Source organism: Pedosphaera parvula Ellin514 (assembly GCF_000172555.1).
In the GTDB taxonomy this organism is placed as follows: Bacteria; Verrucomicrobiota; Verrucomicrobiia; order Limisphaerales; family Pedosphaeraceae; genus Pedosphaera.
On sequence record NZ_ABOX02000004.1, the window covers coordinates 56,492 to 171,834 of the forward strand.

Annotated in this window: 103 protein-coding genes, 2 tRNA genes and 2 pseudogenes (2 of these 107 running past the window's edge); 53 read left to right on the forward strand and 54 right to left on the reverse strand. The window is 52.0% G+C overall.

Annotated elements, in window-relative coordinates; translation table 11 throughout:
• A protein-coding gene (locus tag CFLAV_RS04030; protein WP_007413351.1) for a xanthine dehydrogenase family protein molybdopterin-binding subunit crosses the window boundary here: on the forward strand, positions 1 to 162 show its final stretch. It extends 1,992 nt beyond the left edge of the window; only the last 162 of its 2,154 coding nucleotides appear in the window; its start codon lies beyond the left edge, outside the window; it ends in the stop codon at positions 160 to 162.
• On the opposite strand, the gene CFLAV_RS04035 is transcribed toward CFLAV_RS04030, so the two are convergent.
• The 6 genes from CFLAV_RS04035 to CFLAV_RS04065 form a co-directional block, all read right to left on the reverse strand.
• Positions 141 to 818, reverse strand: a complete 678-nt coding sequence (locus CFLAV_RS04035; protein ID WP_150107263.1) for a nucleotidyltransferase family protein — start codon at positions 816 to 818, stop codon at positions 141 to 143. The two genes, CFLAV_RS04030 and CFLAV_RS04035, sit on opposite strands and share 22 nt — an antisense overlap.
• 121 nt (positions 819 to 939) lie before the next feature.
• Complete coding sequence (locus CFLAV_RS04040; RefSeq protein ID WP_007413353.1) at positions 940 to 1,821, reverse strand: sugar phosphate isomerase/epimerase family protein; 882 nt, start codon at positions 1,819 to 1,821, stop codon at positions 940 to 942.
• 67 nt (positions 1,822 to 1,888) lie between these two features.
• Positions 1,889 to 2,263 carry a hypothetical protein gene (locus CFLAV_RS04045; protein WP_007413354.1) on the reverse strand — a complete coding sequence of 125 codons (375 nt, stop codon included), beginning with the start codon at positions 2,261 to 2,263 and terminating at the stop codon, positions 1,889 to 1,891.
• A 138-nt stretch (positions 2,264 to 2,401) separates the two neighbouring features.
• Positions 2,402 to 2,713, reverse strand: coding sequence for a hypothetical protein (locus CFLAV_RS04050; RefSeq protein WP_040546888.1), 312 nt, complete (start codon positions 2,711 to 2,713; stop codon positions 2,402 to 2,404).
• A gap of 428 nt (positions 2,714 to 3,141) precedes the next feature.
• Positions 3,142 to 3,657 carry a hypothetical protein gene (locus CFLAV_RS04060; RefSeq protein ID WP_040546892.1) on the reverse strand — a complete coding sequence of 172 codons (516 nt, stop codon included), beginning with the start codon at positions 3,655 to 3,657 and terminating at the stop codon, positions 3,142 to 3,144.
• 185 nt (positions 3,658 to 3,842) lie between these two features.
• Entirely contained in the window at positions 3,843 to 4,214 is a 372-nt protein-coding gene (locus tag CFLAV_RS04065) for a cupin domain-containing protein (protein WP_007413358.1), read from the reverse strand.
• Between the two features lie 151 nt (positions 4,215 to 4,365).
• On the opposite strand from CFLAV_RS04065, the gene CFLAV_RS04070 reads away from it, so the two are divergent.
• A complete protein-coding gene (locus tag CFLAV_RS04070; RefSeq protein WP_007413359.1) occupies positions 4,366 to 5,793 on the forward strand; it encodes a protein O-mannosyl-transferase family in 1,428 nt (475 codons plus the stop codon).
• A gap of 192 nt (positions 5,794 to 5,985) precedes the next feature.
• Positions 5,986 to 8,514: a tetratricopeptide repeat protein gene (locus CFLAV_RS04075; protein WP_007413361.1), complete on the forward strand. Its 2,529-nt coding sequence runs from the start codon at positions 5,986 to 5,988 to the stop codon at positions 8,512 to 8,514.
• Positions 8,515 to 8,537: 23 nt separating this feature from the next.
• On the opposite strand, the gene CFLAV_RS04080 is transcribed toward CFLAV_RS04075, so the two are convergent.
• Together CFLAV_RS04080 and CFLAV_RS04085 are read right to left on the reverse strand one after the other, a co-directional pair.
• Positions 8,538 to 9,437 (reverse strand): sugar phosphate isomerase/epimerase family protein, encoded by a 900-nt coding sequence (locus CFLAV_RS04080; protein ID WP_007413362.1) that lies wholly within the window; start codon positions 9,435 to 9,437, stop codon positions 8,538 to 8,540.
• A 6-nt stretch (positions 9,438 to 9,443) separates the two neighbouring features.
• Entirely contained in the window at positions 9,444 to 10,598 is a 1,155-nt protein-coding gene (locus CFLAV_RS04085) for a Gfo/Idh/MocA family protein (RefSeq protein ID WP_007413363.1), read from the reverse strand.
• 115 nt (positions 10,599 to 10,713) lie between these two features.
• On the opposite strand from CFLAV_RS04085, the gene CFLAV_RS37550 reads away from it, so the two are divergent.
• Positions 10,714 to 11,127 carry a ribosomal maturation YjgA family protein gene (locus tag CFLAV_RS37550; RefSeq protein ID WP_083808750.1) on the forward strand — a complete coding sequence of 138 codons (414 nt, stop codon included), beginning with the start codon at positions 10,714 to 10,716 and terminating at the stop codon, positions 11,125 to 11,127.
• A 51-nt stretch (positions 11,128 to 11,178) separates the two neighbouring features.
• On the opposite strand, the gene CFLAV_RS04095 is transcribed toward CFLAV_RS37550, so the two are convergent.
• From CFLAV_RS04095 to CFLAV_RS04115, 5 genes are all read right to left on the reverse strand, one after another.
• Positions 11,179 to 12,330 carry a hypothetical protein gene (locus CFLAV_RS04095; RefSeq protein WP_007413365.1) on the reverse strand — a complete coding sequence of 384 codons (1,152 nt, stop codon included), beginning with the start codon at positions 12,328 to 12,330 and terminating at the stop codon, positions 11,179 to 11,181.
• Positions 12,331 to 12,354: 24 nt separating this feature from the next.
• Positions 12,355 to 12,942: an anti-sigma factor family protein gene (locus tag CFLAV_RS04100; RefSeq protein ID WP_040546894.1), complete on the reverse strand. Its 588-nt coding sequence runs from the start codon at positions 12,940 to 12,942 to the stop codon at positions 12,355 to 12,357.
• Entirely contained in the window at positions 12,939 to 13,595 is a 657-nt protein-coding gene (locus tag CFLAV_RS04105; RefSeq protein WP_007413367.1) for an RNA polymerase sigma factor, read from the reverse strand. The genes CFLAV_RS04100 and CFLAV_RS04105 overlap by 4 nt, the downstream gene beginning before the upstream one ends.
• Before the next feature lie 212 nt (positions 13,596 to 13,807).
• Entirely contained in the window at positions 13,808 to 14,011 is a 204-nt protein-coding gene (locus tag CFLAV_RS04110) for a hypothetical protein (RefSeq protein WP_007413368.1), read from the reverse strand.
• A 12-nt stretch (positions 14,012 to 14,023) separates the two neighbouring features.
• Positions 14,024 to 14,620, reverse strand: coding sequence for a hypothetical protein (locus tag CFLAV_RS04115; RefSeq protein WP_007413369.1), 597 nt, complete (start codon positions 14,618 to 14,620; stop codon positions 14,024 to 14,026).
• A gap of 109 nt (positions 14,621 to 14,729) precedes the next feature.
• Here CFLAV_RS04115 and CFLAV_RS04120 point away from each other — a divergent pair, with 109 nt between their 5' ends.
• Positions 14,730 to 15,278 (forward strand): rhodanese-like domain-containing protein, encoded by a 549-nt coding sequence (locus CFLAV_RS04120; RefSeq protein WP_202796840.1) that lies wholly within the window; start codon positions 14,730 to 14,732, stop codon positions 15,276 to 15,278.
• Positions 15,275 to 16,111 carry a sterol desaturase family protein gene (locus tag CFLAV_RS04125; RefSeq protein ID WP_007413371.1) on the forward strand — a complete coding sequence of 279 codons (837 nt, stop codon included), beginning with the start codon at positions 15,275 to 15,277 and terminating at the stop codon, positions 16,109 to 16,111. Before CFLAV_RS04120 ends, CFLAV_RS04125 begins: the two co-directional genes overlap by 4 nt.
• Positions 16,112 to 16,116: 5 nt before the next feature.
• Here CFLAV_RS04125 and CFLAV_RS04130 read toward each other — a convergent pair whose 3' ends face one another.
• Entirely contained in the window at positions 16,117 to 16,875 is a 759-nt protein-coding gene (locus tag CFLAV_RS04130) for a DUF554 family protein (protein ID WP_007413372.1), read from the reverse strand.
• 108 nt (positions 16,876 to 16,983) lie between these two features.
• Between CFLAV_RS04130 and CFLAV_RS04135 the strand changes: the two genes are divergently transcribed.
• The 4 genes from CFLAV_RS04135 to trmB all read left to right on the forward strand — a co-directional run bounded on the left by CFLAV_RS04135 (position 16,984) and on the right by trmB (position 22,579).
• Positions 16,984 to 17,061: transfer RNA gene (locus CFLAV_RS04135), tRNA-Pro, on the forward strand.
• Between the two features lie 400 nt (positions 17,062 to 17,461).
• Entirely contained in the window at positions 17,462 to 20,725 is a 3,264-nt protein-coding gene (locus tag CFLAV_RS04145; RefSeq protein ID WP_007413374.1) for a hypothetical protein, read from the forward strand.
• A 9-nt stretch (positions 20,726 to 20,734) separates the two neighbouring features.
• On the forward strand, positions 20,735 to 21,478 hold the full coding sequence (locus tag CFLAV_RS04150; RefSeq protein WP_007413375.1) for a hypothetical protein: 744 nt from the start codon (positions 20,735 to 20,737) through the stop codon (positions 21,476 to 21,478).
• 477 nt (positions 21,479 to 21,955) lie between these two features.
• Positions 21,956 to 22,579, forward strand: a complete 624-nt coding sequence (gene trmB / locus CFLAV_RS04155) for a tRNA (guanosine(46)-N7)-methyltransferase TrmB (RefSeq protein WP_007413376.1) — start codon at positions 21,956 to 21,958, stop codon at positions 22,577 to 22,579.
• A 16-nt stretch (positions 22,580 to 22,595) separates the two neighbouring features.
• On the opposite strand, the gene CFLAV_RS04160 is transcribed toward trmB, so the two are convergent.
• The 6 genes from CFLAV_RS04160 to CFLAV_RS04185 all read right to left on the reverse strand — a co-directional run bounded on the left by CFLAV_RS04160 (position 22,596) and on the right by CFLAV_RS04185 (position 28,028).
• Positions 22,596 to 23,030 carry a phage holin family protein gene (locus tag CFLAV_RS04160; RefSeq protein ID WP_007413377.1) on the reverse strand — a complete coding sequence of 145 codons (435 nt, stop codon included), beginning with the start codon at positions 23,028 to 23,030 and terminating at the stop codon, positions 22,596 to 22,598.
• A gap of 87 nt (positions 23,031 to 23,117) precedes the next feature.
• Complete coding sequence (locus CFLAV_RS04165) at positions 23,118 to 24,107, reverse strand: type I phosphomannose isomerase catalytic subunit (protein ID WP_150107264.1); 990 nt, start codon at positions 24,105 to 24,107, stop codon at positions 23,118 to 23,120.
• A 42-nt stretch (positions 24,108 to 24,149) separates the two neighbouring features.
• Positions 24,150 to 25,121, reverse strand: a complete 972-nt coding sequence (locus CFLAV_RS04170; protein ID WP_007413379.1) for an acetyl-CoA carboxylase carboxyltransferase subunit alpha — start codon at positions 25,119 to 25,121, stop codon at positions 24,150 to 24,152.
• A 318-nt stretch (positions 25,122 to 25,439) separates the two neighbouring features.
• Positions 25,440 to 26,159, reverse strand: coding sequence for a 6-phosphogluconolactonase (pgl, locus tag CFLAV_RS04175; RefSeq protein ID WP_007413380.1), 720 nt, complete (start codon positions 26,157 to 26,159; stop codon positions 25,440 to 25,442).
• Between the two features lie 90 nt (positions 26,160 to 26,249).
• A complete protein-coding gene (gene zwf, locus CFLAV_RS04180; RefSeq protein WP_007413381.1) occupies positions 26,250 to 27,818 on the reverse strand; it encodes a glucose-6-phosphate dehydrogenase in 1,569 nt (522 codons plus the stop codon).
• A gap of 15 nt (positions 27,819 to 27,833) precedes the next feature.
• On the reverse strand, positions 27,834 to 28,028 hold the full coding sequence (locus CFLAV_RS04185) for a hypothetical protein (protein WP_040546904.1): 195 nt from the start codon (positions 28,026 to 28,028) through the stop codon (positions 27,834 to 27,836).
• An 805-nt stretch (positions 28,029 to 28,833) separates the two neighbouring features.
• On the opposite strand from CFLAV_RS04185, the gene CFLAV_RS04200 reads away from it, so the two are divergent.
• The 3 genes from CFLAV_RS04200 (at position 28,834) to CFLAV_RS04210 (ending at position 34,094) form a co-directional block, all read left to right on the forward strand.
• On the forward strand, positions 28,834 to 30,369 hold the full coding sequence (locus CFLAV_RS04200; RefSeq protein ID WP_150107265.1) for a sigma-70 family RNA polymerase sigma factor: 1,536 nt from the start codon (positions 28,834 to 28,836) through the stop codon (positions 30,367 to 30,369).
• Between the two features lie 497 nt (positions 30,370 to 30,866).
• Entirely contained in the window at positions 30,867 to 33,098 is a 2,232-nt protein-coding gene (locus CFLAV_RS31800; protein WP_007413386.1) for a sigma-70 family RNA polymerase sigma factor, read from the forward strand.
• Between the two features lie 102 nt (positions 33,099 to 33,200).
• A complete protein-coding gene (locus CFLAV_RS04210) occupies positions 33,201 to 34,094 on the forward strand; it encodes a hypothetical protein (protein WP_007413387.1) in 894 nt (297 codons plus the stop codon).
• Between the two features lie 156 nt (positions 34,095 to 34,250).
• Here CFLAV_RS04210 and CFLAV_RS04215 read toward each other — a convergent pair whose 3' ends face one another.
• Positions 34,251 to 34,670, reverse strand: a complete 420-nt coding sequence (locus tag CFLAV_RS04215) for a response regulator (protein ID WP_040546908.1) — start codon at positions 34,668 to 34,670, stop codon at positions 34,251 to 34,253.
• A 348-nt stretch (positions 34,671 to 35,018) separates the two neighbouring features.
• Between CFLAV_RS04215 and CFLAV_RS04220 the strand changes: the two genes are divergently transcribed.
• Positions 35,019 to 35,741: a response regulator gene (locus CFLAV_RS04220; RefSeq protein ID WP_050785621.1), complete on the forward strand. Its 723-nt coding sequence runs from the start codon at positions 35,019 to 35,021 to the stop codon at positions 35,739 to 35,741.
• A 42-nt stretch (positions 35,742 to 35,783) separates the two neighbouring features.
• Here the strand turns inward: CFLAV_RS04220 and CFLAV_RS04225 are convergent, their stop codons facing one another.
• On the reverse strand, positions 35,784 to 36,698 hold the full coding sequence (locus CFLAV_RS04225) for a carbohydrate-binding family 9-like protein (protein WP_202796841.1): 915 nt from the start codon (positions 36,696 to 36,698) through the stop codon (positions 35,784 to 35,786).
• Positions 36,699 to 36,876: 178 nt separating this feature from the next.
• Between CFLAV_RS04225 and CFLAV_RS31805 the strand changes: the two genes are divergently transcribed.
• Positions 36,877 to 39,318, forward strand: coding sequence for a transglutaminase domain-containing protein (locus CFLAV_RS31805; RefSeq protein ID WP_007413392.1), 2,442 nt, complete (start codon positions 36,877 to 36,879; stop codon positions 39,316 to 39,318).
• Between the two features lie 28 nt (positions 39,319 to 39,346).
• On the opposite strand, the gene CFLAV_RS04235 is transcribed toward CFLAV_RS31805, so the two are convergent.
• Both CFLAV_RS04235 and CFLAV_RS36825 read right to left on the reverse strand, forming a co-directional pair.
• Positions 39,347 to 40,234 carry a choice-of-anchor Q domain-containing protein gene (locus CFLAV_RS04235; RefSeq protein ID WP_007413393.1) on the reverse strand — a complete coding sequence of 296 codons (888 nt, stop codon included), beginning with the start codon at positions 40,232 to 40,234 and terminating at the stop codon, positions 39,347 to 39,349.
• Positions 40,192 to 41,415 carry a hypothetical protein gene (locus tag CFLAV_RS36825; protein ID WP_160164480.1) on the reverse strand — a complete coding sequence of 408 codons (1,224 nt, stop codon included), beginning with the start codon at positions 41,413 to 41,415 and terminating at the stop codon, positions 40,192 to 40,194. Before CFLAV_RS36825 ends, CFLAV_RS04235 begins: the two co-directional genes overlap by 43 nt.
• A gap of 403 nt (positions 41,416 to 41,818) precedes the next feature.
• Between CFLAV_RS36825 and CFLAV_RS04245 the strand changes: the two genes are divergently transcribed.
• Positions 41,819 to 41,904 (forward strand) — tRNA-Leu (locus tag CFLAV_RS04245).
• 245 nt (positions 41,905 to 42,149) lie between these two features.
• Here the strand turns inward: CFLAV_RS04245 and CFLAV_RS31815 are convergent.
• The 3 genes from CFLAV_RS31815 to CFLAV_RS04260 form a co-directional block, all read right to left on the reverse strand.
• Positions 42,150 to 43,919, reverse strand: coding sequence for a cellulase family glycosylhydrolase (locus tag CFLAV_RS31815; RefSeq protein WP_007413395.1), 1,770 nt, complete (start codon positions 43,917 to 43,919; stop codon positions 42,150 to 42,152).
• A 526-nt stretch (positions 43,920 to 44,445) separates the two neighbouring features.
• Entirely contained in the window at positions 44,446 to 45,342 is an 897-nt protein-coding gene (locus CFLAV_RS04255) for a type II secretion system protein (protein WP_007413397.1), read from the reverse strand.
• A 24-nt stretch (positions 45,343 to 45,366) separates the two neighbouring features.
• Positions 45,367 to 49,038 (reverse strand): Ig-like domain-containing protein, encoded by a 3,672-nt coding sequence (locus tag CFLAV_RS04260; RefSeq protein ID WP_150107266.1) that lies wholly within the window; start codon positions 49,036 to 49,038, stop codon positions 45,367 to 45,369.
• A gap of 337 nt (positions 49,039 to 49,375) precedes the next feature.
• Here CFLAV_RS04260 and CFLAV_RS04265 point away from each other — a divergent pair, with 337 nt between their 5' ends.
• Positions 49,376 to 52,702, forward strand: coding sequence for a PVC-type heme-binding CxxCH protein (locus tag CFLAV_RS04265; protein WP_007413399.1), 3,327 nt, complete (start codon positions 49,376 to 49,378; stop codon positions 52,700 to 52,702).
• Between the two features lie 75 nt (positions 52,703 to 52,777).
• On the opposite strand, the gene CFLAV_RS04270 is transcribed toward CFLAV_RS04265, so the two are convergent.
• Positions 52,778 to 53,935: an LLM class flavin-dependent oxidoreductase gene (locus CFLAV_RS04270; RefSeq protein ID WP_007413400.1), complete on the reverse strand. Its 1,158-nt coding sequence runs from the start codon at positions 53,933 to 53,935 to the stop codon at positions 52,778 to 52,780.
• A gap of 534 nt (positions 53,936 to 54,469) precedes the next feature.
• Here CFLAV_RS04270 and CFLAV_RS04275 point away from each other — a divergent pair.
• Positions 54,470 to 54,904 carry a glycogen-binding domain-containing protein gene (locus CFLAV_RS04275; protein ID WP_040546910.1) on the forward strand — a complete coding sequence of 145 codons (435 nt, stop codon included), beginning with the start codon at positions 54,470 to 54,472 and terminating at the stop codon, positions 54,902 to 54,904.
• Between the two features lie 357 nt (positions 54,905 to 55,261).
• Here CFLAV_RS04275 and CFLAV_RS37810 read toward each other — a convergent pair whose 3' ends face one another.
• From CFLAV_RS37810 to CFLAV_RS04295, 4 genes are all read right to left on the reverse strand, one after another.
• A complete protein-coding gene (locus CFLAV_RS37810; RefSeq protein WP_007413402.1) occupies positions 55,262 to 55,801 on the reverse strand; it encodes a type II secretion system protein in 540 nt (179 codons plus the stop codon).
• Between the two features lie 14 nt (positions 55,802 to 55,815).
• Positions 55,816 to 56,835, reverse strand: a complete 1,020-nt coding sequence (locus tag CFLAV_RS04285; RefSeq protein ID WP_007413403.1) for a hypothetical protein — start codon at positions 56,833 to 56,835, stop codon at positions 55,816 to 55,818.
• A 195-nt stretch (positions 56,836 to 57,030) separates the two neighbouring features.
• On the reverse strand, positions 57,031 to 57,771 hold the full coding sequence (locus tag CFLAV_RS04290; RefSeq protein ID WP_007413404.1) for a hypothetical protein: 741 nt from the start codon (positions 57,769 to 57,771) through the stop codon (positions 57,031 to 57,033).
• Positions 57,758 to 58,537, reverse strand: coding sequence for an RNA polymerase sigma factor (locus CFLAV_RS04295; RefSeq protein ID WP_341849384.1), 780 nt, complete (start codon positions 58,535 to 58,537; stop codon positions 57,758 to 57,760). Before CFLAV_RS04295 ends, CFLAV_RS04290 begins: the two co-directional genes overlap by 14 nt.
• Positions 58,538 to 58,834: 297 nt before the next feature.
• On the opposite strand from CFLAV_RS04295, the gene CFLAV_RS04300 reads away from it, so the two are divergent.
• The 4 genes from CFLAV_RS04300 to CFLAV_RS04315 all read left to right on the forward strand — a co-directional run bounded on the left by CFLAV_RS04300 (position 58,835) and on the right by CFLAV_RS04315 (position 62,191).
• The gene (locus CFLAV_RS04300; protein WP_007413406.1) at positions 58,835 to 59,746 is read left to right on the forward strand and encodes a type II secretion system protein; all 912 of its coding nucleotides are present in this window, start codon (positions 58,835 to 58,837) and stop codon (positions 59,744 to 59,746) included.
• Between the two features lie 189 nt (positions 59,747 to 59,935).
• Positions 59,936 to 60,796, forward strand: coding sequence for a DUF1573 domain-containing protein (locus CFLAV_RS04305; RefSeq protein ID WP_007413407.1), 861 nt, complete (start codon positions 59,936 to 59,938; stop codon positions 60,794 to 60,796).
• Between the two features lie 73 nt (positions 60,797 to 60,869).
• The gene (locus tag CFLAV_RS04310; protein ID WP_007413408.1) at positions 60,870 to 61,781 is read left to right on the forward strand and encodes a metallophosphoesterase family protein; all 912 of its coding nucleotides are present in this window, start codon (positions 60,870 to 60,872) and stop codon (positions 61,779 to 61,781) included.
• A gap of 32 nt (positions 61,782 to 61,813) precedes the next feature.
• A complete protein-coding gene (locus CFLAV_RS04315) occupies positions 61,814 to 62,191 on the forward strand; it encodes an RNA-binding S4 domain-containing protein (RefSeq protein ID WP_007413409.1) in 378 nt (125 codons plus the stop codon).
• Positions 62,192 to 62,206: 15 nt separating this feature from the next.
• On the opposite strand, the gene CFLAV_RS31820 is transcribed toward CFLAV_RS04315, so the two are convergent.
• Entirely contained in the window at positions 62,207 to 64,249 is a 2,043-nt protein-coding gene (locus CFLAV_RS31820) for a SpoIIE family protein phosphatase (RefSeq protein WP_007413410.1), read from the reverse strand.
• A gap of 349 nt (positions 64,250 to 64,598) precedes the next feature.
• Here CFLAV_RS31820 and CFLAV_RS04325 point away from each other — a divergent pair, with 349 nt between their 5' ends.
• The 9 genes and pseudogenes from CFLAV_RS04325 (at position 64,599) to CFLAV_RS04370 (ending at position 69,285) form a co-directional block, all read left to right on the forward strand.
• Positions 64,599 to 65,336, forward strand: a complete 738-nt coding sequence (locus CFLAV_RS04325) for an alpha/beta hydrolase (RefSeq protein WP_040546993.1) — start codon at positions 64,599 to 64,601, stop codon at positions 65,334 to 65,336.
• Positions 65,333 to 65,812 (forward strand): GNAT family N-acetyltransferase, encoded by a 480-nt coding sequence (locus CFLAV_RS04330; protein ID WP_007413412.1) that lies wholly within the window; start codon positions 65,333 to 65,335, stop codon positions 65,810 to 65,812. Before CFLAV_RS04325 ends, CFLAV_RS04330 begins: the two co-directional genes overlap by 4 nt.
• 141 nt (positions 65,813 to 65,953) lie before the next feature.
• Positions 65,954 to 66,217, forward strand: a complete 264-nt coding sequence (locus tag CFLAV_RS04335; protein ID WP_040546914.1) for a hypothetical protein — start codon at positions 65,954 to 65,956, stop codon at positions 66,215 to 66,217.
• 11 nt (positions 66,218 to 66,228) lie between these two features.
• A complete protein-coding gene (locus CFLAV_RS04340; protein WP_007413414.1) occupies positions 66,229 to 66,546 on the forward strand; it encodes a hypothetical protein in 318 nt (105 codons plus the stop codon).
• Between the two features lie 159 nt (positions 66,547 to 66,705).
• Positions 66,706 to 67,266: a hypothetical protein gene (locus tag CFLAV_RS04345; RefSeq protein WP_007413415.1), complete on the forward strand. Its 561-nt coding sequence runs from the start codon at positions 66,706 to 66,708 to the stop codon at positions 67,264 to 67,266.
• Positions 67,267 to 67,306: 40 nt separating this feature from the next.
• Positions 67,307 to 67,708 (forward strand): hypothetical protein, encoded by a 402-nt coding sequence (locus CFLAV_RS04350; protein WP_007413416.1) that lies wholly within the window; start codon positions 67,307 to 67,309, stop codon positions 67,706 to 67,708.
• A gap of 613 nt (positions 67,709 to 68,321) precedes the next feature.
• A pseudogene (locus CFLAV_RS04360) lies at positions 68,322 to 68,537 on the forward strand (tautomerase family protein); the annotation flags it as partial.
• A gap of 109 nt (positions 68,538 to 68,646) precedes the next feature.
• Positions 68,647 to 68,988 carry a DUF6869 domain-containing protein gene (locus CFLAV_RS04365; RefSeq protein WP_007413419.1) on the forward strand — a complete coding sequence of 114 codons (342 nt, stop codon included), beginning with the start codon at positions 68,647 to 68,649 and terminating at the stop codon, positions 68,986 to 68,988.
• Between the two features lie 15 nt (positions 68,989 to 69,003).
• Complete coding sequence (locus CFLAV_RS04370; RefSeq protein WP_050785624.1) at positions 69,004 to 69,285, forward strand: DUF3237 domain-containing protein; 282 nt, start codon at positions 69,004 to 69,006, stop codon at positions 69,283 to 69,285.
• 23 nt (positions 69,286 to 69,308) lie between these two features.
• On the opposite strand, the gene CFLAV_RS04375 is transcribed toward CFLAV_RS04370, so the two are convergent.
• Together CFLAV_RS04375 and CFLAV_RS31825 are read right to left on the reverse strand one after the other, a co-directional pair.
• The gene (locus tag CFLAV_RS04375) at positions 69,309 to 69,860 is read right to left on the reverse strand and encodes a hypothetical protein (protein ID WP_007413421.1); all 552 of its coding nucleotides are present in this window, start codon (positions 69,858 to 69,860) and stop codon (positions 69,309 to 69,311) included.
• Positions 69,861 to 69,945: 85 nt separating this feature from the next.
• Complete coding sequence (locus CFLAV_RS31825; protein ID WP_007413422.1) at positions 69,946 to 71,214, reverse strand: hypothetical protein; 1,269 nt, start codon at positions 71,212 to 71,214, stop codon at positions 69,946 to 69,948.
• A gap of 112 nt (positions 71,215 to 71,326) precedes the next feature.
• On the opposite strand from CFLAV_RS31825, the gene CFLAV_RS04385 reads away from it, so the two are divergent.
• The 3 genes from CFLAV_RS04385 (at position 71,327) to CFLAV_RS04395 (ending at position 74,136) form a co-directional block, all read left to right on the forward strand.
• Positions 71,327 to 71,737, forward strand: coding sequence for a rhodanese-like domain-containing protein (locus CFLAV_RS04385; protein ID WP_007413423.1), 411 nt, complete (start codon positions 71,327 to 71,329; stop codon positions 71,735 to 71,737).
• Between the two features lie 132 nt (positions 71,738 to 71,869).
• On the forward strand, positions 71,870 to 72,934 hold the full coding sequence (locus CFLAV_RS04390) for a serine hydrolase domain-containing protein (protein ID WP_007413424.1): 1,065 nt from the start codon (positions 71,870 to 71,872) through the stop codon (positions 72,932 to 72,934).
• Positions 72,935 to 73,047: 113 nt separating this feature from the next.
• On the forward strand, positions 73,048 to 74,136 hold the full coding sequence (locus CFLAV_RS04395; protein ID WP_150107267.1) for a M48 family metallopeptidase: 1,089 nt from the start codon (positions 73,048 to 73,050) through the stop codon (positions 74,134 to 74,136).
• Here the strand turns inward: CFLAV_RS04395 and CFLAV_RS04400 are convergent.
• Entirely contained in the window at positions 74,130 to 74,612 is a 483-nt protein-coding gene (locus CFLAV_RS04400; protein WP_007413426.1) for an SET domain-containing protein, read from the reverse strand. The two genes, CFLAV_RS04395 and CFLAV_RS04400, sit on opposite strands and share 7 nt — an antisense overlap.
• A 315-nt stretch (positions 74,613 to 74,927) precedes the next feature.
• Here CFLAV_RS04400 and dctA point away from each other — a divergent pair, with 315 nt between their 5' ends.
• Positions 74,928 to 76,274, forward strand: coding sequence for a C4-dicarboxylate transporter DctA (gene dctA, locus CFLAV_RS04405; protein ID WP_007413427.1), 1,347 nt, complete (start codon positions 74,928 to 74,930; stop codon positions 76,272 to 76,274).
• 6 nt (positions 76,275 to 76,280) lie between these two features.
• Here the strand turns inward: dctA and CFLAV_RS04410 are convergent, their stop codons facing one another.
• From CFLAV_RS04410 to CFLAV_RS04420, 3 genes are read right to left on the reverse strand one after another with little or no spacing between them, the layout of a single operon-like run.
• Entirely contained in the window at positions 76,281 to 76,631 is a 351-nt protein-coding gene (locus CFLAV_RS04410; RefSeq protein WP_007413428.1) for a succinate dehydrogenase/fumarate reductase transmembrane subunit, read from the reverse strand.
• Positions 76,628 to 77,221: a fumarate hydratase C-terminal domain-containing protein gene (locus CFLAV_RS04415; RefSeq protein WP_007413429.1), complete on the reverse strand. Its 594-nt coding sequence runs from the start codon at positions 77,219 to 77,221 to the stop codon at positions 76,628 to 76,630. The genes CFLAV_RS04410 and CFLAV_RS04415 overlap by 4 nt, the downstream gene beginning before the upstream one ends.
• A 4-nt stretch (positions 77,222 to 77,225) precedes the next feature.
• Entirely contained in the window at positions 77,226 to 78,113 is an 888-nt protein-coding gene (locus CFLAV_RS04420; protein ID WP_007413430.1) for a fumarate hydratase, read from the reverse strand.
• A 245-nt stretch (positions 78,114 to 78,358) separates the two neighbouring features.
• Here CFLAV_RS04420 and CFLAV_RS04425 point away from each other — a divergent pair, with 245 nt between their 5' ends.
• The 3 genes and pseudogenes from CFLAV_RS04425 (at position 78,359) to CFLAV_RS04435 (ending at position 81,936) form a co-directional block, all read left to right on the forward strand.
• Entirely contained in the window at positions 78,359 to 79,105 is a 747-nt protein-coding gene (locus CFLAV_RS04425) for a succinate dehydrogenase/fumarate reductase iron-sulfur subunit (RefSeq protein ID WP_007413431.1), read from the forward strand.
• 22 nt (positions 79,106 to 79,127) lie between these two features.
• Positions 79,128 to 80,819 carry an FAD-binding protein gene (locus CFLAV_RS04430; protein ID WP_007413432.1) on the forward strand — a complete coding sequence of 564 codons (1,692 nt, stop codon included), beginning with the start codon at positions 79,128 to 79,130 and terminating at the stop codon, positions 80,817 to 80,819.
• 122 nt (positions 80,820 to 80,941) lie between these two features.
• Positions 80,942 to 81,936 (forward strand): annotated as a pseudogene (locus CFLAV_RS04435) (malate dehydrogenase).
• A gap of 57 nt (positions 81,937 to 81,993) precedes the next feature.
• Here CFLAV_RS04435 and CFLAV_RS04440 read toward each other — a convergent pair.
• Positions 81,994 to 83,565, reverse strand: a complete 1,572-nt coding sequence (locus CFLAV_RS04440; RefSeq protein WP_007413434.1) for an immunoglobulin domain-containing protein — start codon at positions 83,563 to 83,565, stop codon at positions 81,994 to 81,996.
• A gap of 152 nt (positions 83,566 to 83,717) precedes the next feature.
• On the opposite strand from CFLAV_RS04440, the gene CFLAV_RS04445 reads away from it, so the two are divergent.
• From CFLAV_RS04445 to ggt, 4 genes are all read left to right on the forward strand, one after another.
• Positions 83,718 to 84,365, forward strand: a complete 648-nt coding sequence (locus CFLAV_RS04445; RefSeq protein ID WP_007413435.1) for a hypothetical protein — start codon at positions 83,718 to 83,720, stop codon at positions 84,363 to 84,365.
• The gene (locus CFLAV_RS04450; RefSeq protein ID WP_007413436.1) at positions 84,362 to 84,763 is read left to right on the forward strand and encodes a hypothetical protein; all 402 of its coding nucleotides are present in this window, start codon (positions 84,362 to 84,364) and stop codon (positions 84,761 to 84,763) included. The genes CFLAV_RS04445 and CFLAV_RS04450 overlap by 4 nt, the downstream gene beginning before the upstream one ends.
• A 59-nt stretch (positions 84,764 to 84,822) precedes the next feature.
• Complete coding sequence (locus CFLAV_RS04455; protein ID WP_007413437.1) at positions 84,823 to 85,188, forward strand: hypothetical protein; 366 nt, start codon at positions 84,823 to 84,825, stop codon at positions 85,186 to 85,188.
• Positions 85,189 to 85,280: 92 nt separating this feature from the next.
• Entirely contained in the window at positions 85,281 to 86,924 is a 1,644-nt protein-coding gene (ggt, locus tag CFLAV_RS04460) for a gamma-glutamyltransferase (RefSeq protein ID WP_007413438.1), read from the forward strand.
• A 63-nt stretch (positions 86,925 to 86,987) separates the two neighbouring features.
• On the opposite strand, the gene rsmH is transcribed toward ggt, so the two are convergent.
• The 4 genes from rsmH to CFLAV_RS04485 form a co-directional block, all read right to left on the reverse strand.
• A complete protein-coding gene (gene rsmH, locus CFLAV_RS04465) occupies positions 86,988 to 88,049 on the reverse strand; it encodes a 16S rRNA (cytosine(1402)-N(4))-methyltransferase RsmH (RefSeq protein ID WP_007413439.1) in 1,062 nt (353 codons plus the stop codon).
• A 221-nt stretch (positions 88,050 to 88,270) separates the two neighbouring features.
• Positions 88,271 to 88,477 carry a hypothetical protein gene (locus tag CFLAV_RS04470; RefSeq protein ID WP_007413440.1) on the reverse strand — a complete coding sequence of 69 codons (207 nt, stop codon included), beginning with the start codon at positions 88,475 to 88,477 and terminating at the stop codon, positions 88,271 to 88,273.
• Between the two features lie 132 nt (positions 88,478 to 88,609).
• Positions 88,610 to 89,194 (reverse strand): response regulator, encoded by a 585-nt coding sequence (locus CFLAV_RS04475; RefSeq protein ID WP_007413442.1) that lies wholly within the window; start codon positions 89,192 to 89,194, stop codon positions 88,610 to 88,612.
• 534 nt (positions 89,195 to 89,728) lie between these two features.
• A complete protein-coding gene (locus CFLAV_RS04485; protein ID WP_007413444.1) occupies positions 89,729 to 90,778 on the reverse strand; it encodes a YsnF/AvaK domain-containing protein in 1,050 nt (349 codons plus the stop codon).
• A gap of 252 nt (positions 90,779 to 91,030) precedes the next feature.
• On the opposite strand from CFLAV_RS04485, the gene CFLAV_RS04490 reads away from it, so the two are divergent.
• Together CFLAV_RS04490 and CFLAV_RS31830 are read left to right on the forward strand one after the other, a co-directional pair.
• A complete protein-coding gene (locus tag CFLAV_RS04490) occupies positions 91,031 to 94,213 on the forward strand; it encodes a PAS domain S-box protein (RefSeq protein WP_007413445.1) in 3,183 nt (1,060 codons plus the stop codon).
• 131 nt (positions 94,214 to 94,344) lie between these two features.
• Entirely contained in the window at positions 94,345 to 95,010 is a 666-nt protein-coding gene (locus CFLAV_RS31830; RefSeq protein ID WP_007413446.1) for an FHA domain-containing protein, read from the forward strand.
• Positions 95,011 to 95,172: 162 nt separating this feature from the next.
• Here the strand turns inward: CFLAV_RS31830 and CFLAV_RS04500 are convergent, their stop codons facing one another.
• On the reverse strand, positions 95,173 to 95,889 hold the full coding sequence (locus CFLAV_RS04500; RefSeq protein WP_007413447.1) for a PRC-barrel domain-containing protein: 717 nt from the start codon (positions 95,887 to 95,889) through the stop codon (positions 95,173 to 95,175).
• Between the two features lie 291 nt (positions 95,890 to 96,180).
• Positions 96,181 to 96,411, reverse strand: a complete 231-nt coding sequence (locus CFLAV_RS04505; protein ID WP_007413448.1) for a hypothetical protein — start codon at positions 96,409 to 96,411, stop codon at positions 96,181 to 96,183.
• 229 nt (positions 96,412 to 96,640) lie between these two features.
• Between CFLAV_RS04505 and CFLAV_RS04510 the strand changes: the two genes are divergently transcribed.
• Positions 96,641 to 97,087, forward strand: coding sequence for an OsmC family protein (locus CFLAV_RS04510; protein ID WP_007413449.1), 447 nt, complete (start codon positions 96,641 to 96,643; stop codon positions 97,085 to 97,087).
• Here CFLAV_RS04510 and CFLAV_RS04515 read toward each other — a convergent pair whose 3' ends face one another.
• Complete coding sequence (locus CFLAV_RS04515; RefSeq protein ID WP_160164482.1) at positions 97,088 to 97,810, reverse strand: RibD family protein; 723 nt, start codon at positions 97,808 to 97,810, stop codon at positions 97,088 to 97,090.
• A 122-nt stretch (positions 97,811 to 97,932) separates the two neighbouring features.
• Between CFLAV_RS04515 and CFLAV_RS04520 the strand changes: the two genes are divergently transcribed.
• From CFLAV_RS04520 to CFLAV_RS04540, 5 genes are read left to right on the forward strand one after another with little or no spacing between them, the layout of a single operon-like run.
• Positions 97,933 to 98,595 carry a CerR family C-terminal domain-containing protein gene (locus tag CFLAV_RS04520; protein WP_007413451.1) on the forward strand — a complete coding sequence of 221 codons (663 nt, stop codon included), beginning with the start codon at positions 97,933 to 97,935 and terminating at the stop codon, positions 98,593 to 98,595.
• 2 nt (positions 98,596 to 98,597) lie between these two features.
• Positions 98,598 to 99,737 (forward strand): ABC transporter permease, encoded by a 1,140-nt coding sequence (locus CFLAV_RS04525; RefSeq protein WP_007413452.1) that lies wholly within the window; start codon positions 98,598 to 98,600, stop codon positions 99,735 to 99,737.
• Positions 99,730 to 100,470, forward strand: a complete 741-nt coding sequence (locus tag CFLAV_RS04530; protein ID WP_007413453.1) for an ABC transporter ATP-binding protein — start codon at positions 99,730 to 99,732, stop codon at positions 100,468 to 100,470. The genes CFLAV_RS04525 and CFLAV_RS04530 overlap by 8 nt, the downstream gene beginning before the upstream one ends.
• A gap of 3 nt (positions 100,471 to 100,473) precedes the next feature.
• Positions 100,474 to 101,427, forward strand: coding sequence for an efflux RND transporter periplasmic adaptor subunit (locus tag CFLAV_RS04535; RefSeq protein ID WP_007413454.1), 954 nt, complete (start codon positions 100,474 to 100,476; stop codon positions 101,425 to 101,427).
• 21 nt (positions 101,428 to 101,448) lie between these two features.
• The gene (locus tag CFLAV_RS04540; protein ID WP_007413455.1) at positions 101,449 to 102,837 is read left to right on the forward strand and encodes a TolC family protein; all 1,389 of its coding nucleotides are present in this window, start codon (positions 101,449 to 101,451) and stop codon (positions 102,835 to 102,837) included.
• 26 nt (positions 102,838 to 102,863) lie between these two features.
• On the opposite strand, the gene CFLAV_RS04545 is transcribed toward CFLAV_RS04540, so the two are convergent.
• Both CFLAV_RS04545 and CFLAV_RS04550 read right to left on the reverse strand, forming a co-directional pair.
• Positions 102,864 to 103,907, reverse strand: a complete 1,044-nt coding sequence (locus CFLAV_RS04545) for an alpha/beta hydrolase family protein (protein ID WP_160164483.1) — start codon at positions 103,905 to 103,907, stop codon at positions 102,864 to 102,866.
• A 54-nt stretch (positions 103,908 to 103,961) separates the two neighbouring features.
• A complete protein-coding gene (locus CFLAV_RS04550) occupies positions 103,962 to 104,912 on the reverse strand; it encodes a glycosyltransferase family 2 protein (protein ID WP_007413457.1) in 951 nt (316 codons plus the stop codon).
• A gap of 131 nt (positions 104,913 to 105,043) precedes the next feature.
• On the opposite strand from CFLAV_RS04550, the gene CFLAV_RS04555 reads away from it, so the two are divergent.
• Entirely contained in the window at positions 105,044 to 106,339 is a 1,296-nt protein-coding gene (locus CFLAV_RS04555) for an MFS transporter (RefSeq protein WP_007413458.1), read from the forward strand.
• Between the two features lie 120 nt (positions 106,340 to 106,459).
• On the opposite strand, the gene CFLAV_RS04560 is transcribed toward CFLAV_RS04555, so the two are convergent.
• The 4 genes from CFLAV_RS04560 to CFLAV_RS04575 all read right to left on the reverse strand — a co-directional run bounded on the left by CFLAV_RS04560 (position 106,460) and on the right by CFLAV_RS04575 (position 111,665).
• Positions 106,460 to 107,185 (reverse strand): phosphatase PAP2 family protein, encoded by a 726-nt coding sequence (locus tag CFLAV_RS04560; RefSeq protein ID WP_007413459.1) that lies wholly within the window; start codon positions 107,183 to 107,185, stop codon positions 106,460 to 106,462.
• Positions 107,186 to 107,207: 22 nt separating this feature from the next.
• Complete coding sequence (locus tag CFLAV_RS04565; protein ID WP_150107269.1) at positions 107,208 to 107,453, reverse strand: prepilin-type N-terminal cleavage/methylation domain-containing protein; 246 nt, start codon at positions 107,451 to 107,453, stop codon at positions 107,208 to 107,210.
• 320 nt (positions 107,454 to 107,773) lie between these two features.
• On the reverse strand, positions 107,774 to 110,710 hold the full coding sequence (locus tag CFLAV_RS04570) for a DUF1533 domain-containing protein (protein WP_040546924.1): 2,937 nt from the start codon (positions 110,708 to 110,710) through the stop codon (positions 107,774 to 107,776).
• Entirely contained in the window at positions 110,640 to 111,665 is a 1,026-nt protein-coding gene (locus CFLAV_RS04575; protein ID WP_007413463.1) for a hypothetical protein, read from the reverse strand. The genes CFLAV_RS04570 and CFLAV_RS04575 overlap by 71 nt, the downstream gene beginning before the upstream one ends.
• 316 nt (positions 111,666 to 111,981) lie before the next feature.
• Here CFLAV_RS04575 and CFLAV_RS31835 point away from each other — a divergent pair, with 316 nt between their 5' ends.
• A complete protein-coding gene (locus CFLAV_RS31835; protein WP_050785625.1) occupies positions 111,982 to 112,875 on the forward strand; it encodes a type II secretion system protein in 894 nt (297 codons plus the stop codon).
• 352 nt (positions 112,876 to 113,227) lie between these two features.
• On the opposite strand, the gene CFLAV_RS04585 is transcribed toward CFLAV_RS31835, so the two are convergent.
• Positions 113,228 to 113,599: a hypothetical protein gene (locus tag CFLAV_RS04585; RefSeq protein WP_007413465.1), complete on the reverse strand. Its 372-nt coding sequence runs from the start codon at positions 113,597 to 113,599 to the stop codon at positions 113,228 to 113,230.
• Positions 113,600 to 114,398: 799 nt separating this feature from the next.
• On the opposite strand from CFLAV_RS04585, the gene CFLAV_RS04595 reads away from it, so the two are divergent.
• Positions 114,399 to 115,343: the 5' portion of an FkbM family methyltransferase gene (locus CFLAV_RS04595; RefSeq protein ID WP_007413467.1), read on the forward strand. Its footprint extends 42 nt past the window's final position; only the first 945 of its 987 coding nucleotides appear in the window; it begins with the start codon at positions 114,399 to 114,401; its stop codon lies beyond the right edge, outside the window.

Below are 115,343 nucleotides of genomic sequence, written 5' to 3' on the forward strand. Positions count from 1 at the left end.
GAAATTGAGGTGGTTCTGGTAGATCGCAAAGACCTGCAGTCAGCCGGAGCCGGAGAAACACCCATCATCGGCATCGCCCCGGCCATCGGCAATGCCATCTTCAATGCGACTGGAGTTCGATTGCGTTCCCTGCCCATGTCTCAGGAGGCCTTGAAGTCCTGATCAGGACCTGTGCTCATCAAAGGGCACAACTTTAATGCTCTTTCATAATCCTTCGGATAATCGATATCCAAATCCAATCCCGCATCATCGAGTTCCAACAACTCGATTCGTGCGCTTGCGGCGGTCAAAAAAATTTTCAAAGTTTCAGCCCGGGAATTCGCCACTTCCCTGAATACCTGGCTCGGCAGGAAAACTGGGTGCTTCGGTTTGCCTGCCCTGGCAGGCTGGCAGATGTTGTTTGGACGACTCTGCGCAAAACTTACCAATTTCTGTAGCGTGCCCTGTTGTAGATGCGGTTGGTCGCCCAAAACCACCGCCCAATGAGAAATCCCTGGCTTCCACCCTTGCCATTTCGCCGCACAATGGATGGAACTGAACATTCCTCGTTCCGGATTTGGATTCACTATTCGATTCGCGAGGGGAAATTCAAGACGCTCCAGCTCAGCGTCAATCGGCCGGTCATTTGCAGATGTCACAACTGTCACCTGGTCAGTTCCCAAATCAGACCACAGTTGCAACAAATGACCCAACATCGTGGTGCCTCTCCAGGGGAGAAGCAGCTTCGGCCGTCCCATTCTGGTGGAACTGCCTGCAGCCAGAATAATCGCCGCAAACGGATAATGCAGCTCGTGAGTCATGCCCCAATCATGCTTCACGCACCGAAAAGTTTCAATGCAGCGGCGAATTGAACGCAGTAAGGCTGCAAAACTTAAAACGGAGTAGTTGCCAGGCAACCACTCCGTTCGGTTCAAGACGCTTCGTTAACGCCTGCGAAAATTAAAACTTTATTTCAGCCAGGCTTTTCAGGCTCACAGGAATTTGCTGTTCCGAATGGGACGACTCATCCTCGATGAAATAATATTTCACACCAATTTTCTTCGCGGCCTTCAATATGGGAGCAAAATCAATCTGGCCTGTTCCAATCGCCACGTCATTATTCACATCGGTGCCACCGGTAAGCGCTCCGGTCTGAGTTCCTTTCTTCATGTCTTTCAAGTGCATCAAGCTCCAGCGGTTCGGATACTTTTCCATCAACTTCACAGGATCCCGGCCGGGAAACACGATCCAAAACACATCCATTTCATAATGCACATGCTTCGGATTGGTTTCCTTCATCATCAAATCCAACAGCGTTCCGTCGGCGTAGGGTTGAAACTCAAAGCCATGGACGTGGTAGAAGAACTTGAGTCCATGTTTCTCCAAGGCTTCACCGGCTTTGTTGAATGTGGCAATCGCTTCGCGACAGGTCTTCTCATCATAAGGATTCTTATGTGGAATCCAGGCGCAGCCAACGTACTTAAGGCCCAGTGCTTTTGCCTCCTTCGCAATCCCCTCGACATCATTCTGATAACGCTCATAAGGGAAGTGAGCACTCACCGCCTGGATGTTCCGCTTCTCCAGGTCCTTTTTAAAATCTTCCGGCGATTGATTGTAGGTGCCGGCCAATTCGGCGTACTTGATGCCGAAATTCTGCACTTCGTCCAGAGTCTGGGGAACATCCTTTTTGAATTGATCACGCAAGCTGTAGAGCTGGAGTCCAATGGGCCCTTTGAAACTGGAACCGGTTCCCACTTCGGCCGCGTTGGTCATCGGGGCTGCGGAGAGCACAAAGCTGAAAGCGCCAATGCAGGAAAGTAAAAATTGTAGATTTGGTTTCATAAGTCACATGTAACCTGAAACTGAAAAAAAATGGAAGCAGAACTGAATCAGGATTTGAAGGATCAAGCTAAAAGTTGCTCGTGAAAGGCAGTTCAAACTCGTAAATCCCATCCAGCCCTGTCGGCTTGATGCTGGAATATTGGATGAGTGGCGCCGTTTGATCCCCCTCCAACACCACGTATCCGCTCAGCTCTGTTTCGCTTTGATGAACAACAATTTCGATGACATTGGAACTGCGGACCACTTGCGCCGGACACAGCCGCCGGATCGACTCTGGCCAATCCTGGCTGGGAACATAACCATTGGGGAGTTGCGTACATAAATGAAGGCAGTCCTTCCGCAGTATTGCTCCGTCACGGATCGCCGGCAGCACCTCGTGCTTGCAACCCACTAAAAGGAGGCTGCAAATCAGTCCACAGGTAATTACTCCCCAACCCTTCATGCCCGCTAGGTTTTAGAACAAGACTACCTCGATGAAAAGAAGTTTATCGGAAATTTTGTCCTACAAGATTGCGTAAAACTTGCCTTGCCACATAAATGGCAAGGCAATGGTAAAGACCCGCTGCTAATCCCAGTAATGTTAGGTGGCCTCCAACTCCTCAACTTCAGAATGGATTGCTTCCATTTCCTCAATCTCTCTGAACCTCTCAGCTTTGAAACCGAGTTCCAGGCCATATTTGCTTCGCGGATCTGGAGGATTGATCAATTCAGTGAGCAACACTCCGATTTCTCCGTCAGCGGCACCGGGTTTGGTGGGGAACGCAATACCCCGTGCCGGATAAACCGAGCGTATGGTGTAAGTCTCACCTTTCACTGGCAACGCCGTATAAAGCTTCTTCAACGGCCCCGGAAAACTGCCATCAATACAAATCACTTTTGAACCTGTTGTCATGAGCCACCCATAATAAAGCATTTCACCTCCAAAATGAAGACTGTAAATGCACTAAAATATTCCAATCCAAATAACTAATAAACAAGAACTTCCGATGCAAAAACCGGTCAATATTGAACGACTTTATACTTTTTATTGCCAAACTATTCCGACTCATTAACATTTTCCCATTATGGATTCGAACATTTGGGGTCTTATCTGCGTCCCCCTCGGAATTATAGTTTGCTTTTGGCCTGCCCTTTTGGCTGCCGTTTTGACCAAGCCCAAGGAAGAGCCGGTCAAGCTGTCGAAGAAGTAACGTTTGAATCCATTTACCCTCCGAAGATCCAATTGTATGTACAATTGGAATTCTTCGATTGTTTTTAGTTGAATGGACAAGGAATTTGGAAGTTTGCCTCCCAAGTCAGTTTATCATTTCGAGACGACCGCTATTGTTTTGTTTGAGGTCTTTGCGCTTCAGGCGCGGGAAAGTAATCCTCGTCAACGATGTGGGAAGTAGGAAGGTCGGTTTTTGCAGCGTCGGTCGCTTCTTTCATTTCAGGTAAATGCTCTTTAGGCGCAAGAAAATAGCTTTCATCAATAATCTGAGGAACCGGCTCCGTTGGAGGAAAATAGTTATCGTCCACCACTCCTGTCTTTTGCCGCCGGGGGAAATAATCTTCTCCGCTCACGCGTGAATCAGGATGCGGATAGCCTTCGGCCTTCCTTTTTTCCGCTGGCACCCCGTTGTTCATCTTGAAGCGGAAATGCCCTCGCTCATCCACCTGCAGCAGATTACCTTCAACCAAACGACTCATCATGTTCTTCGCCCAATTTGGACTTTCCAGGAATTTCTTTCGTCCTCCCGCCCGGCGGCAAATCTCTGCTATGGCGACATATTCTCCGCCTCGGCATCTTAAGTAGTCCAAAATCTCCAGTTCGTCCGAGCTTAAATCCATAAACATCTGCTATTGCTATTCACATCCATCAAAAGCAAGGCGGATGCCAACAGATTTTTTATGAGCCTGCGCCAGGTTCTTCACCATTATACAGGCTCTATCCCGTCAAACGTCTCTGATGTCTAGACTCTGCACAGCAATGAGACACTCTGCTTGGCGAAGCGAAATGAGCTTTCGCAAACCTCGGAGACTCAAGTCCTCTTGGCGTAGTTTTCCATGCCGGTGACATCAATCACTACCACGGGCTCATCTCCCACCACCCAGGCATCATGCCCCGGCGGCAGGGAGGAGACGTCGCCTGGCCCGAACTCCTCTTCACTGCCATCATCCATGCGCACCCGCAGCCGCCCTGAAATATGATATTGAAGGTGCGAGGCCTGACAGCTTTCAGTTTTGGCAATCGGCTTTACACAGGTTGACCATTTCCAACCCGGCTGCAAAGTGGCCCGGCCAAAAGACACCCCGCCTAAATTCACGAGGTCCACTTCGCCCTTGGCAAACGATCGCTTCTCATCGGGATGAGTCATCTCTCTTTTTTCCATTTTTGTCAGCAGTGCTTCCATAAGACTCCTTTCTCTAAATAAAGAAACTTCAGTTTAAGGTACTTCGCAAGGGAGGGTTCCAGCATTCGACTCTCCTGCCTTATACAAATTCGTTTCGAGGTGGTGTCTATCTGGTAACAACCATTTGGAATGAGATGGTCGTTGCTCGACGATGAACGATATAACGCTTTCTCACGGAGCAGACCACGCGCCCATACATACTGGAGAACCTGTTCCAACAACTCCGGTTTACGCTCAATTATTTCAACGGGCAGACTGGTTAAGCTTCGGGCTGACAACCATGATAATGCTGGTCGGCTATTTATTCACGCTGGCACCGAATCTGACTCTGGAGAGATCTGGAATCTATTCCACCGGTGCCATGTATGCCGGTGTGATGCCCCCATCCGGCTATCCACTTTGGACGATTTACGGATGGCTATTTACGCAACTACTGCCTATCTCAAATATTGCCTGGCGCCTGGCAGTCTCCTCCGCCACCGCAGGAGCGCTGACCTGTGGCATCGTTGCGCTGATGGTATCTCGTGGCGGTGCACTTATTATGGAAGGAATCCTTGGATTCAAGCGACTTCCGCCAAATGAAGGAACTCAGCTTCGCGTAACTTGCGGTTGTATTGCCGGAATGGCATTTGGATTCGATGGCGCTGTCTGGGAGATGGCCGTGGTTGTGGATGTCTGGCCATTGACCCTGCTGCTGCTTTCCATTGTCCTTTGCCTTTTGATGCGGTGGGCTTATGCGCCTGATCGAAAATCTTACCTTTACGCCGCCTGCTTTGCTTATGGTCTGACCCTGACCAACAGTGAGGCGCTACTGACAGTCGCGCTCGGCCTTCAACTATTTATCCTTTTCCAGGACCGCGAGCTGGGGCGCGAGATATTTTTTGCGAATTGTGTCCTGCTGACCGCGCTGCTTTTGGCGCAGAAGTGGGAATATATCTTTTCCGGAGAAGGCTTCACCGTTTCCGTGCGCGCCTATTACGACTGGATTGCCATTGCTTCAGGCATTCTTTGCCTTGCACTCATTATCTGGTCTCGAAAGTTTCTTACCCAATGGAAAACTACCTTGATTTGCAGCATTATGCTTTTCGTGGGCTTGTTGCTGTATTTTTACCTGCCCATTGCTTCAGTGACCAATCCTCCGTCAAACTGCGGATATCCGCGCACTGCAGAAGGCTTTTTTCATGTGCTGACTCGCGGCCAGTACGAGAGAATCCAAGCAACGCCGAACCTCGAACGATTTGCCGAACAGGTTTGGATGTATGGCGAGGTTGCTGTAAGCGAATTTGGTTTTACCTACCTGCTTATTGCCCTGATACCGTTCTGCCTTTTGCACAGAATGCGGACAACGGAAAAGAGGTGGCTGTTGGGATTGCTGGCGGTTTATCTTTGCCTGGCATTCCTCATGTTGGCACTCTTGAATCCGCCAACAGATAAGTCAGGACGAGACCTCGTCAAAACCTACTTCACCGCTTCGCACCTTGTCCTCGCCATCTGGAGCGGGTGCGGTCTCATCCTGCTCGGTTCGCAGCTGGGCGATACCAAGTCTGATTGCAGCCAAAACATTCCCTCATCCGTGTAGGAACACTTGCTTCCAACGCCGATCCAACTGCAGAAACAGTATGGGAGGGGCATATTGTTTACATGGACGGTCGGCGCAACTATCACCATACCTCCGGGCCTGAACCTCCATGGCACCATAGCTGCTCCTATGTCGACGCTTTGCCATTAAGAGGCTAAGAAAATCAAAACTAGACAATTGCTTCCACCTTCCATGCGAAAACTGTCCATATTTCACCTATTGTTGTGGTTTCTCCTCCCGGCGCTTCTCACTATCACTTTAATCGGCTGTAGCCAGGGAGATGGCGTCAAACCCAATGCCGCCTCCAACAGGGAAAAGTATTTTAAAACCCGCGTCCAGGACGAGTCCCAATTCGTTGTGGAACTCATCACTGCTGATATAGCCGAAATGGCTTATTACGCGAAACATCAGGCTCAGCCCAAGGTTAAGGCCGAGATTGTTACGGCAGAGGAAATCACCCCGATCAGTTACGGTTTCCCCAAATACAAGCTCGCCGTTTCCTTGCCTGGAAAATCCTTTGATTACACCTTGGAAGTCACCAACAACATTTGGTCCCCTGAAACCTACTCTGCCTTTACCAAAGCCGTTTTTGATTCCCTGGAACTGCCGGCATCCAAAACACCAGCGCCATCGGATCTCGCCCTGCTCCACTCTTTGTTGAATTTGACGGCCACCAATATTGAAACTCAAAATAAGGCGTTATCCACCGCCTTGCGCTCCGATTTTTCAAACCCGGTTCCGCATGAAAAAGCAGCCGCACTTCTGGGAACTTTTGCCCTGCGGGAAAACTCCGGTTCTTTTTTCGACATCCGCTCGCCTCTTTCCCGCATGACCGCGCATCTGGCGTTCGCAAAAGCCCTCGCAAGCAATCGCGCCTACGGGCCAGAGGGACTCGTTGCCCAGGCTTTGCTCTCCACCCTGAGCAACAATCAGCGTGATGCTTTGGAACAGATAAAATTACTTGATCAAGCCAATCCCGACCTTGCTGCCTGGTCGCGTGCCATCCATGCACGTAATACTCACGATTTTCGTCCTCTCGCAGCCGTCAAGGACCGGTCGTTGCTCGAACAGGTGGAGCATTTCCGTGCCTACGCCATCTCAGCCAACTGCAATCTCGCGTGGGAACAACTGCCGGATAATTTGAAAATTCAACAACCGGATTTTTGTCGGATTGTCAATGCACGCGAATACTCCGTTCAATTGGGCCATGTCATGTCCAGGCTCAGCCTTCCATTGGAACTGCGCGAATTCACAGAGGTCTACCAGCTTTCGAAGGGCCACGCACTGAAAGCTGCCGAAGCCATCACAGCCCTGAATCAAATGCCCGGGCGTTGCCTTTCCCCCATGACTAACGGCACGACAGAAGTTCAGGTCATCGGCTGGGGCCAGTGGGCCACCTTCTTCCAGCACCACATTTGCCACGCCGTAGTGAATAATTATGATTTTCTGGCAAACAAATGGGGCGTGCCTGAAGCGGCTCGCGAGTTCTCCCAGAAGTGTGACGGAATTTTCCAGGAGCTCCGCCTCTATCCATTCGTTCGCCTCTATAACTGCACGGATCAAAGCTCCCATCGTGCGTCTATTGATGATTGCCTCACCGTCACCACCACGTTCCCGCATTTGGTTCCCACCAGGGCTTGGAACCAGATTTACTATGACGTCCCGGTCGCACCGCATTACCAGCCCAAACCTCCCCATGTCGACGAGTGGCATAGCCACAATCCGCCACCGGGTACTGCTTATGATCCCTATCCCCGATTGGACCACTCCAATCTCGTCCGACAACCCAATTCGGTGACGCGCCTTGAACTGTTGCATGAGATTGCCCCTTACGATTGCGATATTTCGTACTCCCTCTGCAGAATCAAATATAAGAAGAACGCTAATTACGAACAGACCGAAGCCATCTACCGTCCCATCCTGGATTACGATGGTGATTTGATGTACCAGTTGTCCAAAACCCTCACCAACAACCCTGGAGCTTACGAAACGCTCCTCGCTAAAACGGCTGCGATTGATCCCTATCGCTACTACAATCTTGGCGAATACTTCGAGCACGCGGGTAATGAAGAAAAGGCCGCCAACTACTATCAAAAAGGCATGAAGGCATGTGATGACTCGATTTCTGCATCCTATCACGCGAGTTACCTCATAAAATATTACGTGAAAAAAGGTCAGATCAAACAGGCCTCAGAGCTGGCAGACTCAGCCGCCGAGACCTACTCGTCAGTAGGTCTTCAAACCAAAGCCGAATTTCTGGAATCCACAGGAAATTATCTGGAAGCCCTGGATTATTACAAAAAAATAGAAGAACGCTATAAAACTTCCGACGAATTGATGCACTTTTGCGAACGCTACAGGGCCAAAACTGGCAAAACAGATTATGATTCCGTCTTCGAAAGCCGCGTCAAATCTCTGTTCCCCAATGGCATCGAGCATGTTGCCCTCAAGGATTTCACCTCTGCCCCAACTGATGGTGCAGTCATCACATCAACAAATGAGCGAACAGCCCAGGCCGGCTTGAAGAAGGGAGGCATTATCGTGGCGGTTTACGGAATTCGTGTTCATACCTTTCCACAGTATTCTTACGCCCGGGACACCAGCAAAGACCCGCAACTGGATCTCATTGTCTGGCAGGATAACAAATACACCCAGATCAAAGCGAGTCCGCCCGAGCATCGATTCCTAAACGAAATGCACACTTATGTGTCAGGCAGATAATCGATGCCGAAAAAAACTGATGCTTAAACCTTTTGACCCAGCTCAGCCTTGATCTCTTTGATCATTTTTTCCAGGCGGCGACCATACTCCACGTAATTCTCACGTGTCGCATCTTCGGACGCGGCTTTTACATGCGCGTCATGGAAGACCACGACCATGTGAGGTTCGATGGAAATGCCCGCATCATACCCACGTGCGAACGCATCCTTCAAAATGTCGCGCACACGGCCCTTGCCTTCACCCGGCCAGTTGTAATCCGCGTCATTCTTCGCTGACACCCACGTTGCATCCTTGATGTGGATATGGGCTGTATGATCACGCACCTGAGTCCAGAATTCCCAAGGGTCCTGCTTCGCCCAGGGCTTTGGACCTTTGCGATCAGCATTGAAAATCGGATTTGCGGTATCAAATACCCATTTGAGACCTGGACATTTCTCCAGCATCTCGAGCGCATGTTGCGAACTCATGCCGCCGTAATTCATGCAATTCTCATGCACCGACTGAATCCCGGCATCCAAAAACATGTTTGTCACTTCGCGCACCCGCTCAAACACCACTGCTGGCGTTTTCTCCTCAGCTTCCTTTGGCTTATAGCTCATGATGCGAATGAACTTGGTCTTGAGTTTCTGCATGCGCGGAATGGCACGCTTTACCTCGCCCAATGTGATATCAAACGGGTCCTCCACCTTCTTGGCCCAGTTCATGATCGCTGAGCCGAAACAATAAACCCCCAATTCAGCCTTCGTGAGCTTGTCCACCAGCATGTCAAAAGCGGGTTCGGGAATGTCGTGCAGGTTGGCCTTGGGAAAGCCCGGTACTTCCACCGCGCGCATCTCAATATATTTCCAGCCCAGTTCCTTGGTGGCTTTGATCTGCGAGTCTATCGACGCGCCTGCTTCATCTCCAATTCCTGTTAAAATCATAAATATTCAGCGATTAAATGACTTCGTAAAATCTTCCGTGGAAACTTCCACCACTTTTTTCTGATGTTTCGAATTCGTGACCAACTCGTTCAACTTTGCTTCAAATGCTCCGCTGTCCATTGGCATCTTCACCGCTTTGTCTATCAAGGAGGAATATAGCATGACATTCGCCAGTTCGACTGAATAAAGCCCATCTTCACCCGGAGCTATCAAGGGCGCACCATCCAGAATGGCATCCACGAAATTCTGCATCAAGGTCGCATGCGGAGCTGGTGCATTCTCGAATGGGATTTCGACATTCCAAACTTCCGGCTTCATAAAGCCCACCTTGGAAGTCTTGCTGAATTCAATCATGTCCGCTTCGTTGCGGGTGAAATGCAGCTTGTCCTTTTCGAGAACAATCTTTCCCTTTGTGCCCGCAATCTCAAAACGGTTCGTGCCCGGAGCTTCACCGGTTGAGGTGATAAACACACCAGTCGCGCCGTTCGGATATTCCAAATATGAGGTAACGTTGTCTTCAACCTCAATGTTATGATAACGCCCGAGTTGACAGAAACCCCGCACGCTCGAGGGCATGCCGCACAACCATTGGAGCACGTCCAGATTATGCAGACATTGGTTCAACAAAACGCCGCCACCCTCCCCCTTCCACGTGGCGCGCCAGCCGCCACTGGAATAATACGCTTCGGTGCGATACCAATCAGTCATGATCCAGCTCAGTCGGGCGATGTCGCCAAGTTCACCGCTCTGGATCAACTTCTGAATTTTCAAATAACGCGGTTCGCAACGCAGTTGGAACATACCGGCAAAAACCAATTCTTTGTGTTTCCTATGCGCTGCAATCAATCGCTCCGCATCCGCTTTGTGCGCTGAAATCGGCTTTTCCACCATGATATGCAAACCAGCTTCCAACGCGGCAATCCCCAGGCTCGTGTGTTGGTAATGCGGTGTGGCAATCAAGACGGCATCTATTTCACCCGATTTGATGAGCTTCTCCGCATCATCATAAATCTTGAGCGGCTTGTAGGATTGCAACTTGCCGGGCGAGGTGCTGCAAACCGCTACAAGCTCGCAACGATTCACCTTTCCCGCCATCAGGTACGAGGCATGGTGTTTGCCAATGTTTCCCATGCCAATGATGCCGATACGCACTTTGTCCATGGAAGGATTCTAGAGAGCACTTCAAAAATTTCAAATTGTGAATTTTTGCATTTGAGGCTGGTCATCTCTTAAAGACTCCTTAACTCTCGTAACACGTTTGAAGGAACACTCACAAATAACCCAAAATTCTAGAAGCCGCCTCATCTATGGCGTTGGGATTATTGCGGTAATCGGTCTTGGACTGGCATCCCGTCACTATTCCAGCGTCTTCCCGCTCTTTATAGGAGACATTCTTTGGGCGTTGATGGTCTTTCTGGGATTCGGATTTATTTTCCCATCCGTTAGCACTCTGCGAATTGCTGCCGCCACTGCCACATTCTCGGCCTCGATCGAAATCAGCCAACTGTATCACGCTCCTTGGATTGATGCCATCCGACACACCCGCCTCGGCGGTTTGATTCTTGGATTCGAGTTTCTTTGGAGTGACCTTCTTTGCTATGGCGTAGGAATTCTCATGGGGATCATCCTTGAAAATGCCGCCAGGCATCACTTTCAACGACGCAACACAAACCAACCCGCGACAAAATAAAAACCGGCAACGTTCTCAACGCTGCCGGTTTCCCTTCTCTTGATTGGCTCTTTAGTACAAAGAGATGGCGATTCTCTTTTTGAACCCGTCCGCATCCAGTTTTCCCTTGGCAACCGCATCAATGTCGCCTTTCTTCACCTTGATGGTAAGCGTGGACTTGGTCCTGGCTACATCCGTAACACCTCTTTCCTCTTTCTGAGAAACCACCTCAGGATTCGCCAAAAGGTCATGCTGTAGCGTTACCATTCTCCGGACAAACGAATCAGATGTCGCGGCTGAAGTTACAACCACTGTGACTGAATCATCCTCCTTCAGACCTCGAATATTACTCGCATTCTTCAGGGCGTTAACAAGCGACTCTTTCAGTTCATCAACTCGCTTTGGATTATACTGTTCTTCTGGAGGTTTGCCGGGCACAGCCTGAAATTCGTCCACCGTTACCCCTCTTCGTTGGCCATAGACTTCTCTTTTTGCTTCCTCCCATGCCGAATTGGTCTGCTGATTCGGTTTGCTTTCCGCGATGTGTTCCGGGGGACCGGAAAGCGGGAAATTCACTTTAACCAAAAAAATCACACCATAATTCTCAATTTGCATGTTCTTCAGCTCGTCACCGAAGGTGGATAGCCGGACGCCCATTACGCGGCGCATCTCATCGACTCCCCGCTTTTCAGCTGCCTTTTCGAGTATGCGGGACATGACATTCATATCCTCTTCAATCGTGGAAATGCTCTTCGGATCCACATCGCCGGATCGAATCACCAGGCTTCCGCCATCCTGCCCTAGTCTGGTTAAGACCGACTGAAACCGCATATTTCTTCCACCACCCTCGGCTCGGCCAGGCCCGGCTCCGAAAGGGTCCGCAGCTGCAGATCCAGGAGCAATTGGAGCTGTGACGGGAAGTCCTGTGGTCGGATCCACCATGCCCGGTTGAACCTGACTTCTACTCTCCTGCCCGGGTCCGGTTACAACAGACTGTAACCGCATCTTTGCACCACCCGGCTCGCCTCGGACGCGTCCAGACGCAGAATCAGCAATCGGGGGGGCAGGCGCAAGCTCCGGATCAGGTGGTGGCTCCGCTTGAGGAGCCTGTGCTAAAAGCAGTATCTGCCGGGCCTCTGCCACCCTGCCTTCTTGAATATTCAGGTCTGCTTTGCTTGAACCTAAGCCGAGCAAGAGCGCCCCAGCTGCCAGTAATATTTTCATAACTATTCCTTTTTATTTGCTGATTTATTGTGTGGTCGAGCCGGTACCGGGCTCCGTCGTATTGGCCAAAGTATTGAGTTCCTGGTGTGTTTGCCGAAGGCTGGTTTCGGTCATCACCGCCATGGTTTCCACTTCTCTTTGAAGATAATTATAGTCTGCGCGCTGTGCTGCGCTGATGCGGCGTATCGCAGCCGCCATCTCTTGTTTGTCCCCCGCCCGCTTCTCCTCTGCCATTCTCGTTGCTTCCGTCAAAAGCTGCACTCGCTGATTATCCAATGCACTCTTCAATTCAGCTTGAAATTCCCGCCGCATCTGCTGCTGAAGGACAACGCTCTCCGTCTTTGAAAAAAGTCGGGACATCCCCAATCCACAACCAAGTCCCAATATTAAAGCTGCAGCAATTCCCCATTTCATCATCGGCTGCACAAGTGGGCGCTTTGCTGCTGCCGGCAATTTCCAATCGTCGAGCGAATTCATCACGCCTCTCCACCGGCTTACCTTGTCGCGGCAGTCGGCGCACTGCGCAAGATGTGCGGACATCTCGTCTTTCTCGGCAGCTGCCGATTCGCCATACAGATAAGCCATCCATTGTTCCTGCGTGGGATGCTTCATATCAGAGGGATTTCGTTCCGCTGTTTTGATCGATTGCATGATGTTTCTCCTACGTTCGTTACCTGACTTAAAATCCGGTTGAGTTGAGATAAAGCCTCGACCATGCGCGATTTCACCGTGCCTTCGGGAATCTGCAATACCTCAGCGATTTCACGAAATTTGAGCCCCTCATAATGGCGCATGACGACCACCGTCCGGTAGGGCTCGCCCAGCTTCAGCAACGCGGTCCGAACCATGTCCGCCCGCTCCTGTTCCACGAGGCGCAGTTCAGGAGTGCTGGCATCGATGCCGATGATTTCTTCCCTGCCCGACTCCTCATCCTCTTCGAGGGTCATCTCCCCACGGCGATTGATTTTTCGCAGCTCGTCGTAGGAAATATTCAGGGCCACGCGCCAAATAAAGGTGGAAAACTTGCCAGAAGGTTCATACTCCTTCCGCTTTGCATAAATCCGGGTAAATGTCTCCTGGGCCAAATCCTCACCTCGATGCAGATCGCCGGTCATTCTGGCGCAGAGAGATTGGATCGGCTTTTCCCATCGTTTCACCAACTGGGCGAATGCCTGCGGGTCATCTTCCATTTTAACCCGCCACATTGCCTGCTCATCGGTGGCCGAAAAGATCGACGGTAACGATTTGAGGATCGAACCAATCATCAGTTTCCTGCGTTTTTCCCAGTTCTTGCCATAACCCAAGTCACTTCGGACCTTACAAGGGTTTAACGCCTGAGAGATGATTTTAGTTCGGAATTATTTTGGGAAGAAGAATCCTGGCAATTTTCCGGATTGCCAATAAACGAGAGCAGAGAGAGGAATGACAAGTTGCTCTTTGCTAATTCCAATGGACTAAGCACTTGATCAATAGGAGTTTAAAACCAGTCATCATCGATGCCATCCCCGTCGAGTGCCAAACCCTGTAGCAGTGGAGCCATGGGCTGTAATTCTGGCAGGGTCCGGGTTATTTTTTGGCGAAAGTTTTGGGGATAATGCTGTTCGCTATCACACCAGAGCTCAATAAATGAACGAGGTTGTAAAAAAGCAAGTTCTTCGCTTGAATTCAGTTTGCGGGCCATGATGCGACCAGATTATTCGTTAATTCCCCACCGGGGCGTGGATGTGCAATGATGATTGTGGCTGTGATGAATAAAATTGGCCATCAGACTTGAAGTGCGTTGCGCCATTTCGGAGTTGTGTCTGTTGGAGGGTTCTACTTCCTTATCAGGCCACTCATTCGGTTGGGAGAAAAAGTCCATCTTGGCTTTCCTGGCGACACTTTGAAGGTACACCTTCAACTGGGTTGAATCGGCTCCCCCTTCCTCGGGACAATCCACGAGATTAACCAACGCCATGGCATGGCCTTTCTCGGAAGTCCACTGGTCAATCCAGGATTTCACTTCGCCAGGCAATTCACTGGTCCCGTGGGAGGAAATGATGATGAGGTCCGCTGCCTCCGCATCCTTTACCGCCATCTCCTTCATCTTTGAATTTCCCAATAAATCAAACTTCCACATCTGATTGGAAAATATGTAGTCGCGCCCGAGTTGGCTTACCAAAAAATCGTAGGTTTCCTGAGCATGCTTCCCGGCAGCAAAATCTTCGTATGCAATGACGACATTGAAGAACGGTTTGATCTCCAGGTCCTGATTTGCTTCAGTAGTTGAGTGAATTATAGAGGTTTGCATGGTCCTGAAATTGAAAAAAGAAATAGACTTATTCACAATGGGGTGAGCACCCCAGAAATTTGACGCCAGACAGAAACAAAACGTGATTAGCTGTTATATTTTTAAGGATGTGAATAAATATCTCATGCGCGTCGAACATTCTGCCTGCCTCGCCAAAGTGTCGCTTATTGGGAGCATTTTCCTGCTGATGACAGCCCAAACTTTTGGCGAGGAAACGATAAGTGAAAGAATTCACGCCAAATTCCCGTCCGTGCGACAGTTGCCAACCGCAGAACTCGCTTCGTGGTTGAATGATACGAACCGACCTGCGCCTCTTTTATTGGATGCGCGTGAACCGGAAGAATTTGCCATCAGCCATTTGCCTCAAGCCCAGAGGGTCAATCCGGATGCTGAAGTAATACAATTGATCACCACCCTGCCGACAAACCGCACCGTCGTCGTGTATTGTTCGGTCGGCTATCGTTCATCAGCCCTTGCTGGAAGGTTGCAAAAATCAGGATTTACCAACGTCTGCAATCTTGAAGGTTCCATTTTCAAATGGGCAAATGAAGACCGCCCGCTGGAACACGATGGCAAGCCGGTCAAAGTGGTTCATCCGTATAACAAAAAATATTCCGCAAATCTTAAGGAATCAGCGCGGGCTCCACTCAGTAAATGAATCCCCATTCCGACAATTTCATCCGCAATCTGGAATTAATCCGTAGTGTTGTGGCTTTCACGGGACTGATGCTGTTGCTAACCTGGGAAAGCTTCGCTCCTTTTTTTGCTTATACAGCGGGCAGGCAGCGTGGAACACATGTTTTCCGCAATCTGGTCGTGGGTGTCATTAATGCCCTGCTGGTTGGTTTTGTTTTCGCCTCGCTTTGGTTTGCTGTTTCGCAATGGGCTGAAAGGAATCAGTTCGGTGTATTAAACTACTTGAAAGTTCCGATTGTGTTCCATTTCCCTGGAGCCCTGCTGCTACTTGATTGTTGGATGTATTGGTGGCACCGCATCAATCACCGCATCCCGTTCTTCTGGCGCTTTCATCGCATGCATCATTCCGATGTTCACATGGATGTAACTACTGCCAGTCGATTCCATCTTGGCGAGATCTTTTTTTCCTCCTGTTTGCGCATCCCGCTGATCGCGCTGCTGGGAATTCGCTTTTGGGAACTGATCGTGTATGAGACAATTATGTTCCTGGTTGTGCAACTCCATCACGCCAACGTGGGATTGCCGCGGAGAGTGGACAATCTCCTGCGCCTTTTGATTGTCACTCCGGCCATGCACAAGGTGCATCATTCCCGGTGGCGGATCGAAACGGATTCAAACTATTCTTCTCTATTCTCATTCTGGGACCGCTTGTTCCGTTCGTTTCGATTGCGCAAGGACTCCCACACTATTCATTTCGGATTGGACGAATTTGACCTTGCCGAAGACCAGACACTTTCCGGGCTCATGAAAACTCCCCTGGCAGAAAGGGCACCAAAGAATTTGGAACGAAAGTAAATCTTTCAGCGCCAAAAATAAGTAATCAGAGGCGCGACAGCCAGGCTCGGCAGGTAATCAGCCAATTGCAGCTTTTTCAGCTCCAAAACAATCAAGGCCACGCAGAATACCAACATGCCTCCCACTACGTTGACGGAATCCAGTAAGCCATTTTGACTCAGGAATGGCTCCAATCGCTGTACCCCCAAGGTAATGGTTCCCTGATAAATGAATACAGGGATCGCCGATAGCACCACTCCCCATCCATAGATACTCACAAATCCCATCGCAGCCAGGCCGTCCATAACCATTTTGATGGCCAGCGGTTGCCAATAGCCGGACAGCCCATCCGCCACTGCTCCCAGTGGCCCCAGTGGGCCGGCGCAAAACAAGAGTGTGCACAGAGTAAAACCTTCACTGATTCGATTAGGATCTTCTGGTCGTGATTTCGCAAATGATTGGCTGGCATGCTGGCCAAGACGATTCAACGTGCTCTGGATGCGTAATAGACGGCCAATAATTCTGCCAAGCGTCATGGAGAGTAATAAAATTGCCACCTGCTTTAACACCTGTCCGGCGCTCCCGTTCAAACCCATGACCGTGAGCCGAAGCCCCACGTACACGGTAATAACCCCCATGATTCCCCGGAGGGCGACCTGCGTGGACTGGGACAGCTGGCGGTTCCGGTTCAACCCAATCAAACCACCGATAAGGATTCCCAGCGCATTAAGAATTGTTCCCGTCAGGAGTGTTCCCGTCGACATGTCATCACTCAACCACGGCATTCTCCATCTTCAAAGCGCAAAGTTCAGCCGATTCCATTTCTCCTGCGAAAGCATCTTAAAAACAACATTGCTTTTCAGCGCATTACACGGCACATTTTCCATCTGGTTCGGGGCGTAGCGTAGGCTGGCTAGCGCGCGTGGTTCGGGTCCACGAGGTCGTGAGTTCAAATCTCACCGCCCCGACCATCTCTTCTCCGCCGGTATTGATTCCCTCCGCTACTCGCTGTTAACCTTCTATATGCAGCAAACAATGACCGGTGGGCAACACGCAACCGAGCCAAATCTGATTCTCCGCTTAACTTCCATCACAGAGCGGCTTGATATCGCCTCGCTTTTTTCCAATTCCCAACCCTTGCAAGTTGAGTTAGGCAGTGATGCAACGGCGTCATAGGTGGGAACCTGAATGGTGACGCCACGTTTATGCGCGTCGGCGAGGGCCTGGGTAATTGGCGCGCTCGTAAACGGTAACACCGCACATTTTCTCTTGCCGGGTTTTGGCCCATGCATTGCTTGAGATCCGCGGGTGCAGAAGAGTTGTGTGGGATAGCTTGTGCTATTCAGAGCATGTGGGTATAAGGATCGCTTTATGAAAAGCGTGAGAATCAGGCAGGAGCAGTTTCCCGACACGGTTATGCATTCCTTGGCTAATCGTGATGTTGCGCTGTGGCTTGGCGACGGCCTCGATCTCTCGTCGACCAATCTGGAAAACTTGCGAGAGTTCATTTCGTTGCCCTGGAAAATGGTCTTATGCGAGTCAAACGAGCCAAGATTGATCCAAACGATTCAATCTATCGATGCAGCTGGTACACCAGTAGACAGACGGCGCGGCTTTGTCCATGTAGTCGCTTCCGACCCCGAAGGAACCCAACTGCCACCGCGGGCGCTTCCGGTGTTCCTACTATCTGGTAGACGCGATGCCCAAGTACCGGAAGAGGCGGCTTCCTTGGGTCGTCTCGCAACTACCCGCCGCCGGCTCAATATGATCAACCAATTAGTTGCAGCCAGGCCGCGCACAGTTATCTTAGTGAGCGCCGGGCGAGAACAGCCGCTTGCCGACTTTTTTGCTCTCTGGAAAGAGGAATCCTTCCGCTCATTGATATGTCTCGTAAGCTCGGCCGAAGCCGATGCGAAGCGGATGGATGAATGGTTAGGCGAGTCAGGCTCCGCTCCGGCCGTGGACCATTGTGAATCACCTCTTAGTCTCTTAGTGCCATCTCTTGCGGGCCGGCTAAAAGCTGTTTTTACAGAAGACAGGCTGATCATTCGTATGAGGAATCAGAAGGGCTCGGCGTCAGACGTCGATATAACCCAAAGTGAACTTATTGAGCGTCCCCTGCTGGATAGATATGACCTTATCAGGTCTCGGGATCTCTCGTTACTTCAGCCGGACGAACTTGCCAAAGAGGAATTTGATGCCTTTTTTACGAAATCGTCATGTTCTTGGAAGCCCTATTCGGCCGGGTTGCCGTGGCCGCGCGACCAAAAAGCTGGTAATGCACTTATCAAAGCTCTTGAAACAGTTGCGGAGACCGGGCCATCCGAGAACTGCATCTGTTCGCTAGTGTCGGAGCCAGGTGCTGGAGGCACGACAATGGCTCGCATGTTGGCGTTCGAGGCTGCTACATTGGGGTATCCCGTGCTACTTGCCCGGCAGGCCCTCGAACAGCCCGACCCGCTGGAGGTCTCGAGTTTTCTGCACCGGGTCCACGTTGGATCCGCTGCAACGGAGCCCGGTGGAGCGAGGCCGACGGAGATTGACGCCGTTCCAACGGAAGCGTTTGAAACGCCTTGGCTAATTGTCTTCGACGTGGCGCATTGGGAGGGCAGGTCATCAGAACTGCGTGCATTTCTCGCAACCCTAACCTTTCGAGCGCGGCCTGTGGTGATTCTAACAATTAGCGGCCCGGAGGTTCCATTTGATTTAAGCCGTGGATCGCGGCTTCGACAGCTGAGTTACATCAAGCACGAGTTGGAAATAAGGGAGGCGCTGAATCTGGGCAAGCATCTGAACAAGTTCTTACGTAAAATCGGCAGGGAAAAAACAGAAAACGAATGGCGAGGATTCTGGGAAAACCACAGGCCGGACCACATAACCTCGAGCATTGCCCACTTCTGGATCGCCCTGGGGTTTTGGCTTAAGGGCCAGTTGGACATGGAGCAGTCCATTCAAAATTGGCTTTACGCCTCATTTCGTGATGAAGAGATCGACAATGATACTAGATTGATTCTATTAGAGATCGCGGCACTCAGTATCGAGCGCCAGCCGCTCCCGGAAGGATTGATGCCTCCATCACCTAGCCAGCGGTACCCCTACTCCGTCCTTTTGGAAGATATCAGGTCTTCTGTGCCTGCTCTGGCTCTTATCAGGGAATCCGTCGGGACGGAAAGACTCTGGGCGATGGCGCATGATTTGTTAGGCCGATATCTTGTGACTTCTACGTTTTTCGATCGAAAGATGATGGAGAAACTTCGTTTGACCGAAGCAACCGATCCTGTCGAACTTAGATTGCTGCTCCTGAAGAGGGTGATTTCCAGACCGGGGTTGGCGCTTAAGCCATTTAGACGCATGGCTATCGATTTCGCTGTGAAGGTGCTGAAGCTCGATGCGGATGGAAACCAAGAATTTGTGCCCTACTGGCGAAAAGTCTTAGACCTACTCAATGCCGTGCCAGCCGGCGTTCGAGAGGTAAGCAGAACGTTCAATCACCATGTGGCCATCTCGCTCCGGCGGGTAGCGAAACAAAGGGAGTTTGAGGTAACGCTGGACCAGCGTAGCGAATTGCTTTATCAGGCAGTGAGATACCTCGAATTTGCTCTGAACGACCTCGAGTACAGCCCGGATGAGGAAACCAACATAAACCTCTTGAACTCCCTTGCTCTCGCGTACCAGGACTTGGCTGACGTGGAACGAGAGAAAGGCACCGAGAGTAAGGTCATCATCGCCCTAAGAACGAAGGCCACGGAAACGACGTTGAGGGCGCTCCAAGAGGATCCTGGCAACAGCTATGTTCTCGAAACGAGTGCGAAAAACCTGATTCAAAACGGGGAGCTACATCCGGACCAAGCAATCTCAAGCGCGGCTGAAGCGCTTGGGTACATCTACCAGGCGGTCGCCCGTGAGCAATCTGAATTCAGACAAACCGAACTGACGCAGCTCGCAAATCGTGCCCTCAACCTGCTCCGCTCGGGGCGGCCCGAGCAGCTAAAGCAACTGAATGTTGGGGCTAATCCATTTGGCGTGCTCGCCGAGGCATGGCTAGTCCTGACTGAGGGGATACAGGACTTGAATAAGTACGATCTTGCCGACTTACCACAGCGTAACGTTAGTAACGCGCTGTCCGTTCTGGAAAACGCAGGAGAGAGGTCAAATTGGATGATTCTGAGATTCCGTTACGATCTCCTATGCGCGAGTAGGCCCGCTGATTTTTCCGCGCAGCTGCGGCTGCTTGATGAGCTTGAGGGCACCGGCTACCGCATGCCCCTGCAGATCCAGTTAGAACAGGCGATCCTTCTCCACCAGGAAGGCCGAAGCCCGGACGCCAATAGAAAATTCAGGAGCCTGCGACGCGAGTTTCTGCGCTACGACACGTTTGTCGATGTGCCGCCGCGTCTAACATGGCTACGTATCGGATCTGCAGGGCAGCGAAGAATCTGTGAGGCTCGCGTTGTGGAGCGGGGAGGTTACAGGCCTATGGCAAGAGTTACGGAGCTTAAAGGGGAGCTCGCCCCGTTTATTCCTCAAGACTTTGGCGCTCAGGATATGCCCCCGGGTCACAAATTCAAATGTTTAGTAAGCTTCGGCAGGAACGGTCCTTTCCTCAGACCTGCTCGCCAGGACACGGAATCGTAGCCACTCAACATGGGAACAAGCTTCCAGCCTGGGGACATTGCACGCGCGTTTGCATCGCGACGCGGGTGGAAAATCTCAAAACTGAACATCCTCGTCGAAGGAGAACATGAGCAGCGCTATTTTTCCTTGGCCGACCGGCTTTATCGGCAGAAGGAAAACAAAGCTCTGATCAGCACCCAAATCAGCATCTTTCCTACCGGCATCGGTGACGACGGGGGGGCCTTTGGACTGCAAAGAGATTTCCATCCGCTGAGGGCGATTATGGACGTAGACCTTTCTGCAGATGGGAAACGGGCGTGTTATGCAGTTGCACTCTTCGACGACGACATGCCCGGACGACGGGGCTGTAACTCTTTGACCGGGCAACACCTAACCTATCGTAAATGGCGCGACGTATTCTTGTTGCAGCGGTTGCTTCCCAGATCGACGCGCAGCCCTGAGCAAATGCAAAAATTGGTGGACGAAGCGAATCAACCTTGGCGAGGAATCGACTGTGAAATCGAGGACCTCATTTCAATCGATTTGCTGAGTGAATTCCTGAAGGGGAACCATAAAGCAGCCGAGAGAGAACCCCAAGAGGTAGCCGGGAGTGTTCGTTGCTCGCTAACGAGTGCTGGCAAGGCTCAATACGTGAGATTCGTTGAGGACAACGCTCTCCTCGCTGATGTCAGGTGCCTTGTCGATTTCCTGAAATCAATGCGATACCACCTCGGGCTTGAACCAGACGGCGACACCATGCCGCCGGCGGTTTAGACACTCGAAGTTTTTGTGGAGAAAGGTTGCTCCAGTGCATCCATTCGATCGCCAGTGGATTGTGGTGAGGGTGCAGGTCGCCGTCGGCCTTCTGAACCCCAGGCGGTTTTATCGTATCGTTAGGCCGCAAATGATGAATTCAGGCATTTCCAGAATTCCATGAAATGAGATTTCGCCTGTGACTTTGGGATCGTCCTGGTGCAACAGGCGTTCATTAAAAGAGTTCGAAATGGAGTTGATTGCTTAATGTATTTTGGTCGCTTTTTACTCGATTTTTGGGATCGCGACTCGGCGAGCCTGCGATGGACAGGGTGGGCCAGAACTTTGTGTCGCTATTTGTGTGTTTGTGACGCTCTGAGAAATGCTTGAATAGCTGGGTAAATCGGTAGGGGTGGTTGAGGGTTCAAATCTCACCGCCCCGACCATCTCTTCTCCGCCGGTATTGATTCCTGCCGCAACTCCCTGTTAAATTTTTTTATGCAGCAAGAAATGACTGCGGCGAAACCCGCGGCTGAGCCAAATTTAATTCTAAAGCTAAACTCCATCGTGGAGCGGCTTGATCCAATCCGGTTGTTTCCAAACTCCCAACCGCTGGAAGTTGAGCTGGGCAGTGGTGACGGCTCGTTTCTAATTAACTATGCCAGGCTGCATCCGGAACACAACTTTCTCGGCGTCGAACGTTTGCTGGGTCGCTTGCGGAAGGTGGATCGCAAGGGACGTCGGGCCGGGTTGATGAACCTTCGTGGTCTTCGGATTGAATCCGCGTACTTTCTGGAATATCTCCTCCCGACCGCCTCGGTAAACGCGTTGCATATTTATTTTCCCGATCCCTGGCCCAAACGTAAACATCGCAAAAATCGCCTGATTAACGAACGTTTTACCGAACTGGCCCGACAGGTTTTGATTCCTGGAGGTGTCGTATATCTTCGCACGGATGACCGCGATTACTTTGAACAAATGATCACGGTCTTTGCAGCTAATGCGGCTTTTCGCCCGGTGGAAACGCCCGACGAACTCAGCGCGGTTGTAACCGATTTCGAGCGCACCTTCCACTCGCGTGGGGTAAATACACTTCGGGCAGCTTACTCCCGGGCGGAATAAATCACTTCACTGCCCCTCAAACATCGATGACCGGTCCACCGCCATCGTCGTGCCGTGGAGGTGGAGGAGCCGGAGGCGGAGCCTGTTTGCGGACTTTTATCTGCGATCCGCCCGTGCCGGTGATAATATTTAAAATAAAACTGACGATGCTGATTATTAGAGCACCCCAGAAGGCTGCCTTAAACGAGTCGACATGAAAAGATCTCACCAATGATCCCACCCAATAAAGAAGCAGGGCATTGAAGACCAGCGTAAAAATCCCCAACGTAAAAATCCCCAGGAAGATTTTGAGCGGTCGAAATAAAGTGTTCAAAATCCCGAGGATGAAGGTCGCCACGAGCAAGCCGCCAATTGTCTCATAGCTGATGCCACGGACTATATAAAGCGCTACCAACACAGCGGCTGTGGTTATCACCCATCTCTTTAAAAATTCTTTCAGTCTGGAAGGCATGATTTAATCCAATCGTATAGACTAATACAGAATATCGCTCTTGTCCTTGATTATCAGCAAGCTTTCTATCGCCTAAAAAACGGTTGCTCAACGGTTCTGGACATGCAGGAATTCAACCTGCGTATCGGCCGTGAGGCTCACACGCCCCAAACAGGCTGGCAGTACCACAAATTGCCCGGCTCCTGCCAAAACCTTGATTTCGCCAAACCCAACCTCCAGACGGCCATGCAGTATGCCAAGAATTTGCGCCCCTTCGCTACGAATATAGAACCGCTGCCCGCGCTTGACCTTGCAGGCATCAATCCTGAATAAAGGATCGTCCACCAAAACCCGCACGCTGAATGTCGGGCTTCTCGAATAAATGCTTGTGATCAGCCGGGGTTCAAAATCCTCAAAATTGATGCTCTTGAGCGATTGTTCAATGTGCAATTCCCGCGGCCTGCCATCCAATCCCGTCCGATTCCAATCAAACACCCGATACGTCGTATCTGAATTCTGCTGGATTTCAAAAATCACACTTCCTGCTCCCAACGCGTGGACCCGCCCACTCGGGAGGAACATGACGTCATCTTTCTTGACCGGGATGCGATGAAAGCACTCCGCAACTGTTCCTTCTTTAATTTTCTGCTCGAACTCCGGACGAGTAACCCCTTTTTTCAAACCAACAAACAGGTCTGCCTCGGGTGTCGCTTCCGCGACGTACCACATCTCAGTTTTCGGTTCCCCACCCATGCTGGCGGCAATTTCTACGGGAGGATGCACTTGCAATGAAAGCTTTTCCTGAGCATCCAATATTTTCACCAATAACGGAAAGCTCTTCGTATTGCGACGGGACGCCCCCAATAATTCGTCAGCGTGATTTTCCATCAGCCAGCGCAGATCCTTACCAGCCAGAGGCCCATTCGCAATGATGCTGGCATCTCCTGGTCGATCAGAAATTTCCCAGGATTCCCCAATCGGCACATCAGGTGGCAGTGGCTTTTTGTAAAGCCGCTCCAGGTTGCGACCGCCCCACACGCGTTCCTTGAAAATAGGTTTAAATGTGAGCGGATAAAGCATCAGTGAAATGCGAAGCACGAATCAGCAGAGATGAATCCAGCAGCTCGTCATTCGTAATTATCAGGCAGCCGGAATCTGTTTCTCAATAAAATGTCCATGAGCGCGGAAACGTGCGTAACGCTGCTTCAATCGTTCAGCCGAAGTCAAACTCTCCAACTGATCCAGTTGCTTCAGGAGATGAGTTTTTAAAGTGGCGCCAGTCATTTTGGAATCGTTATGAGCACCACCAAGCGGTTCTGGAATAATCTCATCCACCAGTTTCAATTCGAGCAGATGTTTGGCGGTAATTTTTAAGGCTTCAGCCGCTTTGGGCGCCGCGGCACGATCCTTCCACAGAATCGCCGCACAGCCTTCCGGGCTGATGACGGAATAATAGGCGTTCTCCAGAATTAAAACCCGGTCGGTCACTCCAATTCCCAACGCCCCGCCTGACCCGCCTTCGCCAATGACAACCGCAATGGTGGGCACTTCCAACAACATCATTTCGCGAAGATTGACCGCAATTGCTTCAGCGATATGTCTCTCTTCAGCTCCAATGCCGGGATAAGCTCCCGCCGTATCAATCAGCGTGACAATCGGCAAACCAAACTTATCGGCCATCTTCATCAAACGGAGCGCCTTGCGATAACCCTCCGGATGCGCCGAACCAAAGTTGCGCAAAATATTCTCCTTGGTGTCGCGCCCCTTTTGGGTCCCGATCACCATAACCTTCTTGTCTTCCAGATAAGCAAAGCCTCCAACTACTGCGCGGTCTTCCGCATATAACCGGTCCCCATGCAACTCATTGAAACCACTAAACGTGTTCCGGATGTAATCCAGGGTGAATGGACGTTTGGGGTGCCGCGCCAACTGGACCTTTTGCCAGGGCGTTAAATTCGAGAAGATTTGCTTTTGAGTTTCAGCAATCTTTTCTTCAAATTTTTTAATTTCTTCTTCCGAGCTGACTCCCAGCGATCGGGATTGCTTCTTCAGTTCCTCAAGCTTTGCTTGAAGTTCAAAAATCGGCTTTTCAAAATCTAGCAGATTTTTCATGCGGCGGGCAGTTTAGGTTGTCATCACTCTCCACGCAATGCCGAATTCTGTACATTAAAAGAGCCAGATTGCTCTGGCTCAGTGATGATGGAGATTAATACGCCTTCACCGAGGCGCTCAGAAGGGTAATGAGGTCAACTATTTCACGCTGTTCGAACCTCACTACTAGCATAATCCCTATGCCAACCCTAAACGAACAGCGACATCTACTGAAATATAGATTGTTTAACCCATATTTCGTTCGGAAATACTTTAAATTATTTCCGAAAAATCTTTCAGGTCGCAACTCATTCTGAGAAAGAACAATTTTTCACTCACTTACCGGCCAGGCTTCACGTCCGAAAAAATCTTTGCCTGATTCCCTAATTTCAAAACCTTGGCCAATGGCGTCTCACCATTCGGCGATATCGATTCCGCTAACGCTTTTTCTTTCCCCGCCCCGGAAACCAGCACCCAAATGTCTTTGGCGGCTCCGATAGCCTTATAGCCAAGCGTAATCCGTTGCGGCGGCGGCTTTACTGCCCTCACTGACCTGTAAATTTCGGGCTTTTGTCTCTCCTCTTCCACTTCTTGCGGGAAGAGCGATGCCACATGCCCATCTTCACCCATGCCCAGGAAAACCAAATCCAACATCGGCTGCCCTGCTGCATTAAGCTTTGCCGCATTACAAATATTGCTCACTGCATCCGATAGCGCAAGTAACTCTCTTTCTTCCCCGCGAATTCGGTGAACCTGTCGCTCCGGAATTCCCAGCGGATCGAACAAAAGCTCTTTAGCCACAGCATAATTGCTCTCCGGATCAGTTGGCGGAACACAGCGTTCATCCGCCCAGAAAAAGTAAACACCATCAAAAGAAATTGGTTTTGTTTTATTTTGCTTAACAATTTCGTTGAAAAAAGCCTTGGTAATTCGCCCTCCGGAAAGTGCCACAGTGTAAATCACTGAAGTATCCCTTTTGGCCAATTCCGCCAACCAGCGTCTCGCCACTTCCTCCGCCAACTCCTTATCGTTCGCAAATGTCAAAAGTTCGTAGGCCATAATATTTCATCATCCAGTCTCCCGCTTCTCCTCCCGTTCAACACCAGGGCGACGCAGTTTGATCGCCGCCCTGGCAAAACCACAAAATGCTTAGGTCACCGGTTGCGGATCACGCCACACATGCCCGGCCTGCGACAGCAAGTCATCCGCCGCCACCGGCCCCCACGTTCCCGCGGAATAAAACTCCCGGTTCGTCAGCGGTTTGCCTTCCCAGCCCTTGCGAATGCTATCCACAATCCCCCACGCCGTCTCCACCTCATCACGGCGAATGAACAAGGTCGCATCCCCTGCCATCGCTTCCAGCAACAACCGCTCATAAGCCTCGGGCGTGTAAGCGCCAAACTCGCTGTTATAGCTAAACGACATCCGCACCGGCCGAACACTCGTGCTCGTTCCTGGAACCTTGCCGTTAAATCTCAACGAAATCCCTTCATTCGGCTGCAACCTCAGCGTCAACGCATTCGGGTCCAACTTCGTCCCGCATTGCGCCGCGAACAATACATGCGGCGTCGGACGGAATTGTATCCGCACCTCGCTCGCACTGAGCGGCAGATACTTCCCCGTTCGCAAATAAAATGGCACACCCGACCAACGCCAGTTATCCACAAACAACTTCAGCGCCACATACGTCTCCACATTCGAATCCGACTTCACCTTCGGCTCCTGGCGATATCCCTGCTTCATTTCCCCATTCACCACTCCCGCGAAGTACTGCCCACGCACCACCTGCTTGCCCACACTCGCCTCGGTTAATGGCCGGATCGACTTCAAAAACTTCACCTTCTCATCACGAATCGGCTCCGCATCCAGCGACACAGGCGGCTCCATTCCCACCAACGACATCACCTGCAACAAATGATTCTGCACCATGTCCCGCAATGCCCCCGCCTCCTCGTAATACCCACCACGACCACCCACACCCAGGCTCTCGCTCACCGTGATCTGCACGTGATCCACCAAGTTGCGATTCCACAGCGGTTCAAAAATCGAATTCGAGAACCGGAACATCAAAATATTCTGCACCGTCTCTTTGCCCAGGTAATGATCAATGCGAAATACCTGCTTTTCATGCGCGTACTTGGTCAATTCACCATTCAACTGCACCGCCGATGCCAAATCATGCCCAAACGGCTTCTCCACCACGATCCGCTGCCAGCCCTTCTCCTCGTTTTTATGCAACAGCCCCGCATTATGCAGCATCTCCACCACCTCACCAAACTGACTCGGCGACGTCGCCAGATAGAACAATAAATTATTCCGCAACGCCTCATTCCCAAACGACGCCAACTGCTGCTCCAACTTCTTGTAAGCCTCCAGATCGCCAAACTCGCCCTTGCAATAATGCACATGCTTCGCAAACTCCGCCCATACCGCATCATCCACCGGCTTCGTCCGCGAAAATTGATCCAGCGCCTCGCGCAGCTCGGTCCGCCACGATTCATCCGTCTTCTCGCGACGCGCAAAGCCGATGATCCGAAACTCCCCCGGCATCTGCTTCTCCTTGAACAAATGATACAGCGCCGGAATCAGCTTTCGTGCCGTCAAATCCCCGCTCGCGCCAAAAATTACCACTGAACAAGGCTCCACCGTCTTCCGCGCCTCATTCAAGCGACATACCATCAACTCATCCAATTGATCCTGTTCCATGAGCGGTAACATGGCTGACCCCAGCCATTAATTCAATCCTTCTTGTTTCCCCACAATCACAATCGCACCTGCCGATGACTCCCGGTAGCTGCTGATGGCTTCCACATCCTGGTCACTCCCTTCCAATCCTCCCGCGCGCAGCCAGCACGGCCAGGAATCAATCAGCTCATCTGATCTCTCATCCGCATAATTCACCAGATTGTGACACTTCAATGTTTCCATTTTCGTCCTCCGCAACGTTTCTTTCATTTTTTAACTCGAATTAAGTCGAAGTAACTCGAACTAGGTCGAATTCTCTCCGTTCCCAACTCCGTCCAAATCATTCAGCACCTCGGAGCAACTGACCACGGACACCGGGCCACTGACCGATTTATTTTTTTCACCGACCACCAGCGACTTCCACCGACCATTACCGACCACCACCGACCGAAACGCACCTGGGGTAAGTATTCTGATGTCGCTGCCCATTGCACTTTGTTGTTTTCGCAACTCTCATCCTTCAATCTTTCCTCTTGTTTCAATTCGAAAATCGAAATTCGCCATTCAAAATTTCCTTGGCCTTCCGATTCCTTCATTCACCAATCGAAATTCGCCCCTCGCAGTCTCCTCCGTCTTCATCCATCTCCTGATCGACAACCGAGTTCCTTTTCGACTGAAAACCCTCCTCATAAATTCTTTTCACCGTTATCTGGCGTTATCTGGCGTTATCCACCGTTAGAGCTTTCAAATTCGACACTCGAAAATCGGCATTCGAAATTTCGAGTCCCATCGGGACGACCGAATTAAAACCCCGGACAAGTCCGACATAGCCAAACACATCATACGCCATACAAACTCCCTTTGATCTCTAAACTAAAACATACTGATTACGTATCTATGCATTTCTTGTATAGAATGCGCACCAAACTTTCAACACATATTTATACTATTATTAACTTTAGCACCTAAACTCACATACTTCGTCCCATCCGTCCATATCAGCCTAGGCGGCCAAAAATCTTTGATTTAACCTGTTCGCTTTCCACATTTGCGTCCATCTATTGGTAAAATGATGAGCGATGACATGACGTTGGTTCGGGAATTTGCCCAAAGCAATTCAGAGAAGGCGTTCACCACTCTGGTATCACGGCACATTAACTTGGTCTATTCGGTCGCCCTGCGCCACGTCCGCGACCCTCATATGGCTGAGGAAATCACCCAGGGCGTTTTCATCCTCTTCGCACGCAAGGCAAAATCACTCAACCCAAAGACAATCATCTCCGGCTGGCTCGGCCGCACCGCCCGATACGTTTCCGCCGATACACTGAAAATTCAACGCCGCCGTCAATTCCGCGAACAGGAGTCGCACATGCAATCTATTTTGAATGAATCGGATTCAGAAGTCTGGACACAAATCGCGCCTTTGTTGGATGAGGCACTCGATTGTCTGGGGGAAAAAGAACATAATGCCATCGTACTCCGCTTCTTTGAAGGTAAGGATCTAAAACAGGTCGGCGCATCTTTGGGAATGCGTGAAGATGCCGCGCGAATGCGGGTCAATCGTGCAGTGGAAAAATTGCGGAAGTTTTTTGCCAGGAAGGGTGTGACACTTTCAGCATCGGCAATTGCCGGAGCCGTTTCAGCAAATTCCGTTCAAGCTGCGCCGGTTGGGCTCGCCGCCGCCGTTGCCGCCGCCGCATTTTCTGGAACCACCATTGCCACCGCGACAATCACTGCCGCCACCAAAGCCATGGCCATGACCACACTGCAAAAAATCCTCGTCCCAGCCACCGTCGCCGTGTTGGCCGTGGCAGGAGTCTACGAAGCCCGCCAGGCCGCGCAAATGCGCGATGCGGTTCGAACACTCCGGCAGCAGCAGGCGCCACTACTCGAGCAAATCCAGCAACTGCAAGGCGAGCGCGATGAAAGCGCGCACCAACTTGCCTCTCTGCGCGAGGAAAATGAGAGATTGACCCACGCCACCGGCGAGTTGCTAAGGCTGCGAGGGGAAGTGGGAAGACTCCGCAGGCAGTCGGACGAACTCAAACTCCTTCGTGATCACAACGCTCAATTGGGAGCGCCTCAGCCAGATGCCTCTGCCAGCAAAGGCTCAGCCCACCCGCCGGCAGTCGCAAAGATACTCATAACGCACGTAAAGCAGCCACAAGAGGTCGGTGAAGAGCAGATTCGCACGAACATCTCCATTAAGGTGGGAGACATTTTTGATCAGACGGCAGTGGCTCGTGATGTGCGCACCCTCTATAGCACCGGTTTGTTCCACAATCTTCGCGTGGCGGATAACACCACAGATGAGGGAGTCACACTGAACTACCTCGTACAGGAAAATCCAAGGATAAGCCAGATTCGCTTCGCGGGTAACTCCAAGTTCACGGAGGTCGAACTTGCCAAATTACTATCGTCCAGCGCCGACAAACCATCGGATGAACGGACACTCTCCAACGACGCACAGAAAATCCAGGACCTATACGTTCAATCAGGGTTGTCGGGCGCCAAAGTTAAATATGTGTTTAATGTGGATGAAGCCGTCGGGGCAGGTGAGGTAATTTTCGAAATCGCGGAATGACATGCCAAAAGTCCCTTATCCTCTCCCTCTCGGTCGTTCGGCATGTCCCCGCAAGCTTTACCTTTTTGTAGTGCCATAGGTTCTCTGCGCTCTCTGCGGTTTCTCCTTTTCCCATATCCCTCTCCATTTCTTCCCTGCCCCTCCAACTTCGGCTTCACGGACTTCAGATTGGACGATTTTGGAGTGCTCGGTAACACCAGTTCTGTATTGCAATGGCGCTCGCCGGTTCACTAACCGCAGCCGAGTCTGTCTGGCGCAACCACCTGATGTGCAGGCATCAACAATGAAGCGGTTTTTGCGCCAGCCTTTCCCAGGCCAAACGAACCATCATCTGCCGACCTACTGAAAGTTTATGCCAATCAACGCACGACGCGTAAAATCCCATGCCGGAATCTGAAAATGTAACAATTTCCCTTCAATGCTGTCTTGCGGTTAAATGATACCGACTGAAATGACCGGGCGACCCAAATCAAAACGCAGAACAGGACGAATCCGCCGTGGCGGCTGTGCGGCGTGGCGATGCCGAGCGTTATCGTGAACTCGTCGAGCGTCACGAACGCCGTGTCTACGCCGTCGCCTGGAGCCGTCTCGGCAATGCCGCGTTGGCGGAAGAAGTCACACAGGAGACGTTCATTCGTGCGTATCGGCGGCTCTGGCTGCTCGGCGATGGCGCAAAATTTTCCGGTTGGATCAATACCATTGCCCGTCGAGTCGCTATCAACTTCGGTCTGCGCCATCGCCGCGAACTGAATAAGCGCGAACGTTGGGCGTTGGAAAATGCTGACCAGTCCACCAAAGAAAATTCCGCCGTTGAAACCGGCCCACTCCACACACCGGAAACCTTGCGGCAGACTTTGGCCGAACTGCCCGCCGCGCACCGTGAATGTCTCGTGTTGTTTTATCTCGAAGGCCAGAGCGGTGCGGAGGCGGCGGCGGCGCTGGGAATTTCTGAAGCCGTCCTGCGTGTGCGCCTGCATCGTGCCCGCCACGCGATGCGTGAACGGCTCGAGGAAAAACTCGAAGGCTCGCTCGTAAAGTTGCGACCGGCCAAAACCCTCGTGCCTGCCGTTATGGCTGGTGTGCTGGCCTCCTCTACCACGAAAGCAACGGCTGCGGGCCTCGGTGGAACTGCCCTCGGTGCACTGGCCAAATTCACACCGTTCAAATTCCTTTTTTCATTTTTTGCCGCCGCCTCGGTTTTAACGGGAATTTTCTTACAATGGCTGTTCATGCGGCTGGAATCACGGAATTTCCTTGATCGTGATGGTTTCCGCGCCCGGTTGTTCCGCCGCAGTTCGCGTTGGTGGATTCTGTGGTTTGCTTTGATGATGCTCGTGATTTGGACGCTGGTCCCCTGGTTCGTTCTGTCATCGCTTCACCGGGGCGAAAGTTTGGCCACATTCTATCTTGTGTTGGCTGGCATCACTTCTGTTATGAGCTCAATAATGGCGAGGCGGCTGAAGATTATTCGCAACCGATATTTTATCGGAATAGTGGCAACGAATCTATTATTTGCCGTTTTCTGTCTAATGATTGGCCTGGGATGGATACCAATTCTTTGGACCGCTTACTTTGTGGCTGTGCAGATGATATTGATGTCATTCACTTTTAGCGGAAGGCCGATGCGGGCGGATTACAATCTGTTCCTCCGCTCAGTCGAAGGCATGCTAAAAAACGTGGAGCCCGTCATGGCCGAACCTGCGAAACGCCATGTTTTTAACAATTCAGAACTCTTTGATTTCGCCCGTTTTCTGGGAAACCGGTGGTTGGTAAACGATTTTCGCTTGATGAATAACGGACTTGTTCTGCGAATGTCACCGGTGAATATGTCGCTTTGGCATTTTAGTTTGGCCTTTTTTGCCTTCGGATCGCAAGGATCCAAATTAATCCTCCAACGGGACGGAACCGTTTCCGTAACCATGCACAAAAGGGACCGGCGGGCATTGCGCCAATTGCGCGGTGAAAATCCTTCGCCAAATGGGGAGCTTGAAAACAGGGTTGCCGCCGCTGCTGAATCCGCCTGGCAGAAATTCCGGGTCCAGGATTTCGCTGCGGCGGAACGCACGCTCGGTCAGGTGCCGGAATCTGAAGTATTTGTCCAACCCCTGGCAAAATCCCTTTCCACGCGATTGCAGCGGGCGTTCATGATTGGGATCGCCCTATTCACGGTGATTCAAACGTTCGAGATTAACCAACTGCTTCATATCAAGTCCGGTTTCACAATCTCAGATCAAAACTTGTCCGAGCAGAACTATAAGCTGGCAATGTCTAATTTGAAGACTGCTAAAACGGAAGAGAAACGGTTTTATGCACTCGGCGCTGCCGCCAAGGAAAGTTTTGTCGCAGGCAAGACTGAGGCCGCGCAAAACTACGCCGGGGAATTGATGACTTTGCTGCCAAAATATAAAGGAAACTGGAACTACGGCAATGCCATCCAGGACACCAATTTGGTTTATGGCCGAATTGCCGTGCGTGAAGGAAACATAGAAGCGGCGAAAAAGTATCTGCTCGCCGCCGGCAAAAGCCCCGGTTCCCCACAAATGAACAGCTTTGGCCCCAATATGACTTTGGCCGATGATCTTCTGAAAAAAGGCGAGCGCGATACGGTGCTGGAGTATTTCATGCTCTGCCGCAAGTTTTGGAAAATGGACTTCGGCAAATTGGATAAATGGATGCACGAGGTCATGGATGGAAAGACCCCGGATTTCGGAGCAAACCTATTTTATTAAATCAAATTTGCGTCTTTTAGTCCTGCTTTTGAACTGCTGCATCGGCCCCCATTTTTTCGCATTGCCCACCAAGGCAAATCTCCGCACATTATCCATCCAAAGATGAAAAGCCTTCTCCTTCCACTACTGCTGTTCAGCCTCCTTTCTGCCTCCGCCCACGCTGAATCTCTGCCGGTTAAACTCACAGGCATCATCAACCTGCCCGGCGAGAAAGAAGTACTTGTGGAAAAGACCGACGCTGTAGACCGCTCCTTCGTTATCAGCAACTCCGAAGGTCAAACCGAGGTATTCGGTAAGGAGATCAAATGCAAAATTCTTCAAATTGATACAACCAACCGCACGGTAAAAGTTAACCTCACTTTCAACCAATCCAGCACGACCAACACTCTCTCCCTGGAAAACAATACGAAAAACTCCTCCAACGCTTATGGCATCCATCTTCGCAACGCCAGCCTCCACCGGGTCCAGTGGCTCTACAGCCGATTCACCAATCGCACGATCCTCCAACCTTCCCTTTCATCTGCCACGATCAGCTGTGATGCTGACGTCACCAACGAAACTGCCGCTGCCCAAGCCCTCTCCCACGCTCTTATTCAAGCCAGCCTTACCAACATCCTCGATGGACGCAAGTTCGCCATGATCGTGCCAATCGAACACGCCTCCATGGCCCACCCAGGTTCCTCGAAGATCAAGACCTTTACCCCTCTACCACCCACCTCATCGACTCCGCCCGGGCTTACTAGAATGTTCGGGGCCGATTGTACAGATAGCAACCTTCAGGAAACCTTAAAACTTTACTCAATGCTGATTGGCCGCCAACTCGACCGTTCCGCGCCCCTCCCAGACACCTCTGCTTCTTTTACTTTTGTTACCCAAACTGGGATGTTCAAAGAAGAAGCCCTGTATGCATTCGACACTCTGTATGCCTGGCAAAACATCAAAATCATCCCCATTGGCAAAGACCTCTTCCAAGCCGTGGAAATTAAAAGCAAGTAAAGCACTTGGATTCAGGGCGCTGAGGTTAACATTAATCTGTGGGCGATCCTTCCAAATTCCCTCTCCACCCCCGTCATTTTTGTCTCCCGACACATCCCCTATTGTGTGCTTTTTGAGCCTTTTCGTGGCCATCCACAGCTCCGTGTTGAATCCCCCTTACGTCCACGCCAACGTATGATTGAACCCCAGCCAATATTTCGACAGCAATTGCACCATCGCATTGAGTTCTTCGCTTTTCCTGGGCTTCACCAGATAGGAATTGGCTCCCAAGTGATACGCACGATCCTTGTCGCGATCAAAGTTGGAAATGGTGAGCATCACCACCGGTATGTGCCTGAACTTGGGCCGGGTGCGAATCCAATTTAACACCTCGTGACCATCCATCCCTGGCATCTTCACATCTAAAATAATAATGTCCGGCAAACTTACCTGCTCAGCCGCCGTGGCCAGATATTGAATGGCATCTTCGCCCTGCCGCAGTACGGTTACGTTGCATGGGAACTGCCCGGTATCAATGGCTTGCTTCATGAAAAAAACATCATCTTCGGAATCATCTATCAGCAAAATCGATTTCATAATGGCTAAACAATAAACATATGGCTCCAGACGTCTCCGGCATTTGATAATGATGGCTATAGGGTAAGCTACCCACGGCAACCTACAACCAGTACAGGACGTTTCAAGTGAAGGAACGAAATTGTTTTTTCTCCTGGCAGGCTGCCTCATTTGCCACACTGGCCCAACCCGTGCTAAAGTTTTGAAAATCTGATAACTTCTTTGGCCTCCTGGTAACATTGGTGGCTTTCCTCTTTTCCCCTTTGAACGTTGCGCCCCATTTCCCCTATGGGGTTATCTGCTAATAGCAATGTCTTCCAAATCAGCTACAACAGTCAATGTAGCGAACAAATCCTTACCCACAAATCTATGCCAAATATTCGAGTCTTATTAGCCGACGACCATACCGTAGTCCGACAAGGCCTCCGCGCCCTCCTGTCCGGAGAGAAGGACATCCAAATCGTCGGCGAAGCCGGAACCGGCCGCGAGGCCGTACAAATGGCGCAAAAACTTACCCCCGATGTCATCCTCATGGACATCGCCATGCCGCTCATGAACGGCCTGGAGGCCACCCGCAAGATTGCCGAAGTGGCTCCTTCAGCAAAAGTCCTCGTCCTATCCTCCTACGGCGAAGATGACTACGTGCAAAAGCTCACCGAAGCTGGAGCTTCCGGCTATCTCATCAAACACGCCGCCGCCAACGATCTCGTTGCTGCCGTCCGCGAAACCCATAAGGGCAACGCCTTCTTCAGCCCTGGCATCGCCAAAAGATTGCGAGACCAGGTACGAGCCGGGTTTGCGAATGGCAATGGCACGAAAGCCAGCTTCGAGCTTACCGAACGCGAATTGGAAACCCTCGGGCACATCGTCGCCGGCAAACCCAACAAGGTAATCGCTTGCGACATGGGCATCAGCATCAAAACCGTGGAAAAACATCGCCAGCAAGTCATGAACAAACTGAACATCCATGAGGTTGCCAGCTTGACCCGCTACGCCATTGCCAAAGGCATGATCGATGCCAACGGCCAATCGTTGATGCCCAATCCCGAGGCTCCTGCCAACCCCACGACTCCCGCCTGCGCTGCCAATTAAGCGGCACTCCGGTACGCGCCGTTAATTCAGCGGTTGCCTGCTCTACTTCACGGTCATCACATCATTCGTGGAGAACTGGACATACGGAAAACATTCCGGAATATGCGAATCCCAGGTTCCGTGCGGGCTCAAAAACCACCCGCCGGAATCATTCGTCGATCCCTTGTATTGATTGAACCGCGAAAAATCGATTCGCCACACATCCCCATCCTTCGGCGGCAAAGTGCGTCCATCAGCCTTGGCCAGCAGTTTCATCCCCTTCCATGGAAACGCCAGTTCCACCGTCCAGCCCCGGTCCTTGTCCTTGTCATTATTCAGCGTGCCGTCGATATACACCGCCGTTTTCCGTCCCGGAAACTTCCAATCCCAGGAGCCTACCCGTTTGCCTCTCGGATGCGTTGTGAAACCAACTCCGTTGAAGGACTGCACCTTTGAGTTCGAGCGTTTAAACTGCGGCATCTTGGAAAAACCGTCCTTCTCGTAAACATCCTCCCAGACAAAAAATGCCTCATACACCGTATTCAGCGCGTTCAATTCAAACTCGTAATAAGTGTCCTTCCCCGCAATGAACACCTCAACATCATTGTTTTGCCAAATGGGCGAATTGTATTTCGTCAGCGTCGCGGCCACATGCGGTTCTTCCACCCAATAAGCCACATACAAATTCTTCTCATCCCATAGCACCCCGACGCGTGTGTCATACATCGCCGGCTTGCCGGTGATAATATCCACGAACCTTGACGAATGCGGCACCGCTCCCCAGGCTTTCTCATCCAATCGGCCATTCACTTTGATCGGCTCATGCACACGATACGCCGTGTAATGCGCCGCCGCTTCCGGGTCACATGGGAACTTGGACTGAACGGCCGGCGCACGGGTGGGCGCCTCTTCACACCGCGCCGTCATCAGTGCAACCATGGGTAATACAACCGTTAAGAATCCCAATAACAATTTCATAAGTTAGAAAGTAAGTGGCAGGCGCGCCACGATGCGCTATCACGAGAAACTGCGGACCTGCCTCTATCTTGCGAATTTCACACTTCATTGCAAGCCGGCATCCCACTGAGTTACAGGTCAACCGAACCGGTTTTTTCTGTCATAACGGCAGACTTTCTGCCATTCTTGACTCTGATCTATGGCAACGTTCACCCCTCCATCCGGACGACAAAACCTCTCACGCGCGATTCGTTTCTGCGCCATTCTGATCTCCTTCTTGCTACTGTGCTGTGCGACGACTGCATTTGCAGATTTCCAAATCGCCGTCACCAATCAGTGGTGGTCTGAAGCCTCCGCCAAATCCATTTCTCAATCCGGCACGAATCAGGCGGAAATTGTTCAGGCATTGCGCGACGTGCCAAAATCTCAACGCCCCGGCCTGCAATTTCTCGTGGAAAACATGCCTCGACAGGATCTTCAGTCATTGTCAGCAGCATTTCTTCTCGAAAATGTCGCGCAAGCTTATGAATCCCGGGACAAGGCTCCCTGGGGCAAAACCATTCCTGACGAATTATTTTTCAACTACGTGCTCCCCTACGCCAACATCAATGAACAACGCGAAGCCTGGCGCAAATCCTTGTATGAAAAATGCGCTCCTTTGGTAAAGGATTGCAAAACTCCAGGCGAAGCCGCCCAACGTCTGAACGAAAAACTGTTTCCTTTGGTAAAAGTAAAATATTCGACCCAACGCAAAAAGGCCGATCAAAGTCCTTCTGAATCCATCGAAAGCGGCCTCGCTTCCTGCACTGGACTTTCGATCCTGTTAATCGATGCCTGTCGGTCTGTCGGCATTCCCGCCCGTCTCGTAGGCATTCCCAATTGGGCGGACAATCGCGGCAATCATACGTGGGTCGAAGTCTGGGACACAAGCTGGCACTTCACCGGCGCTGCCGAACCCGATCCCAAGGGACTCGACCATACCTGGTTTGAAGCCGACGCCGCCCAGGCCACCAGGGATTCCAAGGAACATGCCATCTACGCCACCAGCTTCAAGAAAACCGATCTCCCCTTCCCCTTGGTCTGGGCTCCCGACCTGGACTATATCAGCGCGATCAACGTAACCGACAATTACACGCCAAAATCAAAATTGAAGCACATCGATAAAACCCGGTTGCTGGTCAAGGTATTGGATCGCCCCGCTGGGAATCGCATTACCTCCAAAATTTGCATCACTGATCCGAATGACTCTGCGGTTCACTTCGAAGGCACCAGTCGCGATGAAAAGTTTGACTCAAATGACATGCTCGCCTTCGAGTTACTTCAGTCACACACCTACAAAATTCAAGTCCAGGCAGGCAAACACACGCTCAACCATGAATTCGCCACCTCCACCAACAGCCAACAAATGCTCGTCCTCGATCTTGCCGAAACCGCTACTGCGTTCACCATCGTAACTCCTCAACTCAAACCAAAGGACCAGGCCAAACTGAAAAGTGCCTTAACCGATTTCTTCAATGCCAGTCTGGAAAAGCAATCTGGATGGAAATTTGACCATAGCCTTGAAACCCTGCTCCAAAAGAACGAACCCGCTGTTCGCCAAATCGCCTGGGAAGCCTATCGCAACGCCGACATTCATCAGGATCTGAAGCACGATTACGAAGCGAAACAGGTTCGTTTCCAAAAATACCTCAGCCCCTACACGGTGAAATATGTCGGCCAAAAGCCAGCCCATGGCTGGCCTCTATTCATCGCCATGCACGGCGGCGGCGGCACCGCCAAGGAAGTCAATGATAGCCAATGGAAAATGATGCAAGGCTATTACCACGACCAATCTTCCGTCCCGGGATACATCTATGTGGCTCTCCGCGCCCCCAACGATGAATGGAACGGATTCTACGATGATTACGTTTATCCGCTGGTGAACAACCTGATTCATCAGTTCCTCATCTTCGGAGAAACTGATCCCAACAAAGTCTTCATCATGGGTTATTCCCACGGCGGCTACGGCGCATTTGCCATCGGCCCCAAAATGCCCGACCACTTCGCCGCCATCCACGCTTCTGCCGCCGCTCCCACCGATGGCGAAACCTCCGCCAAAACGCTTCGCAACACTCCTTTCGCTTTCATGATCGGCGAGAAGGACGATGCCTACGGAAGAATTGAACGCTGCCGCGCTTTCAACGAAACCGTGAAAAAACTCCGCGGTGAACGCACCGATATTTACCCCGTCACCATGGAATATCAACCCGGCTATGGCCATGGCGGCCTCCCTGATAAGGATAAAATCAAGGACATGTATCCTTTCATTCGCAATCCCGTCCCCACCGAACTTAACTGGGAACTTACGGACGGCGTCATCAAAAACTTCTTTTGGCTCCAGGTTCCCCAGCCCGCAAAGAAGCAGGAAATCCAGGCCGCCTGCCATAACAACCGTATCGTTGTCACCACCACGAATATCACTGTTGCCAGTCTGCTTTTGGATGGCCGGCTTATCGACTTCAGTCGTCCAGTCACAGTCGAACTGAACGGCCACTCTTCAACCTGCAAGCTGCAACCGAGCCTGTTGACACTCTGCGAATCCCTTCTCGAAAGAGCCGATTGTGACCTCGCCTTTTCAACCAAAATGAAGCTGGAATTCTAAGCTGCTCGAAAAATATTGTATTTTCCAGCTAAGGCTGCCGCACGCGATAGCTGCGTTGCGGAAAACTCATCGCCTGCGTGTCATTAAATTGAAATTCGCCGTTGGTGGTTTCAATGGCAGACCCCAGAACCGTCCAATTACTGAGAGGCAGCGTCAAATCCGTCGTTGATACAATCGTGTAACCCGTGCCGGAACTTCCGCTGAACTGCAATTGCAGTCCGCCTCCGCTTACAAATTTCCAGTTCGTGAACAAAAGCTGAGTTGGCACCTGTAGTTCATAGGCACCCAGATCCACTTTCGCGCCCGACACTCGCGGCAATCCCCGCCCATCAAACACGGGCGCATTGGCACTGTCTCCCGCATCCAACGCCGGACTGCCCGGCAGCAGCGCCATGGTGTAGGCGAAACCACCATTATTGGTCAACGGTCCCAGGAGCGGATCGACAGCGACGACACCGGTGGTGGTGAAGCCGCCACCACTATTCGTAAAGCTCCGCACAATGTTGGGCTCGGTGGCGGTCAGCACGCTGCCTCTGCTGGCGAGGTCTTTTCCGCCGCTGCTGTTGGCCAGGATGCTGTTGATGAGCGTGACGCTGGCAGTCTGGCTGAGCGCAAGCGTATAGAGTGCGCCCCCATCGGCTCCGCCGGCAAAGCCGTTCGTAACACCAGGGTTACTCAGGCCTCCCGCGCCGGCCACGACCACGTTGCTTGCGAACGTGCTGCTGCAGATGGTCACAACCCCATTCAAATTGAAAATGGACCCGCCAAAGCCACTGCCGCCGTCGCCGGCAGCTTGAGCGTTGCCGGTGCCTTCACTATTCCCAGCGCCACCCGTGCCGCCTTGGGCTTTGTTTTGGACCAACGTGCTGTTTGTTACCAGTAACCACCCATTGTGATTGAAAATGGCTCCCCCCATACCGGCACCGCCACCATCACCGGGCCTCGGACTGAAACCCCCATTACCACCACCAAAACCGCCAACACCCTGGGTACCCGAGAATTCGAAAGCACCGCCACCTCCACCGCCAAAGCCGCCACTACCTCCAGGGAAGCCATCACCGTTGTCTCCCACCTCACCACCGCCACCGCCGAAGCCACCACTCCCGCCACCTTTTCCAGTAGAACTGTCGGAAACACCACCACCACCGCCCCCTCCAACACCCCCGCCTCCCCCGCCTCCCCGGGCGGGTGGTATAATATCCAAGGCCTAGGGGGGGCGCCTCCACCGAATCCTCCCCCTGCGCCTCCATTGGTACTGGAGCTGGTCTCCCCACCACCCCCACTGCCATTGCCGCCAAGATTTCCACCACCCAATCCGTTTGAAAAACCCCCACCGTGCGAGTTGGTCGCATTATCGGTCACACCAAAACCGCCGCCACCACCTCCGACTCCACCCCCAGAACCGCTGGATGCACCGTGGCTGCCAGACGGTGTAACGCTTCCACCAAAACCGCCCCCACGATACTCTGTCCCATCTTCTCCCATGCCTCCGCCCCCGAGCCCATTATAATAAGCTGCCGCGCCACCTCCGTTGGAAGCACCATTACCGCCCTGTGCAGTGTTACCGCTGAAAGTCACGGAATATAAAATCAATATTCCCTGATTGAAAATAGCCCCGCCCATGCCGCCGCCACCGCCGCCGCCGTTGCCACCCAACGCCAGCCCGTTCGTCAAAATCAGATTTCGCAACGTGAGCTTGCCTGCCCCGGGCGAGTTGTAGTTCAAGCTCGCGAGCGTGTTGGAATCTGCCCCCACATAAAAGAAGCGCAACCGGCTTGTCGCTGAGCGCACCATTACCGCGCCATTGCCCTCAATCGTGATATCACTTGCTATCGGCGGCAATGCGTTGGGCCCATACCAGAAGTTGTCGACATTCGAGCAGCTATAAACGGCATTGGTTGCCAAAATAATAACGTGAGGACCTGGATTGGTATTCGCCAGGTTGATGGCGTCGCGCAAAGAACTGGCATCGGCCGCATAATTCGTAACACTTTGCGCACGCAATGCTGCAAATTTGCCCCCGGTTAACAGAATACCCACAGCAATCAATGCCCTCCAAATAGCAGGAGCACTGTTACGTACGAAATAAATTTTCATAATGATTAAGGGATTACAAAACGGAACGATTGACTCTCTGTAAATTTCCAACCTTAGCGTGCTCCTTCGCGCTGGCTTGAACTTCAGGAGGACAACCCGTTTATAAACCGCCATGGAGATAAGTAAAGAAGGGAAAAGTTAATTTCATTACGCGACCGATCTGCAAAAAATCACGGTTGCTCCTCTTGCTCGCTGGCGTGTTAATAATCCAACCACTCCCGATGTGTCCCTTAGAATTGAAACCAGCCTGACAGGAATCATCATCGAACAAGAGTAACTGCTTTTGAGAAGCAAGCTTGCGAGTATTTTTAAATCGCCGGCTTGGTTCTGGATCGAGCGGGATTTCTCGAATAAAATTTGTTTGCTACAACGGCCGCTATCCTTATATTGTGATGACTAGGTTGCCGATGTGGCGGAATTGGCAGACGCGCTAGACTCAAAATCTAGTACCTTTACGGTGTGTGGGTTCGACCCCCTCCATCGGTACCAACCTAAGAACTCAGTTGCACAGCAACCCACAAGTTGTGCATTTCCTTGATTAACCCACGAATAACCTTGAACAGCCTGGAGCAGGTCATGGCTTTCAATCTCCAATAAAGACGCTGTAGCGCGAGCGTAAAGTTGTGCGGCAACGGCGAAAATTTTCAAAGCGTGAAGTAATTTAACGGTTGTTTGTTTATCCGTTTGAGCCTGCGCCAGGCTCCAGAATTTGAAGCCGGCGCGGGAAGGCAGCGTTAGTTTGTGTATCCCAGACAGTAGTGCCGGATGGCGTAAGGCAATGGCAGGGGAACATCACCTGTCGTGCCCCAGCTTAGTTGACTCACTCCGTTCACATACCAGTTGTCGTTGGAGGGCCGCCATGTAGCCATTTGTGTTATGCCACTGCCAGTATAGTCTCCCGGCACGGGAACATCTCCATTTTGGCCAACCTGTGTGGAGCCCACTCCGTAAATATACCACGTGGCGTTGGAAGGCCGAAACATCGCGATCTGCGTTTTGCCACTGCCAGTATAGTCTCCCGGCACGGGGATGTCTCCCGCCGTGCCAAACTGCACAGCAGCCTGTCCATAGATATACCACTTGTTGTTGGAAGGACGATACACGGCATAATCCACACGGCCGTCGCCATTATAATATCCCGGCACGGGGATGTCTCCATTGGTGCCCCACTGCACAGTGGACCCTCCATTGATATACCACGTACCGTTGGAAGGCCGCCACACCGCGAGCTGCGCCTGACCGGTGCCGACATAATCTGCCGGCACAGGGATGTCTCCACTGGCGCCCCAGTGGGCTGGGTTCAGGCTGGGATAAACATACCAATCGCCGGTGGAAGGCCGCCATACCGCGCGCTGTGCCTGGCCAGTGCCGTTATAATCTGCCGGCACGGCAATATCGGTGCTGGCGCCGTACTGAACTGGGTTCACGCTGGGATAAACATACCAACCGTCGTTGGACGGCCGGTATAAGGAGTAATCGGTCTTTCCGATAACATTGAAATCACAAACGCCCCAAACGGCCGCCGTCGTGAAAAAATTCCACCCGTATTGCAACTGGTTTAGCAACGACGGATTGGTGACCCCGCCACCCGGGGTGTTAAACAAGACGAAGCCGTCATTAGCCCGATGGGCAGGCCAATAGACGAGGCCCACCAGCAATGTGCGACACTCCTGGCATATGCCACGTATGAAACAGACGTCCACGTTGCCGGAAGATACATCGTAGTCCAACCCGCTGAGTGACGGCGCGCCCATTTCGGTGACTATCGTGCGGCTGGCATAACTGCCGACGTGGGTGGCCAAAGCGGTTTTCCAGCCAGCTTCAGTGGTGTATTGGCCCCACGTCGGATAAATGTGGAGGCCCAACTGGCAACCATTGAATCGGGAATCGGCGCCCACTGCTGTAACATCATCGGCGTAACCGGTGCCATCCAGGATAAGGTGATCATCGCTCTTGCTGATAAAGCTCAGGAAGGGCGCATAAACATTGTTTAGCAGATTGGCAGCAGTGTAGCCGTGTGGTTCATTAAACGCCTCATAAAAGACGTGACTGTTACCGCTATAGACACCATCAACTGTTTGCCACATGGACTGCCAGGCGCTGAAGTTGTTAATGATTCCATCCTTGTCGGAGCCATCCCAGCAGGCAAGGTCCACATCCATTCCGTCGGCAATCAATTCGTTAACGTAAGCTTTGACTACCGACCAATTGCCGGAAACAGTTGCGGGATTGATGCCGATGCGGACAAAGTTAATGCCCACACCCTTATCGTAGCTGGCAATGGTGTCGGCCATGGCGGCGGCTTGCGTTGTCGTGGTGCTGGAAGTAATACCGGCGGGATAAATGACGCCATCCTGGAAGTTATCGCCATTATCGGCCCAGTTGCCGCCACGCACCCAGGAGTTATTCGCAAGGGCGGGCGCAGGGGCGAGTAGCGTAACGGCGGCACCGAGCGCGGCCAGGATTATTTTGGTTAAGGAATGATGAATGAGGTATTCTTTCATGTTGGTGTTTGGTTTTGGTTAACGGTTGGGATTTCATGGTGTTTCACGAAACCGGTGATCGCCCGATCCTACCAGACATTTGATGGACGAACTCTCTTCAGTGACGGCGAGCACGCCAGAGTCGTTGACTTGTGATTCTGCCGGCCGCAGGCGTTTTCCCGATTCCGTAATCGTAATATTTCTCTACGCGAGTTTTGGGAATATAAATCGTCGCGCGTGCCGGCCAAGGTCTTGGAGGGTTATTGAAGCCAGGAGAATGTTGAAAGGAAAACCTTTCATCAAATGGCAACAACCCAGTTTTTCGAGGTTAAGACCAGTTCACATCTAATGGCCGCCCTTAAGTCAGAGAGCTGGCAGGCAAATACCCCAGGTAGGCGGCAGGCATGGCTCGCTTCACCGCGGCCGGGGGTGAAGCTTTCCCCATCGGCCTTGTTCTCCTCCGGCACGAGGCGATAGCGAACCGAGGCTGCGGGGGATAAAATCCCCTCCCCCAGCGCACAACGCCCCGGCCGCATAAAATTTTCGATCAATTCGCAAGCGGGGAGGTGCAGGCTTGGACACGGGCCAGATCATCGGAATTGTCGGCTGGCTTATAGTATCCCGTAAAGGTGAGCACAGCTGTTCCGTGCCATTTCCAATACTCGGCGTGGCCGTCGGCAAAGGACCAGGTGGTGCCATTGTTGTGGCGGCTGCCGGGCAGATTCCACCATCTGTTTTGCCCCGAACCCGCTGGGTCAATGGCAAAATCGCCATCATCCACGCTGTTTTCGTTCTCATCAACAAAGACAAACATTTGAGCAGGCCCGGGATTGGGTAGGTTGATTTCGTTGAATTTACGCACCGAATGAGCACCAGTGGCCAGCACCGCGCTTCCCGCCAGATCAGCGGACGTGAATCCTCCCAGCGGATAGTTAATTGAGACGGTTCGTGCCTGGGGCCCCATCGTTGCTACAAAAGTTGTCGGTGGGTTCGCTGGGAAGTTGATCTGCCTCGTATTCGCCGGGCAGGCATAAATCCCAACCGTTTTGTTGTATGGATAGAGAACTCCGTTGGCGATCCATGGCAACGCCGGGTCACTCTGTCCTCCGCCCTGAATCCACGAGTTGGGCAAACCGTTGCCACCGGGCCCGGGTGTGGGCGCCGGTCCGTTGAGTGGCAGAAGTTGGTTGTTGTCGTCAACATACATGGTCCAGCACAGTTGCAACTGCTTCATGTTGTTGAGGCATTGAGTGGTCTTGGCCTTCTGCTTGGCCCTAGCCAACGCCGGCAACAACAACCCTGCCAGGATCGCGATGATGGCAATGACCACCAGCAACTCGATCAACGTAAAACCCGCCCGCCTGCCTGCGCCCGCTTCCCTCAATAGCTTTGCCCCGCCGGACCTGTTTATCTCTCTATTCAACTTTGGTGTGGTATCAGCCATAGTACTTCTCCGGTTCGGGTTTAATCAAGGTTGTGGAAAGATCATGCGGTAAAAGACACTGCTCTTGCTTGCATCCGGCGTGATCGTGATCTGGTTGGTCGAGGTCGAACCTGTAACTGTGTACCAGGAACCCGTAGCAGTGAGGCCTACAGAATTGCTCTGCAACTGCCAGCCGGTGTGGTCCACCGGCCAGGAGAACGTCAGGTGATTATTCGAGGACGACACCACCAGGTTTGTCGGGCTGGAATTAAACAATACAAAATGGTGCTGCGCGCTGAGGTAATTACCCAGCGCCGCAATTTCACCGCTGGACAGGGGCGACGCGGCGACGATCAGTTCGGATAGGTCGCCTGCCAGGCGATTAAAGCCATCAGACCGCGCGCCGATGAACACCTGCTGTCCCATATCGAAGGCGTTCGACTCCTGGAAGTTGCTGTTCAACACGTCGCTTCCCGCAGCCTGGCCATTTAGATAGTGACTGACCATATTGCCCGTCTCGGAAACCGCCACGAGGGAGGGATAGCCGACAGAAGGTCCCTTGGTCGCCGTGTATCCGCCGTAATTAATCCCTGGTGTCGGGCCGGTGCCGTTGCCGCGATTTAATTGTGCCCCTGAAGTGCCCAGAAAAAAATCATAGGGCGCGGCGATATTGTCGTAAGTGGGAGGTGCACTCACGATTCCAGTCTTTGATACGATATGGCCAGTCCTGCCGTTCAGCGCCCTGGGGTTGACCACGGCGATGATGGACATATCGCCGGTGATGCCCAGGGTGGGAGAACCGCTGGCCGTAGCCATGTAGTTTGTAACCGTATCGGTGGGGTTGAAACGGACAACCGGATCGCCCCAGGTGTTGGTGACAAGCTGTGGTTGAATCGTCGAGCCGCCACCCGAGAAAAAGTTGTTGTTATTGCCGGACAGGTCGGCCCATAGATTCACCGTGTTCGTCCCAGCATCCGTGGTCACGCCGGTGTCGGCCCGGACCCAGAGCGCCGCGTTTGGATAAAGCCCTACTGCCGTTGAAGCGGTGACGGCGGTGTTGCCATACAGGTCCTTCACATTTTGAACAGTGAGCGAGTAGAAGCCGGGGTTGGCGTTGAAGGACAAAGGCGAGGTGGTCAACACCACTTTGTTCGGCAGCTCACCCATCGCGGCGGAAAGAACACTTGCGCCATTGTTCAAGGAGTAATTGCTGGCAATGGCGGCCGTGGCGGGGTTCACCGCTTCATCAAAGAGCACAACGACTTGATTCGTGTTCCAAATAGGTATTCCCGCCGAGGTGACGTAGGGCGGCACGTTGAGAACCGTCAAAGTATTTATGGTGCTATAGAGATGGGAACCGTCGGGCAAGGTCACCTGCACATCGAACGTGTTGCCGTTGTCGCCGGGAGCCAAAATTGGCGTGGTGTAAGTCGAACCCGTGGCGCCGGGAAGGTTCGTGCCGTTTTCCTGCCATTGGTAGGAGAACCCGTGAGCGCTCCCCGCGCCTGCCACAAACGTATAGGTCACGGCAAACCCATTGGAGGAGGTGGTGGAGGCGGGCAGGTCGGTGGTAATGGCAAATGTGAAATATTTTATGCCCAGGTAATTGTCCACGATGGCGCGGTCTGCGTCCGAGAGGGCCGTGTTAAAGAGCAAGATTTCCGCAATCTGGCCCCTCATTCGCGGGTTCACCAAATCCCACCGTGCTCCAATCCAAAGCGGGAACCCGGCATCCGAGATGGTTGGGGGGTTGCCGGTTAAGGGTTTTATGGAGCCGCTCCCGTTGTTTGCGCCGTTCAGCCAGAAGTTAAAGTTGTTCGTCGCCAGTCCGTTTTCTGGCGGAAATGACAGCATGGACGTAAGGACATAAGGCGTGTTGAGAGAAACGGTTCCTGCGGTCCCACCCGACGGGGCGTTATTGACGCCGTTTCCGTATTGCACGTTTTCGTTGGGGTTCGGGTCCCAATCGAACGGCGCCGGCAAATTGCCCCAGGTTTTACTTACAAGTTCATCGCTGGCGCCAGTAAATCGGGCGACGGCATACATGGTGGTGTTCCTGACCAATGATTCCAGGCTGGGCGTGGATGGCGCTGCCAGCCAGCGTGGCGCAGTGGGCAACGAGGTGTTGCCAAAGTCCAATGCCAATTGGCCGTTGTTGAAGCTGCTTGTCGTCGGCCTGACCAAGGAGCCGAGGTAGGCGGGGCCGGCCGATGGCACGCCGAAGAATTGAGACGCATTGTTCGCGTTGGTGGTCTGGTCCAGCCATTGCGCCACCAGCGAACCGCTACTGTCATAAACCACGCCCGAATCCGCTCTCACAAAGAACACCAAACCCGCCGGAAGCACCGCGTTGGTGCTGGTGCTCATGGCGTTGCCATACAGATCCTTGACGTTTTGAACCTTAAGATAATAGCCCGTGTTTGTGCTCAGCGTCGAAGTCCTCAGGATGACGTTATTGGACGAGCTGCCGTAACTGGCGGACACGATGGAGACACCACCCTGAATCAGGGCATAATTAGCGGGATTCAAACCCGTGACCGGGTCAACCGCCTTGGAAAACGCAACAACGAGGTTCGTCACGCTCGGTGTTTTCGTCACGGAATAAACCGTTGGCGGTCCGGATACGACAGTCAAAGCCGCGGTGCTGCTGTTGGTCGAGCCGTTCGCGTTGGTGATCGTCACGCTGTAGTTTAATCCACTGTATGACATATCCAGCGTTGGAGTGGTGTAAGAGGCACTGGTCGCCCCTGGAATGGGCGTGGAATTGCTCATCCATTGATACGCGGCGGCGGGATAATCATTCGTGACACCAACCCAAAAAGTGGTAGTCTGGCCCACCTGCGCCGTTGCATTCTGGGGTTCCTCGACAATCACCGGCGCCCCCTGGCGCATCAGGACATCAGTCAAGGTGAAATTTTGGAAATTCCCTTGCGCACGATCCGCGCCAATCCCCACATACTTTATCGGATAGTTGCCCCACGCGATGGTTTGGTTGCCCCCGGGCACCAGGACATTGTTGGTGTAAAATCTTATCTGCCATCCTTGTTGTGAATTTCCATTGGGTAATCCCCCTGCTCCATTTCCAAAGGTCGTGTCCAAAACAACTGTGAACAATTGGAAGTTGTTGCCAATGGCGTTGGTAAAACTACTGTTGCCAGCTATGCTTCCCCACGGTGAAATATTCGTGCCGCTTCCACGTATTCCCAGCCAGCCCGCGCCGCATTGGTAGGTATTGAAAAAGTTGTTTGTTAACGCGTGCGTGGCAAAACCCAATGCCAGCCAGTTAGTGCCGCCGGACAGCGGCTTGATATTACAACTAAGATAATAAATATGTCCCACCTGCGGCTGGAACGGCAAAAATCCATTTAAATAGAAGCCATTCGTCGTGCCGGGCAGGTTGGTAAGGGCAAGCGACGCGCCATCGGTCTGCAATTGCGCATTCAGCCCTGGAACGTTGCACGCAAACCAATTGGCGCCGGGGGTGTTCACCGTATCGGGAGCCGACCCGTTCAACGCCCCCGTTCGGGCGAAGTTGTCTTGATAAATGATATTGGTCACTTGCGCCCGCACCACGCCGGTCATGGACAACAGCAACAAAAGGAATGCCATCATGGCCCAATTGCGCAAGCCGCGCCATTGGTTTAGGACTTTTGCTGCAGCATGGGTTTTCACACTTGTTGGCGCAGTCGCCATCGTGTCGGATAGTTTTGTGTCCATATAGGGTTTGGCGGATGCCATGATTTGTCTGGGTTTGTCTTTCCTGTAATTTGGATTTCGGATCGATTCAAGATAAAAAGTATCTTACCCAAGTTAGTAACCCTCCCTTGCCTAGATCGATTGACAAATGAGTTGAAAACAGCAAGCCTGATAGGCTCACGACAGATTAACGAAATTAACTACACGTGAATTGTCTGGCCCAATGCAATTTGAATTTTATCGGCGAAGTTCTTGTAACTCGCCTGCATGGCAAGCCCGTCTGTAGTTGGAAAATGCAGACGAGTTCACTCATTTTGAAACCAATGGCCACAGCCCATCAGCAAAGTTTGATTCCCTCATGAATGTTATGACCTTACGTCGTTCCCTCCTCTGTCTAAGCCTTCTACTCCCGTTTCAGGCACCTGGGGCGGATCTAAAACCACTGATCGATCCGGAATCTGCCATCAAGCTTTTCGCACCGCCGCCAGGTTTCAAGATGGATTTATTCGCGGCCGAACCGCAATTGCTCAACCCCGTTGCCTTCACCATTGATGAACAGGGCCGCGTTTACATCGCCGAAACCTTTCGCTATCGCAAAAGCGTGTTGGACGCCCGTGCTCACATGGAGATGTATGCCGATGATATTGCCGCCCGCACGGTGGAGGATCGCGTGGCCGAGATCAAAAAGCATTTTGGCGACAAGTGGCAAACGCTCACCAATGAATCCGAGCGCATCCAGTTGTTGGAGGATCGGGATGGCGATGGCCGCGCGGATTATTCCACAAACTTTGCTGACGGGTTCAACACCGTCGTGGATGGATTAGGCGCGGGCGTCCTGGCTCGCAAGGGCAATGTTTACTTCACAGATATCCCAAATCTCTGGCTCTTGCAGGACACCAACCATACCGGCCACGCTGAAACACGCACCTCCCTGAGCTACGGTTACGGCGTGCACTTCAGCCTTATTGGACATGATCTTCACGGTCCCCGCTTCGGGCCGGACGGGCGCCTGTATTTTAGCATGGGTGATCGTGGTGCCAACGTGAAAACCAAGGAAGGAAAGGTGCTGGCTTATCCCGACACCGGCAGCATCCTTCGCTGCAACCCGGACGGCAGCGACTTGGCAGTGTTTGCCTACGGCGTGCGCAATCCGCAAGGCCTGGCTTTCGATAATTACGGGAACCTCTTCAGCGGTGATAACAACTGCGATAACGGGGATTCAGCTCGCCTGGTTTATATTGTGGAGGGCGGCGATAGCGGCTGGAGAACCGGCTACCAAGTCAGCGAAACCACTCCGGCCGGTCTCTGGAATTCCGAAAAGCTCTGGCATCTGCATACTCCGGAGCAGGCGGCTTACCTCGTGCCTCCCATTGCGCACATTGCGCAAGGCCCGGCAGGATTCAATCATTATCCCGGCACCGGCTTTCCAGACCGTTGGCAGGACCATTTCTTCCTCTGTGATTACAAGGGTTCCAGCGTCAACAGCGGCATCCACTCGTTCGCTCTAAGACCTGCGGGCGCCGGATATGAAATGGTCGATCACACCAACTTCATTTGGCGAATTCTGGCAACCGATATTGAATTCAGCCCCGATGGCCGGATGTTCATCGCCGACTGGGTGGCTCACTGGCCACGCACCGACAAAGGCCGCCTCTATCGCTTCTATGATCCCAGCCTGGTGAATAGCGATCTGGTATTAGCTACCAAGAAATTAATCAACGAGGGCATGGAGAAGCGCTCATCGGATGAGTTGGGCAAACTGCTCAGCCACCCGGATCAACGTGTCCGCCAGGCGGCTCAATTCGAAATTGCGGATCGTGCCATTGCTCGCCTCAATTCCAACAAGGAGTATGTTTCGCTTCTTTTGGATGTCGCCCAACACGGCACAAATCAACTGGGTCGCATACATGCCCTGTGGGGTCTGGGCCAGATTGGCCGTTGCAATGAGACAGCGAGTCATCTCCTCGAACCGGTTATTCCCCTGCTCCAGGATCAGGACACCGAGATTCGGGCTCAGACAGCCAAGCTCCTGGGCGAAGCGAAAACCAGCGCCGGCTTCACCGGTTTGGTTGGTGCGCTGAAAGATGCAAACTCACGGGTGCGCTTCTTTGCCGCCCTCAGTCTCGCCAAGTTGAAAAATGACAAGGCGGTTGAGCCCCTGCTGGCTCTTTTGCGTGAGAACGCAGACAAGGATCCGTTCCTGCGCCATGCCGCTGTTATGGGCCTGGTAGGAACCGCTGACAAATCCGCACTCACCGCAGCAGCCAAAGACGCTTCCGCTTCCGTTCGCATGGGCGTCCTGCTGGCAATGCGCCGCTTGGAGCTTCCCGAAATCAGCACCTTCCTCCACGACTCGTCACCGCTGATTGTTATTGAGGCAGCGCGCGCCATTAATGACGAACCCATCACCGGCGCTTTTCCTCAACTCGCTGAACTGATTTCTCATCCTTCGAAGGATGCCATGCTCGACTGGCGCGCCGTTAATGCCAATTTCCGCCTGGGCGGTGAAGGCAACGCGATCGCTCTGGCAAAGTATGCGGCTCAATCGAATGCTCCTGAGAAGGCACGCGACGAGGCCTTGCATGCACTTGCCACCTGGGCGCAACCCGCGCCACGCGATCGCGTTGTTGGCCTGGTTCGCCCGCTCCCTGCCCGGGATGCAGGCATTGCCGCAAAAGCATTGACGCCAGTGATGACTGATCTCCTGCAGAATGGGCCCAACGCTGTTCGCATCGCTGCCATTCACGCAGCGGAGCACCTTTCGCTCACCAATGCAAATTCCACGCTGGACGAAATCGTGAAGGACACAAAACTTCCCGGATCAGTTCGCGTCGCTGCACTCGCGGCTCTTAAAAAGTTTCACGATAATCGACTGCCTGAGCTCTTGAAACTGGCCACGAATGACGCAGATGCTGACGTCCGCAACGAAGGCAACCGCGCATTGGCACAGACCAATCCGGAAGAAGCCTCCGGCGCTTTGGCAGCCATCCTCGACCGCGGCGATGTCAAGGAATCTCAAAACGCTTTTGCCACACTCGGCCAGCTTAAAACAGATGCTTCTCGAAAAATCCTCAACCGTTGGCTGACCAGGCTGGCCGCGGGCAGTGTCGCTCCCGCACTCGAATTTGATCTAATGGAAGCAGCCCGCCAAAATGGCGCTCCAGCCTTGCAAAAGAAGTTGAAAAATTATCTCGCCAGTCAATCGGCGGGCGATGAATTCAAGGGTTTTCGCGAGACACTCGTTGGCGGCAATGCCGAATCGGGCCGCAAGGTATTTATGGAACTGCCGCAAGCCGGTTGCGTGACCTGCCATCGAATCAACGGTCAGGGCGGCAATGTAGGTCCCGATTTGGCCGGGATCCTCACGCGACATAACCGCGAATATATTCTGGAATCCATCCTTTATCCGAACAAACAAATCGCCACGGGTTTCGAAAACCTGATTATCAAAACTCGCGACGGGAAGACAATTGCCGGCATTCTTAAACAGGAAACGGACTCCGAACTCAGCCTGAATTCTCCCGACGAAGGCGGGTATCAAATCGTCACCATCAAGAAAGCCGACATCGCCTCACGCGAAAGTGGCCCTTCGGCAATGCCTGAAGGCCTCGGCTCGGCCATTTCCAAAAGGAATATTCGCGATCTCGTGGAATTCCTCTCCAGTGTCAAGCAGGTAGGAGACTGATTCGAGCAACCCTTACTCACCAAAAAGGCACTCTCTCCAAAATGGAGAGAGTGCCTTTAGTTTTTCGGTGTGAGTTTAACGGCGAATCCCGGTCGTGAGTGGTGTCACGGGAGTCTGTGCTGGAACCCGCCCTTGCACCACGGGGAGCTTGCAAGTCTTCAAGGAAGGCAGCACATACTTGGCAAATAACTCACATTCCTGCTTGTGCGGATAGCCGGAAAAAATAAAGGCACGAATACCCATATCTATGTAACGTTGGATCTTTTTCAGAATCTGATCGGGCGAACCGACCAGCGCGCTCCCGCAGCCTGACCGTGCGCGTCCCACGCCAGACCAGACATGTTCCTCGATATAATCATCCTTGGCTTGCGCGCGCAATTCGTCCTGCCGCAGGACTCCCGCCGACTTGCTATCCTGCGAGCGTGCCTTGATTTCTGCTCCCTTCACGGCATCCAATTTGGAAAGCAGCCGGTCTGCATATTCACGCGCTTCCTTCTCCGTCTCGCGCACGACCATGTGAATGCGCAATCCAAAGTCAATCTTCCGCCCGAAAGCGTCCGCTCGCTGGCTCAACTCGGCCATCGTTGCCGCCAGTCTGTCCTCGGTTTCCGGCCACATGAGAAAAACATCGCAATGCTTGGCGCACAAAGTTTTGGCCAATTCCGAAATCCCGCCAAAATACAACAACGGCCCGCCATTCTGTTGATACGGTTTCACCGCGTCAGTCGACGGTATGTTCAAATTGTAAAAGCGCCCTTTAAAATCAATCTTGTCCTGCGTCCATGCCTGCTTGAGAATCTGGATCACTTCGTCGGATCGTTCATAACGCACTTCGTTGGTTTCAACCAGCCCGGGCAAATCTGACGAGATGATATTCAACGTAAGCCGCCCCTTCATAATATGATCCAGAGTGGAAATGTGTCGCGCCAGCATCGGCGGATGGATTTCCCCCATGCGAATCGCCACCAACTCCTGGATCTGTTTGGTCATCGTCGCCGTGGCCCCGGCGAAAACAAATGGTTCCTGCCCCACCTGAAATGAAGAGGGCAGCAAAATATTTTGATAGCCCAGCCGGTCGGCCGTGGTCACGATATCTGAGCAATGTTCAAAACTGCTCCGCAAACGGCCATCCGGCACGCCTAGAAATTCATAATCATCACTGCACAATGCCGAAAACCAGGCCACCTCCACTGCCGGGTCGGTCGTGCGAATCGAGACAGGTAATTCGTTCATATCACACAGGTTTATGAATCCAATCAGCGCCGTCGATTAAAAAAATACATACAAAAAGAACGTAAATTACTATCCTTTCCACAGCCTAAACCAGAGAAAAAGAGGATTGCCTGATTTTACCAGCTCTTTCCTGCCACTTTTCGTCTAAACATGGTTCAATCTTCAAACTTCGATCCTCATCTTGATCCACATCTCCGGGCTCCTGTCGGGAATACGATTAAATATGTGGCCCCCGGATTCTTATCCCGAAATTATTTTCTCCTGGCTGGTCGCCAGTCATTACGGACAGAATCGTCCCCAATTCTACGGAGAGCTACGCGCAGCAACTCAAGTTCCATACTTGTTCTGCAACACCAGACCACAACAAAAGTGCAGTCTTTTTGCCTTTCTGCCAGCAGTGCGACATATACAAGTCTTGAATTTGCCAGCATGGCAACATTCTGTCTGCGCAATTAAAAAAAAGTGCGTGTAGGGTCTTTTACCGACTTGTATCGCATACGTATTTTCGATACAACTTTCGCCCTTAGCACAATTATGTTTGATCGTCTTAACATCTTTGGTCGTAAGCCAGCTCCCAAGGGCGGCCCGACATTCACAGAAGCTCCTTCCAGTCCGGTCACTTCTTCGCGAAGTTCCTCGGATCGTAAGCAGACTTTTTCAAAAATATTCCGTTGGCGTTTGCCGGCCGGACAAACAGAAGAACCTGTCATGGTGGAAATCGTCGGTTCGTTTACTCATTGGAAAAAAATCCCTCTCATTCGCGACGGCAAGCAGGATTCCTGGCACGCGATCGTACATCACATCGAAGGAAACCGCACTCATCACTACATGCTCCTTCTGGACGGCAAGCCGGCCAAGGACAAGGATTGTGATGGCCTGGCCATTCCTCAAGGCCATCAGGAAGAGGAATATGCGATCACGACCGAGAGAGGTCCGCGCGTGTTCATGCTCTTCGGTCAGACCAAGTAGTTAAATCGCCCTGAGAAGCTTTTGCTTTTCCAGTGGCCCACGGGAGTCGGGCCGCGGGTTTGCCAACAGCCAGTTTCGGCTGCAAACACGCCCTCTCCTCTTTTGATCTCATTGTGTGTTGGCAACGGATGTAATCCTTGTTTGAACTGTTGCCAACACACATGAGTCAATCTTCATCTGTCATCCGGGATTACTGATGCACCGATCCATCTCCTGCAAGCTCGCTTCCGGGATCAAACTCTGAGTTTGCCAACTTCCAGATAAGCGTCAGCAAATCAGGCACTTGCTTCAACCCGGTTAAATTGAAGCGGTACAGAAAAAGAGCCTTGGGGAAAAACTCAGGGCTCGAAAGAGAGGTTATTTTAAAATAGATATGTGGCCATCAGCAAAAAGAACATTCTTCGCACCATTTGTCCCGCCGATATGAAAATTCTCATAATCATACATGAGCGGTGCCTTGGTGGGATCAAGGCTCCACATGCGCATTTTGGGATTTAAGACCTGCTTGCCGTTCATGGCATAATCCCACTCATAGCTCGACCCTTCCGTCTCGAAATAACTTTTGGGTTGGGCTTTATCCAGCGGGCATTTGAAAACATTGCTCGCACCGCCCACATATCGAATCAGCACATCGCAAATTCGTGGAAAGGGCGGGTTGGTCACAGGGTGTGAAGGCTGCAATTCCGCGTAGGGAAGATATCCCTGATCGTCGTCACAATATAAAGTGATGGCAACCCCGAGTTGCTTCAGGTTGCTGACACAATTGATGTCATTGGCTTTTCCCTTGGCGCGGGACAAAGTTGGCAACAACAATCCCGCAAGGATCGCAATGATGGCAATCACAACCAACAGTTCAATCAGGGTAAAAGCCCTTATAAATTTCGTATCCTTGTTCATGAAATAAATCTGGTTCACTGCCCCCTGCGCGCCTGTCTCGCTGCCGCTCTTTGCGCGCGTTCCACCCGTTGATCCGGGGTGGAATTGAGAATTCCGTTCATCATCCGACTTTCCATTCGCGCTTTGAATTCAGGACTTTGCGCCATTTGCTGGAACATCTTCTGCCGATCTTCGGGACTCATGTTGCGCATCGCTTCCATGCGCTGACGCCGTTCCTCCGCCTTGGCCCGCTCCTCGGGTGACATGGTTTCCAATTGTTCCTGAAACCGCTTTTCCATGGCTGCCCGCTGCTCATCCGTGAGCTCAAAACGGTTGAAATCGTTGGTGCCATTGTCAGCAACATCACCACCACGCCGGTTTCCCCGCCACGACTGCAACGCATAATATTTCGTCCACTTGCGGTGCACCTGTTTGCTGAGCAAATCCATGGCTCTGGAAAAAGTGGAATCTTTCAAAGCCAACATCACTTTCCCGTCAGTCCCATCCTCAGGGACGATTTTGGCTTCAGCATAGCGAGTCAGGGCCGTGGTCGCCACCTCAAGATCTTTATTGGCGATCTGCATCGTGATCAGGCCATTATCGTTTGGTGGATTGTTTCCACCTCCCCACCCGCCCGGTCCACCAGGTCCACCTCGCCCAAAACCTCCGAAAGAACGTGCCACGAGATTGGTCCAACCCACCTCGGACGGATTCACGTCGCCTCGCAAGGATTTCTTAAATGAAACCAGCGATTTGCCCGACGTATAAAGCGGGTAATAAGCGGACCACCGGCACGAAGCCTGTTCCTGAATAATGTTTAAAACTTCCTCAAGCGGTACCTTATGAACGTTCAACGTAATTTTCCCCTCTACTCCTTGATTCACAAAAATGCTCTCCCATGTCTGCCATTCGATTTTGCGCACCACCTCTCGCACATCTGCGTTATGAACATTCAGTGTCACCAGGTTGCTGTGAGCGCGCACTGCAAGATATGTCCCGTAGAGCAGTATAACTGCCAACGCCAGCAAAAGTGTCTTCAGCACTGTCTTTTTCATGTTTATCTTTCCAGGACAAAAGTCGACTTTGAGCCCAAGGCATCCAAACAATCAAGGCACACTTACATTGATAGAATAGACCCATCTCTTAAGAGCCCGGCCCTTGATTTCAGTTACGAACAATTTTAAGGCGACGGTTGCTGCTTCGGGGAAAAGGGGAATTATTGCTCGGGGAACCTGCTTTTGCCACAACGGCTAGTCCAAATACTGTCTTAGCTCTGTTTCATCCCCAGGACTGGCAAGTACATAGACTTCGCCGCCACTGATCCAGCTGGCAGTCATTAATTTGTGCACACGGCTGAATTGGATTTTGCCCGGAAGTGGCAAATTCGGAAGGTTATCGCGATTGGCAACGAATAGAAACAAGTCCTTCTTGCCCAGGGTCTTCAAACATACCATGGAAACCTGCTTGCCGTGCCAATGCAGTATGGAGCAACCTTCACCTGGGAGTTTCTCCATCGTTTTTGTCAGTGCGTAATCCGCATTCGCATGGTTGTTACGCAGGTATTCACGAATTTCCGTGAGGTTGGTGCTCAACATGGACATGTTGTAGCCTCTTTGCGCTGTGCGTGCCATTTTGTCTCGGAAACCAGGAAAAGTGTTCTGGTATTTCGGAACCAGCAATGTCCAACAAATCCCAATCGCCATTGCGATGGCTGCCATTGCCAGCAAAATGAGAGGTGGGTTCCTGAAAGGAAGGATGCGCGAGGCTTTGGGAGCATTCAGCAGAATATCCCGTTTCAGGTTGGCTGGCACCGGAATCTCCTTCAGCTTTCCTTGAACTGCCTGGTAAACCGCGCAATGTTGTTCAAACCATTGCTCCAACTCGGGATCTCTCCGAACCAGTTCCAACGCTTCAGCCACTTTAGGATCCGTTGCATCCGTGCTGCCTGGACGGTAAAGTCTTAATATTTCCCTGGCCTCAGCGCTCTCCATGTGCCTCCTTTCCTGCCGCTTTTCCAGAAGCATGCACCTCTGAGATCAGCTGCTGCAGTTGATTCATGCCTCGGGAGATACGGGATTGAACCGTCCCGAGTGGCACATCGAGAATCTCAGCAATCTCCTTGTACGAACAATCTTCCATGTAAAACAAAGATAATGGCGCGTGATAAGGCTCAGCTACCTGTGCCAGCAATTCAACTACTCTGGCCGAATCAATCGCGTTCACCATCGCCGGAGAAATGCTCGGTAACTCATGATCCATTTCACCCAGCTCATAATGCGGAAAACGCACAACTTTCCGCCTCATATTCAAAAACTCCCGATGCAACGTCGTGAACAGCCAGGTTTTGACTTTGCTTGCATCTCGCAGCTGGTGCCCTTTTTTTGCCCATATGTAAAATGTCTGCTGTGTAAGATCACACGCGTCCGCTTCTGTCCGTGTGAGACTGAAAGCGAATTGATAGAGTGACCCATAATAAAGAGTCACCAGGCTCTCAAAGTCCATTACCTCAGACATACTGTCATCGCAGGTATGAGTTTTAGAGGACGGCTTTGTTCCAACAAAAACACTGGGGAACCGATCATTTCGGAAAGAGTGCCCTAAGTGTAGAGGAGAGACGAGATTAAAAATATGCGTGGAACAAGACCGCTTTCTTATTCCTCTTAAACTGGAAACGAATTGCCAATCACAATTTTGTTCTGGATGGATTGAGAAGGGAACTCTAATGAAAACCCGGTTGCCAGTAAAACGAATCTCCATAGCATTCGGCCTCACCGAGAAGTTCAATGTGGCACTAAATGCCCATGCATTTGGATTTCGTAAACCCTTGGCTCCTGCTATATTAGATCATAATCTTCATTCCTGTCACGTGCGACAGATTTCTCTTCGAAGGCATCGCAATTCAAGTGGGCCCTTCTCGATCTAAAAGCTCTCCGGTTGTTTCGAGCCAGATTTGGGGTTAAGTCTCACTACTCACCCTCAGAAACACTGCTTTACTTTCTAAAAGCAAGGTTGTAATGTGCATCCCACTCAGCGGCGACAACTAATGGTAATCCAATGCAACTAGTTTGCACCATCAAGTCAAACGCATTCAAGGCGAACCAAGTCCAAAGCCATTCTCGGTCACGGACGGGGTTCACGCTCATGGAGCTTTTGATTGTGGTTGCCGTCATCGGGATTCTGGCCGCGATGCTTTTACCCGCTCTCTCCCGCTCCAAGTCACGTGCTCAGGCCATCTTTTGCCTGAGCAATAACAAACAGTTGTCGTTTGCCTGGGAGATGTATTCCTCGGATAACAACGATCAATTGGTTTACAATTTAGGAGGAAGGATTGACACCAAAGGTTTTGCCCCCCGTGACGAGCCCAATTGGGTGAACAATATCATGGATTGGGAACTTAGTCCGGACAACACCAACAATTCCTTCGTTAATAATTCGATGTTGGGTTCCTATGCCAGCTTTTCTTCAAAAGTTTACAAATGCCCGGCGGATAATGCTCTGAGCGATCGCCAAAGGAACGCAGGATGGGACTCTCGAGTTCGCAGTGTATCGATGAATGCCATGATCGGCAATCCTGGTGCCCTGCTTCAAAATGGCGTCAACGTGAACAATCCCACCTACCGGCAGTACCTGAAGGAATCGGAGATTAGAAATCCCTCGATGACTTTTGTCTTTTTGGACGAACATCCGGATAGCATCAATGACGGGTACTTTGTCGAAAATCCCTATGAATTGGAGTGGATTGATCTCCCGGCTTCCTATCACAATGGCGGCAGCAGCTTCTCCTTTGCTGATGGCCATAGTGAACTACATTACTGGCTCTACGATTCAACCAGACGACCTGCGAAGGAGGATGGCGCCCAGTTGCCAATGACCATCCATCCGACTGATCGGGCTGATTTCGATTGGGTTATCCGGCGGATGAGCGTCGAGCGTTCCACTTACAACTCGCCGCCTCCACACCCCTAGAGGCCTCGGGCATCACCAAGGCCGCGTCGAATTTCTTTTCCCGAGGATCGTAGCTGTAGGGTCGTCATCTCAGAATCTCATTCCCGGCACTGAAAATGTTTGCGCTAATGTCAAGTCTTACAAACTTAAAAAGTCCTCGTCAATTTGGATCTGAACTGTTAACATATCCAATCATTCTAGAAAGCATTTATGCCACGAAATCACAATTCGGCCATCGGCGCTTTTTGCGCCATTTTAATTTTAAGTGTGCTCACTGTCTCTGTATGGGCTGATACCCCTCCCCATGGACAGCCAGTAGCCATCAGTGCAACGCCTGCCAAACCTGAATTGTTGGTTTGGGATTCCCTCCAGAAGGAACTCTCAACCACCAATGGCCAGGCCAGCGCCGATTTTTCATTTGCCGTAACGAACGTTTCCGAATCCCTCGTCGTCATTGACCGCGTCATGACCTCCTGCGGTTGCACAGTGGCCAAGTTGCCCAGCGAACCTTGGCTGCTTCCACCGCACTCTGATGGAAAGGTCGGCGTCACCGTCAACCTCGCCGGCAAATCTGGCACTATTTTCAAGACGGTTACTGTGGTTTCCACCAATGCTCCCAAAACTCTCACGGTAAAAGTAAATATCGCGGAAAACCCTGAAATGGCTCGCTCTCGCAACCAACAAATGGCCTTGGCTGACCGGCAGGCAGTATTCAGAAATGATTGTGCCAGCTGCCATGTCGAACCAACCAAGGGCAAAGAAGGCAAGGAATTATACGCGGCGGCTTGCGGCATCTGTCACGACTCTGAAAACCGTGCAACCGCCGTCCCCAGCTTGCATGCCTTAAATCATTCAACGGACTACAATTACTGGAAGGCATGGATGACTACAGGCAAGGCTGGAAGCATGATGCCTGCTTTTGCGGTCAATCAGGGCGGTCCACTCAGTGATGCACAAATCGATTCCGTGGCGAAGTATTTGACTGAAACGATTCCCGCAAATCCTCCTGCCACTCCGGTGAAACTCACAACCCCGAGCCATAATATAATTCCTTCCGGGCAGAAGAATTAATAGTCTGGAACACTTGTGCCTTCACTTGGCCCTGGCGTCATATTGAATCAACCGCCTAATCCAGTTCACGAACATGCCGATTCATCTGCCTCCCGTTTCACGCCGCCGGTTTCTCGCGAGCACCCTCGCTGCAGGAGCCGGACTTTTAATCAGTCGTGATCTTTTTGCCAAAGGCCGGGATACCGATCCAAACAGTTGGGCGCTCGTTTCCGACATCCACCTTGCTGCAGATCGGAAGAAGCTTGGGCGAGGCATAAACATGGCGGATAATTTCACCCAGGTAACCACACAACTTCTGGATCCCAAATGGCGCCATTCTGCCATGTTGATTAGCGGAGATTTGGCTTTTAATTCCGGCGAAAGTGCCGATTACGCCACCGTTACCGAGTTGCTCCAACCGGTTCAAGCCGGCGGAATTCCCATTCATCTGACTCTCGGTAATCACGATAACCGTGAACATTTCTGGGACGCCATTGCCGAAGCAAAGGCCGCCAAGCGTCCGGTAACGGACCATCAGGTCTCCCTGCTCCGCTCCTCCCGCGCGAACTGGTTTGTGCTGGATTCGCTGGAACAAACCCTCGCCACACCGGGACTCATCGGCGAAGCGCAGTTGGACTGGCTGGCCCATGCCCTGGATGATAACAAAAGGAAACCAGCGCTGATCGTTGTTCATCATAATTTGAACGACAATTCAGGCAAACCTTCCGGCCTCAAAGATGGGGATAAGCTCCTCGATATCATCCGTCCGAGAAAGCACGTCAAAGCACTCCTCTACGGCCACTCGCATGACTGGGAAGTGAAGCAGGATTCAAGCGGCATCCACCTGATCAACCTGCCTCCCACCGCCTACGTCTTCAAGGAAGGCAAGCCCAACGGCTGGGTTCACGCCTCTCTACAGTCAAAAGGCATGCAACTGGAATTACGCTGCCTCGATAGCAGCCATCCGCAGCACGGTGAAACCCACGATCTCAAGTGGCGCGCCTGATGACGTCTTCGTGAAATAGAGTAGGTTTTTTCATGGATGCTACTCAATCCGTTCGCATCGATAAGTGGTTATGGGCGGTTCGACTTTTCAAGACCCGCAGCCTGGCCATGGCAGCGTGTCGCAGCGGCCATGTCCGTGTGGGCGGTCATCCGGTTAAACCTGCCCGTGAAGTCAGGATTAACGACGTCATCGAAGCCAGGACCGGTGACATCACCCGCACCGTCAAAGTCCTTGGCTTGTTACACCAAAGAGTCGGTGCTCAAGCTGTCAAGGAACATGCGGAAGATTTGACACCCGCCTCCGAATACGAAAAGCGCAAGGAACTCGTTCTGGAACCGATGTTCTACCGTCCGAAAGGAACCGGGCGTCCCACCAAAAAAGATCGCCGCTCGATGGAAAAATTGTTTTAGACAATTTCCTTCAAACTAACTTTCCTTCGCCGCTAATGCCGGGGCTGCAACCGGGGACTTCAAGGTCGCGATTTCCACCCCCACCAGGCAGACATCGTCCATGAATTCCTGTCCTAAAGCAAACTGCCGTATCTCCGCCAGCAGATCATCAAACATTTCACTCAGCGGCATTTTTGTGCGATTGCGCACCGCATTGACCAGCATCTCGTGGGAATAAAGTTGCTGGTCCGCTCCTTCAACTTCATAGAGGCCATCAGTGAACAGCATCACCGCCTCCCCTTCCTTTATGGGACAGACAGAAGTGGTATAGACGCTTTGTTCAAACAACCCCAGCGCCGGTTTTCCCTTGGCGTCATTGTTGGTCAAAGATCCGACCACGCCGGTGTTGGGATGGATGAGCAACGGCTTTGGATGCCCGGCATTCGCATATCGCAACGTGCCCGATGCCGCATCTGCCACCATGTAGAACGCAGTGGTAAGCATGGGTGACCCCGTGTGCTTTAAAATCGCGCATAAATCCCGGTTCAACTTTGTCATTAATTTTCCGGGATCACCGGCCACCGGCTTTAATTCCTCCACCAATGCCCTGACCATGGCCGCGATCAAGGCGGAACGAACACCATGCCCCATCACATCGCAAATAAATACTCCCGCTTCACTCTCCGACAAAGCCATCACATTGAAATAATCACCTCCCACCGCGCCGGTGGGATAATAACGATGACTAAACCGGAACAGGTTCTCCTTTGAATTCGCCTCCTTCAAAAAAATCGGATAGGCCTGGGGCAACATCGTTTGTTGGATCTCACGCGCCATCTTCAGATCGTCCTCCATCTGCTCATTGCGTTTGCGCAACGCTTCACGGCTGCGGGCCAACTCAGCCGTCGCCATGCGGATCTGCTCCTCGGCGCGTTTCCGTTCCGAAATATCCCAAAAAATTCCCTGCAAACCAATCACATTGCCCTGCATGTCTCGCAACGGAGTTTTGACCACCTGCACATAAAGCTTGTCGTTTCCCGATGCCACATGCTGCTCAATGGTTTCAAACGTCTTGCCCGTATCAAGTATCCGTCGATCATCGCGCTGATATTTCGACGCCAGTTCAGCCAGGAATATGTCCGCGTCGGTTTTGCCAATGATTTCTTCCGGCTTCCGGCCGATGGTCTGACAAAACCGATGGTTCACGAATGTGAAGCGACCCTCCAGGTCCTTGCGAAAAATATTTTGCGGCAACGTTTCCACCAGCGAATGATACAAAGCTTCGGAAGTGCGCAACTTCTCCTCGGCTTGACGCCGCTGGGTGATGTCCTCCACCGTCCCCTCATAATACTGTAGCTTGCCTTGGGCATTCCGGATGGCCCGCACATTCTCCGCGATCCAAATGATGCTTCCATCCTTCCGATAAATCCGCGATTCAAAATCGGTTACCGTATCATGCTCCTGCATGATCTTGATGAATTCCTGCCGCCGTCCGGATTCCACATAAAGTTTCCGTCCAATGTCCGTCACGTCGGCCATCAACTCTTCTGGTGATGCATATCCATAAATGCGCGCCAATGCAGGGTTCGCGCTGAGATACATCCCTTCCGGTGTGGTTTGAAAAATACCCTCTACAATGTGATCAAAAATCCCGTGATACTTCTGCTCCGCCTCCATCAATGCCGCATCCGCACGCTGGCGCTCAATCGCATAACGTGTCGCCCGTCCGAGCAACTGCGGATTAATCTGGCTCTTCACCAGGTAATCCTGCGCCCCCTGATGCACGGCATCCAGAGCCACCGCCTCGTCATCCACCAATCCCAGGATGATGATGGGAATTTTAGGCGCGTGCGCTTGCACAGTCTTGATGTTGCCCAGCTTGGCTCCATTTTTAAAAAACAAATCCAACAGCACCAGTGAGAAGGTTCCACTGTCCAACATTTTCAAGCCGTTGTTCAGCTCCTCGGAAAAAATAAGATCGAAGTTGGCCCCTTTCGCCTGCTCAAAAATGTCCCGGATATGCCGCGCCAAATCAGTGTCATCGGCAATCAGCAGAACTTTAATGAGGTTGGAATCCATGACAGCTCAATTGACCAGACACCACGCTGAACCGAACACCAGCGCCAGGCACGGAACCATTCCGCAACACCCAGTACACTCTGTTTTTTCGGTCCATTTCATTGCTCAAAAATGACAGCATTTGCCCATCGAAGCAAGAGTATAGGATTTTGCTCCAATGCCTTGAAATCCAGCGCTTCAAACGACCACGTACGCCGTTTCCACGTCAAAGCCGATTGATTATCTGGAAGCGACATTTGTTATCTGGTACGGACATTTTACACCACCGCGACAGAAAACCCCTTGCCGCAAACTTAAAAACCGTATTAGCCTCCGCTCCATGAGGCTCAATTACTCTTCGCTTGGAACAATGCGAAAACTGGTCCCCATTCTTCTCGGAGCCTGCCTTCCGTTGCTCGTTGGCTGCACCTCCATTCAGCGAAGTTTTCTGTTCTACCCCACCCACCACGATGGTGACAACGGACTTGTCGCCTGGAGGTCAGAAGGAAAAATAATCGGATACTCTCGCCAGGTGCAACCCCCCGAAAATGTCTGGCTGATGCTTCATGGCAACGGAGGTCAGGCAACCGACCGCATCTATGCCCTTCCCTCCTTCTCCGAGCACGATTCCGTTTTCATTCTGGAATACCCCGGCTACGGCACACGTGGAGACAAACCATCAAGAGCCTCCTTCGACGCTGCGGCAGCCGAAGCGTACACACTCCTCAGAGATACATTCACGAACATTCCAGTATGCATCATCGGCGAATCAATCGGCAGTGGACCAGCCTGTACGCTGGCAACCCAATCCCCTCCTCCCGAAAAAATTGTGTTGGTCGTTCCGTTCGACAAGCTCGCGTCTGTCGCCGCCGAGCATGTTAGTGTTCTTCCCGTGAGTTTGCTGTTGGAAGCCAAGTGGGACAATGTTCGTTCACTCTCAAACTACCAGGGACCGGTGGAAATATTCGGCGCCCAGCAAGACACCGTAATCCCCATCGAGCACGCCAGGAAACTCGCCAGTGGCATTCCTACAGCACAATTTCACTGCATTCCCGGCGGCCACAACGACTGGTCGAGAACTGGTCAGGTAGAGATCAGGAATCCATGAAATCATTCGCAACATCCCCAACCGACCCCCAATTCTCCAGCGTCACTCCCGAAGATTTCGACGAATTGGCAGACCTTCGTATTGTCGCCATGCGTGAAAGCCTGGAGCGCATCGGGCGTTTCGATCCTGACCGCGCTCGGCAACGACTCCGCAACTCATTCTATCCCGAACACACCAGGTTCATCCTTCTGAACGCTCAACGCATCGGCTTCTACACCTTCCGACCCGCTGGCGATGGCTTCCACTTGGATCACGTTTATATTCATCCCCACCACCAGTCGCGCGGCATCGGTTCGTACGTCATGCACCACGTGCTCTCCCAATCCGATGCTCTCAAACTGTCCGTCCATCTATGCGCCCTGCGTGACAGCCCGTCCAACCGCTTTTACCAACGCCACGGCTTCGTAAAAACATCCGAGGACGAATGGGACATCTATTACGTTCGCACTCCCAGGCAATGCATTGGAAATCCATGACAAAGTGTCCATCCCACTTCAAGCGAGCTTTTCACTCCCCTTCTCAATTGACACGCTCCTCCAACCATGTCTGAATTTTGCCAGTAGGAGTTACAATACATCATGAATATCCGAGCCGCTCTCACAGAACCAACAAAGGCAATGCACCTCGTGCTTCGATATGGGCTTCTCGCCCTCATCCTTTCGTTGCTCGCAATCGATATTCGTTGGCGGCTCAGACTTTCTCCAGGTTTTGCAGGCGAACGATACTCAAACGGCGTCGCAGCACTGATGCTGCTCTTTAACCATTTAGCCTTTCAGTTCCGTTGGCCCACTCCTGTTCTTACTGCCGCGCTGCGTATACTGGCGTTTGGCTGGCTTGCATTCGGCCTTCTTTACATTTTTTATCAGTGGCGTGTCTGTTAAAGCCGCGAACCATGCCCAAAGACCATCCAATCAAAAAAAGCGCGAGGGAATATCCAGCGCTACTTATCGGGAGCTGCCTTATCGTTATTCTGATTGCGGTGCTCGGTTGGCTTTTCATCTCCAGGGCGAGTTTCACTATAGGACACACCCGCTCCCGCTTTTTGATCCAGAGCATTTCAAAACTGTCCGGTTCACAGAATGTTAATACCAATGCCATTTTCATGAACGTGGGCTGGGTCGATCCCACCGGTCAAATCACCCGTGGTCGGGCTTATGGCCTGCGCATTGGCTCACATATGTTTGAACTGGATACCTATTACGCCCCCTAAGATTTTCAAGGCACACTCTCTAACTTTTGAAATGGAAAAGCCCTGTCTGAAAACATGCTGCGGGGCCTTAATCAATCTCGAACATTGCGAAATGAAACCGACTCTGTAATCTGGATCCAACCAAGGGCTGCGGGAGCAGCTTGAGAAATAAGTGATCATATGAAAATCCACATTTACATCTGCTGCATCGTCCTCTTCGTTCTTGCCAGCTACGGCGCCGAGTTTGACCTGGGCACACACGGAACTCTTTCAATCACCGCTCCTGAAGACTGGACCATCAAGGGCAGGGCCGTGAACGACCATGGTGGAACCCCTATTGGTTATGCCTTCGCCATCAAGCCGCGCAGCGATGTGAACGCGAAATGTTTGCTAACGTTCGCCTATATTACAAATGGTGTTCCGAACAGGGAGACCATCCGCAAGGATGTGCTGCGCGTCACCACACAACTCGTCTCCGAATCGGTCGAGAAAAAGCAAAACCTGAAGGATTTCTCACTACAGACTGGATATGGCGCCTACTGTCTTTTCACCGATGCCTCCCTGGTTGGTAAACCGGCAAAACCGGGTGATTACAAAGTCATGGGAAGTGGCCAGGTTCAACCCGGCGATAACATGCTCGGCGTGGTCAGCCTCTTTGCCGACGAGGCGGACGGCAAAGACTTTCAGGCAATGCTCAAGATCATCAACAGTCTCAAAGTGAAACCAGCCAATGCAAAATGAATCTGTCTCGATTCGGCTTTAAGCATCATCCACGCGAATTATGATTACTCGTTACCGAAATAACGCCATCAAGCTCTTCGGCATTTCAGTCTCGTTACTCATACTCATCCTTTTGCTGGTCAACATGCGGGCTTTTGGTCTTCCAGACGCTCTGGCTGCAGTGGGTGGAATATTGCTTGGCACATTTGCCGTCGTATTTTATGTGCAGGCCAACATCGCATTGGCTAAAGCAAAAGGACATGATAGTTCGTCCGTGGCGGCCATCATCATCGTGGCCTCTCTCTGTCTCGCAGGGTTATTCTTCGCCATGCCTCTGATATTAATCTTCGGCTTCCAGGATAAAACCAAGGCCAGAAAGCGTTCAAAAGATACAACACCAGAACCCATCCACCGCAATCCACCAGCCAAACTGCCGCCATTGCGCAATAACGACATTGGTTGAAGCTGTCTTGGACTCTCCCGTCCACCTTGCAAATGGACTCTCAATTTTGCTACATTTACCAAATCATCTTTCATGCGCTCCTAAAGCCTCATGCAACAAACAATTTCTGACGCACCAGAACCAGAGTTTTACATCCTGTTATTTTTTTCCGGCGCAGTCTTTGCAGTTTGCGCACTCATAGCGGCTGGTTTATTCATTCTGGGACGTCGAACCAAGTCCAAGACTCTCAAGATAGCAGCAGCAGTTCCACTTGGTTGTGGCACTGTGGTCTTCGCGCCGATGCTGCTTCTCCTAATACTTTGGATTGGATACTGGATTTTCGGGAATAAGCCGTCTGTGGAAAGACAGTCTCAACCCGGGCCACCAACGAGCACGAATTATGTGAAATAAAACGTCATGAATAGCCTGTTCAACCGGATCACCCCCCCTCCACATACTCACCATTGCTTTTGGCTCAGACAGTGCTTTAGTTTCAATTGTCCACTCGCGGTGGCAATAACTGGGTTTGGATATTAGGAGGTTGAGAAGAATTCAGAGACCGTCACACGCATGTAAATTGCGCGCGCTCGATCACTCAACACACCAACATGAATAAAGATACAGGAAAATATTTATGCCATTAATAAACGTAAAAGTGCTCGAAGGCGTTTTCACACCCGCACAAAAGCAACAAATGGTCCGCAAACTCACCGACGCGATGGTCTCGATCGAAGGCGAGAACATGCGTGCAGCTACCGTAGTCATCATCGAAGAAGTAAAGAGTGGCGATTGGGGTTTCGGCGGCAACCCGCTGACCACAAAGGATGCAAAAGCCATGGCCGCAGGAAAATTCAAAGGCAGCCGCACCACAACCTCCAGAGGCCAACAGCGACTACCACGATCCGCCCGCCTTCGCCGTTGACATCCCCAACTCGCCGTGGCTCACATTAAGACGCACAATGGATTTGCCACAACCAACAGTTGAGGAGCTTGCCGCCAGCTGGCTCAGCGGTGAGGACTATACAATGAGCGATGGCGTTTTCGATGCCCCTGAGATGGCCTGGCAGGCAATACTTAAAATTATGCAGCATGCGCTAACCGATAAACAACTAGCCTTGCTGGCTGCTGGGCCTCTGGAGACATTGCTGGCGCATCATGGAGTGGAATTCATTGATCGAATTGAGGCCGAGGCAAAGCGAAGTCCTTCTTTTGCTCATCTCCTTGGCGGCGTATGGCGCAGAGAAATGGATCCTGCATTGTGGCAACGAGTCCAAACCGCACGCGGAGGCAAGTCTTGGTAAGATGAAAACCAAAAAATGACTACCTCAGCTAAAGTTCAATTTCAGCCAAGATGGAAAGAAGAATTAGTCTGCACAATGGATGAAAGGTGTTTCATAATCGAACTTACGATGGGTATTCTGACTGTCTATTTTCCAACACGTCCGAAATGGGAAGCCGGTGCTCCCGATTGGGCCAAGCACCAGTGGGAACGCGTGAAAGAGGATTTAGTAGTTTGGTGTAAAGCGGAGCACATACCTCTTCGGATTCAGGATGATGCCTGGGTTGACTTTCCTTGGGATAATAAGTCCTCTGCTTAATTGCTGCGTTTGCACTGGACACGTTAATCCGAAACCTCAAACCATTTGGACTTGATCTCATGACCACGCTGATATTCAGAATGATCAATCACACCTGACGAACAATACACATACGCCGAGTGCTTGACGGGAAATCCGGCACCATAGCGAAACTCCACGATCAAGGAATCATTACTCCCGCGCATCGCCGCAACGCCGTAAGGAACCAATCCTTCAGCTTCCTCCACCTCACGCCATTCCTTTGTTACCTGGATATTGCCCGACTCCATACGACGAATCAGTGCTTCGTAGCCGGGCAATGACCACCTGAACATGAGGTCGCGAATTCCTTTACCAAGGTCGGGCGCAACCACCACGACCACAACACAGGTGGCCAGTGGAATAAATGACCGCCAATGCTCCTTCCTCCAATCTGTAAAGGCCGTAACAAACCCGATGAATCCAACAACAATCAAGGCCAGGGACAAAAACATCGCCAGAAACAGCAGACCCGGCTTGGGACGAACTATCCACGCAACTATCGTGACGAACCACGATCCCGCTATAATAAAAGTATTTCTGGCGTTCTGGGACATATCGCGACTGCTGTGATTACTACACCGGGATGTATGACAAGTTTCGGACAAGCTTTGGCAGTCACATTCCAAACCAGCTAGCGAATCACTCAAATCCCGCACCCTTCGGCGAAACCAGACGTCTGACACTCTCCAACTTCATCAAACTCGTCCCGCCCGCTGGCAACGGAAATTCAACCCGATGCGAGCGCATCTTGATCGCCGAGAGCTTCCCGGTCTTCGCATCCAACCGCTGCAACCCTGCAATCTTTCGATCCATGTCCAACGAGACCTCCGTTGCATGATGCACATCCCGATTCACCACTATCGCCCATCGCGAACCATCCTGACACCGGAATAAACCAATCACCAACGGCCCACCTTTTACCACCTGGATGGGTGAATTCGTCTCCACTCCTTTGCAGCCCGTCGGCACCGGACCCGTGTGATAAACACCCGTCGAAGTCATCTTCGCCATCGCTTTGCCCAATACCAATAATTCCACGTTGAGCGCCTTCACCATCGCATAATGTGGCAATCGATTTCCATGCTTATCAATCATCGCATTGTGAAAATCGGCGCTGTTGTCATCTGGCGTCCAATAAGTGAAATACATCAACGCCGTCGCACCATATGCCAAACCCGTGTTCGCCTGCCAGCGCAGCTCGGCTTCGCCCGGGTCACGATAGGAACCATGCGGTGTCACGAGAAATATTTCTCCAAATGGCACTTGGTGTTTCAACCCCTGCCGCCGAATGACTTCCAAATTATCAAAATATTCCGGACGTACCGTGTCATTATTCAGGAGGGCGTAATGATCGAAGCTCAACAACCGAGGCTTCACGATGTCCAGATACTTTTCCACATGCTCTTCGTAATTCGAAGTCCCCAAGGCCCAGAGCGGCGCGTAATTTGGGAGCAGGTTGATGAATGGCAGATGCTTGGAATCATGTTGAAGCAGATATTGGTTTACCGCTCCCAAGGCAGGAAAGGCACCCGACCCCGGTTCATCCCCAAGGAAATAGCCGCCCATGCCCGGATGCTTTGCATAGTCGCTGATGACCGCGTCCAGATTCGTGGCAAATCCGGAATCCTGAGCGACCCGAGCCATGACCCGCGCATCATACAAAATGTATTTTAGGCCATGCCGGCCGCACGTATTCAGAATCGACCGGGTATTCTCAGGCGAATTCCCGGCGCAGGGAATCATGGCATAATTAAAACCACACTCCGCCACCTCCGCATACCGCGCATCCACATCAGGACCATCCGGCGGGCCGCACCAATAGCTGAGAATGAATTCACTCCCCGCGACGGGAAGGACTGTCGCGCAGGCAATTAAGAGCGCCGCAAATCGGACGAGTGGTAATGGCATTCAACTTAGAAAACCTTGCCCAGGGTTGAAAAGCAACCCCGCAAGTTTAAATTATTAATAGAGAGAGATAATAACTAAAGCGCAAAACAATCAACCAATTGGGAGGCGAGTTATGATTACAAAATTAACCATGCCCAACCCGGTCGAGGCGAAGAAGTATTTTGAAGATAAAATCACTTTCACCACCGGACCGGTGGAGTTGGAGCGAATGATCAAACAACACGAAAACATTAACGTCATCGACGTCCGGGAAGAGGAGGACTATCGCCAGGGCCATGTTCCTGGTGCCATAAATCTGCCGAAGGAAAGATGGGAAACATTGGAAGGATTGAGCAAGGACAGGACCAACGTCCTTTATTGCTACAATCCTGTTTGCCATCTGGCGGCGACCGCCGGTGTGGAGTTTGCCAGCAAGGGTTTTCCAGTTATGGAAATGGAAGGCGGTTTTAAGGCGTGGCAGGATATGGATCTGGAAATCGAAAAACCCCAAATCAATCGAATGTTCGCCTTCAGAAATGAATGAGCACAAGCTGAATTGTTTCAGCTTCGGACTTTAAAGTTAAAGCACACAGCCTGAGTAATGATACTCAGGCCTTTTTTCAACCTGCCTTGTTTTCTCGTTGGCATTATTGCTTCTTAACAGTATCAAAGAGGCATGAAGAGATCCTCACTCCTCTGCTTTCTACTTTGCCTGGCGCTCGCGCCCGCCACCTTTGCCGACAAGATCGATGACCTGATCAAAGCGGAAATGCAAAATCACCACGTTGCCGGACTCTCCATGAGAGTCTTGAAGGATGGAAAGGAACTGAAGACCGAAAGCTACGGTCTCGCCAACCTGGAATGGAATGTCCCCGCCACCAAGGATACAGTCTTTGAAATCGGTTCCATGACCAAACAATTCACCGCCGCCTGCATTCTGCTGCTCGCGGAGGATGGGAAGCTTTCTGTGGACGACAAAATTTCTCAGCATCTCAAAAACACTCCCGCCGCCTGGTCGAATATTACCATTCGCCATTTGCTCACTCACACCTCCGGCATCAAAAACTATACAGTCATGGACGGGTTTGAGTTCTCCAAACACCTCACCCAAGAGCAGTTCATCGAGAAAATGAGCACCGTCCCTCTCTCCTTCCAACCGGGAGACGCCTTCTCCTATTGCAACACTGGCTACAACCTGCTCGGCTTCATCGTGGAAAATGCGAGTGGCAAAAAATATTGGGACTTCATCCAGGAACGCATCTTCACCCCTCTGCAGATGACCTCCACCACCAGTCGCAATCCCGGAGTCATTCTCCCTCATCGCGCCGCCGGTTACGAACTCATCAAGGGCAAACACGTCAACCGCGACTATGATATTACGGACATCTTTTCCGCCGGTGCCATCGTCTCCACAGTGGAGGACATCAGCAAGTGGAATGCAGCTCTGGATGGAGACAAATTCCTGAATGCCACCAGCCGGCAACTCTGGTGGACTCCGATGAAGCTGAACAACGGAAAAATCCAGAACTACGGCTTTGGCTGGTTCCTTGATCCACTGGACAATCACAAAAACATCGGGCACGGCGGAGCCACCTCCGGCTTCTCCGCCACCATCCAACGCTTTCCGGAGGATAAGCTGGCCATAATCATTCTCACCAACGCCGACGAAACCGGCCTGGCCTCATCCATCGCGAAGAAAGTTGCCAAACTTTACTTCGAGGACACGGTGGCGGCGAAATAGCCCCACAAACCTTAAGTTCCCTCCCCTGCGGCACTTCGCCAGATTTCGGCCATCAACTTGCTGAGTGTAGTTTTGTGCTGCAATTTCGCGGCCCTCCGCCTAAGCTGAATGCTGTGAAGAAGGAACGTCTCAGCTACTCCGCCAATGCCTATCATCCCAGCCTGGGATCGGAAACGGCTGCCGGTCTCATTACCTTCACGCAATTCACACTCCGCTTCGAATCGGATCTGGCCAGGCTGGATATTCCGCTGAACGAACTAACCATCCGCGTTGGCCAGGGCGACGATGCTCGCCTTTACTTCGATCGGGTTAATGATCCCGAATGGTCCCTCTACACTCTGGATTTCGACATTCTGAAGGACTACGCCTTCTCCAGCAACCATCACCTGCGCGTTCAAGCCAACGAAATCTTCGGTCGCAAGTATCTCCGCAAGACCATCATTATCACCGCTGCGTTTATTCTCTTCTTTTTCCTTGCCGCATTTTGCGTCTCGTGGGGTATGGGCCAAATGGTCCGCCATGTGGTCAATCGGATGCCGCCCGATGTCGAAAAAAGTTTGGGCGCCACTGCCTTGAAGGAAGTGCAAAAAAGATTCGCCGTTGTGGATGATCCGAAGTTGATGGCGCGCTTGGAAACGCTCTATGCCAGGCTCCGCCAAGGCATGCCTGATACCAACGTCACGGTTCAATTTCACATCCTGGACACCGACATCCCCAACGCCATGTCCATACCCGGACACGTGTTCTTCACGCGCGGCATGTTCGATCTGCTGAATACACCCGAGGAAATTGCCGGAACTCTCGCGCACGAGATGGGTCACATTAACGAAAAACATATTCTCCGCAGCATTATCGCGGATCAGGGACCAGCCCGCGTGTTGAGCAGTATCTTCGGCAAACAAAGCGGCACCATAGGCATGGTCGTGCTCAGCTCGCAATTCCTGGTCGGCCGCACGTTTTCCAAGGATTTTGAACATGAAGCGGATGAAGATGCCTGGAAATATCTCGTCAAGGCTCACATCAACCCGCGCGGACTGATTGAAACCATGGAAAAATTGAAGGAATACGAGGACCGAAATCACGTCAATACCTCCTCCATTCTCAGCACCCACCCTTCCACTCAGGATCGTATCGACCGGCTGGAATCCAACTGGCGCTCGCTAAAGCAAAAAACCGGCTTCGTGGAACTTACCGATTATTGAGAGCTCTCACTCGCTCCCAGGCTCTCGCTCAACGCCTTTTTCTTTTCCAGGTCGGGAAAAAATTCCTCTGCCACGATATAACCCACACATTTCGGCGCCCCACAGCAACACGGATGTTCCTTGTAATCCTCCAGATCGTAATTGTAATTAAACGTGATCTCCTCGCCCTGCTTGATATCCCGGCTGGCCACAATCCAGATTCGACCCTCTTCATCCTGCGCCTCACAATTCGGCGCACAACTATGATTTAAAAATCGCGCCGGATTCCAGTCCACATTCCCATCCAGATCGTGCGTTACATTGATGGTGAAAATAAAAGGGTTATCCAGCTCGCATTGCCGGAGCGACTCCTCCTTGTCGATCAGCCGGCCAACATATTCAATGACCTTGGCTCCTTCCTTGATATCCACGAGGGCAAATCCCCCCATGCCGTGAATACCGGAATTCCTGAACTCAATTAGATCACTCGTTTGCATCAATGGGCTTACTCTGACAAACTCCGTGGAAATAGCAACTGAGGGCTCTTTTGACAACTCGATTTCTCCGAGCTCTCCTGGAAATAGCCTCGCCCGTTCTCACTCCAAAATAAAACAGATATTTCGACAGGCGAAGCGCAGTTGCTTTATCCATGGAAGACTGGTAAACATTGCTCATTAATCCATAAAACTGTATGTGCGGAAAAAAATATCCACTAGTGGATAGCACTGCTCAAATTTCAAATTATCCTTGCCCTAAACAATCTCTACTAATTAACATGAGTTAGTTATAAATAAAGCCAACGCGCATTTTTAATGACCAATAAAACCGCCACCCGCAAATCGATTCTCGGCCTTTTGTATGTTCAAGTACTGGTGGGAATTCTGATCGGCATCCTGGTCGGATATGCGTTTCCCAAGTTCGGCATTGAACTAAAAATTCTTGCCGATGGCTTCATTCGACTCATCAGAATGATGGTGGCCCCGATTATTTTTACTTCCGTCGTGGTGGGCATAGCCGGTCTGGGCACCATGCATCGCGTAGGACGCATCGGCCTGAAAGCCCTGATTTATTTTGAGGTGATGACGACTCTGGCCTTGGTCATTGGCTGGTTGGTGGTTAAAGCGTTTCATCCCGGTGCGGGAGTAAATGCAGATCTCAGCAGCCTTAATCACAAGGATGTCGAAACGTTTGTTTCCAAGGCGCATGATCAGACCATTTCCGGCTTCTTTCTAAACATCATTCCCCAAACCATGATTGGCGCCTTCGCGGAAGGCGAGATCATTCAAGTGCTTTTAATTTCCGTCCTGTTCGGAATCGCTCTTGCCTCCCTGGGTCAATCCAACCGGCCGGTAGTTTACTTATTGGACCAGATCTACCATGCCCTGATGAAGATGATTGCCATGATCATCAAGCTTGCCCCCATTGCGGCATTTGGTTCCATGGCATTTACAATTTCCAAACTGGGCTTGGGTTCCGTCATCTCACTCGGAAAGTTGCTGGCCTCAGTCTATCTGACGTGCGGTTTCTTTGTCGTCGTCTGCCTTGGCCTGTTGCTTAAATTTAATGGCATCAGCCTGTGGAAATTCCTCCGTTATATTCGCGAGGAAATATTCATTGTGCTCGGCACCGCCTCTTCCGAACCGGTATTTCCACGGATGATGGCGAAGATGGAAGCTCTCGGTTGTTCAAAGCCCGTCGTGGGCTTGGTGTTACCAGCGGGATACACATTCAATCTGGATGGTTCCTCGATCTATCTCACCTTTGGCGCCCTCTACATTGCGCAGGCGACCAACACCCATCTCACCATGTGGCAGGAACTGGCCGTTATCCTCGTTTGCCTTATCACCTCCAAAGGTGCCGCTGCTGTCGTAGGCAGCGCCTTCATCACCCTGGCCGCCACCCTTTCAGCTCTGGGAACCATTCCCGTCGAAGGCATGCTCCTCATCATCGGCGTCGATCAATTGATGGCTTCCGCACGCGCCACCACGAACCTCATCGGCAATGGCACGGCCACAGTCGTGATTGCCAAATGGGAAAAGGAATTCGACGAGAAAAAGGCCGCCGAAGTCCTGGACAATAAACGCCCTTCAAGGGCATCTGCGGAAGCAGAAAATCTTCAACCACTGGCTGTTCCCACCGCGGAAAATCGGGCTGAGTAGGAGCACCTACTCCGCGCGAATGTAAACGTAATAAACCGCCACCGCGAAGAGCGCCACTACTGCCGCCAACGTCCTCCAAAAAAACTTATCCTCCCGGATAATACCAAAATCTATGAGGATAACCCGCAGTCCGTAGAACCCGTGCAGCAGAAAAGCCAGCAACAGCAGAATATCAATCGCAGAGTTGAAGTGAACCTTCCGACTCGAACCCAGCCAATCAGGAAAATAGACCTTCCCTTTCGCCGCCCAACCGCTGTAAATCTTCAAGGGAATCAGCAGGAACAACACAATGGCGCTGATACGTTGCGTCAGCCACGCCCAGGTGCCGCGATAACTCTGAAAGTTGCGTACCTTCATGCCACTCCCATCTGCTTGAGAATTTCCGCCGCCCGCTTTTGAGCTTCGGCCTGCACTTCGTGTTGCAAATTATTTCCTTTGGCATCAATGCCAACCGTGAGCGGTCCCAAACCGTTGAACCGAATTTGCCAGATGCACTCCGGCATCAAATCCTCCCAATAAACCTGTTCAATCGCTTCAATCTGCAAGGTCTCCAACGCCGCTGCTCCACCGGTCACCGAAAGATACACAGCTCCATATTGCGCCATCAGTTGCGCGCTCTTTTCTGAAAGTCCACCTTTGCCCAAAATCGCGCGCACACCATAATCGCGCAGCAAACCCTCGGTGAACCGGTCCATGCGCATACTCGTTGTCGTGCCCACAGAAACCGGCTCATACTTGCCGGGACCAAGCTTTCGCACATTGGGTGCCGTGTGCAACAATGCCGCCCCGCGCCAATCGACGGGCGGTGCGACCTGTTGATCAAACACGCGGATCAAATTGCCGTCGCGCACACCAAAAATCACACCATCCAGAGTCACCGAATCGCCAACAGACAACTGCCGCACATCGGCTTCGGTCAACGGAGTTTTGAAACGATAGTCAGCCATGAAATTAAAAGCTCAGTTCGACACGTCCATCAGCCCAGAGTTTGGCGCGACGCCGCTCAGCCCGCCAACACTGGAGGTTTACTGCCACGGGATTACAGGTGATGTGCGTCCACGCCGATTCAATATGCACCGCCAGGGCCGTGGTGTTCCCGCCCAAGCCTTGCGGCCCGATGCCTGTCTTATTGATGGCTTCGAACAACTCCTGTTCGAGCGCTGCAATCTGTGGATCTGGATTGGGGGAACCGAGCGGACGCGTTGTCGCCTTCTTCGCCAGCGTCATGCACAGATCGGACGAACCGCCAATGCCGATGCCAACAATCGTGGGAGGACAAGGTTTTGCTCCAGCTCCAATCACCTGCTCCAGCACAAATTTTTTGATGCCATTAATCCCATCGGCTGGAACCAACATCTTCATGAATGACATGTTTTCCGAACCGGAACCTTTGGGCATGAAAAGTATCTCGAGCACATCGGAATCGGCTACGAAATCGTAGTGAATGATGGGAATCCGGTCGCCCGTGCTGGTCTGGCGATTTTCGCGCTTGAGTGGCGAGACTATGCTGGAACGCAATGGATGTTCGCGAGTCGCGCGTTCCGTCCCTCGGGTGATGGCCTGTGTCAAACGCGAACCGTCCAGCCGAAGATTGCCGCCGATCTCCACCCAATAAATTGGGATGCCGGTATCCTGGCAAACCATCATGTCCTTCTGACGCCCCAGGTCGATGGATTGCAGGTAATGCGAGAAAATGCGCTTTGCGACTTCCTTGGTCTCCCGAGCTGCCGCCCGCTTAATGGCATCCACCACATCATCGGGAATTTGCTTGAGAGACTGGATGTAAAGGTCGCGACAGGTGGTTTCGACCAGACCGTAGAAATTTTCGGGGACTTCCATGAAAGCTTAACCTTGCCGCCCGACCGCGGGGCTGAGCAGGCAGTTAGGATTTATCTTCTCGATACACATGTTTTTAGCATGAAGATTTAGACAGTAATTGTAGGTCTGGCGAAAGTGTTTGCAATCCTGTTTTAACAATTCAACGGCCTCAATCTTAAGTAGCCTGCGCGAGGTAGGTCATAATCCTCCCACAGAACCACTCAAAACCGGTTGCAACTCAGTCTGCATGCTACATAATCAGTGACATGCTTAAAGTTACGCTCAAAGTGCATCGCTTCACGCCGGAAAGCGATAAGGCCCCACACTTTGAAGAGCATCGCGTGGAAGTCGGCGAGCGCGCCAGCATCCTCGATGCACTGTTCGCCGCTCAGCGTGGCGACGCGCCTGACCTTGCGTTTCGTTTTTCCTGCCGCGTTGGAATGTGCGGTTCGTGCGCCATGGTGGTGAATGGCCGCGAACGCCTCACCTGCAGTACTTTGGTCAAGTCAGTCGGCACTGAACTGAAGATTGAACCCCTGCGCAATCTGCCGGTCGTGCGCGATCTGGCGACGGATTTACAACCTTTCTTCAACGCCTACCAACGTTCCCTGCCCCACCTCGTCGCGAAGGAAGGCTTGAAGGACTTTGCGGTTATTCCGGAAGACAGTGCCGAAGGCAAGGCATTGGATCGCCAGCCACAATGCATTGATTGTGCCTCCTGCTATTCAGCCTGCTCGCTCGTCACGCTGCATCCGCGTTATCTCGGACCAATGGCCTTGCACCGCGCTTTGAATCTGATTGTCGACCCACGTGACGCCGCACGGGAGGAACGCATGGACATTATTGGTGGAGAAGCCGGAGCATTTCGTTGCCACACTCTCGGCAACTGCCGTGACGTTTGCCCACGCGGCATCTCTCCTACGGCTTCCATTGAACGCTTAAAGCGTTTGTCACTGGGACATCAATTTCGCTCCTTGTTGGGACGCCTCTTTGGTACCTCGCCAAAAGCATAAGCGCAGCACACTTTTGATTTGTATGACCGAACAACTGACCACTGACATCCTGATCCTTGGCACTGGCGGCGCCGGTTTGATGGCCGCACTACATGCTTATTGGCGTGATTCCAAAGCGGATATTCTTCTGGTTTCAAAAGGACTTCTCGGGAAAAGCGGTTGCACACGCATGGTTCAAGGCGGTTACAATGTGGTGCTGAATCCCAAGGACTCGGTGCAGGCCCATTTTGAGGATACCGTTAAAGGCGGCGGGTTTATCAATGATCAGGACCTCGCGTGGACATTGGTCAATGATGCTCCACGTATTGTCCTCGAACTGGAAAATAAAATCGGTTGTTTGTTCGATCGCTCTCCCGATGGACGTATCCACCAAAAAGCGTTTGCCGGCCAGACGTTTGATCGCACGGTGCACAAAGGTGATTTAACCGGCATCGAGATCATGGCGCGATTGCGGGATCAAGTGCTTCGCTCGGGCATCAAATGTTTGCAGGAAACACGCGGCTTGGAACTGCTCACCACGGAAGATGGCCAGCGGGTGATTGGCGCTGTATTGCTGGATATTCGACGCGGCGTTTACATCACTGTCAAAAGCAAAGCCGTGGTTCTCTGCACGGGAGCCGGGCCGTTGATGTACCAGCGCTCCGCCTGTGCCCAGGAAAAAACCAGTGACGGCCTTGGCATGGCTTTTCGTGCCGGTGCCCATCTGATGGACATGGAAATGGTGCAATTCCATCCGACCGGTTTGGTGGTGCCCGGCTCACGGTTGAATGGCGCTTTGCTCGAAGAAGGTTTGCGCGGTGCCGGGGCACATCTCTTCAACGGCAAGGGCGAGCGCTACATGGAAAAATACGATCCCGAGCGCAAGGAACGTTCCACCCGCGACCGCGTATCGCGCGCCGGTTACATGGAGATTTCAGAAGGACGCGGCACAGAGAACGGCGGTGTCTGGATTGATGTTTCGCACCTGGGCGCTGAGTTCGTGGAGAAAAATTTCACCGGCATGCGCGACCGTTGCCTGCGCATCGGCTCGGATTTGGCGCGCGAAAAGGTTGAGGTATGCCCCACTGCCCACTTCAACATGGGCGGCGTGCGCATCAACCGCGATGGCTTCACAAATCTCATTGGCTTGTTCGCCGCTGGTGAAGACGCCAGTGGAGTGCACGGAGCCAATCGTTTGGGCGGCAACGGTGTGGCCGAATCCACCGTCTATGGCGCTCGCATCGGCGATACGGTGGTGCAATGGGTAAAGGACTCAGACCACGTCGAAGCGCGAAAAGAGCAAATCAAGCAAGCCATCGATACCGCCGACGCCTTCCTCGCGCACGACCAGGGCGAAAACCCATTTGCACTGCGTGAAGAACTCGGAAAAGTAATGTGGGAACGCGCAGGCATCGTGCGCCATGGCGACAAGCTCAAGCAGGCGATTCAGGATATCACTATCCTGAAAGAACGTGCTTCGAAGATCGCCTCCAAAGGCGGTCGCCTGTTCAACCTTGGTTGGCAGCAAGCCCTCGATTTGCGTAATCTGCTCACCGCCTCGGAGCTCATCGCCCGCAGCGCCCTGCTGCGTGAAGACAGCCGCGGCGCACATTATCGCCAGGATTTCTCCGAACCTGACAACGCGAACTGGCTCCTAAATATCTACGTCTCCCGCGACGGCGAGAAGCTCAAGATGTGGACTGCGCCAGTGAAGCTGGACCGGCTGAAGCCTTGAAGCAGATTCAATCGATTTCTACAAATGCGGTAAAGATACTTCTGTTTCAGAAATCACTTTTTCAACCGACATTCCACTTGCCTCTGCAATCTCGGGACTCATAATTTTGCGCTTTATAAATTATGAGTAATGCACCTATTCGTGTCGCTGTCACCGGGGCTGCCGGAGCCATCGGTTATTCACTTCTGTTTCGGATTGGAACGGGAGAACTGTTCGGCCCCAATCAGCCGGTAATCCTGCACTTGATTGATATCGAACCTGCCTTGCCTGCATTGCAAGGTGTGACGATGGAACTGGACGATTGCGCGTATCCGTTGCTCAAAGGCATCGTTGCCACCGCGAACCTGGACGAAGGTTTCAAAGGCGTGAACTGGGCGTTGCTCGTTGGCAGTGTCTCCCGCAAAGCCGGCATGGAACGCAAGGACCTGCTGGGCATCAATGGAAAAATCTTCACGGGACAAGGACAGGCAATTCAGAAAAATGCCGCCTCGGGTGTGCGCATCCTCGTGGTTGGCAATCCGTGCAATACCAATTGCCTCATTGCCATGAACAATGCCCCGGAAGTTCCCCGCGAACGTTGGTATGCCATGACCCGGCTGGACGAAAACCGTGCCCGGCTGCAACTCTCGCGCAAAGCCGGCGTGGATATCACCGCCGTTTCAAACGTCGCCGTCTGGGGCAATCACTCTGCGACCCAGTATCCCGATTTCTACAATGCGAGAATTAACAGCAAACCAGTGACGGATGTCATCCAGGACGAGACGTGGTTGAAGAACGAATTTATTCCCACAGTCCAACAGCGCGGCACCGCGGTTATCAAGGCGCGCGGCGCAGGGAGCGCGGCGAGTGCAGCCAATGCCATTATCGACAGCGTTCATTCCATCGTGCGTCCGACACCCGCTGGCGATTGGCACAGCCTGTGTGTCTGCTCCGATGGCAGCTATGGCATTGAAAAGGGCATCATCTGCGGTTTCCCCGTGCGCAGCAATGGCAGCAAAACCGAAATCGTCCAAGGCTTGTCGATCAACGAATTCAGCAAGCGAGGATTGATGCCACGGTCAATGAGTTGAAGGAAGAAAAAGCGATGGCGACTGAACTCGGTCTGATCAAGAAGTAGAACTTTCTTCACCAAACCTCTCGCTTCCCCTGAAGTGAGAGGTTTTTTATGCCAAACTTAATGCTCCAAAACGCGATAATATCGGCTGGGTACGCTGGTTATGATATCGCGCAACACCACCGTCCCATTGGTTAGCGTGAGCGCGTTGGTAATCACGCTCCATTGAACCAAATTGGTGCTGACCTGAACTTCAAAGGTCGCAAGATCATTGGTCGTCAGCAAGGCACCGCCATCTGCATCAGCAAACTGCAAACTTACCTCGCCGCCAGGAAGCAACACCGGTTCGCCCAATCTCTCCGGAACCAGGACATGAACCACAGCATTGCTGCTTTGCAACCCCGCCACGGCATTGGTGATAACGACGGAATAAGTTCCCGCATCAACGCGGGTGAGGTTATTCAAAGCCAGCGTAGCCGTTGTCGCACCCGGATTGTTGGTTCCATTTTTGAGCCATTGGTATTTCAAGGGGCTGGTCCCGACGGTGCCAACCGAAAGCGTAATGTTCGTGCCACCCAGAACGGTCTGGCTTTGAGGTTGGTTGGTAATGGCCGGGGGAATGCTGTAAATGTGCAGGTTGCCTCCCGAAGCGAAGCCGAGGGTTGGACTCAAAAACCTGATGCGGTTAATAAAAAACGTGTTGCTATAACCGGCTGCCTGCCAGGTCGCTCCTCCATCTGTGGTGTGCAGAAAGGACGTTGAGTAAGGAGCAACTGACGAACCGCCCATCCACCCTTCGTTGGTGTTTACAAAGCCCAGTCCCTGCAAATAAAACGAGGCGGCTCCCACCGAGGAAAGTGGAATGCCGTTGGAAACCCAGTTATTTCCCCCATCAGTGGTTTTGTAAAACACAATGGTGCTGGAGGAACCATTCTGCTGTAGAGCGACGTAGCCGATGTTGGTGGCCGGCCAGGACATCTTCCAGAAGTAACAGTTGGCAATCGTGGTGGTGACAACTGGCGTCCAGGTTGCTCCTCCGTCGGTAGTTCTGGCAATACGTCCGTAGTAAGGTGGCGAGCTGAACGAATGAGTATCCATGCCCACCGCCCAGCCATTGGTGGGATCTTTAAAATAAACGTCCATGATCCCGTTCATCACGTTTTGGGCTGTCAGATTGACCATGGTCCAATTCGTGCCGCCATCCGTGCTTTTGATGAAAAAAGCCGGACCACGCACTCTCCCGCCGCCATAAATATGTTGCGAGTCCAAAACAAAGATTGAGCAGAGTCCCTTCATGCCTGCTTCCGCAAAGCCCGGCACATTGGCCCAGGTAATTCCGCCGTCATAGGAACGATAAAGCACATTGGTATCAGTGGTCCCTCCATCGTAAGACCCTTGGCCCAGATTCCCTGCAAAACCCACCTGTGGCGTGGCAAAGGCAATCGAACGGAAATGTGTCCCACCCGATGTAAGGTTTGTCGTCCAACTCATCCCACCGTTGGTTGTCCGGTAAATCCAATTGTTCTGACTGGCCCAACCATTCGTAGGATCAGTGAAGTAAATGTCATCATGACGAATACTGCTTGGGCCGGGAGAATTTAAGAACTGTGACCAGGAAGGCGTTTGCGCCTTGGTTGCATTGACGACGGACAGCATGATACCAAAGAGCAGGAATAGGTACCTCGGCGACATGAACCCACTGTCCCATAGCTACTCGCTGCTCTCAAGTCCGCTCTTTGAGGAAGTGTTCGATTCCAATTACGACCAATCCTGTTCGGACCTGCGGTAATCACCCCATTAGAATTTATGGCTAATGCAACCGACTTTCTCACGGAAGGAACACTATGAGATTTGTATATTGCTGTTTACTGGCATTTTTACTGTTCGCAGCCGGTTGCATTACCAGTGAGGAGGAAAAATACGTTGCCGAAACGCATCCCCTTTACACAACGAATAGTCCCGGGACCAAATTTGCGCTGCTGCCGTCTGCGGTGCAGCGAACCATCACATCTCAGGCAGGTTCTGCTGACATTCGCGATATCAATAAGGTGGCTGGTTCAAACCGTGAAGTGTACGAAATTAAGTTTGCCAATCCGGGCGTGAGTCCCAACCTTTATATCGCGGAGGATGGAACCCTCGTGAGTGAGGGCTCAGTTCGAAGCATCACCTCCATTCGTAGCAATCCGACTGCTACTACAACAACTGCTACTGCTACTACAGCAAGGCCGCCGCCAACCATCGTTGCCGGTGGAGCTCCTGGTAGCCTGGGTGGTAGTGAAACCGGGGGCAATGCATCCGGATTAAGCGTGGTTGCCGGTCTTCCGGAACCGGTGAAACGCACCCTTATACAAACGTCTCCCAACTCTGTGGTGGTGGACGTTCAACCGAGCACGCACACTCTCTATAAATTCGACTTTAAGGACCCGGGTTTAAACCCAAGAACAGTAATCTCTGATGATGGAACTCTGTATAGGGAATTAAGCACACCATGAACTTTCGATCTTCAACGATTTGTCGCTTTTTCAGTTCGATTCAGGTTTGGTTTTTGGCGCTGACTTCGGCGTCCTTGCTGTTTCTCACTGCATGCAGCACCAACTCGCACGCAAACTGGAACGGCCGGGTTGGAAATTATACTTATGATCAAGCCGTGGCGGAACTGGGGCCACCAAAATCAACCCAGGTGAAGCCGGACGGAACACGAGTCGCCGAATGGCTTGCCCAGAAGGGACGCCCTGGATCGGTTGGCTTTGGCATGGATGCAGGGCAGGTAACTCCAGGCATAAGGGAAAGCCAGGTGCCTTACGAAACTTCCCGGGTGCCGGACCAATATCTTCGTCTCACATTTGGTTCTGATGGCAGGCTGCAATCATGGAGACAATCTGCCAGGTGAACCCGCAGTCCCGAAATTACAGTGTTTCAGCGGAGGTCTGCGTTTGATAAAGTTTCCCGGTGATAATTGTAAATAACCGATTGCTTTCCCTCCTTGGCACCCTGCTCCTGTTGGCCGGGTGCGCCACTCCCGAAATACCAAACTGGGATCATCGCGTCGGAAATTACACCTATAACCAAGCTGTCCAGGATTTAGGTGTTCCTCAACATTCCACGCCTCAGAAAGATGGCTCCATCATGGCCGAATGGATCACCCAGCGTGGCACGCCAGGAACCATCGGAGTTTCCCAGGGAAATACCAGCAGCACACCGGCTTTCTGGAACAGCCCATTACCCGATACATTTCACGCCACCGCGGACCAACATCTGCAACTCACCTTTGGTTCAGACCACAAGTTAAAATCCTGGGTAAGGTTCGAACGGTAGCCAGAACGCAAGCCCCCGCTTGCTCACAACCATGAATTGAAGGACGCTTTTATGCTTGGAAGTTGAACTACTTAAGCACATAAGAATAGATCATGAGCAAAATGTACACACGTCGCGAGGTGTTGAAACTGGGCGGCACAGCGATTGCAGCTAGCGTGATGTTACCGGAAATCTCATGGGGCAGGGAAACCGGAATTGTCAATCATCCGGGGGCCGTCTCGGGTGATCCTGATGGAGTCAGGGCGGGCATGAAAGTTTTGGCGGAAGGTGGTAATGCCATTGATGCAGTTGTCGCGGCAGCTCTGGTAACCTGTGTAACGGCCAATAACAAATGCGGTCTGGCTGGGTACGGAGGACATATGACCATCGCGTTCGGCGGGAGCAACAAGGTCACCTGCATCGATTACAACAGCGCGGCACCGGCAGCCGCGCGCGCCGACATGTTCCAAATTAATGAAACGGGAAAAGTCAAAGACAACCTGAACAGCACTGGCTGGCTGGCGGCTGGTGTCCCCGGAACGCTGGCCGGAATTCAACTGGCGTTGGAACGCTACGGAACCAGGTCTTTGAGCAAACTGGCTGCCCCGGCAATTGAGTTGGCGCGCAATGGTTTTCCAGTCAGTGCCAGCATGGCCAGGGCGATACGCGGCACCGCTCCTGCTCTGCGCCGATTCCCTGGCTCCGCCGGATTGTTTTTAAAAAATGGCGAACCGCTGAAGGAAGGCGAAATTTTTAGAAACCCAGACCTCGCGAAAGTGTTGGAAACCCTGGCTGAAAGCAACTCAGCCGATGCGTTTTATGATGGCGAACTAGCCCGCAAAATCGCGGATGCGTTCCAGAAGAATGGTGGATTGGTTACGACCAGAGACCTCGCTGAATACCGGGCTCGTGAAGTGGAACCATTATCGCTCAAATGGGGCAACCTGACCATCCACACAGCCCCGCTTACTGCAGGTGGTCTTACCATTGTTCAGATATTGAATATTCTCCAGGAAATGGGTTGGAAGAAACTGCGGTCTGAGCCTGAGAGGACTCATGCATTTCTGGAAGCTCTAAGATTGAGCTGGCGGGATCGCCTTGCGTTGCTGGGTGACCCGGAACAGGTGGAAGTGCCCATCAAACACCTTCTTTCCCGCGATTATGCCCACGAGTTGGCGAATCAGGTCCGTAAAACGGTAAAAGACAAAAAACCTCTCTCCATTCACACCCCCGAGGTTATCGATGATGGGACGATGAACTTAAGTGCCGTCGACAGCGCTGGGAACATGGTCGCGATGACATTAACTCAAGGCGGGGCGTTTGGTTCCAAAGTAACCATCGAGGGATTAGGGCTGGTGCTGGGACACGGCATGTGGCGATTTGATCCCAAACCGGGTCACCCAAACTCCGTGGCTCCGGGAAAGAGACCTCTGCACAATATGTGCCCCAGTATTGTAACGCGAAAAGGGAAACCGGTGCTTGCCGTGGGTGGAGCGGGTGGCCGAACGATTCCGAATTCCATTCTCGGTTTTCTAACCAACTATGTCGCACTCGAAAAATCGATGGATGAAGCCATCGCTGCACCCCGTTTGCATAATGAAGGAAATATGAGTGTGGAAATTGAAAATAGTTGGCCCAAAGCAGAGGTCGATTACCTGGCTTTATTGGGTTACAAAATTACAGTTGGTCCACAAGCCTACGTTAGCGCTGTCTCATTTAACCCCAAAACGGGAGAATGTCGCGGCGTGGCGCGATAGTTTTTTCGCAGTTCGGCAACCTCGCCGCATCCGCGTTGCAACCGGGCGGTCTAAAATACTATTTCAAGCGCGAATCGCCCAACGCAGTTTCGCTGACGAAGCCCGCGGATTGGAGCGGGTTTCTTCACGGCTGGGACGGATAATTTCTTCGGCAATACTGGAGTAAACCCCTGCTCTTTTCCCATCCTGAAATGCCTTTTTCACCCGACGATCTTCGCCCGAGTGGAAGGTTAGGATAGCCACCCGTCCGCCCGAATTTGAACATCCTGGCAGGTTCCGCAAAAACATGTCCAACGCGCCAAATTCGTCATTAACAGCTATACGCAACGCTTGGAAAACACGACGAATCGATGTATTCGCCTCATCTTTTGTTTTATTCCGGTGTGCTGACCGAAAAGCCTCTCGAATTACCTCCGCCAGCCCGGTTGTGGTGGTGATCGGGTACCTCAACTGGGCTTGCAGGATGCCTTTGGCCAGCAAACCGGCATCCGGCTCATCGGCATTGTCCTGTAATATGCGGATCAATTCAGGCTCTTTGAGCGTGGCAAGCAATGCCGAGGCAGGGCGGCCACGCTCCGGGTTCAGCCGCAAATCCAAAGGCCCTTCGAACTTAAAGGTAAATCCACGGGCAGGATTATCGATCTGCATCGAGGAAAGACCCAGATCCGCAAGAATGATATCCGCTCCAGGAATCCCCTCGCCAGCGAGCACCTGCGGCAGGCCGGCAAAGTTTGACCGCCGGATAATTAATGATTCCGCGGGAGCACCAACCGAACGCAAGCGTGTTTCGGTTTTCGGCATTTCCATTGGATCCACGTCCAACCCTACTAATCGCCCGCCAGGCTGAATGGCGCGGAGAATCTCCAGTGCATGACCGCCGTAACCCAAGGTGGCATCAACTGCAATCTCCCCTGGCTTGGGAGCCAGGACCTCCATAATTTCACGTACGCAAATGGATCGGTGACTTCCGGCAGGTGTTTTGCCACTTTCAATAATTTTTTGCACCTCAGCCCCGTAGCGCTCGGGATTGAGTTCCTTGTACTTCTCTTCAAAGCGACGGGGATGTCTGCCGCTATAACGAACCCGCCGTTTGTGCGGGGACGCAGGTGTTGATTCCGGATTCATGTTAAATCTTGCCGGTGAATGCCAGGCAAGGACACTGTTCCAGAAGAAGAGGAAGCATTCAAGCCGGACGCCATTATTCAGGATCAAAAAACGAAATCTAATGCTTTACAAAGATTTTCCTCCGTCCGCCGCATCATAAAAAAGAAAGCAAGGTTCAGAGTCTGAACTCTGCAAACCTTGCTTTCTGACCCGTTGGTATTTTCCTTGTGCAGTTTATATCCTCAAGCCTGGCACGCTGTTACCGGCTCCGGTGGATGAACTGGCTGACTTTCATTACCATTATCCACCATTTCGTGGTGAATATCCGGAAAATCATGATTGAGTTCCTTGACCAGTTGTTCTGCTTCCTGTTTTTCAAAAAGGGTGGTGCCCTTCCCCATTCGTCCGTTGATCCTGGACGCCCAATGAATCACGTAGGTTTTGCTCATGCTTTAATACCTAACATGCAGAAATTTAGAATGAATGGGGAGTAACCCCGAAACCGAATGTGACTCTTCCTACCGTGATGAAAAAAGAAGCAAAGGAGGATTCCATCGGCGAGAAAAATAAAATTAAAACCTTCAATGCCGTACGACCAGGGGCTTTGGCCTTCTGGCAAGAGCCCAGTAATCATAGACCACTTTGATCATGTCACGAAATTCTTCAAAACTGGTGGGTTTGATAAAATAAGAGTTCGCACCCAGACTATAGGCGCGCTGAATATCCGATTCGCGATCAGATGAAGTAAGGACAATCACCGGGATTAAAGCGCCTTCCTGCAAATTCCTAAACCACTCCAGAACCTCAAAGCCGCCTTTCCGGGGCATCTTCAAATCCATCACCACCAGGTCAGGCTCCGGATAGGTGATCCGGTCGTTGAACCGGTCTGCGCCACTCAAATAATCGATCGCCTCCTCGCCATTGACCACAAAATGAACGGCGATATCCATGCCGGTTTTTTTGAAAGCGCGCTGAAGCAGAATTACCTCTTCTGCATTGTCTTCAACCACCAAAATTGTAAAAGGCTCGTTTTCCATTCCGTTCTCAGTCGCTTGCGTAAATTGTTGTTTTCTGAAGATAAATTTCTCTTCTGGAATCCCGGCTGGCTGTTCAAACCAAATGTATCCCGCATCACCCAACCACCAGCCAACCTGTCTCGGGTCCACAAAAAAATTCTAACTTGGACGGGGTGGATGGAAATAGGGTGTTCCCCTAAATTTATTCAGTTTTGAAAACTCAGGCCACCCGTTGCGACTCGGGAGCGTTTATTCGATATTGGAAGTATAACGGCACATTCAAAGGTTGCAAGCGAAGCCGGGAAAAAAAGGAATTTATGCAGAACCCGCAAAACATATCCAATCATCGGGAAGAGAGGATTAAACGCCGTCGCAGTCAGCGTCGGATGGACAGGATTAACGAAGAGAAAAACCGCCAGAAAGCCATGGGTGGAGGCCAGCCAAATGAACTCGGGGTCACCCAGGGTCAGAATGGCGAGCAGGGAAACACAATAGGTCCGGCAAGCCTACCGCGTTACCCCAAGGCCTCCCACTAAAACACCAGAAGCCCTGCCAGGTTCCGCATTTGTTCAAGGCGGCAGCTTAATTTACTTGAGCTGCCGCCTTTGCCGGCTTTGGAACAAATCGATTCCAGCCTCTGACCATGAGAATACGTCAAAGGCCTTGAGCCAAGTCTCCGGTATTTTATTTGCTTATTGGAGTAACACTCGAGGCCCGAACAAATATTTGTTGGTCCTGCAGCATTTGGCTGCCTTGTTGATCCAATCCCAGGCTGGTGGGTGAGGAAGGCACCTGCTGAACGGTTCCGTTCAGGGAAACCGTTTGACCAGCGGTAATGTTGGGCATTGGTTGTGACATTACGACGTACACAGGTTTGGCACTGTCACTCCCCTGCAAGACCAACAGACGATCGCCTATCACACGTTGCACTTTTGCCTCACTGATGTTCACCGTCTGGCCGGCAAGTGAGGTGGGATCGGCGGTTGTTGAGAGTTGATTCAGTTGAGTAATGGCACCCGAACCTGCTGCCCCGGTGGATTGACCGGACGTTGACGGAGCCGCACCGACAGCCTCGTTTTGAGAAGAAGCCGTTACATTGCTCGAGATGGTGATAGCCTGTGTGTTGCCTATGGGCACAGCGACCACATCCTCGCGCCGAACCTGCTGCTGAACATTCATGGGTTGAGTGCTCACTTGTTTGCGAACAACAACAGAACCCGCTGGAACCGTCTGGGTATGGATCACTGGTGTCTCGTCCTGCAGGTTTATTACCAATTCGCCGCCTTGGAAGGGTGTGCTCAATGAATTAGTCCCTCCGCCTCCCTGGCTATACTGAGCGCCGGTAGCGCCAGCCGGGATACGTTCCACCACGATGGATTCCTTTCGTACCTGGACGGGTTGGGTAACCGTCTCGGTTCGAACGACCTTACGGAGTTGAACACCGCCAGTATTAACCGGCTGAGTTCCAATTTGGACGGTTTCCTTTTCCAAGGGAATTACCGTCTGGCCGGCGGTTTCACCACCCATTGCAGCACCAGTCTGGGTCTGAGCACTGGTTCCCGTGGCGCCCATTGAGGCAGCTTGGGTAGTTGACTCATTATAACTGTAAACTGGAGCCTGCTCCGTTTGATACTTGGCGTGACTCCCCGTACTGGAGCATCCTGCCACTAAAAGCAGGGAGGATGCTATTACAACCGTATTTTTGATTTTATTTTTTCTATCTGATATGTTCATACCAATCCTTTGTTCGTGTTTTATTTAAAACACCCGTTAGCCAACCTAAGTTGCCAACGGGAAGGCAACAAACGGGGTAAGTACCCACCGAGGAAAAACTGGACTTTTCGAGGATTGGAGTAAGAGGGGCAGACCTTAAAGGACGGAACGTCACCATTCTCATACGCACGCGTAACATTTACGTGCGTAATAGGTTCTAAATACGCACTTGAAATCTTGAACCAGATAAAAGAACCGTGCAAAAATTCCGGGATGAAATCACCTCTGCGGGTTTTGCATCTCGAAGACAATCGGAGTTATTCCGAGTTGGTGCAAGCCAGGCTGCAGGCGGAAGGCTTCCAAGCCGAGGTGGTTTGCATAGAAACAAAGGAAGAGTTTGAATCAGCTTTGGCGCGAGAAACCTTCGATCTAATCATCGCAGATTACCGTTTGCCAGCCTATGACGGCATCAGCGCACTCAAATTTGCCCGGCAAAACACCCCGGACATTCCCACCCTCCTGGTTTCTGGCGCCATGGGCGAAGAGGCTGCCATCGAAGGTTTCAAAGCTGGAGCGACTGATTACGTCCTCAAACACTGGCCGGAACGCCTGATTCCTGCCGTTCGCCGCGCATTAAGTGTCGCGGGCGAACGTGCCAACCGGTTGCGTGCAGAGGCCGCGCTCGCACAACGCGAAAAATATTTCCGTGCGCTTTCAGAAAATGCGATCGACATCGTCACGATCATCAATCAGCAAGCGGTTTTTATTTACAACAGCCCCTCCATCCAACGGGTGGCGGGCTATGCTCCCCAGGAACTGATTGGCACCAGTGTCTTCAATCTCGTTCATCCGGACGACCATGCCAGGGTGCGCGAGGACCTGGAGCATTGTCTGCAACACCCCGAGACCACCACGGTTTCCGAATTTCGCGTGCGTCATAAAAACGGTTCCTGGCGTTATTTGGAATCGATTGGCAGGAATCTGTTGAATGAACCGGAAATTTCCGGTGTGGTGGTGAACTGTCGCGATGTCACAGATCGTCGCCGGGTTGAACATTATAATGAAGTCCTTTCGCGGCTTGGATTAAAACTGAGTTCGGCCACCGGTTCGGAAGGTGCTGCAAAAATAATCGTGGAGGTGGCGGATGATTTGTTTGGGTGGGACGCCTGCACACTTAATTTGTATTCGCCAGACGAGGATAAAATCTATCCGGTTCTGACCATCGATACGATCCGGGGTGAAAAACTTGAAATTTCGGGCACTGAAATTGACAAGCATCCAACCACCCGCACGCGCAGGATCATCAATAATGGTCCGGAGCTGATCCTTCGCCAGGAACCCATCACAATCGGAAATGATGGTATAACCATCGGAGACAAGGCGCGCCCCTCGGCTTCATTGATGTTTGTTCCCATCCGGAATCGAACGAGGGTGATCGGGATTCTTTCGATCCAAAGCTACCGGTTGAAAGCCTACGATGAAAAGGACCTGGCGGCATTGCAGACGCTGGCCGATTATTGCGGAGGCGCCTTGGAACGCATTCGCATTGAGCAGGCGCTGCGCGAAAGTGAACGGCGGTTCCGCCACCTGTTCGAAAATTCTCCAGACGCAATTTTTGTTGAAGACGTGAACGGGACGGTGCTGGATGCGAATGTTGCCGCCGGCTGGCTCCATGCAATGCCCTACCGGCAGTTGATTGGCAAAAATGTGGCTGAACTGGTTCCTCCCGAAGAACACGAAAAGTTTCGGCAAAACTTTCAAAAACTGGCAGCGGGTGAGATACGTCAGGTTCTGGGTCTGAGTTCAACCTCGGATGGCCGTGTGATTCCCGTCGAAGTCAGAACCAGCCAGATTGATTATTCCGGCAAGCCGGCCCTCTTGCTCCACGTTCGTGACATTTCCGAAAGGAAGGAAGCAGAAGAGGCTCTGAAAGGATCCGAGATCCGATTCCATTCTGTGTGGGAAAACTCAGTGGACGGCATGAGGCTCACCGATGAGAATGGCATCATCATTGCCGTGAACGAGGCATTTTGCAAGCTGGTTGGAATGAACCGGCAGGAATTGGAAGGCAAACCATTCACGGTGACCTATGCAGTGGGCGAGAACCTCGAACAGAAGCTGGCCTTCTATCGCCAGCGCTTTCAGGAACGGACTGTCGCCCGGCGCATCGAGCGCAAGCTAACCTTTCGCTCGGGTAAAACTGTTAATTTGGAAGGTGCCAATTCCTATGTGGAAGTGCACGGGCAAAAGCCGCTGCTGCTCGGTCTCTTCCGTGACATTACGGAACAAAAGCGCCTCGAAGATCAGTTGAGGCATTCGCAAAAGATGGATGCCATCGGACAATTGGCCGGCGGAGTGGCTCATGACTTCAACAACATCCTTACGGTTATTCAGGGCCACGCCTCGCTTTTGCGCAGTTCCGGAAAGCTGGAGGATTTCATGATAACCTCGGCGGAACAGATTGTGCAGGCAGCAGACCGCGCGGCCGGGCTGACACGCCAACTGCTTACCTTCAGCCGGCGGCAGATGATGCAGCCCAAGCTGCTGGACCTGAATGTGGTCGTCAGCAACATGACAAAAATGTTGGGCCGCATCCTGGGTGAGGACATTGCACTGCAATTCAATTACGCTCCCAACCTTCCCCTCGTTCATGCAGATTCAGGAATGATGGAACAAGTGCTCCTCAACCTGGCCGTGAATTCTCGCGACGCCATGCGCGGAGGGGGACAACTCACTGTCAAAATTTTCGGCATGGAGATTACCGGCTTGGAGATGAATGAACATCCGGAAGGAAGAACGGGCCACTTCGTCTGCTTAAAGGTATCAGACACCGGATGCGGCATCGAGCCGAAGAACCTGCCACATATTTTTGAACCATTCTTCACCACCAAGGCCATCGGCAAGGGCACAGGTTTGGGACTGGCGACTGTTTATGGAATCGTCAAACAACATCAAGGTTGGATCGAAGTCACCAGTTCTCCGGGTGTCGGGACAACTTTTCAGGTTTTCCTCCTGGCCAGCAACGAAAGCAGTTCCAAGTTGAATGGAACAACCCCGCTCGAAGAGGCAGTTCGCGGCGGAACGGAAACCATTCTGGTGGTGGAAGACGAAGCTGCGGTGCGAGAGTTGGTGTGTAAAATTTTGATAAGCCGGGGATACCAGGTGCTGCATGCGGTTTCAGGTTCCAAGGCGTTGGAGGTTTGGAAAGAACATAAAAATCGGATAGACCTTCTCCTGACCGATATGGTTATGCCCGATGGCATGAGTGGGCGCGACTTGGCCGAACAAATTCAAACGGAAAAACCCGGACTAAAGGCGGTGTTTACAAGTGGTTATAGTTCAGAAATTGCAGGCAAAGACTTTATCCTGAAGGAGGGCCTAAATTTTCTTCAGAAGCCGTACCATCCCCACAAATTAGTTCGAGTAATTCGTAAGTGCTTGGATGATAACAACTAACCTCTATCCACCCCTATTTTGGCCAACTTCCGGTCCTCAAATCGTAATGCCTACATTTGTTGTCGACAGATCTTGAGGTCCTAATTATTATTCTGACATAAAGTATCCCGGACCAAAGGGAGGTTCTGAGTATGGCTAAACTACTTATCAAATCAGGTGACAGACAGGTTCAGGAAATAAACTTGAAACCTGGGATTAATCGTTTTGGGCGCAATGCGACCAATGACCATTTGGTGGTGGATCCTGGCGTTTCTGAAATGCATTGCGAAGTATTGGTGGAAGGCAACTTCGTTTTCGTCAGGGATTTAAATTCCACCAATGGCACCTTTGTTGATAAGAATCCAATCACAGAATCAGCGCTTTATTCCGGGCAAACCCTTAAGATCGGCCCTGTGGAGATGATTTTAGATGCTCCCGTAGTGCAGCTCGCAATTCCGGAACTTCCCAGGCCAGAGGCTCCAGCCCCGGTGCACTCTGACAAACTTTCTGACGGATACGCCGCCTGTTTGAATCATGGCAATCGGCACGCGGTCTGGGAATGCACGAGTTGCACAAGATGTTTTTGCGATCATTGTGTGCGAAAGCTGCGCCGCGTCGGAGGCGCCTATATTAAGTTATGCTCCGCCTGCAGCAATCCCGTCGAGCTCACGCCGTGGGCTGCGATGATGAAAAAGAAGAAAAAGTCGATGTTCGGCAAACTTGTTGGTAAGATTAAGAGCAGTTTCAAGACCACCAAACGGCTGCTCTCCAATAACAACCCGCCTCCTGCTCCACCGGGCACGCAACCTCGCGCCTAAACCGGATTCCAAAATAAATCCCTCGATGTAGGCAGGACCCACTGCGAAAGGGAGGATCATTTCCGGACGTGCGTAAAAATAAAAAACCTCAAGGAAATCGGTTCCTTGAGGTTTCTGATTGAACTGCGCAGTCACAATTCAGACTCGCGGTGCAGATTTTGATCAGGGATTATTACTTTTCTCCCGATTGTTGGGTGTGGCCTGATTGTCAGGATTTACATCAGGACCTTGATTAAATGTGCCGCGACCGTCTGGGGCCGTGCCATTATCGGCATTAGGCTTGGCATCACGGTCCTTGCTGGAACTAGTCCCGGTTGCATTGCCGTCCATGGGAATGCGTCCGCCGGTTCCCCGCCAGGAAGGCTCCTGGACCCCGTAGTAAGAATAAGTTTTTTGAGTCCAGTCAGCCTGGCTGAAATCAGGCCAGCTCGTGGCATCAAATGTCTGTGAGCTGGCAAGCTTTTGCTTGTCAACATTCAGCATGACAGTGTTCGGCTCTGTGCTCATGCGTGCCAGGGTCCAGGGCACCGCAGTCAGTTTTCCACTTTGCGAAGGATCACTCAGGGAAATGATCGCAAATTGGATCCGTCCGGACATGGGATTGATGACGAAATCATTGATTTGACCCAGAGTCTCGCCCTGCGCATTTTTCACCGTCGTTCCCATTAATTGACTCAAGCGCTCGGAGCGATGAGACATATGCGAAGAACCGGTGGAAGAATCTGATGACGAAGCAGTCGCGGGTGCTCCCTGTCCCAATGAACTGGAGTCCGCAGTGGAACTGCTCGAATTATTAGCATTAGCGGCCAGCAACGAGGCGACCAACAATGAATGGCTCGCGCAGATGGCAATTGCTTGCAATAGTGTTTTAGACTTCATGTAACTTCCTTATGTTTTCAGTTTCGTCCACCAACATAGATCCAGCGAAAGCTGGTCGTAGTGAGACACTAACACAAGTTAACTCCGTCCAGAGGTCGAACAATGGGGAAAAGAGCTTACTCAGAATCGCAGATCGGGCAACAGATGAGGGGAAAAAAAGAGCGGCCCCACTAAAGAGGTCGCTCGCCTGTGATCCCTCAACCCATGATTAGTGAATAAGGAACTAACAGACAATACATGAATACTTTATTTTGACTGAACAGACCATGGGGTATTCTACTACGTCCGCCCTTAAATTTGTAAGGAAGTTCGGGGAGGTTGCTTCTGCATGGGGAGACTGATGTTGTACGGGTAATCCGCAAATTTAAGGATCACCTGGAGGTTGGCTGAGTCATGCTCGGAGGCAAACGCAACTGCTATATCATAACTGGGGAAATCCACAGCTTCATTCGAAGATTTCACCCACTCGTTATTTCTGGTCAGGTACAGCGAGGTTCGTTTATGCTGAATGAAGATTTTCATACGGTGTTGTATGGATCAACTTCACTTGCCTGTCCTAAAAAGCGTGACAGAACCCGGTAGAGTTAGGATAGCGCTGAGAGGATAGGCGTCACTCTGGATAAGGAAAATAGGGTGGTTACCCCAGTGCCTGCACCGAGCTTTTAACTGGTGAAAAATCCAATCGTCAGTTAAGCATGAAGCCGGAGTTGAAATAAACGGGTTTTATATAACCAAAACAAAGGGATAATTTATGGCAGATATACAGCGTTCGGCGGAAGCAACCTGGAGGGGTGATTTGAAAAACGGTCAGGGCTCAACTTCCACCGATACTGGTGTGCTCAAGAATACACCTTACTCGTTCAAGACTCGTTTCGAGAATGAAAAACAGGGAACGAATCCCGAAGAATTGATCGCAGCAGCACACGCATCCTGCTTCAGCATGGCATTTTCCAAATTGCTTGCCGATGGCGGTCATCCTCCAAAGGAAGTCCGCACCAAGGCAACGCTCACCCTGGCGAAAACCGAAGCCGGTTTCAAAATTTCGAAAATCCACCTGGAAACAACCGGGATGGTTGACGGCGTGGATCAGGCAACGTTTGAGCAAACCGCGGCCAAGGCCAAGGAAGGCTGCCCGGTATCACGCCTGCTGAAGCCGGGCTTGGACGAGATGACAATGAAGGCGACACTCCAAAAATAGTCAAATGCCGCGGCGCGCCCGCTTCAAGACCTCATAAACCAAAAACAATTCGTCGCCGATGCGTTTCTCTGACTTCATCTTAATTTGATTCGCGTCGGCGAGCGTTCGGGCTCCTCTCCCATCAGCCATGGTCGGCGCGTTTCTTCCGCCGAAGACCCAGGGGCATAAGGTAAGATGAATTTCGTCCACCAGGTCGGCCCGAAACAGGGCGTCGTTGACCTCCCCTCCCCCTTCGCACAGCAGCCGTGTGACAGCCCACTTTTCCCGCAACCATGACAGTGCTGCCTTAAAATCGACTTCCTTCCCTCCGCAGACCATTACCTCGTCTGCGAGTGCACGCAGCTTTTTTAGCCTGCTTTCCGGAGCCCTTTCGGAGGTTAAAATGATGATGGGAGAGAAACGATGTTTGAAAATTTCGGAACGCGGATCGAGCGATCCTGAACCGCTCACGACAATGCGTAGATTGTATTCCGCCAGTCCATTTTTCAGCCGCATGCGTCGGTACTTGGCGGGGCCCGGCCCCATGTTTACTGGAAAAAGATCGACAGTGCGTGCGCCGGACATCACCGCATCCGCTTCAGTGCGCAGTTCCAGTAAATGGTCGTGATCACGTTTGCTGCCAAACGGAACAAACTTGCGATTGGCCGGCGCCAGCTTTCCGTCCGCGGTGGTTGCGATGTTCAGGTAAACAAATGGGAACCTGGCCCGGTTTTGCTTTTGCACGTTTGAAACCATTGCTGCCAGAAAACATGCCGTGTTGAGGAAAGGGCGGCAAATCATTTCCAAAATCGCGATCAAAAAAGCATTGACTTTTCAAACAGCTGTTTTAAATATGTGTTTGAAACATGGATTCAAAGTCCACACATTCCGATGATGCAGCACAGGCAAAAACTCGAAGGCAGTTGATTGAGGCTGCCAGCGAGGTCTTTGCTGAAGTCGGCTTTCGCGCGGCCACGGTGCGGGAAATTTGCCAGCGTGCGGGGGCCAACATCGCCGCAGTAAATTATCACTTTGGCGACAAGGCACAGCTTTATCGCGCCGCCTTGCAGGAAACTTTTAAGACTTCCAAACAGAAATACCCCCCAAATTTCGGATTGCCCGCGAAGGCGACGGGTGAGCAGCGATTGAGGGTTTTTATTCATTCCTTTCTCCTGCGAATTTTTTCCCAGGGACCAGAATCGCGCCACGGAAAGATGATGGCGCGCGAGATGATCGAGCCTTCCGGAGCCCTCGACGTGATTGTGCAGGAGGAGATTACTCCGATGAAAAATGAATTAATGTCCATCATCCAGGAATTGGGGGGGACGCGCTTGAGCGAAAAGAAAATACGCCTTTGCGGCATGAGTGTGGTCAGCCAGGTGTTGTTCTATCATCACTGCCGCCCGGTGGTCATGCGCGTGTTTCCCAATTTAAGTTTTGATGCCAGTGAAATTGAAGAACTCACGGATCATATCACCAGCTTTTCGCTCGCGGCCATCGCTGAAATTGCGAAATCAAAAAAGAAATAATTATGTATCACCTCGCGCTGAAAATGCTCCTGGGGGATCGCTCCAAATACATTATGCTGGTGGGCGGCCTGACATTCGCCTCGCTCCTCATGACTCAGCAATGTGCCGTCTTCTTCGGGCTGCTCTCCTGGACCACCAGTCATATGCGCAACATGCGCGCCTCGATCTGGGTGGTTGATCCGAAGGTGGAACAGATCAACGAGATCAAGCCGATGCGCGATACCGATGTGAACCGGGTGCGCAGTGTTTCGGGGGTTGCTTATGCAGTCCCATTATACACCGGGGTGATCCAGGCGCGCGTTGCGGATGGAAGCTTCAAGCCTGTGGAAATGATTGGCCTGGATTCAGCCACCCTGGTGGGAAGGCCGCCCATTATTTTAAGTGGACATTTGGAAGACCTGAGACTCCCAAACACTGTTATGATCGACGAACTGGCGGTGGCAAGACTAAGCTTGGCGAAGGGACACAAAATCGGGATTGGAGATACATTTGAAATCAATGATCGCGAAGCGCGCGTCATTGGCATTTGCAAAACTGACCGTCATTTCTTCGGGTATCCCTATGTGTTCACCACCTATGATGAGGCGCTCCAATTTGCCCCGAAGACCCGAAAAATGCTCAGCATTGTTTTAGCGGAGCCAAAGCCCGGCTGGACAGCTGAACAGACCGCCCGAGCCATCGAGAAGGAAACACTTTTAAAGGCCTATACCGAAAAAGAGTTCAACGCCTCCACCATACGTTGGTTCTTTAAGAACACCGGTATCCCGGCTTCGTTCGGCACGACCATTATTCTGGGATTTATTGTGGGCATGGTGGTGTGCGGACAAACCTTTTATTCATTCGTGCTGGAGAACCTAAGGAATCTGGGCGCGCTGAAAGCGATGGGCGCGAGCAACTGGTTGCTGGCTCGCATGCTGATGGTGCAGGCGCTGACGGTGGGATTCATCGGTTATGGCCTGGGAGTAGGCTTGACAGTCCTATTCGGTCTAATGGTACTGAAAACGGGCCAACCGCCGTTCCTGCTCCCCTACCAACTTCCCCTGGTTACTTTAGTGGTGATCCTCTTCATCTGCGTGTTCGCAGCTCTGCTGGGGATTCGCAAAATCTATAAACTCGAAGCAGCGGTGGTGTTCCGTGGCTAATACTAATGGACAATCAAACGGTTTCGCCGTGCATGTCCGCAACGTGACCAAAACGTTCGGCACAGGCGAGGCGAAGGTGGCGGCCTTGAAAGGCGTGGACTTTGACGCTCGCATGGGTGAAATGCTCATGATCGTCGGTCCTTCAGGATGTGGCAAAACAACTCTGCTTAGCGTGATCGCGGGCACACTCGCATTCAACGGTGGGGAAATCGATGTATTCGGCACACCCTTGCATGGACTTAAAGACAGGGATGTCACCGAATTTCGCAAGAAGAACGTCGGCTTCATTTTTCAACAATTCAATCTGATTCCGACTTTGAGCCTGGTGGAAAATGTGAGCGTGCCTTTGTTGATCAATGGCGTCAGCCGTTCCCAAGCAGAGAAAAAGGCGTCCGAGTTGCTCGACCGATTGGGCCTGGCCGGCCGCGGAAACGATCGTCCCAGCCTGCTTTCGGGCGGCCAACAGCAGCGCGTGGCCATTGCGCGAGCCCTGGTTCACGATCCAAGGCTGGTGATTTGCGATGAGCCGACTTCGGCTTTGGACAAGGATACCGGCGGGAAGATCATGGAGCTTTTGCGCGATATCGGCCGCAGTCCGAATCGTTGTGTCATTGTCGTGACCCATGACAACCGCGTTTTTAAATATGCCGACCGGATGACGGAAATGGAAGACGGCCGGGTGCAACGTGTGCATGAGAGTTACAGTCAATATGAACAGAAGGGAGAACACTAATTTATGTTATTCAAAAGATTGAGTTTTTACCTCGCCGTCGCCGGCATTGTCGGCACGGTGCTGCTGGTCAACAAATTGCGCCAGGTGCCGGCGGCTCCGGCGCCGCTCGCGGAACCAGCGCGGTCGCCATATACGAATTCCGTGGCGGGAACGGGGATTATTGAGGCTTCCCGTGAAAATGTGAAAATCGGAGCGCCGAAGGGTGGATTGATTCAAAAAGTGAACGCGCAGATCGGTTCCAAGGTGAAGCAAGGCGACCCGGTCATCCAGTTGGACAGCCGCGAAGCTTGCGCGCAATTGGTCACGATGGAGGCGCAACTCGAGGCAATGAAAGCGTCGCTGCAATCCGAGAAGGTGTTGCTGGCGGATAATGAGGACCAATTCACACGCACTGACAATCTCGCGAAGCAGAATGTGGCTTCGGTGGATGAACGCAACCGGAAGGAATTCGCCCTGCGCAGCATGCAAGCGCGGGTGGCGAAGATTGAGGCGGATATTAAAGCGGTTGCGGCCCAGGTTGAACTGGCGAAAACAAATATTGATATCCTAACTGTGCGGGCGCCAAGAGATGGCACCATTCTGCAGGTGAACGTGCGTGAGGGAGAATATGCTGGCACAACGCCGACCGAGCCCTTGATGATTCTCGGCGAAACGGAAAAGTTGCAGATCCGTGCCGATGTGGATGAGCAGAATGCCCCTTTAGTGGCAGCCAATCAGCCGGCGATTGCGTTTTTGAAAGGTGACACGAAGAACCCAATTCCGTTACGCTTCGTGCGGATCGAGCCATATGTGGTTCCCAAACGTTCGTTGACGGGTGACAGTGCCGAGCGGGTGGACACACGTGTATTGCAAATCATTTTTGAATTTGATCGTCCCACGACACCACTTTATGTCGGACAACAAATGGATGTATTTATACAACGTCCTGAGCCGACAGCGGTGGCAAAGATCCCTTAAGCAGATGCTGACAACTGGAATATGAAATTATTTAGAAGTAAGAAGCATTTTAAATTCATTCTTGCGGCAGCTCTTTGCACTGCCACTTCCCTGCCCGCATGGAGCACGGAATCAACGGTAACGAACCAAGCTCCGGCCTGGCTTTCGGGGCCCCTCTCTCTCGCCGAAACCATGAACCTGGCGTTGAAACAGAATGGCAATATCCTGCGAGGCCAGAGCAACCTGGAGGCAGCCTATGGCTTGGTTGTCCAGACCCGTGCCGTGGCATTGCCAGTCATTAGGTCAACCGGAAATTTCACGTTTAATGCAGCCACCGAAAACTTCCCCGTTTTTGGAGCGCCCATTTTCGTTACCTTCCCGGATAAATCATGGGCCGCGAACATCCAAATCATTCAGAGTGTTTATGAAGGCGGAAGGATCACCTCGGCGCTCAGGTCTGCCAAGCTGACGAAGGAGCAGGCCCTGCTCCAGTACCAGACCGTTGTGGCAGATGCGTTGCTCCAGGTTCGTGTCGCTTACTACGACATCCTGCAGGCCGAAGAACAGATCGTCGTGGAAGAGGCATCAGTTAAGTTGCTGACCCAGGAATTACAGGACCAGACCAAGCGTTATGAGGCAGGCACAGTGCCGCGCTTCAACGTGTTGCGGGCAGAAGTGTCCGTGGCAAATGAGCGCCCAAGGTTGATCCAGGCGCGCAACGCTTATCGCATTTCCAAAAACAATTTGGTCAATCTTTTGGGCTACCGCGTACCGCCGACTGTTTCTGAGGACATTCCATTGACTCTCACGGACAAGCTCGATGCCGAACCTTACGAGATTAACCTGCCGGTGGCAGTCGCCAAGGCATTGCAGAACCGTTCCGAACTGGCGGCCTTGCAGAAAACGGAAAGCCTGCGGAATGAGGATGTGATCAGTGCGAAAGCGGGTTATAAGCCGAGTGTTCAGGCTTTCGCCGGCTATAGCGGGAGAAATACGCAGTTTAGTGACGATCTGGGCCGTGTGGTGAATGGTGCGCAGGCGGGAATTCAATTCACCTGGAACATTTGGGATGGTTGGCTGACGAAGGGGAGAGTGCAACAAGCCCAGGCGCAACACCAAGGTGCCATGGTGGACGTGGACAATGAAACGCGGAACATCGAACTCGAAGTCCGCACCCAATATTCGAACTTCATCCAGGCCCGTGAGACCTTGGAATCGCAGAAGAAGGTGCAGGAGGAAGCGGAGGAGGCTTTGCGTTTAGCTACGGCACGCAGTGAGGCAGGAACGGGCACGCAGCTGGATGTGTTGCAGGCTGAAACTTCACTGACGACGGCACGCTCAACCCTGGTGCAGGCTTTGCACGATTACGATGTGGCACGCGCCCGAGTCGAACGGGCCATGGGCATCAACATCATGCAAAGCAATAAGTAGTAATTCCCAGAGACCTGAGGAACAGGCTATTTCTGAACTTTGAGCTGGTCGGCTTTTCCGGCCAGCTTTTTTTCCATTTTGCCATCGTGGCCAAGAATCTTTTCTGAACCGCCAGCCGCAAGCCAACCCTTGGCTTTGGCATCCCCCTTTAGGTAAGCATCCCAAAATGCGGTTGAATTCTCGCAAATCAGTTTATGAAAGATGGCATCTTTGCCATCGTCGGCCAACCCGCGCGGACGGCCGGAAAAAATCATGTGATCACCGCCTTCGAAGGTGATCAGGTATTGATCCACGCCGTTGATATGATCGAAGGGAACGCGACGGTCCTCCGCCTTGGTATCCCCAATCGGGCTATTGTCCTTCGTGCCGGTCATGTGGAAGCACGGGATTTTAATTTTACTGAAAGCGACGTCGTACTGGGATTTGAGGCGTGGCACAGGAGCACTCATGGCAATGGCAGCTTTCACTCGCGGATCAGGAGCTGATCGCTCCCCCGCGAGGGTGACAAAAACTTCCCCGGCAATCGCCAGAGTCGTATAAGCACCGAAGGAGTGGCCGGCCATACCGATACGGGCCAAATCAAGCCATCCCTTAAAATCTTTGTCATCCTTATTGAGCTTTTCCACTTGATTGATGACAAAACTGACATCCTGCGGACGATTGATGGCGTTTTGGAGGTTAAGAGTCGAGCGCTGCAACGCTTTCATGCGTTCGGCGGCGGGAACGTCCCGCCAAACCGAATCATCGCTGCCGATATGTTGGAGATGGACGGAAACATAGCCGTGACTGGCCCAATATTCACCGAGGTATTTATAGCCATCGCGCGAACCGCCCAGACCATGGGAAAAGATGATCACCGGAAACGGGCCTTTGCCCGATTTTGGAAAGTAAATTTTAACTGGCACCAGGCGATCACGCTTTTCGTCCTTCCAATCGAATTTGATGGTTTCGACCTCGTTGGTATCGGTGCGGAAATCGTGAACAGGCGGTTTGGACTCAGCTGCATGCAGATATCCGGCGGGGATTGTCAGGACCAAACCAATGCAGAGAATGAAATTAAGAACATTCACATGCATTACGACGAAGGCTGTGGCGGAGATGTTACGGGTAATCCAGGACCCGGATCAGACTTGTTGCCCGAGAATATGCTTTTTTACAAAACGTTGGGCATTGAACAGAGAGCGGGAGGAACGATGAAGCATATAGAGCCGAGCATACTGCGCCAATCCAAGCATGCTCATCAATTCATTTTCCACGTCGTGGGAATAGGAGTCGCAGCCCCGCTTCTTTTTGAGGGAATATAACTGGGTGAAAAGAGCCCTCCGGGATTCAGCAGACTTGAACCAGGGTTGGCGTGAGATTTCGGCCGTGAGCGTCAGTTGTTCGCGACCGATGCGTGCATCCGATTGGTTCAATTCTGTTTGTTGCGCGGGATGCCGTCGAAATGCGCACAACGGGCGATTGGTGTAAGCGATATCACCGTTTTGCAGGAGGTGAATCCACATTTCCAAATCGACGATTTGATTGTAATCTGGATGGAATCCACGGGCGGCGGCAGACCGGCGAAATAAAACAGCGGAAGGCTCACCCACCAAATTAGCGTTCTTTTCCAAACACTTCAGAATCACTTCAAGCCCATTGTAGACGCCACTCTTGCCCAAATCATTGCGGAGGCAGATGAAGCGGGAGTCTTGATCAATGATGTTGCGCGCCGAGGCTGCGGCGACGGCCGAGCGGTGATGGTCCAGCATGCGCACCAACTCACCCAAAGCCTGTCCCCCCACCAGCAGGTCGTCGGCAAAAACGAATTTAATGTATTCACCCTGGGCCAGCGAAAGGCATTTGTTCAGGTTCCCCACCATTCCAAGATTGGATTTATTGACGACGAGCTTGATGCGGGAATCGCGGGCGGTGTAGCTGCGGATGATTTCGACGGAATTATCGGTCGAGCAGTTGTCGACAATGAGCAGTTCATAATCGCGAAAATCCTGCGTCAAAACCGAATCAATGGCTTCCGGCAAGTAACGAGCAAAATTGTAATTAGGAATCAGTATGCTAACTTTAACGACTCTCATAATTCCTCTGCGCAACTTGATTTAAGGCAGGTGGGCTGCCAAGTCAACCCGTATTCCCCAGTCTTATTTTGACGTGAGGAGCTTTTAACTCGCCATGCATGGAGGATTGCCCAAAATAAGCGGAATACACCATGGAAACGGCGGACCTGAAACAGGATGTCTCTCAGAACGGCGTGGCTCACCCGACGGGTGATGACACACGGTTGCGGGACCTCTCGTCGCAACAATGGAAGTCCGGCATCGCAGCGTGGCTGGGTTGGACCTTCGACGGTCTGGAACTGCATCTCTACACGTTGGTCGCGGCACCGTTCGTGGCGCAATTGTTGAACCTCACAGACACGACTGATGCACGGGTTGGACGTTATGGCTCGATAATCCAGGCGGGATTTCTCGTGGGTTGGGCGTTGGGTGGCGGTTTTTTCGGGAGGATTGGCGATCGCTTGGGACGGAGTCGGGCGCTGTGTTTGACGGTGCTGACGTATGCGACGTGCACGGGATTGGCAGTGTTTGCGCAAACCTGGTGGCACTTGTTGATCTTTCGATTTATCGCAGCGCTTGGGATTGGCGGTGAATGGGCGGTGGGAGCGTCTTTGCTGTCGGAAACATGGCCAAAGAAATGGCGGACGTGGATTGCGGGGGTATTGCAGTGTGGCGTCAATATCGGGATTTTGATGGCGGCGGGAGCGAATCGGGTAATGTCCAGTGCTCCGCCACGGTACATATTTCTCGTGGGGGTGATTCCCGCGCTGCTGGTTTTCTGGATTCGCCGGGCGGTACCGGAGACGGAGGAGTGGCATGCCGCCAAGAAGGCACAGGAAAAGGAGCCGGGCATTTTGGATTTGTTCGGGCCGGGCGTGCGGAAGATTACTTTGTGGACCCTCGTGGTTTGCGCCATTTCGCTCTCAGCACATTGGGCATTCATGTTCTGGCATCTGCAACATGTGCGCAATTTGCCGGAAGTATTGCTCATGACCCCGGAGCAGAAGAATAATCTGGCCAGCCTGGTGCTTTACCTGGTGATTGCCTCGTCAATCGTGGGGAATTTTTTCGCGGCGTGGATTGCGCGGAAGATTGGGTATCGTGCCACGATTGCGTGGATGTGCCTTGGGTATTTCCTGGCGATGATGGGGGCTTATTGTGTGCCGCGAGATCATCATGCCCTGCTCTACTGGTTTCCGTGCATTGGATTTTTTCAGGGATTGTTTGCGCTGTTCACGATGTATCTGCCGCCTTTGTTTCCAACGTTGTTGCGCACGACGGGAGCCGGTTTTTGTTATAACATCGGACGAATCGCAGCGGCGTTCGGGACGGTTTTCTTCGGATTATTTTCGAAGGTGGGAGATCATCGTATGGCATTGTTGTACGCAGGTTTATTGTTCCTACCCGCGTCCGTGGTTTCGTTCATGATGCCGAAGGTGAGGGATTGAGGATGCTCCGGTTGAAACGGTGCAAGTGAGAAATTTTCAAGCTATTGGACCGACACCACACTAAGTGGAGCGATCAAACATTTCTTGCTTGTCCCCTAAACTTCGCATTGTCGCCACGAATCATTTCTGCGCGGCGGCAATCTCGGTTTTCACTGCGTCTAAATCTTTCTTGAACGAATCGCTTTCCTTCAATTGCCTGGTGATGGCCTGCGCCAGAACGCGTCCTGCGTAAATGTCGCTCGGATAATGCCGCGCGATCTGGACGCGATGCCAGCCCATCAGTCGCGCGTGGTCCAGAATGGCATCACGCTGATCTGGCAGCAAATCCGCCAACACAAGCGCGAGCACCATGGATTCCGTCGAGTGGCCACTCGGATATCCAAACGATTTTTCCAGCTTGCCGTTGGCGAGGGAGGGATCGGTGGTGAAGGGCCGTGGACGACGGAAATAATCCTTGCCCGCGTCAGTCACGAGCGCGGCGTCGATCTGGACTTTTTCAAAGAAGGCGGCCGTTCTGGGCAGGTTGGTTGCGGTGAAAAAAGTGCCGATGGTGGGGGTGAAATTGAAGACGGAAAATTTCTTTTCCGAATACGCAACGGCGATGTCATTGCTGCTGGCGCAGTGATAGATGGTTCTTACTTCAGCCAGTTCGGCAGCTTGTTCCGAAGAGTCAGACGGTGACGGTGGTGGAAGCAGTGTGGCGGCATCGGGTTTGCCAGCAGTCAGGTAATGCAACTCTTTGTCGGCGGCGTGCAGCGGAGTGACCGCGACGGTTAGGGAGAACAAAATGGCAGAGAGCCAAGCTGTGCTGTGCAAACGTGAGAATGGCTTGAGGGAGGTGTTCATCGGGATTTTTCGTGGTTATCTATTAAAAAGCAATGCTGCCGTCCTGGGTCCAATTGATATCTGAATTACTGGGATCGCTGGGTTTGCCGAAAATGTTTGTAACCACATACTCGTATTTGAACCAACCGGCGCGACCATCACCAAATTGTCCAAGCAATAGCTTCGGTTGGCTTTTTCCTTTGCCCTGGCCAGAGCCGGCAAAGATGGCCATAACCGCCAAGAGTTCGATCAACGTGGATCCAAAATATGTTTGTCGCTTCAGTTTCATCGGACCCAATAGAGTTCCAAGGCCCGGGCAAAAATGCGCGTGGACCACAGCTCCTGCCGGTTGAGCACAGATTCCCATCCCCCGGTTACGGCTTGATGTCATTCATGTGACAATTTGACGACATCTGTTGCCAATCGCGTGCGCAGTGGTGAAAGCTCTTCGTCCGATGCTGACATCCAAGTGATGCGCGGCCTAATTCACATCCGTCAACTTTTGAAATGGGGAACCATTGACCTCATCGTTATGCCGCAAGTGGAAAAAACGGGCGAGCTTCTTGCGAAACCCGCCCGTCATGCGTATCAATCAGAGTCAGAACACTCTTACGGCTGCCGCAGCATATAAAACTGCAGTGCGTTCGTAGCCGCAATGGAATTGGTGAATCTATAAATTCCTGCCGGGCCCTCGACCGCTGTACCGATGACCGGCCAGGTTGCAATCGGTGCACTGATATCATTTGTGGCGATTATCGAGTAATTCAAGCCAGCCGCATTGGTGAAGGTAAATGCCAGCTTGCCACCTCCCAAATTAACTCCTCCCAAAATGGATTGGATGGGTGCCGGAATGTTAAACACCGGTGAACTCGTCACGGAAGCAAGCCCGCTAGAGGTGAAGACGATGTTGGCACCAATGACAGCGTTGGTGCTGAAAGCCGTCAGACCGCTAAAGGTGGCCGTGCCGGAAACCGCCGCTTTGGTCACGGCGCCGCCCAATGTCCAGGTGCTTTGCACGGGCGCAGCCGTGATGCTGGCGGTGCTGGTGGTCACGTTGCCGAATTGGTCTTGAACCACGATTACGGGTTGGGTGGCCAGTGCGCCGCCATCGGCAACCGGGCCAGTTGGTTGAGTTGTGATAGCAAGTTTCGCTGCCGTACCGGCACTAATCGTCTGCACGATTGAATTGGTGCTAAAACCGGTCGCGCTGATCACGATCGTTTTTGATCCTGCAGTTTGCAGAAGCGCGGACTGGGATGGATCAAAAACAATTTTGCCAACTTGATTGATGCTATAGGCGGCAGCCGGCAGAGCAGAACCATTTACCGTGATACCGGTGATGGCCGAACGCCAGGCGGCTACATCCGGAGTGTTCGTGACACTGAACGGACTTGAAACAGTGGCTGATGTTGCGGCGCTGAGGAACGGAGGCGGGGTGAGTTCGCTGGTGTAAGCGATTTGCTGTGGCACAAAGGTGATACCTTTCAAATAAGTTCCACCGGTTGCAGTGTAGAGCACATTGCTGGAGACGATGGAGATCGATTGATTGTAGCCGGCCGCGTCCGTCACTCTGACGAGACTGTTGCTGGTGGAAGAGCCGGTCGTATAATAAAGATAAACACCACCGTTGCCGTTAGTGGCGGCAAACAAACTGTCACCGCCCGTCGCGTTGACAAAAGTGCCATTGGCGGCCCATGCACCACTCACCAAGGAATATTTTTTGATAATGCCCTGGGTTGCGCTCACTCCGTCAAGTATATACAGTGTGTCGTAAGTGCTGCCGTCGGAGGAAATCATATAAAAATCCGAAGCAACTGGATCCGTAGTCAGATTATTGGCTTTGGTCACGTCGTATAAGCCGGTGTCGACATCAAGGCCAAGGGCATAAACCACCGGTATCACTTGACCGTTTGCTGTCTTTTGCGTCTCGACATAGGGAACTCCGCCGAAGGTCCTGATGACCACGTTATTAAAAGGGTTCAAATTGGGATTGGCGAGTGTTCCGCTGGCAGCACTGCCGTAGTATAATCCGCCTTTGTCATCCGCGAACCAATTAATATTGTCCAAGGTGGCACAAGAGCGAGCCTGGCTGCCACCCAACGAGGTTGAGATATAATTTAAACCGATCACCAACTGGTTCGTGTAATTCAGACCCGCCGCCGCCCGGTTGAGGTTGAGCGTTTCATCGGGTGTTGCCGCACTGTTGTCGGCGAAAGCACCGAAGCACAATAATGTGCCGTCATCACTCAGTGACATTTTGCCGCAACTGCCGGCGGAACTTAGGCGGAGCGCATTCGTTCCCGTGGCACTTATGGGGACAATGTTCAGAGGCGCAGCTTGCTTGGCAGAGGGCTTAAGTTCGATGACACTGAAAGTCGTATTATTTGCCATCGTATCAATTTGAAGGACAGCCAGATTTCCCGGAGTAAATGGAACCGGTGCCGCGCCGATGTTGAAGGAGGCTGAATTCGTAGTTGTCACTGGTGCATATCCAGTCACGGCAAATGTGAGAAAGTTGGATACTGATCCCAAGTTGCTGGTGGAGGTGGCAGTCAGGTTTGTGAAGACCACAAGGCCGTCGACGGCCGGTTGCACCGTGTCGCCACCCAGAACCCAACTGGAATTGTTGGCGGTGGCAGTGATAGTGACACTGGGGTACGGATTCGTGGTTCCGTTCCCGTATTGATCCGCGATGATCAGGCTCGGATTGACGGTCAAGGTGCCACCACTGGCGGAAGGAGCGGCGGGTTGAGATGTGATGGCCAGTTTTGTCGCCATACCAGCGGCGAGCGGTTGGACATACTTGGCGGTGCCATAACCAGCAGCGATGATGACAATGTTTTTGTCGCCGCTCGATTGCAGCAAGGTGGATTTCGACGGCGTAAAGACCATTTGGCCTGCCGTGTTCGTCGTATATGCCGTATTCGTCAAAACCAGGCCATTCACATAAACAGCGGCAATTTTGCTGCGCCAAACCGCATCATCAGGAAAGGTATTGGTGAAGGGTGCATCTACCGAGGCTCGGGGATCATAGGCTATCGTTGGCGCCGGTGTTCCCGAAGTGCCACCGACCACCACGTTGTCATAACGCCAGTTGCCGGAAGAGTTGTTATAAGAACCGCCATTGAAGGCCACACAATCCGATCCCGTGGCGGCATTGACAATTCTGAATGAAAAGTTGGGATTGTTTTCCACGCCAGGAACGCCAGTAAAATCCACGACGAAGTTGTTGTAAAAGTTCTGCCCTAGAGTCTGATAGATGTAGGTTCCCGTCACAGTATTTTCACTGCCACCCAGCGCCACGGCGGCGTTCGTCTGAACAAATGACGGTTTGGCCCCATAGAAGAGAGTCGAGGCCACATTCGTAGTGGCCCAGGCGTCCGTGGTGTAAAGCACACACATCTTCGCCTCGCCAGCGCTCGTAAAATAAAGATCGAAAGTACACACGATATTGGAATAACCAGCTGTGCTGACATCAAACTGGGCTCCTTGAGTACCGATGGGCGCGGCCGTATTCCAACCGTTGTTGCCGGGATTGCCACGCACGCGCCAGGCATTTGGTCCGGCGTTGCCAGAGGAACTGCCTCCCGGTGGAAGTCACATCGGGACCATTGGTGCTGCCAGTTGTGGTCGTGCCTGAATAAGTGTAGTTGTTATCAAAACCAATGGAGGTAGCCAAACCGGAACCGATTATAGGTAGTGGATGATAAATGATCGTTGCGGCGCTCGGATAATTGTCAAACCCCCAATTCACGATCGTATCGATTGAGGTGCCCTGAATCACAACGTTGTCGAATGTCCAACTGCCTGAAGTATTGTTATACAAGGCTCCGGTGGTATTTACGCAATTCGCGCCCGTGGAGGCGTTGACCACGCGAATCGCAAAATTGGCATTGTTATCCACTCCCGAGATGCCGCTCAAATCAACTGTGATCTGATTGTTCCAGCCGCTCGCCAATTTGACATAGGAACCGACAACCGTAGCTTGACCAGGGTCAGTGTTATTAGTGATAACGCCCAAGGTTCCAACCGAGGTGATCAGGGCATTATTCCAGGTGGAACCGTCAGTGGTATATTGCACCTGAAGATTTGCTTCGGCGTCAGCAGTGGCATAGACATCAAACGAAACATTGATTCTGTAAAAGCCAAACGTGCTGCCCGCAAATAGCGCGCCTTGCGTGCCGATGGGAGCATTCGTTGACCAGCCATTCCCGCCAAAAGGAGCCGAACCGCTCGCACGAACCCGCCAGCTTTTCGCGCCACCAGTCGAGCTTCCCGCCAGGGACTGGATGTCGGGATTACTTATGTTGTTGGTATTGTTAAAAAGATTACCCATACCCAGCGCACTGGCCGAGCCCAGACCGCTTGATGGTGCCGGGATGGCATTGGCCCCGGCGGCCAGATTGTCGAAATTCCACACGGTAAGGAAAGTTGAAGCTTTTGTCCCCGCTAGCGAAGAGAGGAGCAATGCCGCCATGCATGCAATGTTTTTTATTTTCATTAGTTTAGAGTTTTTGCTCTGAGTAAATTCAGTCGTACCCCTGCGAGCAGACAATTATCCATGATTCCGTTACAAAGAAATGTCAGTTGCTTGACAATCTGGTGACATTATTTTTTCGCGAATACTGCCGATTCCCGTCAGCTAATCGGCGTTGATAAACTCCCGCCCCATTTCATTTACGACCGGCCGAAGAGCAATCCACCCACGTTGTCACCATGTTGTAACAATTCCGCCATTTGCTTGTAACAGGAGTGGCTGAGATTATCCCTAACTTGGAAGTCCGATGCTCTGTCGATTAAAGGTTTGGAAGCAAAACATGAATTTACAACACAAGAAGTCCCTCGGGTTCACACTGATCGAACTGCTGGTGGTCATTGCCATCATCGCCATTCTGGCGGGAATGCTTTTGCCCGCGCTTGCCAAAGCCAAGGCCAAGGCCCAGCGGGCGTCCTGCTTGAGCAACGCTAAACAGTGGGGGTTGGCCGACACGATGTACGTAGATGATAACAACAGCACTTTTCCTTACCCGCGATATCAGGGATACGCCTCGAGTGTGGACCAGGATAACCCGGTCTGGCTGTCTATCGCCACTTATCACAATCAAAATCAAGGCGACGATGTTTGGTTCAATGCCCTGCCTTCGTATGTTGCCAACAAACCTTTGTACACCTGGGCATACGATCCAACCGCGTTCTACGGTTCCAAGTCCATCTTCACGTGTCCGACCGCTTACTCGCAGGGCATTGCCTCAGCGGATGCAGTTGCAGCTTCAGGCTCAAAAGACATGATTCCCGGTGTCCGTCCCCTCTTCAATTACGGCATGAATTCAAAATCAATCGCCAACGAAAATCTCAATGCAAGTGTCGCTACCCTCAATGCCAGCATGGTCGCTCACCCTTCCGCCTTCGTGCTTTTTTCGGACGGCCGCGACCGTTCTGCCGAGAATCCCTACTATGGAGCGGCAGCTAATCAAATGCTGCTCGCCACCCCGCACTGTTACACCACCCGCTTTTCCTCCCGTCATGAACGGGGCGGCAATATAACGTTTAGCGACGGGCATGCTGGTTTTTATAAGTACGACTATGTGGTGTCTGATGGTACGGCTATAGCTCCCTCAGGTCCCACGGCCGGCCAAGTCGTCGCTGCTGGTAAAGATCCCGGTCGCCAGGACCTCAACTGGGATTGCCATGGCGACCCAGTTATTAATTGATTTCGATTTGAAGGCGCAATTCAGCAATACTTAAATCGGACTCGTGCAGTAGGAAGTTGATTTTTCATTGGATTCGGAGCGTGAAGGCGGGACGGTTTTCTACTGCATTGCAGTTGGGTGAAGGGCTTGGGATTTTCTGCCAGAGTCACCGCCACCTGGCGCGTTCCCGAGTTGGCACAGCGAGTTTGATCGTGGGCTTGCCACGGATAACTCAACACCCGACCGGGAACTTGGTCATAGGTATGTTTACTTTGGTTAACGCCTTGCAATGGCAAATTAGCTGATTGAGAAATGTGTGAATAGTGTTTTGTACGGAAGTGCCTTTTGGCAAGATTGGCAGTCTCGCTTCAATTTATTGGAGTGCATTCCGATTGCCACGTTCTAACTGCTGCCCGACTACAACAACTTCTGCTATTCCTGTTTCGTTCAAAGCGGTGATGACGTCCTTAAACATGTTGCTCCCGTAAGCCCGCAGGAGGGTGACGGTTTTCGGATTTGGATTGTTGTAAACGAGCTGGAGAACCGCGGGTCCGTTGCCTCCGGTGAGCCGGCTTGGAAGCAGGGAGATGGTGCCGGGTTTTTGGGGAACGCATTCCTGCAGAATGCGGAATTCAACAATCTGATGTTTATTAAGTGACAATTTCTCACGGGGAAGCTGCAGAACTTCGGTTTTAGAATCATACGTCAAAAAATCTCCCTTGGCGCGTTCTGCGCGGACTTGCATTACCGGATAAAAAAAAGCAGCCCAGGATGGCGAAGGCCATGGGAAGGCACATCAGAATGAAAAGTAATCGATCCTGCGGAAAGCTAAAGTGACGGCAGGCGAGGAATAAAAAAAGAAAGGTGAGTGGGCAGACCAGGATTTCAACGAGGAGAATCAACTTCCACGGTATGGCTCCAGCTTTTAGTTGAAGGTGGTTATCTGCGAGTGAAACCGACCAGTACTTGATGTTCGAATAATTGCCGGGAGGTAATGCGTCATCGGACATAAGTTTGAGTTTCAGGTTGTTCGCCTGGCTGGAATTAGCGATTTCATTTTTCCTTCTCTCCCGAGCCTACGGGAAAGAAAATAACCAAAGGGAAGAGATGTGCCCAGAGTTTTGTTGGGAATGGTTGCGTGGAGGATAACGAATAGGGTTGGGGTTAAGGTCGCAGGTGGGATTGGCGCAGGCCGATTACAAATCGGCGATACGGCAGATTGAAAATCTGCGCTACCAGGGAGTGCGAATTTCAAATCGCAGGTCGCCTATGCGGTGAGCAGGAGGAATTGGATTGTGTCGCGAGAGAGATCACGGCTCGACGGAGTCTCGGCCCTACCTATTAATTGATTGCTGGCGCACGGGATTACATTGTGGGGCGCTTGCGCGGATGGGGTATGGGAGCTATGGATTTTATGTGATCACCCCATGGCATGATGCGGCTTAAGGGTGCACTTTCCCGTCGCAAGCACGCAGGGGCATTTCCCTCATGAGGCACGCGAGGGCATTTCCTCTTCGGAAACCAGGTCATCAGAGGATAAATCTATGAGTGGAACGCTGCCTCACCCAATTACTCAGGGTGACTTCTCTCAACGCCCGGTCCCAGGCAAGCCGGGACATGGACATGTTCTCCCAGAATCCTTGCAAGTCTTGCGCCGACGACTGGTCGCGTCAGTCACGCGTCTCTATCCTTTTTACACAGGGTGCGGGACGATGGCGAATTGCGGCGTCGTTCGCATGCTCGCCGGCAAAAGCACTGGCCCCGACTGGGTTCGGCTGCGACAAGGGCCTTATCTCCGCGTCATGCTTGGTGATTATCTTTCCAATGCGGTTTACTTTTCGCGGGATTGGGATCGCAAGATATCCTGGGTTTGTGAGCGCCTGCTTCGTCCCGGGGACATCACGCTGGATATCGGCGCGAACCTCGGGCTGGTCGCTTGCCAGATGGGGGCGTTGGTTGGACCGTCGGGGCAGGTTCATGCTTTCGAGCCCAACCCGTCGGTCAGCGGCCTGCTCCAGGAATCGATTGTCCGCAACGGCTTCAACCATGTCACGCTCCATTGCATGGGGCTCGGTGATATCGAACAGGAACTGGAATTGACAATTCCGCACAATCTTCAGTGTCTCGCGACCCTTGCCCGCCATGAGGAGGGGACGAAAATCCGGGTCCCGATCAAGACATTATCAGGATGGTACAATCAGTATAAAGTTCCACGCATCCGACTCATGAAGATTGATGTGGAAGGTTTTGAACCGCAGGTGTTCCGGGGAGCCGAGCATCTCTTCAAAGCCGTGCGTCCTGACGCCGTGCTTTTCGAGCTAAATCACTATGACGGCCCTTTCGAGGCCCACCCGGTCGTCCAGTTTTTGAAAGTTCATGAGTACGATTTCCTGATGCTGCCGAAAAGGATGCTTCGTATGTGCGCCAGGAGATTGATTTCATCTGCGATTGCCGGATCACCATCTAATGACTTAATAGCTGTGCCCAAG

Coding starts and splice junctions, on each gene's coding strand:
- CFLAV_RS04095 (WP_007413365.1), bottom strand. CDS start 12,330: ATGAAAATATTACTGGCAGCTGGGGCGCTCTTGCTCGGCTTAGGTTCA.
- CFLAV_RS04070 (WP_007413359.1), top strand. CDS start 4,366: ATGAACGATATAACGCTTTCTCACGGAGCAGACCACGCGCCCATACAT.
- CFLAV_RS31830 (WP_007413446.1), top strand. CDS start 94,345: ATGGCTAAACTACTTATCAAATCAGGTGACAGACAGGTTCAGGAAATA.
- CFLAV_RS04430 (WP_007413432.1), top strand. CDS start 79,128: ATGACCGAACAACTGACCACTGACATCCTGATCCTTGGCACTGGCGGC.
- CFLAV_RS04260 (WP_150107266.1), bottom strand. CDS start 49,038: ATGGACACAAAACTATCCGACACGATGGCGACTGCGCCAACAAGTGTG.
- CFLAV_RS37810 (WP_007413402.1), bottom strand. CDS start 55,801: ATGAACAAGGATACGAAATTTATAAGGGCTTTTACCCTGATTGAACTG.
- CFLAV_RS04565 (WP_150107269.1), bottom strand. CDS start 107,453: ATGAAACTGAAGCGACAAACATATTTTGGATCCACGTTGATCGAACTC.
- CFLAV_RS04285 (WP_007413403.1), bottom strand. CDS start 56,835: ATGAAAAAGACAGTGCTGAAGACACTTTTGCTGGCGTTGGCAGTTATA.
- CFLAV_RS04400 (WP_007413426.1), bottom strand. CDS start 74,612: ATGCAAACGAGTGATCTAATTGAGTTCAGGAATTCCGGTATTCACGGC.
- CFLAV_RS04555 (WP_007413458.1), top strand. CDS start 105,044: ATGGAAACGGCGGACCTGAAACAGGATGTCTCTCAGAACGGCGTGGCT.
- CFLAV_RS31815 (WP_007413395.1), bottom strand. CDS start 43,919: ATGAAAGAATACCTCATTCATCATTCCTTAACCAAAATAATCCTGGCC.
- trmB (WP_007413376.1), top strand. CDS start 21,956: ATGCAGCAAGAAATGACTGCGGCGAAACCCGCGGCTGAGCCAAATTTA.
- CFLAV_RS04370 (WP_050785624.1), top strand. CDS start 69,004: ATGACTACCTCAGCTAAAGTTCAATTTCAGCCAAGATGGAAAGAAGAA.
- CFLAV_RS04440 (WP_007413434.1), bottom strand. CDS start 83,565: ATGTCGCCGAGGTACCTATTCCTGCTCTTTGGTATCATGCTGTCCGTC.
- CFLAV_RS04310 (WP_007413408.1), top strand. CDS start 60,870: ATGCCGATTCATCTGCCTCCCGTTTCACGCCGCCGGTTTCTCGCGAGC.
- rsmH (WP_007413439.1), bottom strand. CDS start 88,049: ATGAATCCGGAATCAACACCTGCGTCCCCGCACAAACGGCGGGTTCGT.
- CFLAV_RS04040 (WP_007413353.1), bottom strand. CDS start 1,821: ATGAAACCAAATCTACAATTTTTACTTTCCTGCATTGGCGCTTTCAGC.
- CFLAV_RS04220 (WP_050785621.1), top strand. CDS start 35,019: ATGCCAAATATTCGAGTCTTATTAGCCGACGACCATACCGTAGTCCGA.
- CFLAV_RS31835 (WP_050785625.1), top strand. CDS start 111,982: ATGAATTTACAACACAAGAAGTCCCTCGGGTTCACACTGATCGAACTG.
- CFLAV_RS04525 (WP_007413452.1), top strand. CDS start 98,598: ATGTATCACCTCGCGCTGAAAATGCTCCTGGGGGATCGCTCCAAATAC.
- CFLAV_RS04350 (WP_007413416.1), top strand. CDS start 67,307: ATGATTACTCGTTACCGAAATAACGCCATCAAGCTCTTCGGCATTTCA.
- CFLAV_RS04255 (WP_007413397.1), bottom strand. CDS start 45,342: ATGGCTGATACCACACCAAAGTTGAATAGAGAGATAAACAGGTCCGGC.
- CFLAV_RS04510 (WP_007413449.1), top strand. CDS start 96,641: ATGGCAGATATACAGCGTTCGGCGGAAGCAACCTGGAGGGGTGATTTG.
- CFLAV_RS36825 (WP_160164480.1), bottom strand. CDS start 41,415: ATGAAAATTTATTTCGTACGTAACAGTGCTCCTGCTATTTGGAGGGCA.
- CFLAV_RS04270 (WP_007413400.1), bottom strand. CDS start 53,935: ATGAACGAATTACCTGTCTCGATTCGCACGACCGACCCGGCAGTGGAG.
- CFLAV_RS04075 (WP_007413361.1), top strand. CDS start 5,986: ATGCGAAAACTGTCCATATTTCACCTATTGTTGTGGTTTCTCCTCCCG.
- CFLAV_RS04485 (WP_007413444.1), bottom strand. CDS start 90,778: ATGAACATATCAGATAGAAAAAATAAAATCAAAAATACGGTTGTAATA.
- CFLAV_RS04300 (WP_007413406.1), top strand. CDS start 58,835: ATGCAACTAGTTTGCACCATCAAGTCAAACGCATTCAAGGCGAACCAA.
- CFLAV_RS04325 (WP_040546993.1), top strand. CDS start 64,599: ATGCGAAAACTGGTCCCCATTCTTCTCGGAGCCTGCCTTCCGTTGCTC.
- CFLAV_RS04450 (WP_007413436.1), top strand. CDS start 84,362: ATGAACTTTCGATCTTCAACGATTTGTCGCTTTTTCAGTTCGATTCAG.
- CFLAV_RS04045 (WP_007413354.1), bottom strand. CDS start 2,263: ATGAAGGGTTGGGGAGTAATTACCTGTGGACTGATTTGCAGCCTCCTT.
- zwf (WP_007413381.1), bottom strand. CDS start 27,818: ATGTTACCGCTCATGGAACAGGATCAATTGGATGAGTTGATGGTATGT.
- CFLAV_RS04585 (WP_007413465.1), bottom strand. CDS start 113,599: ATGCAAGTCCGCGCAGAACGCGCCAAGGGAGATTTTTTGACGTATGAT.
- CFLAV_RS04295 (WP_341849384.1), bottom strand. CDS start 58,537: ATGGAGATTCGTTTTACTGGCAACCGGGTTTTCATTAGAGTTCCCTTC.
- ggt (WP_007413438.1), top strand. CDS start 85,281: ATGAGCAAAATGTACACACGTCGCGAGGTGTTGAAACTGGGCGGCACA.
- CFLAV_RS04470 (WP_007413440.1), bottom strand. CDS start 88,477: ATGAGCAAAACCTACGTGATTCATTGGGCGTCCAGGATCAACGGACGA.
- CFLAV_RS04390 (WP_007413424.1), top strand. CDS start 71,870: ATGAAGAGATCCTCACTCCTCTGCTTTCTACTTTGCCTGGCGCTCGCG.
- CFLAV_RS04340 (WP_007413414.1), top strand. CDS start 66,229: ATGCCCAAAGACCATCCAATCAAAAAAAGCGCGAGGGAATATCCAGCG.
- CFLAV_RS04420 (WP_007413430.1), bottom strand. CDS start 78,113: ATGGAAGTCCCCGAAAATTTCTACGGTCTGGTCGAAACCACCTGTCGC.
- CFLAV_RS04060 (WP_040546892.1), bottom strand. CDS start 3,657: ATGTTTATGGATTTAAGCTCGGACGAACTGGAGATTTTGGACTACTTA.
- CFLAV_RS04215 (WP_040546908.1), bottom strand. CDS start 34,670: ATGAAATCGATTTTGCTGATAGATGATTCCGAAGATGATGTTTTTTTC.
- CFLAV_RS04375 (WP_007413421.1), bottom strand. CDS start 69,860: ATGTCCCAGAACGCCAGAAATACTTTTATTATAGCGGGATCGTGGTTC.
- CFLAV_RS04425 (WP_007413431.1), top strand. CDS start 78,359: ATGCTTAAAGTTACGCTCAAAGTGCATCGCTTCACGCCGGAAAGCGAT.
- dctA (WP_007413427.1), top strand. CDS start 74,928: ATGACCAATAAAACCGCCACCCGCAAATCGATTCTCGGCCTTTTGTAT.
- CFLAV_RS04330 (WP_007413412.1), top strand. CDS start 65,333: ATGAAATCATTCGCAACATCCCCAACCGACCCCCAATTCTCCAGCGTC.
- CFLAV_RS04410 (WP_007413428.1), bottom strand. CDS start 76,631: ATGAAGGTACGCAACTTTCAGAGTTATCGCGGCACCTGGGCGTGGCTG.
- CFLAV_RS04365 (WP_007413419.1), top strand. CDS start 68,647: ATGGATTTGCCACAACCAACAGTTGAGGAGCTTGCCGCCAGCTGGCTC.
- CFLAV_RS04110 (WP_007413368.1), bottom strand. CDS start 14,011: ATGGCCCGCAAACTGAATTCAAGCGAAGAACTTGCTTTTTTACAACCT.
- CFLAV_RS04115 (WP_007413369.1), bottom strand. CDS start 14,620: ATGCAAACCTCTATAATTCACTCAACTACTGAAGCAAATCAGGACCTG.
- CFLAV_RS04275 (WP_040546910.1), top strand. CDS start 54,470: ATGTTTGATCGTCTTAACATCTTTGGTCGTAAGCCAGCTCCCAAGGGC.
- CFLAV_RS04415 (WP_007413429.1), bottom strand. CDS start 77,221: ATGGCTGACTATCGTTTCAAAACTCCGTTGACCGAAGCCGATGTGCGG.
- CFLAV_RS04130 (WP_007413372.1), bottom strand. CDS start 16,875: ATGCCGTGGTTGAGTGATGACATGTCGACGGGAACACTCCTGACGGGA.
- CFLAV_RS04500 (WP_007413447.1), bottom strand. CDS start 95,889: ATGAAGTCTAAAACACTATTGCAAGCAATTGCCATCTGCGCGAGCCAT.
- CFLAV_RS04150 (WP_007413375.1), top strand. CDS start 20,735: ATGGGAACAAGCTTCCAGCCTGGGGACATTGCACGCGCGTTTGCATCG.
- CFLAV_RS04210 (WP_007413387.1), top strand. CDS start 33,201: ATGAAAAGCCTTCTCCTTCCACTACTGCTGTTCAGCCTCCTTTCTGCC.
- CFLAV_RS04080 (WP_007413362.1), bottom strand. CDS start 9,437: ATGATTTTAACAGGAATTGGAGATGAAGCAGGCGCGTCGATAGACTCG.
- pgl (WP_007413380.1), bottom strand. CDS start 26,159: ATGGCCTACGAACTTTTGACATTTGCGAACGATAAGGAGTTGGCGGAG.
- CFLAV_RS04535 (WP_007413454.1), top strand. CDS start 100,474: ATGTTATTCAAAAGATTGAGTTTTTACCTCGCCGTCGCCGGCATTGTC.
- CFLAV_RS04520 (WP_007413451.1), top strand. CDS start 97,933: ATGGATTCAAAGTCCACACATTCCGATGATGCAGCACAGGCAAAAACT.
- CFLAV_RS04100 (WP_040546894.1), bottom strand. CDS start 12,942: ATGAAGCATCCCACGCAGGAACAATGGATGGCTTATCTGTATGGCGAA.
- CFLAV_RS04185 (WP_040546904.1), bottom strand. CDS start 28,028: ATGGAAACATTGAAGTGTCACAATCTGGTGAATTATGCGGATGAGAGA.
- CFLAV_RS04105 (WP_007413367.1), bottom strand. CDS start 13,595: ATGATTGGTTCGATCCTCAAATCGTTACCGTCGATCTTTTCGGCCACC.
- CFLAV_RS04540 (WP_007413455.1), top strand. CDS start 101,449: ATGAAATTATTTAGAAGTAAGAAGCATTTTAAATTCATTCTTGCGGCA.
- CFLAV_RS04265 (WP_007413399.1), top strand. CDS start 49,376: ATGAATGTTATGACCTTACGTCGTTCCCTCCTCTGTCTAAGCCTTCTA.
- CFLAV_RS04575 (WP_007413463.1), bottom strand. CDS start 111,665: ATGAAAATAAAAAACATTGCATGCATGGCGGCATTGCTCCTCTCTTCG.
- CFLAV_RS04225 (WP_202796841.1), bottom strand. CDS start 36,698: ATGAAATTGTTATTGGGATTCTTAACGGTTGTATTACCCATGGTTGCA.
- CFLAV_RS04065 (WP_007413358.1), bottom strand. CDS start 4,214: ATGGAAGCACTGCTGACAAAAATGGAAAAAAGAGAGATGACTCATCCC.
- CFLAV_RS04335 (WP_040546914.1), top strand. CDS start 65,954: ATGCACCTCGTGCTTCGATATGGGCTTCTCGCCCTCATCCTTTCGTTG.
- CFLAV_RS04160 (WP_007413377.1), bottom strand. CDS start 23,030: ATGCCTTCCAGACTGAAAGAATTTTTAAAGAGATGGGTGATAACCACA.
- CFLAV_RS04235 (WP_007413393.1), bottom strand. CDS start 40,234: ATGGGGGGAGCCATTTTCAATCACAATGGGTGGTTACTGGTAACAAAC.
- CFLAV_RS04550 (WP_007413457.1), bottom strand. CDS start 104,912: ATGAGAGTCGTTAAAGTTAGCATACTGATTCCTAATTACAATTTTGCT.
- CFLAV_RS04050 (WP_040546888.1), bottom strand. CDS start 2,713: ATGACAACAGGTTCAAAAGTGATTTGTATTGATGGCAGTTTTCCGGGG.
- CFLAV_RS04315 (WP_007413409.1), top strand. CDS start 61,814: ATGGATGCTACTCAATCCGTTCGCATCGATAAGTGGTTATGGGCGGTT.
- CFLAV_RS04445 (WP_007413435.1), top strand. CDS start 83,718: ATGAGATTTGTATATTGCTGTTTACTGGCATTTTTACTGTTCGCAGCC.
- CFLAV_RS04345 (WP_007413415.1), top strand. CDS start 66,706: ATGAAAATCCACATTTACATCTGCTGCATCGTCCTCTTCGTTCTTGCC.
- CFLAV_RS31820 (WP_007413410.1), bottom strand. CDS start 64,249: ATGGATTCCAACCTCATTAAAGTTCTGCTGATTGCCGATGACACTGAT.
- CFLAV_RS04385 (WP_007413423.1), top strand. CDS start 71,327: ATGATTACAAAATTAACCATGCCCAACCCGGTCGAGGCGAAGAAGTAT.
- CFLAV_RS04505 (WP_007413448.1), bottom strand. CDS start 96,411: ATGAAAATCTTCATTCAGCATAAACGAACCTCGCTGTACCTGACCAGA.
- CFLAV_RS04145 (WP_007413374.1), top strand. CDS start 17,462: ATGAAAAGCGTGAGAATCAGGCAGGAGCAGTTTCCCGACACGGTTATG.
- CFLAV_RS04125 (WP_007413371.1), top strand. CDS start 15,275: ATGAATCCCCATTCCGACAATTTCATCCGCAATCTGGAATTAATCCGT.
- CFLAV_RS31805 (WP_007413392.1), top strand. CDS start 36,877: ATGGCAACGTTCACCCCTCCATCCGGACGACAAAACCTCTCACGCGCG.
- CFLAV_RS04305 (WP_007413407.1), top strand. CDS start 59,936: ATGCCACGAAATCACAATTCGGCCATCGGCGCTTTTTGCGCCATTTTA.
- CFLAV_RS04085 (WP_007413363.1), bottom strand. CDS start 10,598: ATGGACAAAGTGCGTATCGGCATCATTGGCATGGGAAACATTGGCAAA.
- CFLAV_RS04490 (WP_007413445.1), top strand. CDS start 91,031: ATGAAATCACCTCTGCGGGTTTTGCATCTCGAAGACAATCGGAGTTAT.
- CFLAV_RS04170 (WP_007413379.1), bottom strand. CDS start 25,121: ATGAAAAATCTGCTAGATTTTGAAAAGCCGATTTTTGAACTTCAAGCA.
- CFLAV_RS04290 (WP_007413404.1), bottom strand. CDS start 57,771: ATGGAGAGCGCTGAGGCCAGGGAAATATTAAGACTTTACCGTCCAGGC.
- CFLAV_RS04560 (WP_007413459.1), bottom strand. CDS start 107,185: ATGAACACCTCCCTCAAGCCATTCTCACGTTTGCACAGCACAGCTTGG.
- CFLAV_RS31825 (WP_007413422.1), bottom strand. CDS start 71,214: ATGCCATTACCACTCGTCCGATTTGCGGCGCTCTTAATTGCCTGCGCG.